Annotated in this window: 86 protein-coding genes and 8 tRNA genes (1 of these 94 only partly in view); 32 read left to right on the top strand and 62 right to left on the bottom strand. The window is 74.8% G+C overall.

All coding sequences use genetic code 11. The features are described 5' to 3' along the window. The 4 genes from HWY08_RS03485 to HWY08_RS03470 form a co-directional block, all read right to left on the bottom strand. Positions 1–1,496, bottom strand: partial view of a type I restriction-modification system subunit M gene (locus tag HWY08_RS03485; RefSeq protein WP_176062994.1) — the 5' portion only. The gene continues 133 nt to the left of window position 1, outside the view; 1,496 of the gene's 1,629 nt are visible here — the first part of the coding sequence; the start codon lies at positions 1,494–1,496; the stop codon falls past the left edge of the window. A gap of 209 nt (positions 1,497–1,705) precedes the next feature. Next, positions 1,706–1,782: transfer RNA gene (locus HWY08_RS03480), tRNA-Pro, on the bottom strand. A 131-nt stretch (positions 1,783–1,913) separates the two neighbouring features. Further along, positions 1,914–3,224 carry an aminopeptidase P N-terminal domain-containing protein gene (locus tag HWY08_RS03475; RefSeq protein WP_176062992.1) on the bottom strand — a complete coding sequence of 437 codons (1,311 nt, stop codon included), beginning with the start codon at positions 3,222–3,224 and terminating at the stop codon, positions 1,914–1,916. A gap of 16 nt (positions 3,225–3,240) precedes the next feature. Further along, positions 3,241–5,037 (bottom strand): M61 family metallopeptidase, encoded by a 1,797-nt coding sequence (locus HWY08_RS03470; protein WP_176062990.1) that lies wholly within the window; start codon positions 5,035–5,037, stop codon positions 3,241–3,243. A 132-nt stretch (positions 5,038–5,169) separates the two neighbouring features. Between HWY08_RS03470 and HWY08_RS03465 the strand changes: the two genes are divergently transcribed. The 6 genes from HWY08_RS03465 (at position 5,170) to HWY08_RS03440 (ending at position 11,635) form a co-directional block, all read left to right on the top strand. Continuing rightward, on the top strand, positions 5,170–8,553 hold the full coding sequence (locus tag HWY08_RS03465) for an ATP-binding protein (RefSeq protein WP_176062987.1): 3,384 nt from the start codon (positions 5,170–5,172) through the stop codon (positions 8,551–8,553). A 20-nt stretch (positions 8,554–8,573) separates the two neighbouring features. Continuing rightward, positions 8,574–9,596 carry an L-erythro-3,5-diaminohexanoate dehydrogenase gene (gene kdd, locus HWY08_RS03460; RefSeq protein WP_176062985.1) on the top strand — a complete coding sequence of 341 codons (1,023 nt, stop codon included), beginning with the start codon at positions 8,574–8,576 and terminating at the stop codon, positions 9,594–9,596. Further along, positions 9,593–10,036, top strand: coding sequence for a DUF2721 domain-containing protein (locus tag HWY08_RS03455; RefSeq protein WP_235969437.1), 444 nt, complete (start codon positions 9,593–9,595; stop codon positions 10,034–10,036). Before kdd ends, HWY08_RS03455 begins: the two co-directional genes overlap by 4 nt. Before the next feature lie 88 nt (positions 10,037–10,124). After that, positions 10,125–10,514, top strand: a complete 390-nt coding sequence (locus HWY08_RS03450) for a heavy-metal-associated domain-containing protein (RefSeq protein WP_235969436.1) — start codon at positions 10,125–10,127, stop codon at positions 10,512–10,514. A gap of 13 nt (positions 10,515–10,527) precedes the next feature. Further along, the gene (locus HWY08_RS03445) at positions 10,528–11,214 is read left to right on the top strand and encodes a hypothetical protein (protein ID WP_176062983.1); all 687 of its coding nucleotides are present in this window, start codon (positions 10,528–10,530) and stop codon (positions 11,212–11,214) included. 67 nt (positions 11,215–11,281) lie between these two features. Next, a complete protein-coding gene (locus HWY08_RS03440) occupies positions 11,282–11,635 on the top strand; it encodes a hypothetical protein (protein ID WP_176062981.1) in 354 nt (117 codons plus the stop codon). Between the two features lie 148 nt (positions 11,636–11,783). Here HWY08_RS03440 and HWY08_RS03435 read toward each other — a convergent pair whose 3' ends face one another. Continuing rightward, positions 11,784–12,215, bottom strand: a complete 432-nt coding sequence (locus HWY08_RS03435) for a DUF2846 domain-containing protein (protein WP_176062979.1) — start codon at positions 12,213–12,215, stop codon at positions 11,784–11,786. A gap of 245 nt (positions 12,216–12,460) precedes the next feature. Here HWY08_RS03435 and HWY08_RS03430 point away from each other — a divergent pair. The 3 genes from HWY08_RS03430 (at position 12,461) to HWY08_RS03420 (ending at position 16,114) form a co-directional block, all read left to right on the top strand. Beyond that, positions 12,461–12,546 (top strand) — tRNA-Leu (locus HWY08_RS03430). A 9-nt stretch (positions 12,547–12,555) separates the two neighbouring features. Next, positions 12,556–14,091 carry a glycosyltransferase family 39 protein gene (locus HWY08_RS03425; RefSeq protein WP_176062977.1) on the top strand — a complete coding sequence of 512 codons (1,536 nt, stop codon included), beginning with the start codon at positions 12,556–12,558 and terminating at the stop codon, positions 14,089–14,091. Positions 14,092–14,206: 115 nt separating this feature from the next. After that, complete coding sequence (locus HWY08_RS03420; protein WP_176062975.1) at positions 14,207–16,114, top strand: PAS domain-containing hybrid sensor histidine kinase/response regulator; 1,908 nt, start codon at positions 14,207–14,209, stop codon at positions 16,112–16,114. 21 nt (positions 16,115–16,135) lie between these two features. On the opposite strand, the gene HWY08_RS03415 is transcribed toward HWY08_RS03420, so the two are convergent. Continuing rightward, complete coding sequence (locus HWY08_RS03415; RefSeq protein WP_235969480.1) at positions 16,136–16,549, bottom strand: bacteriohemerythrin; 414 nt, start codon at positions 16,547–16,549, stop codon at positions 16,136–16,138. A 143-nt stretch (positions 16,550–16,692) separates the two neighbouring features. On the opposite strand from HWY08_RS03415, the gene ffh reads away from it, so the two are divergent. After that, positions 16,693–18,342 (top strand): signal recognition particle protein, encoded by a 1,650-nt coding sequence (gene ffh / locus HWY08_RS03410; protein ID WP_176062971.1) that lies wholly within the window; start codon positions 16,693–16,695, stop codon positions 18,340–18,342. 50 nt (positions 18,343–18,392) lie between these two features. Beyond that, positions 18,393–19,595, top strand: coding sequence for an AmmeMemoRadiSam system protein B (amrB, locus tag HWY08_RS03405; RefSeq protein ID WP_176062970.1), 1,203 nt, complete (start codon positions 18,393–18,395; stop codon positions 19,593–19,595). Here the strand turns inward: amrB and HWY08_RS03400 are convergent, their stop codons facing one another. From HWY08_RS03400 to HWY08_RS03345, 12 genes are all read right to left on the bottom strand, one after another. After that, complete coding sequence (locus HWY08_RS03400; protein ID WP_176062968.1) at positions 19,596–19,790, bottom strand: hypothetical protein; 195 nt, start codon at positions 19,788–19,790, stop codon at positions 19,596–19,598. It lies immediately after the preceding gene. 3 nt (positions 19,791–19,793) lie between these two features. Next, positions 19,794–20,873 carry a TIGR04552 family protein gene (locus HWY08_RS03395; RefSeq protein WP_176063918.1) on the bottom strand — a complete coding sequence of 360 codons (1,080 nt, stop codon included), beginning with the start codon at positions 20,871–20,873 and terminating at the stop codon, positions 19,794–19,796. Positions 20,874–20,919: 46 nt separating this feature from the next. Beyond that, positions 20,920–22,653, bottom strand: a complete 1,734-nt coding sequence (locus HWY08_RS03390; protein WP_176062966.1) for a GYF domain-containing protein — start codon at positions 22,651–22,653, stop codon at positions 20,920–20,922. Positions 22,654–22,770: 117 nt separating this feature from the next. After that, the gene (locus HWY08_RS03385) at positions 22,771–34,647 is read right to left on the bottom strand and encodes a tetratricopeptide repeat protein (protein ID WP_176062964.1); all 11,877 of its coding nucleotides are present in this window, start codon (positions 34,645–34,647) and stop codon (positions 22,771–22,773) included. Between the two features lie 93 nt (positions 34,648–34,740). Then, positions 34,741–35,379, bottom strand: a complete 639-nt coding sequence (gene cglE / locus HWY08_RS03380) for an adventurous gliding motility protein CglE (protein ID WP_235969435.1) — start codon at positions 35,377–35,379, stop codon at positions 34,741–34,743. 10 nt (positions 35,380–35,389) lie between these two features. Beyond that, entirely contained in the window at positions 35,390–37,414 is a 2,025-nt protein-coding gene (gltG, locus tag HWY08_RS03375) for an adventurous gliding motility protein GltG (protein WP_176062960.1), read from the bottom strand. A 12-nt stretch (positions 37,415–37,426) separates the two neighbouring features. Then, the gene (cglF, locus tag HWY08_RS03370) at positions 37,427–37,786 is read right to left on the bottom strand and encodes an adventurous gliding motility protein CglF (protein ID WP_235969434.1); all 360 of its coding nucleotides are present in this window, start codon (positions 37,784–37,786) and stop codon (positions 37,427–37,429) included. Next, positions 37,783–39,219: an adventurous gliding motility TPR repeat lipoprotein GltE gene (gene gltE / locus HWY08_RS03365; protein WP_235969433.1), complete on the bottom strand. Its 1,437-nt coding sequence runs from the start codon at positions 39,217–39,219 to the stop codon at positions 37,783–37,785. The genes cglF and gltE overlap by 4 nt, the downstream gene beginning before the upstream one ends. 14 nt (positions 39,220–39,233) lie before the next feature. Beyond that, complete coding sequence (locus tag HWY08_RS03360) at positions 39,234–42,797, bottom strand: tetratricopeptide repeat protein (protein WP_176062958.1); 3,564 nt, start codon at positions 42,795–42,797, stop codon at positions 39,234–39,236. A 16-nt stretch (positions 42,798–42,813) separates the two neighbouring features. Further along, on the bottom strand, positions 42,814–44,604 hold the full coding sequence (gltC, locus tag HWY08_RS03355) for an adventurous gliding motility protein GltC (RefSeq protein ID WP_235969432.1): 1,791 nt from the start codon (positions 44,602–44,604) through the stop codon (positions 42,814–42,816). A 13-nt stretch (positions 44,605–44,617) separates the two neighbouring features. Continuing rightward, positions 44,618–45,346, bottom strand: coding sequence for an outer membrane beta-barrel domain-containing protein (locus tag HWY08_RS03350; RefSeq protein ID WP_176062956.1), 729 nt, complete (start codon positions 45,344–45,346; stop codon positions 44,618–44,620). Then, positions 45,343–46,158: an outer membrane beta-barrel domain-containing protein gene (locus HWY08_RS03345; protein WP_235969431.1), complete on the bottom strand. Its 816-nt coding sequence runs from the start codon at positions 46,156–46,158 to the stop codon at positions 45,343–45,345. The genes HWY08_RS03350 and HWY08_RS03345 overlap by 4 nt, the downstream gene beginning before the upstream one ends. Positions 46,159–46,316: 158 nt before the next feature. On the opposite strand from HWY08_RS03345, the gene cglC reads away from it, so the two are divergent. Beyond that, a complete protein-coding gene (gene cglC, locus HWY08_RS03340) occupies positions 46,317–46,712 on the top strand; it encodes an adventurous gliding motility lipoprotein CglC (protein WP_176062954.1) in 396 nt (131 codons plus the stop codon). A gap of 26 nt (positions 46,713–46,738) precedes the next feature. Continuing rightward, entirely contained in the window at positions 46,739–47,200 is a 462-nt protein-coding gene (locus HWY08_RS03335) for a DUF192 domain-containing protein (protein ID WP_235969430.1), read from the top strand. On the opposite strand, the gene HWY08_RS03330 is transcribed toward HWY08_RS03335, so the two are convergent. After that, positions 47,197–47,568 (bottom strand): TIGR02266 family protein, encoded by a 372-nt coding sequence (locus HWY08_RS03330; RefSeq protein WP_176062950.1) that lies wholly within the window; start codon positions 47,566–47,568, stop codon positions 47,197–47,199. The two genes, HWY08_RS03335 and HWY08_RS03330, sit on opposite strands and share 4 nt — an antisense overlap. Before the next feature lie 29 nt (positions 47,569–47,597). Between HWY08_RS03330 and HWY08_RS03325 the strand changes: the two genes are divergently transcribed. Further along, positions 47,598–49,928 (top strand): type VI secretion system protein, encoded by a 2,331-nt coding sequence (locus HWY08_RS03325; RefSeq protein ID WP_176062948.1) that lies wholly within the window; start codon positions 47,598–47,600, stop codon positions 49,926–49,928. A gap of 28 nt (positions 49,929–49,956) precedes the next feature. Here HWY08_RS03325 and HWY08_RS03320 read toward each other — a convergent pair whose 3' ends face one another. Both HWY08_RS03320 and HWY08_RS03315 read right to left on the bottom strand, forming a co-directional pair. Then, positions 49,957–50,412: an AAA family ATPase gene (locus HWY08_RS03320; RefSeq protein ID WP_176062946.1), complete on the bottom strand. Its 456-nt coding sequence runs from the start codon at positions 50,410–50,412 to the stop codon at positions 49,957–49,959. A 99-nt stretch (positions 50,413–50,511) separates the two neighbouring features. Next, the gene (locus HWY08_RS03315; protein WP_176062944.1) at positions 50,512–51,009 is read right to left on the bottom strand and encodes a peptidoglycan-binding domain-containing protein; all 498 of its coding nucleotides are present in this window, start codon (positions 51,007–51,009) and stop codon (positions 50,512–50,514) included. 142 nt (positions 51,010–51,151) lie between these two features. Here HWY08_RS03315 and HWY08_RS03310 point away from each other — a divergent pair, with 142 nt between their 5' ends. Next, entirely contained in the window at positions 51,152–51,613 is a 462-nt protein-coding gene (locus HWY08_RS03310; RefSeq protein ID WP_176062942.1) for a nuclear transport factor 2 family protein, read from the top strand. Between the two features lie 31 nt (positions 51,614–51,644). On the opposite strand, the gene HWY08_RS03305 is transcribed toward HWY08_RS03310, so the two are convergent. Then, a complete protein-coding gene (locus tag HWY08_RS03305; protein WP_176062940.1) occupies positions 51,645–52,613 on the bottom strand; it encodes a homoserine kinase in 969 nt (322 codons plus the stop codon). Positions 52,614–52,721: 108 nt separating this feature from the next. On the opposite strand from HWY08_RS03305, the gene HWY08_RS03300 reads away from it, so the two are divergent. The 3 genes from HWY08_RS03300 (at position 52,722) to HWY08_RS03290 (ending at position 55,681) form a co-directional block, all read left to right on the top strand. Beyond that, positions 52,722–53,546, top strand: a complete 825-nt coding sequence (locus HWY08_RS03300) for a tetratricopeptide repeat protein (RefSeq protein ID WP_176062938.1) — start codon at positions 52,722–52,724, stop codon at positions 53,544–53,546. A gap of 55 nt (positions 53,547–53,601) precedes the next feature. Then, positions 53,602–55,248, top strand: a complete 1,647-nt coding sequence (locus HWY08_RS03295) for a sigma 54-interacting transcriptional regulator (protein WP_176062936.1) — start codon at positions 53,602–53,604, stop codon at positions 55,246–55,248. Between the two features lie 64 nt (positions 55,249–55,312). After that, positions 55,313–55,681, top strand: a complete 369-nt coding sequence (locus HWY08_RS03290) for a GFA family protein (RefSeq protein WP_176062934.1) — start codon at positions 55,313–55,315, stop codon at positions 55,679–55,681. Positions 55,682–55,702: 21 nt separating this feature from the next. Here HWY08_RS03290 and ybgF read toward each other — a convergent pair whose 3' ends face one another. After that, positions 55,703–56,560: a tol-pal system protein YbgF gene (gene ybgF, locus HWY08_RS03285; protein WP_235969429.1), complete on the bottom strand. Its 858-nt coding sequence runs from the start codon at positions 56,558–56,560 to the stop codon at positions 55,703–55,705. After that, positions 56,557–57,303: an OmpA family protein gene (locus HWY08_RS03280; RefSeq protein ID WP_176062932.1), complete on the bottom strand. Its 747-nt coding sequence runs from the start codon at positions 57,301–57,303 to the stop codon at positions 56,557–56,559. Before HWY08_RS03280 ends, ybgF begins: the two co-directional genes overlap by 4 nt. Positions 57,304–57,483: 180 nt before the next feature. Here HWY08_RS03280 and HWY08_RS03275 point away from each other — a divergent pair, with 180 nt between their 5' ends. After that, entirely contained in the window at positions 57,484–60,159 is a 2,676-nt protein-coding gene (locus tag HWY08_RS03275) for a penicillin-binding protein 1A (RefSeq protein WP_176062930.1), read from the top strand. Between the two features lie 22 nt (positions 60,160–60,181). Here HWY08_RS03275 and HWY08_RS03270 read toward each other — a convergent pair whose 3' ends face one another. Then, entirely contained in the window at positions 60,182–61,567 is a 1,386-nt protein-coding gene (locus HWY08_RS03270) for an MXAN_5187 family protein (protein WP_176062928.1), read from the bottom strand. Between the two features lie 156 nt (positions 61,568–61,723). On the opposite strand from HWY08_RS03270, the gene HWY08_RS03265 reads away from it, so the two are divergent. Further along, a complete protein-coding gene (locus HWY08_RS03265; protein ID WP_176062925.1) occupies positions 61,724–63,793 on the top strand; it encodes a S46 family peptidase in 2,070 nt (689 codons plus the stop codon). Positions 63,794–63,845: 52 nt separating this feature from the next. Here the strand turns inward: HWY08_RS03265 and HWY08_RS03260 are convergent, their stop codons facing one another. The 3 genes from HWY08_RS03260 to HWY08_RS03250 all read right to left on the bottom strand — a co-directional run bounded on the left by HWY08_RS03260 (position 63,846) and on the right by HWY08_RS03250 (position 67,553). Further along, positions 63,846–66,260, bottom strand: coding sequence for a PAS domain-containing protein (locus HWY08_RS03260; protein WP_176062923.1), 2,415 nt, complete (start codon positions 66,258–66,260; stop codon positions 63,846–63,848). An 82-nt stretch (positions 66,261–66,342) separates the two neighbouring features. Then, the gene (nadA, locus tag HWY08_RS03255; RefSeq protein WP_176062921.1) at positions 66,343–67,347 is read right to left on the bottom strand and encodes a quinolinate synthase NadA; all 1,005 of its coding nucleotides are present in this window, start codon (positions 67,345–67,347) and stop codon (positions 66,343–66,345) included. Then, positions 67,344–67,553 (bottom strand): hypothetical protein, encoded by a 210-nt coding sequence (locus tag HWY08_RS03250; protein WP_176062919.1) that lies wholly within the window; start codon positions 67,551–67,553, stop codon positions 67,344–67,346. Before HWY08_RS03250 ends, nadA begins: the two co-directional genes overlap by 4 nt. A 75-nt stretch (positions 67,554–67,628) precedes the next feature. Here HWY08_RS03250 and HWY08_RS03245 point away from each other — a divergent pair, with 75 nt between their 5' ends. Further along, complete coding sequence (locus tag HWY08_RS03245) at positions 67,629–68,399, top strand: class I SAM-dependent methyltransferase (protein WP_176062917.1); 771 nt, start codon at positions 67,629–67,631, stop codon at positions 68,397–68,399. A gap of 68 nt (positions 68,400–68,467) precedes the next feature. On the opposite strand, the gene lon is transcribed toward HWY08_RS03245, so the two are convergent. The 5 genes from lon to HWY08_RS03220 form a co-directional block, all read right to left on the bottom strand. Then, entirely contained in the window at positions 68,468–70,915 is a 2,448-nt protein-coding gene (lon, locus tag HWY08_RS03240) for an endopeptidase La (protein ID WP_176063912.1), read from the bottom strand. Between the two features lie 182 nt (positions 70,916–71,097). Beyond that, positions 71,098–72,336, bottom strand: coding sequence for an ATP-dependent Clp protease ATP-binding subunit ClpX (clpX, locus tag HWY08_RS03235; protein WP_176062915.1), 1,239 nt, complete (start codon positions 72,334–72,336; stop codon positions 71,098–71,100). A gap of 54 nt (positions 72,337–72,390) precedes the next feature. After that, positions 72,391–73,011: an ATP-dependent Clp endopeptidase proteolytic subunit ClpP gene (gene clpP / locus HWY08_RS03230; protein WP_176062912.1), complete on the bottom strand. Its 621-nt coding sequence runs from the start codon at positions 73,009–73,011 to the stop codon at positions 72,391–72,393. Between the two features lie 37 nt (positions 73,012–73,048). Beyond that, positions 73,049–74,338 carry a trigger factor gene (tig, locus tag HWY08_RS03225; RefSeq protein ID WP_176062910.1) on the bottom strand — a complete coding sequence of 430 codons (1,290 nt, stop codon included), beginning with the start codon at positions 74,336–74,338 and terminating at the stop codon, positions 73,049–73,051. Positions 74,339–74,412: 74 nt separating this feature from the next. After that, positions 74,413–74,493 (bottom strand) — tRNA-Leu (locus HWY08_RS03220). Positions 74,494–74,559: 66 nt separating this feature from the next. Between HWY08_RS03220 and HWY08_RS03215 the strand changes: the two genes are divergently transcribed. Continuing rightward, on the top strand, positions 74,560–74,976 hold the full coding sequence (locus HWY08_RS03215; protein WP_176062908.1) for a hypothetical protein: 417 nt from the start codon (positions 74,560–74,562) through the stop codon (positions 74,974–74,976). Between the two features lie 78 nt (positions 74,977–75,054). Here HWY08_RS03215 and HWY08_RS03210 read toward each other — a convergent pair. From HWY08_RS03210 to HWY08_RS03115, 20 genes are all read right to left on the bottom strand, one after another. Continuing rightward, positions 75,055–75,127 (bottom strand) — tRNA-Lys (locus HWY08_RS03210). Positions 75,128–75,233: 106 nt separating this feature from the next. Further along, positions 75,234–75,310, bottom strand: a tRNA-Arg gene (locus HWY08_RS03205). Between the two features lie 25 nt (positions 75,311–75,335). Next, positions 75,336–75,411 (bottom strand) — tRNA-His (locus tag HWY08_RS03200). A gap of 9 nt (positions 75,412–75,420) precedes the next feature. Beyond that, positions 75,421–75,497 (bottom strand) — tRNA-Arg (locus HWY08_RS03195). Between the two features lie 44 nt (positions 75,498–75,541). Next, positions 75,542–75,615 (bottom strand) — tRNA-Pro (locus HWY08_RS03190). A 64-nt stretch (positions 75,616–75,679) separates the two neighbouring features. Beyond that, positions 75,680–76,411 (bottom strand): non-canonical purine NTP pyrophosphatase, encoded by a 732-nt coding sequence (locus HWY08_RS03185; RefSeq protein ID WP_176062906.1) that lies wholly within the window; start codon positions 76,409–76,411, stop codon positions 75,680–75,682. 3 nt (positions 76,412–76,414) lie between these two features. After that, positions 76,415–77,143, bottom strand: coding sequence for a ribonuclease PH (rph, locus tag HWY08_RS03180; RefSeq protein WP_176062903.1), 729 nt, complete (start codon positions 77,141–77,143; stop codon positions 76,415–76,417). A gap of 108 nt (positions 77,144–77,251) precedes the next feature. Beyond that, the gene (locus HWY08_RS03175; RefSeq protein ID WP_235969428.1) at positions 77,252–78,004 is read right to left on the bottom strand and encodes an N-acetylmuramoyl-L-alanine amidase family protein; all 753 of its coding nucleotides are present in this window, start codon (positions 78,002–78,004) and stop codon (positions 77,252–77,254) included. Positions 78,005–78,013: 9 nt separating this feature from the next. Continuing rightward, complete coding sequence (gene selD / locus HWY08_RS03170) at positions 78,014–79,069, bottom strand: selenide, water dikinase SelD (protein ID WP_176062901.1); 1,056 nt, start codon at positions 79,067–79,069, stop codon at positions 78,014–78,016. Between the two features lie 50 nt (positions 79,070–79,119). After that, positions 79,120–80,034, bottom strand: coding sequence for a DUF4388 domain-containing protein (locus HWY08_RS03165; protein WP_176062899.1), 915 nt, complete (start codon positions 80,032–80,034; stop codon positions 79,120–79,122). Further along, positions 80,034–80,768 (bottom strand): tetratricopeptide repeat protein, encoded by a 735-nt coding sequence (locus HWY08_RS03160; RefSeq protein ID WP_176062897.1) that lies wholly within the window; start codon positions 80,766–80,768, stop codon positions 80,034–80,036. Before HWY08_RS03160 ends, HWY08_RS03165 begins: the two co-directional genes overlap by 1 nt. A 60-nt stretch (positions 80,769–80,828) precedes the next feature. Beyond that, positions 80,829–81,641, bottom strand: coding sequence for a nuclear transport factor 2 family protein (locus HWY08_RS03155; RefSeq protein ID WP_176062895.1), 813 nt, complete (start codon positions 81,639–81,641; stop codon positions 80,829–80,831). Then, positions 81,625–82,392, bottom strand: a complete 768-nt coding sequence (locus HWY08_RS03150; RefSeq protein WP_176062893.1) for an outer membrane protein assembly factor BamD — start codon at positions 82,390–82,392, stop codon at positions 81,625–81,627. Before HWY08_RS03150 ends, HWY08_RS03155 begins: the two co-directional genes overlap by 17 nt. A gap of 77 nt (positions 82,393–82,469) precedes the next feature. Beyond that, entirely contained in the window at positions 82,470–83,045 is a 576-nt protein-coding gene (locus tag HWY08_RS03145; RefSeq protein ID WP_176062891.1) for a RecX family transcriptional regulator, read from the bottom strand. 17 nt (positions 83,046–83,062) lie between these two features. Beyond that, complete coding sequence (locus HWY08_RS03140) at positions 83,063–84,328, bottom strand: type IV pilus twitching motility protein PilT (protein WP_176062889.1); 1,266 nt, start codon at positions 84,326–84,328, stop codon at positions 83,063–83,065. A 220-nt stretch (positions 84,329–84,548) separates the two neighbouring features. Next, positions 84,549–84,938: a 30S ribosomal protein S9 gene (gene rpsI, locus HWY08_RS03135; RefSeq protein WP_176062887.1), complete on the bottom strand. Its 390-nt coding sequence runs from the start codon at positions 84,936–84,938 to the stop codon at positions 84,549–84,551. A 10-nt stretch (positions 84,939–84,948) separates the two neighbouring features. Continuing rightward, positions 84,949–85,395, bottom strand: coding sequence for a 50S ribosomal protein L13 (rplM, locus tag HWY08_RS03130; RefSeq protein ID WP_176062885.1), 447 nt, complete (start codon positions 85,393–85,395; stop codon positions 84,949–84,951). Positions 85,396–85,472: 77 nt separating this feature from the next. Continuing rightward, positions 85,473–87,491, bottom strand: coding sequence for an ATP-dependent helicase (locus HWY08_RS03125; RefSeq protein WP_176062882.1), 2,019 nt, complete (start codon positions 87,489–87,491; stop codon positions 85,473–85,475). 239 nt (positions 87,492–87,730) lie between these two features. Continuing rightward, the gene (locus HWY08_RS03120; RefSeq protein ID WP_176062880.1) at positions 87,731–90,013 is read right to left on the bottom strand and encodes an ATP-binding protein; all 2,283 of its coding nucleotides are present in this window, start codon (positions 90,011–90,013) and stop codon (positions 87,731–87,733) included. 84 nt (positions 90,014–90,097) lie between these two features. Next, on the bottom strand, positions 90,098–90,649 hold the full coding sequence (locus HWY08_RS03115; protein WP_176062878.1) for a DUF938 domain-containing protein: 552 nt from the start codon (positions 90,647–90,649) through the stop codon (positions 90,098–90,100). 14 nt (positions 90,650–90,663) lie between these two features. On the opposite strand from HWY08_RS03115, the gene HWY08_RS03110 reads away from it, so the two are divergent. Continuing rightward, positions 90,664–91,527 carry a M23 family metallopeptidase gene (locus HWY08_RS03110; RefSeq protein ID WP_176062876.1) on the top strand — a complete coding sequence of 288 codons (864 nt, stop codon included), beginning with the start codon at positions 90,664–90,666 and terminating at the stop codon, positions 91,525–91,527. Between the two features lie 16 nt (positions 91,528–91,543). Here the strand turns inward: HWY08_RS03110 and HWY08_RS03105 are convergent, their stop codons facing one another. Further along, entirely contained in the window at positions 91,544–92,350 is an 807-nt protein-coding gene (locus HWY08_RS03105; protein ID WP_176062874.1) for an inositol monophosphatase family protein, read from the bottom strand. Between the two features lie 43 nt (positions 92,351–92,393). On the opposite strand from HWY08_RS03105, the gene HWY08_RS03100 reads away from it, so the two are divergent. Beyond that, positions 92,394–92,675, top strand: coding sequence for a hypothetical protein (locus tag HWY08_RS03100; protein WP_176062872.1), 282 nt, complete (start codon positions 92,394–92,396; stop codon positions 92,673–92,675). Between the two features lie 15 nt (positions 92,676–92,690). Then, positions 92,691–94,433, top strand: a complete 1,743-nt coding sequence (locus HWY08_RS03095) for an arginase family protein (protein WP_176062870.1) — start codon at positions 92,691–92,693, stop codon at positions 94,431–94,433. A 27-nt stretch (positions 94,434–94,460) separates the two neighbouring features. Here the strand turns inward: HWY08_RS03095 and HWY08_RS03090 are convergent, their stop codons facing one another. Next, on the bottom strand, positions 94,461–94,883 hold the full coding sequence (locus HWY08_RS03090) for a TlpA disulfide reductase family protein (protein WP_235969426.1): 423 nt from the start codon (positions 94,881–94,883) through the stop codon (positions 94,461–94,463). Positions 94,884–95,228: 345 nt separating this feature from the next. On the opposite strand from HWY08_RS03090, the gene HWY08_RS03085 reads away from it, so the two are divergent. Further along, positions 95,229–96,527 (top strand): hypothetical protein, encoded by a 1,299-nt coding sequence (locus HWY08_RS03085; RefSeq protein WP_176062868.1) that lies wholly within the window; start codon positions 95,229–95,231, stop codon positions 96,525–96,527. Continuing rightward, the gene (locus HWY08_RS03080; RefSeq protein ID WP_176062866.1) at positions 96,527–97,654 is read left to right on the top strand and encodes a hypothetical protein; all 1,128 of its coding nucleotides are present in this window, start codon (positions 96,527–96,529) and stop codon (positions 97,652–97,654) included. Before HWY08_RS03085 ends, HWY08_RS03080 begins: the two co-directional genes overlap by 1 nt. Before the next feature lie 443 nt (positions 97,655–98,097). Here HWY08_RS03080 and mpl read toward each other — a convergent pair whose 3' ends face one another. The 3 genes from mpl to HWY08_RS03065 are packed head-to-tail and all read right to left on the bottom strand — an operon-like array spanning position 98,098 to position 101,600. Then, on the bottom strand, positions 98,098–99,510 hold the full coding sequence (gene mpl / locus HWY08_RS03075) for a UDP-N-acetylmuramate:L-alanyl-gamma-D-glutamyl-meso-diaminopimelate ligase (protein ID WP_176062864.1): 1,413 nt from the start codon (positions 99,508–99,510) through the stop codon (positions 98,098–98,100). Positions 99,511–99,561: 51 nt separating this feature from the next. Continuing rightward, positions 99,562–100,656 (bottom strand): serine hydrolase domain-containing protein, encoded by a 1,095-nt coding sequence (locus tag HWY08_RS03070; RefSeq protein ID WP_235969425.1) that lies wholly within the window; start codon positions 100,654–100,656, stop codon positions 99,562–99,564. Then, positions 100,653–101,600, bottom strand: coding sequence for a S66 peptidase family protein (locus HWY08_RS03065; protein ID WP_176062862.1), 948 nt, complete (start codon positions 101,598–101,600; stop codon positions 100,653–100,655). The genes HWY08_RS03070 and HWY08_RS03065 overlap by 4 nt, the downstream gene beginning before the upstream one ends. Positions 101,601–101,734: 134 nt before the next feature. On the opposite strand from HWY08_RS03065, the gene acs reads away from it, so the two are divergent. The 4 genes from acs (at position 101,735) to yfcF (ending at position 105,915) form a co-directional block, all read left to right on the top strand. Continuing rightward, positions 101,735–103,633, top strand: coding sequence for an acetate--CoA ligase (acs, locus tag HWY08_RS03060; protein WP_176062860.1), 1,899 nt, complete (start codon positions 101,735–101,737; stop codon positions 103,631–103,633). Between the two features lie 147 nt (positions 103,634–103,780). Next, the gene (locus HWY08_RS03055) at positions 103,781–104,443 is read left to right on the top strand and encodes an FKBP-type peptidyl-prolyl cis-trans isomerase (RefSeq protein ID WP_176062858.1); all 663 of its coding nucleotides are present in this window, start codon (positions 103,781–103,783) and stop codon (positions 104,441–104,443) included. 25 nt (positions 104,444–104,468) lie between these two features. Beyond that, on the top strand, positions 104,469–105,251 hold the full coding sequence (locus tag HWY08_RS03050) for a hypothetical protein (protein ID WP_176062856.1): 783 nt from the start codon (positions 104,469–104,471) through the stop codon (positions 105,249–105,251). A gap of 22 nt (positions 105,252–105,273) precedes the next feature. Continuing rightward, entirely contained in the window at positions 105,274–105,915 is a 642-nt protein-coding gene (gene yfcF, locus HWY08_RS03045) for a glutathione transferase (protein ID WP_176062854.1), read from the top strand. A 55-nt stretch (positions 105,916–105,970) separates the two neighbouring features. Here the strand turns inward: yfcF and HWY08_RS03040 are convergent, their stop codons facing one another. From HWY08_RS03040 to HWY08_RS03030, 3 genes are all read right to left on the bottom strand, one after another. After that, a complete protein-coding gene (locus HWY08_RS03040; protein ID WP_176062852.1) occupies positions 105,971–107,944 on the bottom strand; it encodes a cytochrome c3 family protein in 1,974 nt (657 codons plus the stop codon). Between the two features lie 249 nt (positions 107,945–108,193). Continuing rightward, positions 108,194–108,652 carry a GNAT family N-acetyltransferase gene (locus HWY08_RS03035; RefSeq protein ID WP_176062850.1) on the bottom strand — a complete coding sequence of 153 codons (459 nt, stop codon included), beginning with the start codon at positions 108,650–108,652 and terminating at the stop codon, positions 108,194–108,196. Next, entirely contained in the window at positions 108,649–110,493 is a 1,845-nt protein-coding gene (locus tag HWY08_RS03030) for a thioesterase domain-containing protein (RefSeq protein WP_176062848.1), read from the bottom strand. The genes HWY08_RS03035 and HWY08_RS03030 overlap by 4 nt, the downstream gene beginning before the upstream one ends. Before the next feature lie 97 nt (positions 110,494–110,590). On the opposite strand from HWY08_RS03030, the gene HWY08_RS03025 reads away from it, so the two are divergent. Next, entirely contained in the window at positions 110,591–113,146 is a 2,556-nt protein-coding gene (locus tag HWY08_RS03025) for a DEAD/DEAH box helicase (RefSeq protein ID WP_176062846.1), read from the top strand. A 165-nt stretch (positions 113,147–113,311) separates the two neighbouring features. Here the strand turns inward: HWY08_RS03025 and HWY08_RS03020 are convergent. Continuing rightward, positions 113,312–114,201 (bottom strand): HNH endonuclease (locus tag HWY08_RS03020; RefSeq protein WP_176062844.1); only part of this gene is annotated, 890 nt, incomplete at its 5' end.

The raw sequence follows: 114,201 nt of genomic DNA, 5'->3' as shown, positions 1-114,201 counted from the left end.
CCGGGCGCGACGCCGACGTATCTACCGGGGTTGAGGCTCCAGCCCTGCGCCTCGATCTCCTTCACGCTGGCGACCTTGCAGAATCCGGCCACATCGGCGTACTTCGGGTTCTTGCCGAACACGTCGCGCAGCTTCGCGTCCGCCTCGGCGCCGCCGAAGGTGAGGTCCACCTGCTCGCCGCGGTACAGCCGCACCACGTTGGCGATGAAGCCGATCTGCGCCTCGGTCCAGTCGCGGTGGGCGCGGTCGATCTGGCGGTAGATGTTCCGCAGATCGAGGAACAGCACCTTGTCTCGGCGTTCCTTGGGCTTGCCGCGATCCAGGAACCAGAGCGTCACCGGCAGCGTCACCGTGTAGAACATGTTCGAGCCGACCGAGACCATCACGTCGACAGCGCGCGACTCGATGAGCTGCTTCCGAATCTCCTGCTCCGAGTTGCGCGCATCCGACGCCGAGTTCGCCATGACGAACCCGGCGCGGCCGCTGGCGTCGAGCGCCGAGTAGAAGAGCTGGATCCAGAGGTAGTTCGCGTTGTCGGGCCGCGGCAGGCCGAACGGGAACCGGCGGCTGGGCCCGACCGCGTCCTTGAGCCGATCCTTGTCCACGTTGTTCACGTTGAAGGGCGGATTCGCGAGCACGAAGTCGAAGCTGCCCACCGCGTTGTGCGGGTCGTCGTAGTAGCTGTTCAGCTCGCCGCCGTGACGGATCGTGCCCTCGAGGCCGTGGACGGCCAGGTTCATGCGGCAGAGGCGGCCGGTCGAATCGACCTTCTCGACCCCGTGAATTGACAGCTCGTCCGTGGCGCCGTTCTTCCGATGCTCCGCCACGAACCGAGCGCTCTGCACGAACATGCCACCGGAGCCGCAGGCGGGATCGAGCACGCGACCTTTGAATGGCTCCAGGATCTCGACGAGGAGGCGGACGATGGAAAGCGGCGTGTAGAACTCGCCGCCGCCCTGCCCCTCCGCCATGGCGAACTCGGCGAGGAAGTACTCGTAGATCTTCCCGAACGAGTCGCCTTCGAGGTCCACCGGGATGGTGGAGAAGATCTTAAGCAGCTCCTTCAGCAGGCGCGCATTGAACCCGGAGTAGGCCTTGGGGAGGACGCCCGAGAGCTGCGGGTTGGCCTCCTCTATGGCGCGCATCGCGTCGTCGATGGCCTGCCCGAGCGACTTTCCGTTCTTGCCGCCCTCCGGGTAGTCGCGTAGGCCGTCGAAGCGCGCCGCGGGCGCGAGGTACAGCACGCCCTTCTCGTGGTAGGCGGTCGGCTCGTCGACGCGCGAGCCGCGCCGGCCCGTCGCGACCTTGTCCAGCGCAGCGCGGCGGGCCGCGAACTTGGCGTCGGCGAAGCGGAGGAAGATGAGGCCGAGAATGGGCTGGCCGTACTGCGCCGAGGTGAGACCACTGTTCGCACGAAGCTCATCGGCAGCGGTCCACAGCCGCTTCTCGAGCGTTTCGGTTGCGAGGTCTTTCTCCGTGGGGGCGATCCAGCGCATACGCCCATATACATCCCCGGTGACGATGGAGGGCCTGTCGGCGCGCGACTCTGCGCTAGCCACCACGCGCTCGGCCGCGCGGTGGTTGAAGCGGCCCGTCGCATGGGCGACGAGACTAGAGCACCTCGTGGCGCACCACAAAGCGCACCACGTCGCCCGAAACGACGACGCCCGTCACCGCAGAATCATTGCGATGACGGGCGTTTAGATGGTCGGGGAGACAGGATTCGAACCTGCGACCCCTTGGTCCCGAACCAAGTGCTCTACCAGGCTGAGCCACTCCCCGATGAAACTCTTCCGCTCGACGGCCGGCGGCGCCCGGGAGGCGCTGCCCTCGCGTAAGGCGGCGTTTTTACTGTTCCGGCCTGGGGGTGTCAAGCACGGAGGCGCGGAGTCTTCGCGCGCCTCTCCCAGACCTCACCGGACGCAGCAGGCCTCCACCTCGTCGGGGTCCTTGGGCGTCGAGGCGGTGAGGTTCTCGTGGCCCTCGGCGGTCACGAGGACGTCGTCCTCGATGCGGATGCCGACCCCGCGCAGCGCCTCGGGGGCGGCCGCGTCATCGGGCGGGACGTAGAGGCCGGGCTCGATGGTCACCACCATGCCGGGCACGAGCGGGCGCGGCCGGCCGTCCAGGAAGTAGGCGCCGACGTCGTGCACGTCCATGCCGAGCCAGTGGCTGGTCCGGTGCATGTAGTACTTGCGGTACGACTTGTCGGCGAGGCGCTCGTCCACCGTGCCCCGCAGCAGCCCGAGCGCCAGCATCCCCTCGATGAGCCGCCGGACGGTCGCGTCGTGGATGGCGTCGAGCGTGGCGCCGGGCTTCACCTCCTCGATCGCCTTCACCTGCGCGTCGAGCACCACCTCGTACGCGGCGCGCTGCGCCTTCGTGAACGACCCGGAGATGGGGAAGGTCCGCGATACGTCGGCGGTGTAGAAGTCGTACTCGGCGCCGGCGTCCACCAGGCACACCTCGCCGTCCTTCAGCGGGGCGTCGCTCGCGCGGTAGTGCAGGATGGTGGCGTTCGGGCCGGCGGCCACGATCGTCCCGTAGCCGGGGCCGGTCCCGCCGCGGCGGCGGAAGGCGTACTCGATCTCCGCCTGCACCTGGTACTCGCGCCGGCCGGGCTGCCCGTCGCGCATGGCGGCGAGGTGCGCCTCGGCGGTGATCTCGGCCGCCTTGCGCAGCGCGCGCACCTCCGGCTCCGACTTCACCAGCCTGAGCTCGTGCAGCACGAGCGCGGGGTCAGCCATCCGCAGCGGCGCCCGCGCCCCGGCGCGCGCCCTCGACCGCAGGTCGCACAGGACGCGCCCCACCCGCACGTCCCAGGTGGCTTCGCGGCCCAGGCTGAACCAGAGCGTGCCGGCGCCGTCCAGCAGCGCCGGGAGGCGCTGGTCGAGCTCGCCCACCGGGTAGGCCTCGGTCGCGCCGTACGCCGCCTTCGCGCCCTCCACCCCGGCCCGGCGGCCGGTCCAGATCTCCTTCTCCGGGTCGCGCGGCCGCACGAACAGCACGTAGCGGCCGTCGGCGTAGAGCAGCGCGCACCCGCTCGGCTCGTCGAGCCCCGTCACGTACGCGTGGTCCGAGTCCTGCCGGAACAGGTACTCGGCGTCGGCGTTGCGGAGCTTCTCCTCGGCGGCGGGGAGCAGCATCACCCCGCCCCCCTCCGCCGCCATGCGGGCGGCGATCTCGCGGCGGCGGGCGGCGTGCAGGCTCGGGTCGAAGGTCATGGCGGCCGAACCTAGCTCAGGCGGGACGGGTCGGAAAGGGCGCGCCGCACCACGCCTCGAAGGCGGCGCGCTCGGCCGGGCCGGCGCCGGCGGCGGGCTCGAGCCACAGCGTGTCCTCCGGCGCCTCGCCCAGCGGAACCTCCACCTCCAGGAGCTCGTCGCGCCGGAACACGGTGAGGCGCAGCGCGCCGCCCGGGCCGCGCTCGCACAGCCGGTTCCACAGCGCCGCCCGATCCACGCGCAGGCCGTCCTCGGCCACGATCTCGTCGTCGGCGTAGAGGCCGGCCTTCCAGGCCGGTCCGCCCTCGCGCACGCTCGCCACCTTCAGCTTCGGGCCCTCGGGGATCGCCGCCCCCAGCCAACCCGGCGCCGGCCGCTCGTCCGGCTTGGCGGGCGTGCCGCCCTTGTCGTCCCAGCCTTGCGCCCGGCGCCGCCGCACCGCGAGCCCGAGCTGCGCCAGGTCGAGCTCGAGCGGCGCGGTGCCGCGCACGTACCGGTCGAAGAACGCGCGCGCCGCGTCGGCGCCGAGCCGCTCCGCCACCGCCCGCTCCACGCCGTCCTCGGGCAGGCCGCGCGCGCCGTGCCGCTCCACCAGCGCCCGCACGAGCTCGTCGAGCGACCCGCCGGCGCGGCGCAGCGCCAGGTCGAGCTGGAGCGCCACCAGCTCGCCCTTCTGGTAGTACGAGACCGCGCTGTTCGGGGAGTTCTCGTCGGGCCGGTAGTACTTCACCCAGGCGGTGAAGCTCGCCTCCTCCAGGCTCATCTTGGCCGCGCCGGGCTGGCGCGCCAGCGCGGTGAGCTCCTCGCCCAGGTGCTCGAGGTAGCGCTTCGCCGCGCCGAGCCCGGCCCGCACCACCGTGAGCTCGTCGTAGTAGCTCGTCACCCCCTCGAACCACCACAACAGGCGGGTGTACTGCTCGCGCCGGTAGTCGTACGGCACGAGCGCCGCCGGCCGGAGGCCCTTCACGTTCCACACGTGGAAGAACTCGTGCGCGACGAGCGCCAGCGTGTCCTGGTAGGCGTCCTTGGGGAAGAAGCCGCCGCGCTTCACGAGCAGGGTCGTGCTGGCGGCGTGCTCCAGGCCGCCGCGCAGGGTCGGGTGGAGGTGGACGATGAACAGGTAACGCCGGTACGGCAGCCCGCCCATCTGCCGCGCGAAGTGCTCGACGAGCCGCGCCGCCTCGCGGGCGAGCCGGTCGGGGTCGAGCCCGCCCGCGGCGCGCCCCCACAGCGCGAGCGCGTGCGGCCGGCCCGCCGCCTCGAAGCGCACCAGCGCGTGGGTGCCCACCTCGACCGGCGAGTCCACCAGCTCGTCGTAGTCGCGCGCCGTGAAGCGCCACCCCTCGCCGCCGGCCGCGGCGCCGAACGGGTCGCGCGCGCCCGGCGCCGGGTCGAGCGCGGTGGCCACCCGCCAGCCGTCCGGCGGCACCACCTCGAGCTCCTGCGCGTCGCGCTCGCGCCCCTCGGCGTAGAGGAGCAGCGCCGCCCCGTTGAAGTAGCCGTGGGTGCCGTCGAGGTGGCAGGTGCGGACCGTGAGCTCGTGCGCGTAGACGCGGTAGCGGATCGTCACCTCCTCCGCCCCGCGCGACGCCACCCGGAAGCGGTGCTTGTCGAGCCGCTCCACCGGGAGCTCCCGTCCGGCCCCGTCGGCGGCGGTGAGCCCCTCCAGGTGCCGGGCATACTCCCGGACGAGGTAGCTCCCGGGGGTCCAGACCGGCAGCCCGACCGTGAGCGCGTCGCCGGGCCGCGGCACGGAGAACTCGACGTGGAAGAGGTGTCCGTGCGGATGGGGCATCGAGACGCGATGGCGCATGCCGTCTCGTTAGCGCGGCGCGCCCTCGATCGCCGCTTTCCTGCCATCCGGCCGCGGCATTTCGCCCCATTCCCCTCCTCCGGGGCTGCGCAAGGTTTTCTGCTAACGTTCCAGTCCGGGGGAGGGCTGGCGATGATCGGGGAGTGCCGCCCAGCTGCGTTGCCGGCGCGTGCGGCCGCGCCCATCAAGGTCTTTCTGCTCGGCCGGTTCGAGGTCGTGCGCGGCGACGCGCCGATCCCGTACGCGTCCTGGCGCCGCCGCCGTCCCGCCGACCTCCTCCAGCTCATGGCGCTCGCCCCGGGCCGCACCCTCCCCCGCGACGCCGCCATCGACCGGCTCTGGCCGGAGCGGGACGGGTCGAACGGGGCCAACAACCTCCACCGCGCCCTGTACGACCTGCGCCAGATCCTGGGCGGCCGCTTCGTCGACCTCGAGCGCGGCGAGCTGCGCCTCGCGCCCGAGGTGTGGGTGGACGTCGACGCCTTCCTCGCGGCCGCCGGGAGCCCGGACGAGCTCGAGGAGGCGGTGGCGCTCTACCGCGGCGAGCTCGCGCCCGAGCACCGCGACGCGGCCTGGCTCGAGGAGCCCCGCGCCCTGCTGCGCCGCAGGTTCGCGGCGGCGGCGCTGCCGCTCGCCCGCCAGCTCGCCGAGCGCCGGGACGCGGCGCGCGCCATCCCGCTGCTCCGGCGCGTGCTGGACGTCGACCCGGCTGCCGAGGTGCCCCAGCGCCTGCTCGTGCGGCTGCTGGCGGAGACCGGCCGGCGGGCCGACGCGCTCCGCCAGGCCGACGCCGCCGAGGCGGCGCTGCGCGCCGGGGGCTCGCACGGCCCGAGCCCGGAGCTCGCCGCGCTGCGCGAGGCGGTGCTGCGCGGCGAGGTCGGCCCCTCGCAGGCGCGCCTCCCCTACGACGGCTTCCGCCGCGCCGCGCGCAGGCTGCTCGGCACGCCCGAGCCGGCGCCGCTCCGCGGCCGCGCCAGCTCCCTGCTCCTGTTCGAGTCGCTGGTCGAGCAGGGCGCCGGGGCGCTCGTGCTCCTGGGCGAGCGCGGCGTCGGCAAGACGCGGCTCGCCGTCGAGGGGGCGCGCCTCGCCCAGGAGGCCGGGGCGGTGGTGATGTCCGGCGTCTTCCGGGCCGGCCGCGCCGTGCCGTTCGGCGGCTTCGCCGACCTCTTCTCCGACTACCTGCGCGCCGGCGGCCTCGGCGCGGCCGACCCCTTCTCCGAGCTCGCCCACCCCGCGGGCCCGCACGACGCCCAGAAGGCGCGCCTGCTGGCGGCGGTGCAGGCGCAGCTCGCCGCGGTGGGCGGCGGGCGCCCGGTCTACCTGCTCCTCGACGAGGTGCACCACGCCGACGAGTCGTCGGCGAACCTCTTCCACTTCCTGGCCCGCCAGGCGCGCGCGCTCCGGCTCATGCTGGTGGCCACCTGCCGCGAGGACGCGGTCCACGCGGGCGCGCCGGTGCAGATGCTGCTCGCGCACCTCGACTGCGAGCGGCTCGCGCGCGGTGTGCGGGTGCAGCGGCTCGACCTCGCCGCCACCCGCGAGCAGCTCGCCGATCTCCTCGGCACCGCGCCCAGCGAGGCGCTGGCGGCACAGTTCTACCGCAGCACCGACGGCAGCCCGTTCTACACGGAGGAGCTGGCGCGCGCGTTCAAGGAGTCGGGCCACCTGCGGGTGGCGGGCGATCCGGCCGGGGCGGTGCGCGAGCGCGTGGCGCGCCTGGGCGGCCGGGTGGTGGCGCTGCTCGAGGCCGCCGCGGTGGCCGGCCGTCGCTTCGACGTCGAGGTGGTGAAGCCCGCCACCGGCCTCTCCGGCCACGAGGCGCTGGCGGCGCTGGAGCAGGTGCTCGAGGCGCGCATCGTGGACGAGGACGGCGCGGGGCACCACTTCCACCACTCGCTCGTGCGCGAGGCGCTCTACGCCGCCCTGCCCGCGCCGCGGCGGGCCGCCCTGCACCGCGCCATCGCCGACGCGCTCGAGGCGCGCGCGGCGGCCTCGCCGGGCGGGGTGGAGGACGCGGCCGCGGCGCTCGCGCACCACCGCGCGGCCGCCGACCAGCCGGAGCGCGCCTTCCGCCACCTCCTGACCGCCGGCCACCGGGCCGCGGCCCGGACCGGGCTGCGCGAGGCGAGCGGCTTCTACGAGCGCGCGCTCGCCTGCGCCGACCTGGCCGGCGCCTCCGGCCCGGCCCGGCTCGAGGTGTACGAGGCGCTCGGGCAGGTGCAGCTCGCGCTGGCGGACCTGCCGGGCGCGCTCCGCTCCTTCGAGCTGGCGGCGGGCGTCGCCGACCTCGCCGGCTGGCGCCCGGGCCCGGAGCAGCGGGTGCGCGCCCGCCGCGGGGCGGCGCTGGCGCTGCTCGCGGGCGGGCGCGGGGCGGACGCGCGGGAGCAGCTCGAGGCGGCGCTGGCCGACGCGGAGGCGGGCGGCGGCGACGAGCGGGCGGAGACCCTGCACCTCCTGGCGCAGCTCGCCTGGCACGAGGGGCGCCCCCGCGAGGCGCGCCAGCACGCGCTGCGCTGCGCCGAGGAGGCGCGGGCGCTCGGGGATCCGGCGCTGGCCGGGCGCGGGCTCGACCTGGCGGCGCTGGCCGCCGCGGAGCTGGGCGAGCCGCCGCCGGAGGAGCGCCCCGCGCCGGCCGAGCCCGGACCGGAGCAGCCGTTCGACGTGCACCTCGTCCTGTGGGAGCACGCGCTCGCTGGCGACCGCCCGCTCCCGGCGCTGGCGGCGCAGGTGGACGCCTTCCGGGCGCGCGCCGCGGGCCGGCAGGCGCCGCTCGCGCTCGCCACCGCCCGGGCGATGGCCGGCGCGATCGCGCTCGCCGCGGGCCGGCTCGACCTGGCCGAGGCGGAGCTGCGCGAGGCGCGCGCGCTCTTCCAGCGGGGCGGCTCGGCCCTGGGCGAGGCCTTCGCGCTCGACCGGCTGGGGGCGCTGCTCACCCTGCGCGGCAGCGTGGAGGAGGGGATGGCGGTGCTCGGCGAGGGGGTGCTGGCCGCGGAGCGCGCCCCGCTGCGCCGCCACGCGCTCTGCCGCCTGCACGCGACGGTCGCGCACAACCGGCTCGAGGCGGGCGCGATCTACGCCGCGGAGGACGCGCTGCGCGAGGCGAGCGGGCTCCTCGCGCGCCACGGCGACTGCGCGGTGTGCCACGCGCTCTTCCGGCCCGAGCTGGTCCGGGTGGAGCTCGCGCGCGGGCGCCCGGCGGCCGCCGCGGCGGCGGCGTCCGAGCTGGAGGCGCTGGCGGCCCACCCCGGCGGGCGCGCGCTCGCGGCGCTGGCGCGGCGGGCGCGGGGGCGGGTGCTCGCCGCCGAGGAGCGGCACGGCCCGGCCGCGGCGGCGCTGCGCGAGGCGGCGGGGGCGTTCGCGGCGCTCGGCGCGGCGGTCGACGCCGCGCGCGCGGAGGAGCTGGCGGCGCGCGCGCTCCGCGCCGGCGGGATGCCGGAGCAGGTGGCCGAGGCGGACGCGCTCTCCCGCCGGGCGGCGGCGGCGCTGGCGGCGGCCGGCGTCGCGCCCGAGCGGTGACCCGGCTATCCTCTCGCGCCATGGACCCGTACGGCCTGCGCCGCGTGATCTCGCCGCCCGGCGCCCTGCCGCAGCGCGCCGACGCCCTCGATCCGACGCTGCCGCTCGGCGAGGACGAGCTCGCGATCGAGGTCGAGGCGCTCAACGTGGACGCGGCCAGCTTCCGGCAGCTCGAGGCGTCGGCCGGGGGCGACCCGGCGCGGCTCGCGGCCGAGGTGGAGCGCATCGTCCGCGCGCGCGGCAAGCTGCACAACCCGGTGACCGGCTCGGGCGGCATGCTGCTCGGGCGCGTGGCCGAGGTCGGGCCGCGCCACCCCGCCGCCGGGACGCTCCGCCCGGGCGACCGCGTCGCGACCCTCGTCTCGCTCACGCTCACCCCGCTCGCGCTCCGGCGCATCACCGCCGTCCGGCCGGCGGTGGACCGCGTGGAGTGCGAGGGGCGCGCCATCCTCTTCGCGACCGGGCTCTGGGCGCGGCTGCCGGACGACCTGCCGGAGCGGGTGGCGCTGGCGGCCCTCGACGTGTGCGGCGCGCCGGCGCTGGTGGCGCGCCACGCCCGCCCCGGGCAGCGCGTGCTGGTGCTCGGCGCCGGGAAGTCGGGCGCGCTCGTGTGCGCCGCGGCGCGGGAGCGGCTGGGCGGGACGGGCGCCGTGGTCGCGGCCGACCGCTCCGAGGCGGCGCTGGCGGCAGTGGCGGCGCTGGGGCACTGCGACGCGACCCTGCGCCTCGACGCCACGGACGCCGTGGCCGCGCTCGCCAGCGCCGAGGCGTCGGGCGGGCCGTTCGACCTGGTCGTGAACTGCGCCAGCGTGCCGGGCACCGAGATGGCCTCGCTGCTCTGCGTCCGCGACGGCGGCACCGTGATCTTCTTCTCCATGGCGACGAGCTTCACCGCCGCCGCGCTGGGCGCGGAGGGGGTGGGCAAGGACGCGCTGCTCGTCGTCGGCAACGGCTACGTGCCCGGCCACGCGGAGCTGACGCTCGACCTGCTCCGCCGCCACCCCGCGCTGCGCGCGCACTTCGAGGAGCGCTACGCCCGATGATCCCCACCGACACGGAGCTCAGCAGCCTCGCCCGCACCATCCAGCTCTCGGTGGCGCCGGTCTTCCTGCTCACGGCGCTCGGCACCTTCCTCGGCCTGCTGAGCACGCGGCTCGGGCGCATCGTCGATCGGGCGCGGGTGGTGGTGAACGCGGCCGCGGCGGCCCCGGCCGACGCCCGCGCGCGCTACCACGACGAGCTCGTGCTGCAGGGCCGGCGCCGCCACCTCATCAACCTGGCCATCAGCGCGGGGGTCACGGCGGCGCTGCTCGTCTGCTCCATTATCTCAGTGCTCTTCCTCGGCTCGGTGCTGCACTTCAACGCGTCGCGCGTGGTGGCGGTGCTCTTCGTCGCCGCCATGCTCGCCTTCACGGTGGCGCTCGTGCTCTTCCTGCGCGAGATCGCGCTGGCCGTGGCGAGCGTCCGCATCGACGGCCGGTAGGGCCTGCGGCGCCGCGTCAGGTCCCGCGCGGGACGAGCGCCCGCCGGCTTCCCCGGTGAAATTCCACGTTTCCCTCAAGGAGCTGCCCATGACCCGCCTCGTCCTCCTCGCCGCCGCCCTCGTCCTCGCGCCCGCCGCCGCGCTCGCCTGCGCCGACTGCGACATGCACAAGGACTCCGCCGCGCACGCCCACGCCGGCAAGGCCGCCGGACCGGCCGCCGCCGGCGCCGCGCAGGCCGAGGCGCTGCCGGCCGGCCAGGCGCGGGTGACCATCCCCGTCTCGGGGATGCACTGCGACCACTGCACCTCGCGCGTGAAGACGGCGCTCGGCCAGGTGAAGGGCGTGAAGTCGGTGGACGCGAGCGTCGAGCAGGGCCAGGCGGTGGTCGCCTACGAGAAGGGCCAGGTGGACCCGGCCCAGCTCGCGAAGCGGATCGACGAGCTCGGGTTCAAGGCCGGCGCGCCCAAGCAGGACTAGCCGGGCTCGGGGCGTGTTCCTCGGGCACTTCGCGGTCGCGCTCGCCGCCAAGCGCGCGGCGCCGCGCGCGTCGCTCGGCACGCTCTTCCTGGCGGCGCAGTGGCTCGACCTCGTCTGGCCGGCGCTGGTGCTGGCGGGCGTGGAGGAGGTGCGCGTCGCGCCCGGCGACACCGCCTTCACGCCGCTCGCGTTCGTGCATTACCCCTGGACGCATAGCCTGGCCCTGGTGGTCGCGTGGGCGGCGGCGCTCGGCGGCGCCTACCTGTGGCGGACCGGGCGCCGGCGCGAGGCGGCGGTGGTCGCGGCGCTCGTCGTCTCGCACTGGGTCCTCGATCTCGCGTCGCACCGCCCCGATCTGCCGCTCGCGCCGGGGGCGGCGAAGGTGGGGCTCGGGCTGTGGAACAGCGTCCCCGCGACCCTCGCGGTCGAGTCCGCGCTCTTCCTGGCGGGCGTGCTCGCCTACGCCAGCTTCACCCGCGCGCGCAGCCGGGCGGGGCGCTACGCGTTCTGGGGGCTCGTCGCGGCGCTCGCCGGCATCTACGCCGCGAGCGCCCTCGGACCGCCGCCGCCGAGCCCGAGGGCCATCGCCGCGGCGGGCCTGCTCCTGTGGCTGTTCGTGCCGTGGGCGGCCTACGTCGATCGCCGCCGCGCGCCCGTGGCCGGGACCTCGGCCCGGACGGAAGCGCCCCTCCTCGGCTGAGCGACGCCCGCTCCGCGAGCATGTAGGCGTTGGTGGGCGGCGGGTCCGCCCAGTATCCTGCGCGCGCATGTTCGCACCGACCTTCGTCCAGCACCGCGGCGCGCGCATCCTCCGCATCGACCTCTCGGCGCTCGAGCCGCGCGATCTGATCGTCGCGGCGGATCAGGTGCGGAGGATCGTGACCGCGGAGCCGCCGCGCTCGGTGCGCGCCCTCACCCTCCTCTACGCGCGCCTCACCGGCGAGGCGGCCGCCGCGCTGAAGGCGTGCGCCCAGGCGAACACCCCCCACATCCGCGCGAGCGCCATGGTGGGCTCGAGCTTCTGGAGGGTCATCGCCGCCGACGTCCAGGCCCGCGGCCGCGAGGAGCTGGCGCTGTTCGACGACGAGGCGAGCGCGCTCGACTGGCTGGCCGCCCAGTAGCCGGCTCGAAGTGCTGGACGCCGGCTGTGCTTGGAGTAATGTGCGCCCGCTCGGCGCGACGTCGACGCGATCCAGCCCCCCCGCAGGTCACGTCGGCGTCGTGTCCGGGCGCTCCTACCGGTCGCGCCGCCAGCTCAGGCCGCCCGGCTCAGGGCATCCCCTGGATGAGGCTGCACTCCACGACCTCGTTGCGGGCCTCCTTCTCGTCGCTGACGATCGCCACGCCGACCCGCGCGGACAGCCACCCGATGGCCGGCGAGACCCGCACGTAGTGGTTCGTGCCGGGCTGCGCGTCGACCGCCACGCTCTCGCTGTTCTCCGCCGAGACGTAGACGGTGTGCGGACCCGGCGCGACCGGAGCCAGGATGAAGGTCTTGCCCGGGAGCTCGCCCATCATCTTTCCGTCCAGGACCACCGGGAACTTGACGGCCGTCCCGAGCGACGAGGACCGGTAGATGTACAGGTTCGCCATGCCGGAGCGCGTCGCGAAGGTCTTCGCGCCGTCGTCTCGCTCCTTGGGCGCCATGGGCACCGAGGCGCAGCCGGAGGCGGCGAGGACGACCGCGGCGGTGAGAGCCATGCGGACGGAAGAGCGGAGTGTCATGGAGTGACCTCGTGGTTGCGTTCGAGGGGCGACGCTAGCAGACCCACGGTGGAGCGGACCTGTCCGGCATCAAGGCGTCCTGCCGCAGCCTGCGGACTAAGAGTGAATGCGCCTTCACCCGCGCACACGGCGGGGCCCGGCCAGCCCGGGTAAGGCCCTGATGCGGAGAGCGGGCACACGGGCGCGGCCGATGGCAAGATGTGACCGAACATCAACGGCATGGGGCCGTGGCGAAACTGGCAGCCGCGGCGGACTTAAAATCCGCTTCCGCGCGAGCGGAGTCCCGGTTCGACCCCGGGCGGCCCTACTTCACGCTATGAAACATCCCGTCCCGACCTCCGGCGCCGCCGGGCTCTCCGGCTACGGCTGGGCGCTCGCCGCCGCCGCGGCCGCGCTCGCACTTCACCTCGCCTGCGGGAACCGCTACGGCGTCTTCCGCGACGAGCTCTACTTCCTCGCCTGCGGCCGTCACCTGGCGTGGGGCTACGTGGATCAGCCCCCGCTCATCGCGGTCGTGGCCCGGGGGGCGTCGGCGCTCTTCGGGACCTCGCCCATCGGGCTCCGGCTGCCGGCCTACGCGGCGCACGCCGGCACCGTCCTCGCCGCGGCCGCGCTGGCGCGGCGCCTCGGGGGCGGCAGGTTCGCGGTGGGGCTCGCGGCGCTCGCGACCCTCGGCGCCCCCGCGCTCCTCGGCGTGGGCCACCTCCTCACCATGAACGCCTTCGACCCGCTCCTCTTCACCGCGCTGGCGCTGGCCGCGGCGCGCGCGGTGGACGGCGCGCCGCGCGCCTGGCTCGCCGCGGGCGCGCTCGTGGGCGTCGGGCTCCTCAACAAGTACTCCATGGCCTTCTGGGCGGTGGCGCTCCTCGCCGGGCTCGCGGCCGGCAGCGCCCGCCGCCGGCTCGCCACCCCCTGGCTCGCCGCCGGTCTCGCCCTGGCGGCCGCGCTGGCGCTCCCGAACCTCCTGTGGCAGGCGCGGCACGGGTTCCCGATGCTGGAGCTGCTCCGCAACGGGCAGCTCGAGAAGAACGCCCCCTTCACCTGGCGCGGGTTCCTCGGCGAGACGCTCCTCGAGCAGAACCCCGCCGCGGCGCCGCTCTGGCTCGGCGGGCTCGCCTGGCTGCTGCTCTCCGGCGGCGGGACGCGGCGCTGGCTGGGCGTCGCGTTCCTGGCCATGGCGGCCGAGCTCGGCGCCCTCGGCGGCAAGGCGTACTACCTCGCGCCGGCGTTCCCGGTGCTGTGGGCCGCGGGCGGCTGCGCGGCCGAGCGGGCGCTGCGCGGCGTGGCCGGGCGGGCCGCCGCCGTGGCGGCGCTGGCCGGGACGGCCGCGCTCGTGGCGCCGCTCGCGATCCCGATCTTGCCGCTGCCCCAGCTCGCGGCGTGGCAGGCGCGCCTGGGCGTGAAGCCGGACGTGGGCGAGCGCGCGGAGACGGGGCGCCTGCCCCAGCTCTACGCCGATCAGGTGGGCTGGCCGGAGCTGGCGGAGGCCGTGGCGCGCGCCTGGCGCGCGGTGCCGGGGGACCTCCGCCCCCGCACGGCCCTCTTTGCCGCGAACTACGGGGAGGCGGGCGCCCTCGACCTCTACGGTCCGGCGCTGGGCCTGCCCCCTTGCTCCAGCGGGCACAACAGCTACTGGCTGTGGGGGCCGCCGTCCCCGGAGCCCGCCGCGCTCTTGGTGGTGGGCGGGCGCGCGGAGGAGCTCCGCCGGCGCTGCCGGAGGTTCGAGCAGCTGGGCGAAACGCCCGACTCCTCCTGGAACATGCCCTACGAGCGGCGGCGGCCCATCTGGCTCTGCGCCGAGCCGCTCGCGCCGCTCCGCGAGCTCTGGCCGGGCCTCAAGCGCTTCATCTGAGGGAGCGGCCATCGTGTCGCGGCGCATCAACCCGGACGAGCCGTCCAGCCCTACCGAGCGTACGGCGCGCCCACCGGTGCTATCGTAGGTTTACACCCCGCGTCGCGCCGACCCGATGACCGACTCGCCCACGCCTCCCCCCGCCGCCAGCCCGCAGGAGCAGGCAGGCGCGGCCACGCAGCGGCTGGACGCGCTGCTCGAGAACTCGCCCCTCGCGGTCATCGAGTGGTCGACCGACTTCCGCATCTCGCGCTGGTCGGACGAGGCCACCCGGATGTTCGGCTGGACCGCCGCCGAGGCGGTGGGCAACCGCATCAACCAGCTCAACTGGGTGTACGCGGAGGACTGGCCGCTCGTCGAGCAGGTCATGGGGGACATGCTGAGCGGCCGGCGGCCGCGCAACGTCAGCCGGAACCGCAACGTCCGCAAGGACGGCACCGTCATCCACTGCGAGTGGTACAACTCGACCGTCGCCGGCCCGGACGGCAGGCTGGCCTCTGTCCTGTCGCTCGTCCTCGACGTCACCGAGCAGAAGCGCGCGGAGGAGGCGCTGCGCGAGGGCATGGCCCTGCTCCGGGCGATCAGCGACACCTCGACCGACGCCATCTACGCGAAGAGCCGGGAGGGCCAGCTGCGCTTCGCGAACCCGGCCACGGTCGCGCTCATCGGCAAGCCGCTGGCGCAGGTCCTGGGGCGGACCGACGCGGAGCTCCTCGAGGACCCGGAGGTGGCCCGCGTGGTCATGGAGAACGACCGCCGGATCATGGAGAGCGGCGCCCCGGCCGAGCTGGAGGAGCGCGTGCCGATGCCGGACGGGACCGATCGCGTGTGGCTCTCGCGGAAGGTGCCGTACCGCGACGCGGCGGGGCGGGTGGTCGGGCTGCTCGGGATCTCGCGCGACATCACCGGCCGCAAGCAGCACGAGGAGGAGCTGCGCGAGGCGGACCGGCGCAAGGACGAGTTCCTGGGGATGCTCTCGCACGAGCTCCGCAACCCGCTCGCGCCCATCCGCAACTCCATCTACCTGCTGAGCCGCGCCGCCCCGGAGAGCGAGCAGGCGCGCCGGGCGCGCGCCATCATCGAGCGCCAGACCGACCACCTGACGCGGCTGGTGGACGACCTGCTCGACGTGACGCGGATCGCACGCGGCAAGGTCGCGCTGCGGCGGGAGCGGGTGGACCTGCGCGAGGTGGTGGCGCGCGCCGCCGAGGACCTCCGCTCCGTCCTGGAGGGCCGGGGCGTGAGCTTCTCGACCGCCCTGCCGGCCGGCGACGCCTGGGCGGACGCGGACGCGACCCGCGTCGCCCAGATCGTCGGCAACCTGCTGCACAACGCGGCCAAGTTCACCCGGCCGGGCGACGCCGTGACGCTCTCGCTGTCGGTCGCCGGCGGCCAGGCCGAGATCCGCGTGCGCGACACGGGCGCCGGCATCGAGCCCGCGCTCCTCGGGAAGGTCTTCGAGCCGTTCGTGCAGGGCGAGCGCACGCTGGCCCGGACCGAGGGGGGGCTCGGCCTCGGGCTCTCGCTCGTGAAGGGGGTCGCGGCGCTGCACGGCGGCTCCGTCGAGGCGGCGAGCGCCGGCAAGGGCCGGGGCGCCGAGTTCGTGGTCCGCCTGCCGCTCGCCGAGGGGGGGGCCGTCGCCGCGGCGCCGGCGCCCGCGGCGGCGCCAGCCAGCCAGGGCCGGCGGGTCCTCATCGTGGACGACAACGCCGACGCCGCCGGGTCGCTGGCCGACGTCGTCGCGCTGCTCGGGCACGAGGTGGACGTCGCCCACGACGGCCCGGCCGCCCTCGAAAGGGCTCGCGCCCGGCCGCCCGACGTCGTGCTGTGCGACCTCGGGCTCCCCGGGATGAGCGGGTACGAGGTGGCGCGGGCGCTCCGCGCGGGCGGAGGAGGGATGCGGCTCGTGGCCGTGAGCGGCTACGCGCAGCCGGAGGACGTCGAGGCGGCCCTGAAGGCGGGCTTCGACCACCACCTCGCGAAGCCGGCCAGCCCGGAGGACCTGGCGCGGCTCCTGGCGTGACGGCCCCCGGGGCGGCGGGGCCTACTCCGCCGCGGAGCGCTCGCCCTGCGCGCGCAGGAACCGCCCCAGCTCGCGATCGGCGCCGAGCACGTGCTGGCGCAGCCAGCTGGCGAGGCCGACCGCGAGCTTGCTGGCGAGCCAGGGGTTCCCCGGGTTCCCCCCGCGCTGCGTCTCGAGCGCGAGGAGGTCCTTCGCGAAGCGCGCGTGCTCCGCGGCGTGGGCGTCGGCCTGCGGGTAGCCGGCGGCGGCCATGAGGCCCTGCTCGGCGGCGAAGTGGTCGAGGACGTAGCGGTGCAGGAACTGGAGCGCCGGCCCGACCTGCTCCTGCCGCCCGCCCGCGATGGCGGCGAGGAGGCCGCCCACGTGGGCGAAGAGCTCCTGGTGCTGCGCGTCGATGGCCTCGTGTCCGATCTCGAACTCGCGCTTCCACTCCATCCCGGGCACCCCCTCTCCCCGGGAGAACCCTTGCACGAAGCGGCGGGCGCGGCCCATGCCGCGTCCCTGGGACGCCGGCGGAAAAGGGCCTGCGGTCGTGTTATACCCCCACCTTCACACGGGATTTCGGGACCGGGGACGGCATGCTCGAGACGGTAGCGAAGGGCTTCAAGGCGGCGCGGAACAAGCTGAAGGGGCGCACCGAGATCACCCCCGAGGTGGTGGACGACGCGCTGCGCGACATCCGCGTCTCCCTGCTCGAGGCCGACGTCGCGTTCGACGTGGTGAAGCGGTTCGTGGCGCGCGTCCGCGAGAAGGCGGTCGGCGAGGTGGTGGAGACGAAGGTCGAGACGAAGAAGGGCCTCGTCAAGGTCACGCCGCAGGACCACTTCATCAAGATCTGCCACGACGAGCTCGAGGCGCTCATGGGGCCGGTCGACACCTCGCTCAAGGTGAACGGGCGCGGCGCGACCGGCGTGATGATGGTCGGGCTGCAGGGCTCCGGCAAGACCACCACCGCCGGCAAGCTCGCCAACCGCTTCCTCAAGGACGGGAAGAAGCCGCTTCTGGTCGCGGCCGACATCTACCGGCCCGCCGCCGTGGACCAGCTCAAGGTGCTCGGGCAGCAGCTCGACGTCCCGGTCTTCCACCAGGCCGGGCTTGCGCCGCCCGAGCTGTGCCGCCGCGCCATGGAGGAGGCGGCGCGGACGAAGCGCGACGTGGTCATCTACGACACCGCCGGCCGGCTCGCCGTCGACGAGCCGCTCATGCAGGAGCTGGAGGACATCAAGAAGACGGTGGCGCCGGACAACATCCTGCTCGTCTGCGACGCCATGATCGGCCAGGACGCGGTGCGCACCGCGGCCGAGTTCGATCGGCGGCTCGCGCTCGACGGCTTCATCCTCACCAAGCTCGACGGCGACGCCCGCGGCGGCGCGGCCCTCTCCATCAAGGAGGTCACCGGCAAGCCCATCAAGTTCCTCGGCATGGGCGAGACGCTCGACCGGCTCGAGGAGTTCCGCCCCGACGGCCTCGCCAGCCGCATCCTCGGCTTCGGCGACATCGTCGGGCTGATGAAGGACTTCGAGCAGCACGTCGACGAGCAGCAGGCCGAGGCGGACGCGCAGAAGCTGCTCTCGGGCGACTTCACGCTCGACGACTTCGTCTCGCAGATCCGGCTGGTCCGGAAGATGGGACCGCTGGGCGAGCTGATGGAGAAGTTCCCGCTCTTCGGCGAGCTGCCGGAGGGGTTCCAGTTCGACGAGGCGGCGCTGGGGAAGATCGTCGCCATCGTCGACTCGATGACGCGCGCCGAGCGGCAGCGCCCCGACCTCATCAACGACGGCCGCGTGAAGCGCGTGGCGCGCGGCTCGGGCCGGAGCGAGAAGGAGGTGAAGGACCTCCTCAAGCAGTACAACACCATGCGCGGCGTGATGAAGCAGATCGGCGACGCGCCGGGCCTGCTCTCGCGCCTCCCCGGGATCAAGCAGCTCTTCCAGCTCCGCCAGCTCCAGGGCAAGGGCATGGAGGACGTGCTCGGCGCCGAGGCGGGCGACGTCACCCGCGCCCTCAAGGGCGGCGGCCTCGATCCGGCGCAGATGGGGCAGATGGCCGGGCTCCCCAAGGGCTTCCAGCCCCGCATGCCCGCCGGCGCCATGGCCCGCGCCCGGCTCATGGGCTACGCCCCGGAGCCGATCGCCTCCACCGAGACCGCCGCCGAGCGCGAGCGCCGCAAGAAGAAGCGGAAGCAGGAGCGGCAGAACAAGAAGAAGAACCGGAAGAACCGGCGGTAGCGCCCGGGGCGGGTGCGGCGCGTGCCCCCCTGCGCGGCTACATGCTTCGCATGCCCCCGGACGAACTGACCCGGCCGCGCCTCGTCCCGCTCGAGCCGCGGCCGATCGAGCTGGAGGACGGCAGCCCGGCGGTGGTCCTGCGCGATCCCCTGGGGATCCTGGACGGCGCGGCGGTGGTCTCGCCGGCCGCCTACTGGGTCCTGGCGCACTTCGACGGCGCCCGCGAGCTGCCGGAGGTGGTGCGGGCGCTCGCGAAGGCGGGCGCCCGCATCCCGCTCGCCGACGTGGAGCGGGTGGCGGCCCAGGCGAGCGAGGCGGGCCTCGTGCACGGGCCCGTCTACCGCGCGCGGCGCGAGGGAGCGCTGGCGGCGTTCCGCTCCGGGCCGCGCGCCCCCGCCTGCGCCGGGGGCGCCTACCCCGCCGACGAGACGGAGCTGCGCGAGCTGCTCGCGTCCTTCTACACCGCGCCCGGCGGGCCAGGCCCGCGCGACCAGCGATCGCGCGCCGGCGAGGGCGTCCGGCTGCTGGTCGCGCCCCACATCGACTTCCGCCGCGGCGGCGCCTCCTACGCCCACGCCTACGGCGCGCTCGAGGGGTGCGACGCCGACCTGTTCGTCGTCTTCGGCACCGCCCACGCCTCGCCGCCCCACCTCCACACGCTGACCCGGCAGGACTACGCGACGCCGCTCGGCACCGTCGCCACCGATCGCGAGGTGGTGAACGCGCTCGCCGCCGAGCTCTCGGAGGAGGAGCTCTTCTCCGACGAGCTCGTCCACGCCGGCGAGCACTCCTGCGAGTTCCAGATGGTGTGGCTGCGCTGGGTGCTGGGCGACCGGCCGTTCCGCGCCGTCCCGGTGCTCTGCTCCTCCATCTCGCAGCTCGACGATCCTGCGGCCGCGACCGGCGCCTTCCTGGCGGCGCTGGCGCGCGCCACCCGCGGCCGGAAGGTCTGCTGCGTCGCGGGGGCCGACCTGGCCCACGTCGGCCCGCAGTACGGCGACGCGCGCGCCCCCACCCCGGCGGAGCTGGCCGCGCTCGGCGCCCAGGACCGCCATACGCTCGGCTTCCTCGCCGGCGCGGACGCGGCCGGCTTCCACCGCGACGCCACCGTGGACGACGAGCGCCGCCGGCTGTGCGGGGTGGCGCCGATCTACGCCGCGATGCGGGCGGCCGGGCGCGGGGCGCGCCTGCTGCACTACGGCCAGTGGACGGACGGCACCGACATGGTCTCGTTCGCCGCCGCCGCCGGCTGATCAGCCGGTCAGCCCGTCGTCGTCCTCGCCGCCCGGCGCCTCGGCGTACTCGATCGCGCAGCGCGGGCAGAACTGGTTCGGCTGCGGCGCCCCCGGGATCCCGAGCACCCGCCCCTGCGCGCCGCAGATCTGGCAGCGCCCGTCCACCTCCACCTCGCCGCGGTCGACCGGGCTCTCCTTCGTGGACTCGCGCATGCCTCACCCCTCTCCGCGGGGCCGCCGCTTGGGCACCACCAGCCCGCGCGACAGGCGCCGCAGCACGATCTTGCTCTGCCGGCGCTTGTAACGCTCGTGGCTCGCGTCGCCCACCTCGTTCTGGCGGGCGGTGGCCTGGTCGACCATCTGGAACTCGACCTGCGAGAACACCACCCGGCCCAGGTCCTCGGCCAGCGGCCCGTCGGGGGGCAAGAGCTCGTCCACGCGCACCGGCAGGTCCACCACGAAGTTGAGCACCCGGTACCGCTTGCCGCTGAAGACGTTGCGCGGGCGCCGCTCCCGCGCCTCCAGGCCGAGCGGCGCCTGCAGCTCCGGCACGAGCTCCGCGCCGCGCGGGTGGCGCGTCACGATGTCGCGGAAGCTCACCAGCGTGTTCTCGGACTGCCCGGGCACCACGTAGTTGAACGGGAAGAGCGTGGTCGCGAGGTGGTGGAGGATGGGCGGGATCTGGTCCTGCCGCTCGGTCACCACCCGGTACCGCACGCGGTCGAAGATCTGCGCCGCCACCGTCTCGCGCTTGGCGATGAGCTTCGTGATGAGCGAGTTGCGCGCCTTCACGTTGCCGACGAACTCCACCACCGGGAGCCCGAGCTGCTGCATCCGCCGCGCCTCCGCCATGACCCGGCGGTCGACGCGCTCGGCCAGGTCCGCCTCGCGGATGGGGGTGCGGAAGAGGAGCTCCCGCGCCTCCAGGTGGTGGACCACGTGCATGCACTTCAGCACCACGCAGGCGATGCGGCGGTACCGGTGCGGCTCGAGCGCGCCGCTGGCGAGCAGGAAGAGCTCGCGGACGTCGGCCGGCTGCGCCACCGCGTCCGCGACCCGGTAGCCGAACGCCTTGCGGAGGTACTCGACGGCCTGCGCCAGGATGGAGCGGAGCCGCCCCTCGTCGCGCGGGTCGTGGGCGTCGAAGAGGTTGAGGGCGAGGAACCGGTCCACCTCGGCGGCGTCCGCGAAGTGGAGCCGCCGCCAGTCCACCACCGACGAGCCGCGCAGGATGAGCCGGATCGCCTCCAGCTCACCCAGCGTCATCTCCGCTACCGGCCGGTAGGCGTCGCCCATCCCCGCGCGCTCGCTCTCGACCGACACGCCCCGCCCCCGCCCCCGCTCAGAACTTGAACGGGAAGACGACCTCCTGCCCCGTGGTGCGCGAGCGCGGGAAGCGGATGCCCTTCACCACCCCGCTGATGCAGGGCGCGACCGGCTGGCGGGCGAACTCGTCCGAGAGGACGCGCACCTCGCGCACGCCGCCGTCGCCGGTGATGAGCCAGCGCAGGCGCAGCGTGCCGCGGGCGTTGGGGTCGGCCGCCCGCTGCTGCTCGATGCAGCGCAGGAGCGCCGACTTCTGCCCGGCCACCGCCTCCTGGATCTGCGACTGCGAGACGCTGTCCGGCAGATCGGCGCCGAGCGCCGGCGGGACATAGACGCTCCGCTTGGTGGGCTTGCCGCCCAGCTCCTTCTCGAGCTCCTCGTCGCCGCCCACGTCGAGCAGCGGATCGCCGGCCGGCTTGCGCCGCGCTGGCGGCTCGGGCGCCGGCCGCGGCGCCGGCTCGGAGGACGCGACCCGCTGCGGGGCCGCCGGCCTGCGCGCCGGGCGGGCCGGGGGCTCCGCCGGCGCGCGGCGGCTCGGCGCGGCGGCGCGCGCGGGCTCGCGGGCGGGAGGGGCCTCGGCCCGGGCCGGCTCGCGCGCCGGGGCCGCCGGGGCGGGCGCCGCGGCCGGGGGCGCGGCCTGCGCCACCGGCGGAGGGGTCGGCGCCGGCGCCGGCGCGACCGGGGCCGGCGCCGGGGCCACCGCGGGAGGAGGCGTGGGCGCGGGCGCGGCGGCCACCGGCGGGGCGGCGGCGGGGGCGCGCACCACCGCCACCTCGTGCGGCTTCAGGTACCAGGCGATGGCCGCCACCGCGACGCCGAAGAGCACCAGCATGGCGACGCCCACCGCCACCACGCTCCGGACCGCCGACTTCTTGATCTGGCGGATCTCGGTGCGGTCGGCGGCGGTGCTGCGGGGGCGCTCGAGCTTCGTGTCGGTGGTCTGCTCGAGCCCCTTGATCGTCAGGGGGATGAGGTTCGTCGGATCGACGCCCCCGTCGGGCAGCTCCATCTTGTCGACGAGCGAGCCGCTCTTCACCGTCGACTCGGCCGGCTTGCGCTCGGGCTTCTCGAGCGAGGCCATCTCCTCGCTGGCGAGCGCCGCCAGCGCGCTCGCCGCGCTCGGCTTCCAGGCCCCCTGCGCCCCCTGGACGTGGCCGTTCGCGTGCGCGGCCGGAGCGGCCGGCGCCGCGGAGGGCGCGGCCGGGGCGGGGGCGGGGCGCTCCTCGCGCGCGGCCGCGGCCGGCGCCAGGCCGGCGCTCGCCACCGGCCGCGCGGCCGGCTTCCCGCCGCGCGGGACCGGCGCGAGGTACTGCGCCATCTCGGCGATGGTGGAGATGGGGACCCAGTCGGCCATGCCGGGGCGCCAGGCCAGCGTGTCGGGGCCGACCTCGCCCGATTCCCAGCGCGTCTTCACGCCCTCGGCCGGGAGCGGCCCCACCTGGTTGTCGTCCACCGCGACATACCAGTCGTCGCCCAGGTCGGCCGGCGGCGAAGCCGCCGGTCCGGCGGGGCCGCCGGTGCCGAAGGCGCTGTCGAACGCGTGTCCGAGCTCGCTCTCGAGCCCGCCCTCGGGCGCCCCCGCCGCCCGCTCGGGGCTGGGCGCCGGCGACACCTCCGGCGCCGACGCCGGCGGCCGCTTCACCGCGACGACGTTCCCGCACTTCTTGCAGCGGACCTTGACCCCGTTCGGACCGACCTTCTCGTCCGAGATCATGTACTGCGAGCCGCAGCTGTCGCAGGCGAATTTCATAGGCGCTCGTCGGCGTAAATGGCCGAAAATCCAATCAATCGTAGGGTTGTAACACCGGGGGGTCAAGGAAGGATCGGGGCGCGCACGGCGCCCCCCTCCGCCCGCCCCCCGGTGGCGCTACGCCGGGACCACCACCGACAGTCCGAGGTCGCGGCGGAGCTCGCCGTAGGCCTCGGAGGTGCAGAACAGGACCAGGTCGCGCAGCCTCGTCTCCTCGCGCAGCTTCGACACGGCGGCCTTCTCCGCCACCACCATCTTCCGCACCACGTCCAGATCGCCGGCGAGGAGCGCGCCGGCCCGGTTCGACGTCAGCTCGGCCGCGTCCATGTAGGCGCGGACGTCGCCCGGGTGCTGCACGTCGCAGTAGGCGCGGGCGAGCACCTTGAGCTGCTGCGTGCGGGTCTCCGCGGGCAGCGCCTTCTCCAGCCGCCGCTTGAGCTTCTCGACCAGGTGCGGGTCGGCGGTCACCACGAAGCGCGAGGTGCCGAGGCTCGCCGCCGCCTGGAACACGGCGTCGAGCTGGTCGTGCGGCATGAGGCGCGCCAGGGTGAGCTCCGGGCGCAGGAACGCGAGCGCCTTGCCGATGGTGAACCACAGCTCCTTCTTCGGCCGCTCGCGGAACAGGTCCTCGCCGGCCACCACCGCCGGCGGCGCGAGGGGCAGGAGCTGCAGGCGCCCGCCCGCCTCGCCGGGGCGGAACAGGCGCGGCGCCGGCATCCCCAGCGTGCGCGCGACGTACTTGTACATGTTGACGAGGAACAGCATCGAGCCGGCGACGTCCAGCTCGTCCTTCTTCGGCGTGAGGCCGAGCTCCTTCGGCTGCTGCACGAAGAGCTCGGCGGCGTCGCGCGCGAGGAGCGCCAGGATGGCCGCCAGCGGCCCCCGCGCCCGCTCGTGCAGGAGCGCCGCCCAGCGCGCGTCGTCGAGCGTGCCGCTGGCGGCGTCGCGGGCGAAGCGGCGCAGCCGCGACACCACCTGCGCCTCCTCGGGGCTGGCGCCGCCGGCGAGGAAGGTGAGCGCCTGCGCCGCCGAGTAGGCCTGGTCGTAGTCCTTGCGCTCCGCGTGCAGCGCCACCAGCGCCGAGAGCGGCCGCTGCGCCGGCGCGCCGAGGGCGAGGAGCCGCCGCCAGGCCGCGATGGCCTCCCCCTCGTGCCCGGGCAGCTTCGCCGCCAGGGCCGCGTGCGCCTCCAGCGCCGCCGCGTCGTCGGGGTCCGCCTTGGTGACCACCTCGTACGCCATGCGCGCGTTCTCGGGATCGGAGAGCGCGCGCTGGTAGAGCTCGGCCAGGGTCTTCCAGAGGGCCAGGCGGGCGGTCGAGGACTCGGGGCCCTTCGGGAGCCGCTGGATCATGCGGAGGTACGCCTGCTCCAGCTCGCGCCACTGCTGGCCGGCGGTGAGGAGCGCCTCCAGGTCGGCGAACGCCTGCACCAGCCGCGGGTCGGCGTCGAGCGCGGCCTCCAGCTCGCGCGCCGCGCCGGCCGGATCGGAGAGATCGTCGCGCAGCGTCTGCGCCACCGCGTGGTGCAGCCGCGCGGCGCGCGCCGGATCGGCCTTCACCTCGGGCGCCTCGAGCAGGCGCTGCAGCACGTCGGCCGCCTTCTGCCCCTGCCGCGTGTCGCGGTACAGGCCGAGCAGCGCCTCGGTCACCTGCACGTTGCCGGGGTCCTGCCGCGCCGCCGAGGTGAAGGCGTCGATGGCCTGGTAGGGGTCCTGCAGCTTGTCGCGGCAGAGCGCGCCCGCGGCGACCAGCATCTCCAGCCGGGCCGGCCCCGTCAGCACGCCGGCCAGCTTCAGCCGGTGCTCGACGGCGCGCTCGTAGTCGCCCGCCGCCTCGAGCAGCCCCACCATCGCGCGCCGCGAGGGCTCGTGGCCGGCGTCGATCTCGAGCGCCTTCTCGAGGCTCTTCTGGGCGCGCTCGCCCTGCCCCAGCCGCGCCTGGATGTGGCCCACCTGGAAGTAGGTCTCGACCACCTCGAGGTCGGTCAGCCCGTCGCGGTGGTGGATGAGGATCGCCTGGTGGATCTTGAGCGCCTCCTCGAAGGCGCCGTCCTCCACCAGCAGGTGCCCGAGCCCCTCCAGCGCGGGCAGGTAGGTGGCGTCGAGCTCGTAGGCCCGCCGGTAGCTCGCGAGCGCCTTCTCGCGCTTCCCGAGCTTCTCCGCCACGTAGCCGCGCCGGTACGCCTGGCGGCAGAGCTCCTTCGCCTCGCCGTCCTTCTCCAGCCGCGCCACCACCACGTCGAGGACCGCCTCGGCGCGCGGCCAGTCGGCGCGCGCCACGTGGAGGTCCGCCAGCGGGCGGGCGGCGGGGAGGAAGTCGGGCACCTTGCGCAGCGCCTCCTCGTAGAGGCGCGCGGCGCCGTCGGGATCGTCCCGCTCCTCCTGGTGGATGCGCCCCGCCTCGTGCAGGAGCCTGGCCTTCTCCTCGGGCGCGTCGACGTAGCGCGCCTCGGCCAGCAGGTAGCGCAGGTAGGCGTCGCGGTCGCGCTCCGCCTCGGCGATGGAGCGCAGGGCGCGGAGGCTGGCGAGGTGGCCCGGATCGGCGTCGAGCGCCCGCGCGTAGGCGAGCTTCGCCGACCCGCGGTCCTGGAGCATCTCCTCCTGGATGCGCCCGATGCGCGCCTGGATCTCCACCGCGTCGGGCCCCTGCGCCAGCTTCGCCTCGCGCTGCAGCATGTCGAGCGCCAGGTTCCAGTTGCCGCTCTGCTCGTAGAGCCGCGCCAGCGCGGAGACCGCCTCGCGCGCCTCGGGGTCGCCCTCGACCGCGCTCGCGTACATCGCCTCGGCGCGGTCGGCGCGCCCGAGCTCCTTCGACCAGGCGTCGCCCATCTGGACCAGCAGCCCGGTGAGCTCCTTGCGGTCCTGGGTGAGGCTCGCGTGGTGCTGCAGCACCGCGATGAGCTTCTCCCACGCCCCCTCGGCGCGGTAGAGCGTCTCGAGGTTGCGGGCGGCGGCCAGGTTCTGGCCGTCGAGCGCCAGCACCGCCTCGTTCTGCTCGATGGCCTTGCGCGGGTCGGAGAGCTTCTCCTGCCAGATGGCGGCGCTCTTCGCGAGGATGCGCACCTTCTCCCGGGCGTCGCCGGTGAGGGCCGCCTGCCGCTCGTAGACGCGGTTCAGCTCCGCGTAGCGGTCGAGCTTGGTGTAGAGGCGCTCCAGGCCGTCGAGCGCGGCGCGGTTGCGGTCGTCCTGGCCGAGCACCGCCCGGTAGGCCTCCACCGCCGCCTCGTCGTCCGCGATCTCGTTCTCGTGCAGCCCGGCGATCTGGAGCTGGTAGGCGACGCGGGTCTCCTCGTCGGGGGCGAGGTCGCGCGCCCGCGCCAGGATGCCGGCCAGATCGCCCCAGCGCGCCTCGCGCCGGTACAGGGTCGCGAGCGCCTCCAGCGCGGCCGCGTCGGCGCCGTCGAGCTCGAGCACGCGCTTCAGCGCCGTGATCGCCTCGCCCGCGTCGTGGAGCTGCCCGTCGTAGATGCGGGCCATCTCGAGCAGCGTCGCCTTCTTCTCCTCCAGGCCCGCCGCCGCCTCGAGCTTCTGCTCGAGCGCGATGACGAGGTCCTTCACCCGGCCGCGCCGGGTGAAGAGCTCGGTGAGCGCGTCGAGCGCCTCCGGGCTGGCGGGGTCGACCTCCAGCGCGCGCCGGAAGGCCGCCTCGGCGCCGTCGGCGTCGTCGAGCCGGCGGTCCTTCACGCGGCCGAGCTGGAGCAGGAGCTTCGCCCGGGCGAGGCCCTTCGCCTCGTCCGCCACCTGCTCGTAGACCGCCGCCAGCTCGTCGAAGGCGCCGGTCTCGGCGGCCAGGCGCTGGATGGCGGCGACCGCGTCGGCGTCGGCCGGGTCGTCGCCGAAGGCGCGGCACCAGGTGATGAACGCCATCTCCTTCTGCCCGAGCCGCTTCTCGTGGATCTCGCCCAGCTCCTTCAGCACGGCGCGCCGCTCGGCGCGGTCGGCGAGGTGGGTGGTGAAGAGATCCGACACGCGCACGTAGGCGCGCCAGTTCCCGGCGCGGGCGTACAGCTCCTTCAGCTTCAGCCACGCGTCCCGGCGATCCGGGGCGAGCTCCAGCACCTTCTCCAGCGCCGCCGCCGCCGCCTCCGGGCGGCCCAGCGGCTTCTCCCAGCCCTCGGCCGCCGCCTGCCAGGCGAGGACCGCCTCGTCGGCGCGCCCCGCCGCGGCGAGCAGCCCCGCCCGCGCCTCCACCGCCTTGACGCGATCCTGCGGCGCGCCGGCCGCCTCGAAGATCGCCGCCAGGCGCGACAGCTCCTCGTCGCCGTGCGGCTCGAGCTCGAGCGCGCGCCGGCCCTGCTCCGCCGCCTCGCCCTTCTTGCCCGCGCGCAGGAGCACGTCCGCCAGCGCGAGCCGGGTGGCCTTCACGCCCCCCGCCCCCTCCTGCAGCGGCACCAGGCGCCGGTACACCGAGGCGAGGCCCTCCAGGTCGTCCTGCGCCGCGTAGAGATCCCGCAGCGCCTCCAGCGCCCGCCGGTGGCGCGGGTCGGCGTCGAGCACCGCCAGGTAGGCGCGCACCGCGCCCGCCCCGTCGCCCAGCCGGCCCGCCGACAGCGCGCCCAGCTTCTCCTGCATGCGGGCCGCCTCGCGGCGGTCGGCGGTGACGGCGAGCCGCGCCCGCAGGAGCTCGGCCAGCTCGGGCCAGCGCTCCAGCTTCTCGTACAGCCCCTCCAGCGCCGCCAGCGCCGGCTCGTGCCGCGGGTCCTGGCCGAGCGCCTCGCGCCACAGCGCGAGCGCCTCCTCGTCGCGCCCGAGCTGCTGCCGCAAGGCCGCCAGCCGCGCGGTGAGCGTGAGGCGCACCGCGCCGTCCGCCCCCAGCTCGCGCTGCGCGGCCAGGTTCTCGGCCAGCGCCTCGGTCTGCCCCGCCGCCTCGTAGAGCCGCTCCAGCGCCCGCAGCGCGGCCGGCTGCCGCGGCTCGGCGGCGAGCAGCGCCTCGTAGGCGCGCGCGGCGCGCGCCGGGTCGCGCAGCTCCTCCTCGGCGAGCTGGCCGAGGCGGAACAGGAACGCCGCGCGCTCGTCAGCGCCGGCCAGCGCGGCCTCGGCCTCCAGCACGCCCGCCAGCGGCTCCGGCTGGTTGCGCGCGCGGTAGAGCCGGTCGAGCGCGGCCAGCGCCTTGGGCGCGCCGGCCGGGTCCTGGCGGCGCGCCTCCTCGAACCACCGGACGGCGGCGTCGGGCGCCTGGAGCTTGCCCTCGTACAGGCCGCCCAGGGCCAGCGCCACCTCGGCGGCGGCGGCCTGCGGCAGCTTCCCGAACTCGTCCTCGTACAGGCCGGCCAGCTCCTCGGCGTGGTCGCCCTGCTGCGCCAGCCGGGTCAGCTCGGCGCGCAGCGCCGGGTCGGCCGGGTCGTCGCGGAAGGCACGGCAGAGCGCGAGGAACGCCAGCTCGCCGTTCCCGAGCCGCTTCTCCTGCACCTCCGCCAGCTCGAGGAAGAGCGCCTTGCGCTCCACCGGGTCCGGCCGCTCGCCGGCGCGCACCTCCAGCACCGCCGCGTAGCGGGCCCAGGCGCCCGAGGCGGCGTAGGCGCGCTCCAGGGCGGCCGCCGCGCGCGCCTGGGCCGGGTCCTTCTGCAGGATCGCCTCGAGCCGCGCCAGCGCGGCCGGGTCGTCGGGGTGGCCGGCCAGGATCTGCTCGTAGAGCGCGAGCGCGCCCTCGCGGTCGAGCAGCCGCGTCTCCTTGAGCTCGCCCAGCCGCTGCCGGAAGCCGCGCGCCGCGGCCGCGTCCCCGGAGGCGTCGGCGAGCGCCACCTCGCGGGCGAGCACGTCCGCCAGCTCGACCCACTTCTCGGCCGCGACGCACAGGCGATCGAGGCGGACCAGCGCGTCGCGCCGGTCCGGCTCCGCCTCGAGCAGCCGCCGCAGGGTGGCGATGGCGCCGGCCGGGTCGGAGAGCCGCTCCTCCTGCAGCGCGGCCAGCTCCGCCAGCAGCGCCGGGCGCGCCGCCGCGTCCTCGGTGACCGCGAGCAGCCGCCGCAGCGTGGCCGCGAGCGGCTCGGCCGCGCCGGTGGCGCGGTGGGCCCGGGCCACGCCGGCGAGCGCCTCCGCGTCGTCCGGGGCGAGCTCGAGCACGCGCTGCCACGCCTCGCCCGCGCGGGCGGGGTCGCCGCCGCGCTCGGTGAGGTGGGCGGCCCGGCGCCGCAGCTCGGCCCGGGCGCGCGCCCCGTGGGCGCGCTCGGCCAGCTCGGCGATGAGGCTCGCCAGCTCGTCGGTGAGGCCGTTCGCCTCGCCGATCCGGCCGGCCAGCTGGAGCGACTCCGGCGCCTCGGGGTCCTCGCGCGCCGCGCGGGCGGCGGTGAGGAAGCCGAGCTCGGGGTTGCGGAGCGGGCCGGCCTGCACCTCGGCCACCCGCCGCAGCAGCGCGGCGCGGGAGGAGGCGTCGGTCGCGGCCGCGGCGCGCGCCTCCAGCGTCTGCGCCAGCTTCTGGTGCTCGCCCTCCTGCGCGTAGATGGGCTCGAGGAGGGCCGAGGCCTCCGGGGCCCCCGCGCCGCCGGCGCGCGCCAGCTCCTCCAGCGCCGCCAGCGCCGCCGGGTGGCGCGGCACCTTGTCGAGCACGCCCCGGTAGCACTGCAGCGCCCCGGCCACGTCGGCCAGCCGCTGCTGGCGGATGCGCCCGAGCCGGAAGCGCAGCTCGGCCGCCTCGGCCACCAGGTTGACCTTCTTCTCGGCGAGCGCGACCTCGCGCCCGAGCACCTCGACGAGCTCGTCCCACCGCTCGGCCGAGCCGAGGAGCCGCCCCAGCACGCGGAGCGCGTTGGGGTCCTCCGGATCCACCGCCAGGATCTGCCGGTACGCGTCCATGGCCCCTTCCCGATCCGACAGGCGCTCGTCGAGGACGGTCGCCATCTCCAGCAGGAACTCCTTCTTCGCCTCCGGCGACGGCGCGCGCTCCGCCTGCCGCGCCAGGGTCGCGGCGAGCTCCCGCCACGCGCCCTGCGCCCGGTAGAGCCGCACCAGCCCCGCCAGCGCCTCGGCGTCGCCGGTCTCGGACGCGAGCGCCTCGAGCGCCCGCGCCGCGAGGTCGGGCCGCTGCAGCCGGTCGGCGTACAGCGAGGCGAGCCGCCGCCGCACCTCCGGCCGCGCCGCCGCCGGGAGCCCGCGCGCCAGGAGACCCTCGTACACCTCCGCCAGCTCGGCGAAGAGCCCGCCCGCCGACGCGAGCCGCTCCAGCTCCCCGCGCAGCGCCGGGTCGTCCTGCCCCGGCGCGGTGAGCTCGCCGAGCGCGCGGGTGTGGGCGCGGAACGCCGCCGCGCGGTCGCCGAGCCGATCGTGCAGCGCCGCCAGCTCCGCCAGGAGCGGCGCCCGCTCCGAGCGGTCGGCCCCGTCCAGCCGCGCCTCGAGCAGCGCCGCCAGCCGGCGCGCGTCGCCCCGCACGCGGTAGACGTCCTCCAGGATGCGGGCGGCGGCGTCGCGGGTCGCCTCGCGCGCCAGCAGGCGGTCGAGCCCGGCGAGCGCGCGCGGCTCCTGGCGGCTCTCGGCCAGCACCTCCGCCCAGGCCTCGAGCGCGGCGCGCCCGTCGCCCTCCCCCTCCAGCAGCGCGGCGCGCTCGCAGAGCAGGTCCTGGCGTCGCGCGCCGTCGTCGCGGGCGAGCTCGGCCTGCCGGGCCAGCACCTCGGAGAGCGCGCCGGCCCGCCCCCCGGCGCGGTGGAGCCGGGCCTCGACCTCGAGGGCGGCGGCCGAGCGCGGGTCGGCCGCGAGCGCCGCCTCCGCGGCGGCGAGGGCGCGCGCGGCGTCGCCCAGCCCCTCCTCCTGCGCCGCCAGGGCCGCCAGGCGCGCGGCGCGCTCGGCGCCCTGCTCCTGCTCGGCGCGGCGCCGCGCCACCTCGTCCAGCCGGGCCGTGTCGCCGGCGCGCGCGAAGAGCCGCGCCAGCGCCTCCAGCGCCTCGCGGTCGTCGGGCGCCGCCTCGCGCACCTGGCTCCAGGCCGCCGCGGCGGCCGCGACGTCCGCCAGCCGCTCGGCCCGGACGCGCGCGGCGCGGCGGCGCAGCTCCAGGGCCACCCCGCCCGCGGCCGCGGCGGCCGCCGCCTCGTACGCCTCGGCCAGCCGCTCCGGGTGGCCGGTGAGCGCCGCCAGGCGCTCCACCTCCGGCTCCGCCTCGGCGGCCACCGGACCGCCCTCGGCCAGCGCGCGCGCCGCGGCCCCGAGCGCCAGCTCCGGCCGCCCCAGCTCGCGCTCGTGCAGCGCCCGCAGCTCCGCGTGCAGGCGCGCCCGCTCGGCCGGCTCGGTCGCCCGGGCGAGCCGCTTCTCGCGCAGGAGCACGCGCCCGGCGTGCTCGCCGCGCGCGGCCAGGGCGCGATCGGCGAGCGCCAGCGCCTCGGCGCCCGGGCCGCCGGGGGCCGCCGACAGCTCGACCAGCGCCGCGCGCGCCCCCTCGTGCGCCGGGTCGGCCGCCAGCACCGCGCGCAGGAGCGCCAGCGCCTCGGCGGGCGCGCCGAGGCGCAGCTTGAGCCCGGCCAGGCGGAACGCCAGCGGGAGATCGCGCGGGCTGCCTGGACCGGCGCGGCGCTCGAGCAGCGCGCACAGCTCGGCGGGGCGGTCGAGCCGCTCGTAGAGGCGCTCCAGGGCCGCGCGCGAGCCCTCGTCGTCCGGCGCGAGCGCCGCCGCACGGGCCCAGGCCTCGGCCGCGCGCGGCGCGTCCCCGAGGCGCTCCAGCGCCTCGGCCGCGTCGCGCAGCGCCCCGAGCCGCTCGGCGTCGGTGCGGGCGCGCTCGGCGAGGAGCAGGCTCGCCTCGGCCCGCTCCCGCTCGCGCCCCGCCGCGCCGTGCAGCCGCGCCAGGGACGCCAGCGCCGCCGGGTCGCCCGGCGCGTGCCGCAGCGCCTCGCCGAGCGCGCGCGCCGCGCGCGCCGCGTCGGAGAGCCGCTCCTCGTACAGCGCCGCCAGCTCGCGCCAGGCGAGCGCGGCCTCGGCGCCGGCGAGGGTGGGGAGGAAGGCGTGGTAGGCGCGGGCCGCGTCGGCGTCCGCGCCGGCGCGGGCCGCCGCCTGCCGCAGCTCGGCCCGCACCGCGACGTCGGCGGGGGTGGCGCGCGCCGCGCGCGCCAGCGCCGCGAAGGCGAGGGACCACTGGCCGAGGCGCTCGCCCCAGACCTGCGACGCCTCGCGCTCCGCCGCGGCGCGGTCGCCCGGCGTCGCGGCGCGGGCGGCCTGGCCCTCCAGCTCGGCCAGCCGCCGGCGCGGCTCGGGCTCCCCGCCCGCCGGGGCCGGCGCCGGGGGAGGCTCGGGCGACGCCTCCGCGCCGGCCTCGCTGGCGGCGAGCCGGCCCAGGGCGGCCCGGGCGGCGGCGTCCCCGGGGGAGAGCGCGAGCACGCGCTTCAGCTGCCCGCTCGCCTCCTCCAGGTTCCCGAGCTCGTCCTCGGCGATCTCGGCCGCGCGGCGGCGCAGGGCGCGCTCCTCGTCGGGCCGCCCCTCCAGCCGGGCCGCCGCCTCGTCGAGCAGGGCGTAGAGCTCCCCGACCGCGCCCGCGCCGCGCGCCAGCCGCTCGCACGCGTCGAGCGCCTCGCCCGGCCCCGGCGCGGCGCGCAGCGCGGCCGCCGCGGCGGTGAGCGCCCCGCGCGCGTCGCCCTGCGCCTCGCGGAGCTGCGCCGCCTCGAGGAACCGGCGCGCCCGCTCCTCGCCCGAGAGGTCCGGCCGGCGCGCCGCCAGGTGCTCGAGCAGCGCCACCTGGCGCGCGCGATCGCCGCCCGCCCGGTGCACCGCCAGGAGCGCCTCGGCCACCGCCACCGGCTCGACGCCGGCCGCGAGCAGCGCCTCGAGCGCCGCCACCGCCTCGGTCCGCCGCTCGGCCGGGAGCGCGCCGCCCTGCACCAGCGCGACCAGGAGCGGCGCCGCCTCCGCGCCGCGGGCGGCCGGCCCGGCCAGGAGGAGCGCGCGCGCCAGCTCGGCCTCGGACCGCTCCGCGCCGGCGAGGTGCCCCGCCAGCCGCCCGAGCACCTCCGCCTGCTCGGCGGCGTGCGCCGGCCCCAGCGCGGCGAGCGCGTCCGCGAGTCCGCGCAGCGCCGGCGCGCTCTCGCCCGCGGCGAGCACCTCGCGCCAGGCGCCGGCGGCCCCGGCGGCGTCCCCGGCCTGCTCGTGCGACCGCGCCAGCTTGGCGCACAGCTCCCGCCGCGCGGCCGGGTCGGCGGCCGCGGCGATGCGCCGGCGCAGGTCGTCCGCCACCTCGGAGAGGTGGCCGGCGCGGACCAGGCAGCCGTCGAGCGCGGCGCGGGCGCCGGCGTCCTGCGGGTCGGCGGCGGCGAGCGCGCGCCAGGCCTCCACCGCCTGCTCCGGCAGCCCCAGGTCGCGATCCCACACCTCGGCCGCGCGGCGGAGCAGCACCTTGCGCGCGGCCGGGGCCGCGCCGGGGGCCTCGGCGGCGGCGCGGTAGGCGCGCGCCAGCTCCGGGAAGAGGTCGGCGCGCGCCGCGGCGGCGTCGATGGCCTTGCGCAGCGCCGCCCGGCCCGGGTCGAGGCGGAGCGCCTCCGCCAGGCGCCGGAGCGCCTCGCGCGGCGCGCCGAGCCGCTCGAGCTCCACCTGGGCCAGCGCCTCGAGCAGGCGCGCCCGCGCGAGCGGCTCGCGCTCGGCCTGCACCTGCGCCTCGAGCGCGTCGGCGAGCGCCCGCCACTCGCCGGCCCGCTCCAGCAAGGGCGCCAGCGCCGCCGCCACCGCCGGGGAGCGGGGGTCGACGCGCCGGGCCGCCTCGAGGTGGGCGCGGGCGCGGCGCGCGTCGCCGAGGGCCTGCGCGATCTCGGCCGCGCGCAGCCGCCACGGCACGTGGTGCAGGCGCTCGGGCGCGGCGGCGAGGTGGCGCTCCAGGGCCGCGAGCGCCTCGGCCCGCCGGCCCGCCTCGAGGTGCAGCTCGAAGAGCTGCTGCGCCGCGGGCTCGCTGGCGGGGTCGAGCGCGAGCGCGCGCTCGAGCGCGGCGGCCGCCTCGACCGCGTCGCCGAACCGCACCAGGTCCACCTGCCCGAGCCGCAGGTGCAGCTCCGAGACCACCGCCCGGTCGCGCACCTCGGCGGCGAGGCGCGCCAGCCCCGCGGCGAGGCCGCGCCAGTCCTGCCGCTCGCCGAAGACGCGCTCCAGGAGGTCGAGCCCGTGGCGCAGCGACGGCGCGAGGAGCAGCGCCCGCTCGACGAGCTCCACCACCCGCCGCGGCGCGTCGGGGTCGTAGGCGCCGTGGAGCGCGGCCGCCTTGAGGGTGAGCTGCGCGGCGGCGCGCCGCTCCTTCGCGCGCCCCGCCTCGTCGAGCAGCGCCTGCGCCTCGCCGCGCCACGCGCGCGGGGCGGTCTTGAGCCGCTCCATCGCCGCGGCGGCGCCGGGCGCGGCGCGATCGAGCGCCAGCGCCTCGAACAGCGCCTCCATGGCGAGCCCGTGGTCGAGCGGCTCCTCGACCAGGAGCGCGCCCAGCCGCGCGTACTCGGCCGCCAGCGCCGGCAGGGGGAGGCCCCGCTCGCGCGCCTCGTCCAGCGTCCGCTTCGCCTGGGCGAAGCGGCGGAGGGCCACCTGCGCCCGGAGCGCCGCCTGGCGCGCCGCCTCCAGCCCCGGGGCGAGCCGCAGGGCGCGCTGGTAGTACAGGGCCGCCCGGTCGCGGTGGAGGAGCCGCTCCTCGTGGACGCGCCCGAGCCGCAGGTAGAGCTCGGCCGCCGCGGCTGGATCGCGGGTGCTCCCCGCCAGCTGCTCCAGCGCCTCGGCCACCGCGGGGTAGTCCTGGCGCTCCTCGTGGAGCTCCACCATCGCCTGGAGGGCGGCCGCGTGGTGCGGCTCGGCGTGCAGCACCTGCCGGTAGAGCTCCTCCGCCCGGGCGGCGTTGCGCATCCGGTGGTGCGCCAGGTCGGCCGCCTTGGCGAGCAGCCTCCCCGCGCCGTCCCCGGCGTCGCGGCGGGCGCGGAGCTCGTACAGCGCGACCAGGTCCTCCCACCGGGACTCCCGCTCGTAGATCCCCTCGAGCGCGCGGAACGCCTGCTCGTCGGCGGGGGCCGCCTCGAGCGCGGCCAGGTGCGCGCGGATCTGCTGTTCGGGTACGGGAGGGGTCAAGGTCTGGGAATCGCCAGAAAGTTCGGGCGAAAGCATAGACCCTGTCCCTTCATCGGGGGAAGGCCGCTGGAAGGTGCAGGAAGCCGCAGCCGCCTAGAAGGTGTAACGGACGGTCGGGGTGATGGCGAGCCCGGCCGCCTTGGCCTTCGTCAGGTAGGCGACGTCGGCGGCGAGGCCGACCGCGAAGTGGCGCAGGTGCGTGAAGTACTCCACCCCCGGTCCGCCGGCGAGGTAGACGTCGGTGTGCCCGAGCAGCCCCTCGGGCGTGGTGAGGAGGCCGCCGCCGCGCCCGTGCAGGTACACGTGCAGCCGCTCCACCCCGTACTTGTCGCTCGCGCCGAGGAGCGCCACCCGCAGGTCGAGCCCGGCCGCGAGCACGCTGAACGCTCCGTACGAGACGCTGGCGCGCGCGTTGCCGCCCAGCGCGAAGAGCGACACCGCCACGCGGCTCGACACGTCGTAGCCGAGCGTGGCGCCGACCAGCATCCCGCTGGCGGTGCCGCCGCCGGCGCCGGCGAACGGGAACTTCACCGGGTCGGCGGTGGGGGTCTTGAAGAGCGAGAGGTAGCCCACCTCGAAGCCGGTGAAGAACCCGCGCTCCACCTCCTTGAAGCGGGGCGCGCGCGGATCCTCCGGCATGGGCGGCGCCGCCTCCTGCGCCGCCGCGAGGGCCGGGAGGAGGGAGATCGCGAGGAGCGCGGCGAGGAGGGGTCTGGAGTGGATGCGGGTCACGCGTGCCATCCTATCCTGCCGAGCCCGAGCCGGAGCTGCGCAGGATCCACGGATAGGTGACGATCGCCATGCCACCGCCCTTGGGCTTGGGGAACTCCCACGTCCGGATGCGGCTCATGATGCACTCGCCCACCGTGCGCAGGCCGTCCGAGTCGATGGGGACGCTCGGGTCGAGGAGGGTGGCCGAGGCGCGGCCGTCGGCGTTGATCTGCCACTTGATGGCCACCTTGCCGCCGAGCTTCGGGTTGAGCGTGAGCTGCTGCTCGTAGCAGTACCGGACCTGGTCGGCGTGGTCGCGGATGACCTTGCGGATGAGCTCCGGGTCGATGGCGCCGAGGACCTTGGTCTCGCCGGTGGCGATGGCGACGTCGCGGTCGCGCTTGGCGCCGAGGCCGCCCACGCCGGAGCCGTAGCCGCCGAGCCCGCCGCCGCGCCCCTTCGTGCCCACCGCGCCGATGCCGATGGTCTCGCCCGCGCCGCCGCCGCCGGTCCCGGTGCCCTTGAGGCCGAGCCCGCCGACGCCGCGGCTGTCGCCCACCACCGGGCCGTACATGTTGCCGATGGCGCCCTTGAGGTCGCCGCCCAGGCCGCCCTGACCGAAGACGGTGGAGAGCCCGCCGGTGCCGCGGCCCTTGCCGAGCGCGGCCAGCAGCCCCGAGTTCTTCACCAGCTCCTTCGCGTTCGGGTCGATGGCCTTCGGCGCGGAGCGGCCGTTCGTCTTGGGCGCGTCCTTCTTGCCCATCTGGCCCTCGTCGCCCTTGTGGCGCTCGGCCATCTCCCCCGGCTGCTCCTTGCGGAGATCGCTCTTCAGCTTCTCGAGGTAGGGGTTCACCTTGGGCTGCTGCTCGGGCGCCTTCATCACGAACTTCGCCATCCGCTGCTGGCCCTTGGCGAGGTCGTCCTGCACGAGGTCCATGTCGCGGGTGGTGGTCTTCGCCGCCACCACGAACCCGCCCTGCAGGAAGAGCAGCACGAGGAGCAGGTTGAGGTAGCGGTAGTCGAGCCGCTCCCACCAGGGCACCACCGCGGCCTTGGGCGGCCGGCGGAAGCGCGCCTCGACGCACAGCCCGCTGCCCAGCTCGGCGCGAGCGGCCCCGGCGCGCGGCACCGGCACCGACCACGCGCCCTCGACCGCCTCGTCCTGCGAGGCGGCGCGGGACTTCACCAGCTCGCCGAAGGTGCGGAGCTTGCCGCCGTCCTCCACGCCGCCGCGCATGCCGCGCGCGAAGAGGAAGCGGTACTCGCCGCCCTCGTGGCGGAGGATGGGGAAGTCGGAGGTGGGGAGGTCGGGCCCGGAGAGGCGGAAGTGACAGCGCGGCCCCTCGCCCACCAGGACCGGCTGCTTCGGGGCGACGAAGGTGCCGGCGTCGAGGAGCGCGTCGCCCCAGAGGACGCGGAGCTCCACGCCGAGGTCGGGGGCGCCCTCCTCCACCGGCTCCTCGTCGATGGGGCGCGCGAGCGCCAGCGCCGGGCGCGCCGGCCGGGCGGGCGCGGGCGCAACCGCGGCCTGCGCGGCCTGCGCGGGCGCCGGCTCGGCGGCGCGGAGCGCGAGCGCGGCGCCGGCCGAGGTCTGGAGCGGGGCCACCGCGTGGCCGTTCGGCGCGTGTCCGTTGTGCGGGTGCCCGTTGGCGTGCTGCCCGTTGGCGTGCTGGCCGTTGGCGTGCGCGGCGGGGAGCGCCCGGGCGGCCGCCTGGGCGGGGACCTCGAGCGCGCGGTTCTTCGGCCCCGCGGCGGGGCTGCCGTCCCCCGCCACCACGATGCGCAGGCCGCCGAGCTTGATCTCGTCGCCGTGCTTCAGCGAGCCCTTGCTCACCCGCTTGCCGTTGACGAACGTCCCCTCGGCGCTCCCCATGTCGATGATGGAGACGCCCTCGGCCCCCACCTCGATCACCGAGTGGATGCGCGAGATCCGCTCGTCCTCGAGGCACAGGTGCGCCGAGGCGAGCCGGCCGATCTTGATGATCTCGCGCGTGAAGCGCTCGGTCCGGACCAGCTCGTCGCCGCGGTAGACCTCGAGGGTGAGGGGAGTAGGCATCGGAGCGCTCGCTCAGAGGTCGGCGGCGGACTGCTTCACCTTGTCGCGCCACTCTTCGCGGATCTTGATCAAGTTCGAGTGGTTCACCCGCTTGCGCGCCTCGACATACTCTCCATCGGGGCGCGTCAGGTCACCCTGGATCGTGTCGTCGTCGAAGTTGATGACCGTCTTCTTTTCGTACTCCACCCGGGGTTCAGGCGGTTGCTTCTCCTGTCCGAAGGCGAACAGGGGAAAGGCGAGGACCGTCAGAAGAAGCCGCTTTCGCATCGGTGTCCCTCTTGTCCCTCTTCTCCGTGACAGGGAGCGTAGCACCGGGTTTTCCATGGGGATAGCAACACCCGTGCTCACCTCGGCCACCTTGTCGGGGTTCATCGCCCATCCGCCGTCGGGGTGGACGCAGGACCGGGCGAGGGCACGGTCCCTGCCCCGCTCGCCGGGGGTACCGGCTTCGCGGCGGGGGTCGCCTCGGGGCCTCGAGCCCCGGCCGGGCGCGGCTCCTTCGCCGGCTGGGCGGCCTTGCGGGCGGCCTCGCGGTCGGCCTCCGCCTTCAGCTCGCGCGCCGCCTCCTCCGCCTGCCGGCCGGCGAGCACGATCTGCTCGCACTCGCGGGTGAGGCGCATGGCCGGGCCCTCGCTCGCGGCGGCCGGGCCGGCCGCGACCACGTAGCGCCGCAGCTCGGCGAGTGCCGGCTCGCACTGCTCCTTCGACTTCATGAGCGCCACGCCGCGCGCGAGGTGCACCTCGGGCAGCTTGCCGGCGCCGAGCTTCTCGGCCTGGTCGTAGGCCGCGAGCGCCTGGTCGGGCTTGCCGAGGTAGCGGAGCGCCACCCCCAGGGCGAGCTGCACGCGCGGGTCGGGGTCGGAGCGCAGGATGGCGCGCGCGTGCTCGGCCACGCCCTCCCAGTGCTGCTTCCCGAAGGCGTCGGCGAGCAGCGCGTAGCGGGCGGGCACGTACCCTTCGTCGAGCGCGATCGCCTTCCGCCACTGCGCCACGGCCCCGGGGCGGTCCTTCTCGGCCGCGAGCACGTCCCCCACGAAGGAGACGATCTCCGCGTCGGCGGGGTCGAGCTTGCGCGCCTTCACGGCGAGCAGGTGCGCCAGGTCGGGCTTCCCGCGGCCGAGCGCCACCCGCATCATGACCTTGTAGGCGCCCACCGCCCGCGGATCGCGCAGGAGCGCCTCGCGGGCGAGCTTCCACGCCTCGTCGCGCTGGCCGGCCGCCTCGTAGAGCGCGGCCAGCCGCGCCCGCGAGACGGCGTCGTCCGGGTGGCGGCGCGCGAGCTCGCTCCACCGCTGGGCCGCCAGGGCCGGGTCCTTGGGCTCGTCGAGCAGGAGCAGGTTCGCCGCCGCCGGCGCGAGGCGTGGCTCGAGCTCGAGCGCGCGCTGGTAGGCCGCGCGCGCCTCGCCGGGGCGGCCGCGGTGTTCCAGCGCCACGCCGAGGTTGAACCAGGCCTCCGGGACCGGCTCGGCCTCGGTCACCGCGCGCCAGCGCCGCTCCAGGGTCTCCCAGTCGGTCGGGACCTTGAGCCGCTTCTGCTCCTCCGCCGCCGCCAGCGCCTCGTCGAAGAGGCGCTGGCCGCGCGGCGAGAGCTCCCGGCGCGGCGGGGCGGGCGGACGGCTCGCGGTCGCGGTCGAGCTGCCGGCCCTGGCGCCCGTCGAGCCCGAGCCCGAGCCCGAGGTCGCTCTCCCGTTCGAGGTCGAGGTCGAGGTCGCGTCGGGGCGGCCGCCGGCGCGCGGCGCGCTGCCGCCGCCGCCGGCGCAGGCGAGGAGCGCGCCCGCGAGCGGCAGCGCGAGGCGGAGGGTCATGGAGAGCGCGCGCCTCATGGCAGGAGATCCTCGTCCTTGATCGGCGGCGGCGGCGAGGGGTCGCGCGGCGCGACGGCGCCGGGGCGCACCTCCTCGGGCTCGTCGAGCTGGAGGTCCGGGTCGCGCGCCGGCGTCGCCGCCGGCTCCGCGCGCGCGCCGAGCGGCGGGAGCGCCGGGCCCGGCTCGACCGGCGCCGCGGCCTCGGGCCCGGGCGGCAGGTACAGCGCCGTGAGCAGCCCGTGGCCGCTCGCGCGCCCCGGGGCCCGCGGCGCGGCGAGCGGGGGGACCTGCTCCAGCGGCGGCCCGTACAGATCGGGCTTGTAGTGGGTCAGGATCTCGGTGGCCGCGCGCGAGCAGGCGTTCGAGACGCCCAGCTCGCGCGACTTCGTCATGGCGTACTCGAGCGCCTCGACCGCCTTCTTCTCGGGCGCCTCGGCGAGCTGCCTCAGCTGCGCGCGGTACTCCTCGGCGAACGCCTTGTTCTGCCGGAGCTCCTTCGGCACCGGCGCGGTCTGGAACGCGTGCGCGAAGCGCTTGTAGGCGAGCCCGATCTTGTAGAGGGCGCACACCGCCGGCTCGGCCTGCTTGGTCTCGACCACCGCCGTGTAGCGCTTCTGCAGCTCGAGCAGGCGCGCGCTCTTCAGCTCCGCCTGGCCCTTCAGCCACTTCACCTGCCGCTGCGGCGAGAGGCGCGCCGGGACGGCGAAGTCGATCCGGTCGTACGCCTCGAAGGCGGGCTCGAGCGCGAGGACCTGCGCCTCGGCCACCACCGCCAGCCCGCGCTCGCCGACCTGGCCCCGCCGCGGCTGCCAGTACGCGAGCGCCTGCTCGTGGGCGCGCCGCTCCCCGGCGGCGTTGCCCGCCTTCCGGAAGAGCCGCGCGATCCGGTCCTGCACCGCGAGCCACTCGGTGGGGTCCTTCACGTACCGCTGCTGGTACTCCTCCAGGACGCGCAGCTCCTTCGAGACCGCGCCCTGGCGGCCGGCCAGGTCGGCCAGGGACAGGAAGACGCGCGCCGCGTCGGGCGAAGCGGGCCAGGTCTCGACGTACTGCGTCCGGTCCGCCTCCGCGCGGCCGTACTCGGCGAGCCCCTCGCGGAGCACGCCCGCGTTGTAGAGCGCGTCGCGCGCCTTGTCCTCCGCGTAGCCGGCGGCGTCCCCGGCCGGCGCGGGCGGCGGCGCGTGGGCGCCGCGCTTCCCGTGCTTCCTGGCGGGCGCGGCGGCCACCCCGGCCGCGCGGCGCCACCCCTGGTAGTACCGCTCGTACCCCTCGGCGGCGCGGTCGAAGTCGCCCACCGCCTCGCGGTCCTGCGCGCTCGCGAGGCCCACCTTCGGCACCAGCGGATCCTGCGGGTAGCGCTGCACGAGCTGCTCGCGGACCGCCAGCGCGCGCTCCAGCCGCCCGGCCTTGGCGAGGTCGACCGAGGCGTCGTACAGCGCCGTCGGCGCGAGGCGCGAGGCGGGCCAGTCGCGGGCGAAGGCGAGGTAGGCGTCGGCCGCCTCGCCGGGGCGCCCCGACCGCTCCAGCTCCTCGATGAGCTTGAAGCCGCTCTGCTCGATGACCTTGGAGAGGTCCTCGCGCAGGGCCGGCTGCGCCCGCATGAGCTCGCCGTTCTGCCAGAAGCGCTTGGCGGCGGCGTTCATGCCGCGCCAGTCGCCCTGGAGGTTGTACGCGTCGAGCGCCAGGTTGGCGGCGTAGCGCGCCAGGTCGTGGCGCGGGTGGTGGTCGGCGATGTCGGCGAACAGCTTCTGCGCCTCGGGGAAGGCGTTGTACCGGTAGTAGACGTTGGCCGCCTTGTAGGAGACCTCGACCGCCTTCTCGCCGCGCGGGGCGAGCGCGAGGTAGCGCTGGCAGGCGTCGACGAGCTGCTGCTTCTCCTTCGGGATGGGCAGGCGCCCGCGCGCCTCGGCCCCCTGCGGCCGCTTCTCGGTGGCCTCGGCGCGCTTGGCCACCACGTCGTAGGACTGGACGGCGCTCTCCAGCGCGTCGAGGAGGAACTTCCCCGGCTTCTGCGGCTTGCCGTCCTCGCCCGGCTTCTCCATCCGGCGGGCGTCGAGGTCGGCCACCCGCAGGTACTCGTCGCCGGCCGCCTGGAACTTCTCCAGCGCGTAGAGCAGCTCGGCGTGGAAGAAGCGCATCTCGTACGCCTGCCGCGCGTCCGGGAAGAGCCCGAGGTGGAGCCGGTACAGCTCGGCGGCCAGCGAGGCCACCGCGTCCTCGCGCGTCTTCTTGAACTCCGCGTGATACTGGACCGCCAGGGTGCGGAGGGTGTTCTCGGCGTCCTTGCGGGCTCCCTCGAGCGACCGCCGCGCCGCCTCGTCGCCGCCCCGCTTCTCGGCCGCCTGCAGCATCTCGACGAAGACGCCCGCCTGCTGCACGGCCAGGTCCTTCTTCCCCATGCGGCCGGCGCAGGTGACGATGCGCGCCTGGAAGCCCGGCGCGTCGAGCGCGGCCGGATCGGCCACGATGAGCCCGTGGTAGACCAGGATGGCGTCGCGGTCCTTGCCCTCGTCGTAGTAGAGCGTCGCCAGCGACTTGAGCATGTCGCGGGCGTCCTTGCCCCCCACCCGCGCGAAGTCGTCCGGCGCCGCCTTGGGCGAGCCGACGTGGCTGTAGGTGCGGACGTAGTCCTTCCGGGCCTCGCGGGCGAGCGCGAGCTTCTTGTCCGGCGCCACCGTCGAAGTGGGGAGGTCGCCGAAGAAGATGACCGCCTTGAAGAGGTCGAGCGCCTCGGTCCAGTCGCCGAGGTTGTAGTGCACCCACGCCTGCTTGTAGAGCGCGTACCCGTAGACGCTCGACTCGGTGTAGGCGGCGGCGCGCCGGTAGGTCTCGAGCGCCTTCTTCAGCGTCTCCTTCCGGTTCCCCTTGTCCGCGGTGTCGAAGTAGTGCTCGCCGAAGGCCATCCAGGCGTCCGGCACGTAGCGCGACTTCGGGAAGCGCTGGATGAGGACCTTGTACGCCTCGAGCGCGTCCTTGCGGCGGTTCTGCTTCCACAGGTTCTCGCCCAGGAAGAAGACCACCTCGTCGAGGCGGGGGTAGTTCGGGAAGCGCTTCGCGATCTCGCGGTAGCGCGCGATGGCCTGCGCCTGCTCCCCGCGCGAGCGCTCCTCGAGGTCCTTCTTCTCCGCGCGCAGCCGCTCGACCCGGGCCGGATCGCCCTTCGCCTGGCCGAGGGCGTCGTCGCGGCGGTTGGCCTCGAAGAAGAGGTACTGCGCCTCCTCCCAGTGCAGCTCGGCCAGCCGGAACAGCCAGCCGGGGAGCTCCTGGGCCGAGCCGCCCAGCCGGATGAGCTGCTCGAGGTCGGCCATCTCCTCGCGGCGCTTGCCGGAGACCTGACCCTCGATGGCGAAGCGGAAGGTGTCGAAGTCGAGGCGCGGGCCGGCCGGCTCGGCGGCGCGCCCCTTCGCCTCGATGGAGCCGGCGAGCGACGCGTCGGGCGCGAGCGAGCGCCGCTTCCCGAGGCCGGCGTCCTTGGCGGTCGCGGCGGCGGCGGCCGGCGGACGCGGGTCGTCCGCTCTCACTCGGGGTGCAATCGCCAGCGCGCACGCGAGCAGGAGGGAGCAGATGCGTCGGGCCATGCGCGTTTCCCCGGAGCTAGCGCGCCTCGCGCGCGGCGACGTCGCGGCACCCCTTCGTGAGGGTGTACGTGTACGTGCCGAGCTCGTCGCGCCAGAACTCGCCGTCATACGGCCAGTACAGGTGCTCGTCCGAGACGGCGGTGGAGTAGCGGTAGTCCTTCAGGACGTCCACCGGGCCGCCGCGGGTCAGCGCCCCCTCGAGCGCCTGGCGCTCCTGGCGCGAGACCTCGATCTTGATGCGGAGCGCCTGCTGCAGCAGGTCCTTCAGGGCGTCGCGCTCGTACTCGAGCTTGGCGCGGGCGCGGGCGCCGGCCTCGTCCACCAGCCGGCCGCGCTCGGCCTCGAGCTGGGCGCGGAGGTCCTTCGCCAGCGACGAGCCGCGGAACGCCTCGCGGCGGCCGCCCAGCCCGCGGTCCATCTCACCCTCGACCTCGAGGATGGTGTCGTGGAGCCGCTTCACGTCGCGGTCGGTGAGGGCGAGCTTCAGGATGCGGCGCAGCTGGGCGGAGCCCTGGGCGCGCCCCCGCTCGGCGTCCTCGAGCAGATCGTAGAAGGCCGCGGGCTGGCTGCGCTGGCCGGTGATCCGGTCGAGCTCGGCCAGGAGACCCTCGTACCCACCGTGGAACTCGTCGAGGATCGCGCGCGCCTCGGGGTAGCGGCAGTTCTCGTAGTAGATGATGGCCTTCAGGATCCAGGACTCGGGGAACCAGGCGTCGCGGAAGTAGGGCGACTGGAGCGTGAGGAGGTTGCCGAGCGCCTTCTCGTAGTCGCCGATGCGGTAGTGCGCGTAGGAGGCCTCCCACAGCCCCTCGAGCCAGCTGTCGCCGCCCCACGGCATCTTGTCGTAGTAGAAGATCGCGTAGCGGTTCTGCTTGTGCTCGTAGTGGATGCGGGCGAGCTGCAGGAACGCCTGCTCGCGGACGCGGGGGTCGGGGGCGCGGCCGCGCTTCGGGTTCGTGAGCCGCACCACCTCCTTGAACGACTCCACCGCCGACTGGCCGTTCCCCTCGGCGTACTGGACGAGCCCGTCCAGGAAGCGGGCGCGCGCGTACAGGTCGGCCTCGTCGAGGCGCGGCTCGTCGCCGGCCGGGTGCGCGGGCGGCCGCGCTCCCGCCTCGGGCCGCACCTGCACCGTGAGGCGGCGCACCTCGTCGTACGCCTTCTTCGCCTCGGCCGGGCGGCCGGCCTCGTCGAGCGCGTGGCCGCGCTCGTAGGAGTACCGCGCGAGGAGGTACGTGAAGGCGTCCTGCGAGGAGGGCGGGAACGCGCCGTTCGCGTAGCGGGCCACCTCGTTGACGATGACGTCCTCGTTGACGGTCTTCTTGCCCACCTGGAACAGCCACTCGAGCGCGTTGTGGAAGTACTTCGTGCCCTGGGGGCCGCGCTGGAGGATGAGGTCGAGCTGCGCCAGCGAGGAGTGGTACAGCCCAAGCCGGTACAGGCTCTTCGCGAGCTGGTAGCGCGCCTCGTCGTGCGCCTCGGAGAGCGCCGGGTCGCGGAGGATGGCGTCGTAGGCGAGCGCGGCGGTGTCGAAGTCGCCGCGCTGGAACACCTGGTTCGCCGCCGCCATCCGGCGCGGCGCCTCGCCCTTCTTCGCCCCGGCTGCGCCGATGTCGAGCTCGGGGAGCGTGGTGGGCGCCGGCGGGCGCTTCGCCTCGGGCGCCTTCTTCGGCTGGGCCTTCTTGTCCTGCGCCTTCTTCTCGTCCGGGACGAGGTCCATCCCGAGCTGCGCCGAGGCGGGCAGCGCGCCGGCGAGGACGGCGGCGGCGGCGGCGAGGGCGAGCGAGCGGAGCAGATGCGGTGTCATGGGCCTCACCCGTTCACGTGTCGTCGCGATGGACGACCGGGACGAAGAAGGAGAGCCCGGCCTCGGCCATGAGCTGGGTCTGGAGGTTGCCCGAGGAGAGGTGCGGGACCGAGTAGATGACGTCCTTGATCTCGAGCCGGAGCGCCATGAAGCGCGCGAAGAAGACGCGCGCGCCGAGGCCCACGTGGCCGCCGGGAGAGGTGGCGTTGCCGGGCACCTGCCCGCTGTTGGCGTCCGCGGGCTTCAGCACGTCGCGGTAGCTGACGAGGTCCGCGCCCGCCAGGAGCGAGAGGTCGAAGTGGAGCGCCTTCTCCGCGAAGACGTTGAGCTTGCCGTAGATGGGCGAGAACTCGAGCTCGAGGCCGGTGATCCACTTGATGTCGCCGGGCACCTGGTACAGCTGCGCGGCGCTGGCGGAGGTGCAGGTCTTGTTGAGCGGGCAGATGGAGGTCGAGCCGGTGGGGCTGGACGTGCCGGCGGAGCCCGTCAGCCCGAGCGCGAAGTAGTCGTTGAAGTGGTAGGCGAGCTTCGCCCCGCCCTGGTACTTCGAGAAGAAGGCGTCGTCGACCGAGAGCGCGCCCAGCGCGGTCAGCTCGAGCTTCCCGCCCTTCTGGTAGAGCTGCCCCGAGACCGGCTTCACCTTGTTCTCGAAGGCGTCGGCGGCGCTGGCGCGGGCCGCGCGCGGGGCGAGGGCGGCGAGCGCGACGGCGCACGCGAGGGCGGTGGCGGCGCGCGAGGTCATGGGTAGACGTACTCGAAGGTGAAGGGCCAGAAGATGGACACGCCGAGCTGCGCGGCCACCACCTTCTGGACCGTGCTCGGCGCCTGGGTCACCGGCTGGTCCGGGTAGAGCGTCGCGATGAGCCCGCCGTCGATGGCGAGCCAGCTCTTCGGGTAGAAGCGGATGCCGCCGCCGAAGTCGGTGGCGATGTGCGGCCCCTCCTTGCGCGGCGCCGAGCTGGTGGCGCTCCAGACCCCGCCGAAGCCGGCCAGGAGGTAGACGTCGAAGTGGACGATGGAGGAGCCGAGCCAGGCCACCTTGCCGTACACCGGCGACCAGATGCCGTCGAGCATGAGCTGCCCGTTGAGCTCGCTCTGGAGCAGCTGGCTCGAGAAGGCCGCCTTGGCCTCCCGCACGTGGTTCGAGCGCAGCTGGGTGTAGTAGGCGCCGCGCAGCGCGAGCGCGAAGCTGTCCTCGAAGTTGTAGGCGAGCTTCCCGCCGAACCCGACCTTCTCGTAGAAGGCGTCGTTGACGGTGGCCGGGAAGGCGAGGCCGAGCTCCAGCCGGTGCGCCTTCATGAAGCCCTTGCGCTGCACCGCCTTCACGCGGTCGCCCAGCGCCACGTCGCTCTCGCCGGCCGCCAGCGGCACGACGGGTTCGCTCTTCCTCGCCCGGGCCGCCTCGTCCGCGGGGCGCGCGCTCTCCGGCTGCGGCTGCGAGAGATCGAGGCCCGGCGGCTCTTGCGCCTGCCCCAGGGCTGCGAGCGGGGCGAGCAGGAGGGCGAGGAAGGTGTATGTATGTCTTGGTAGATCCAAGGGTATCCCGCCGGTCAAGCCACGGGTCGCATGCTAGTACGAGTTCCCGGGACGGGCAACGGAAGGTCCCCTTGGCAAGGGACTGGACGCGCGCCGCGGCGTGGGGTCGTTGCGCACATCTCGCGCACCGGCGCTCCCTTGCTGGTGCCGGTTTCGCGTGCTAACCCTTCGCCGCGATGCGCACCGTCGCCACGGCCGCTGCCGCCCTCGCCCTCGCCCTCGCCGGTTGCCAGGCGCCCGACGTGGGCTCCCACTGCGACTTCTCCTTGCAGCTCCCCGCGACGCTCGCCGGCGACTACCTCGAGTCCGGCAACACGCAGTGTGACAACCTCGTCTGCATCGCCTCCTCCGCGCCGCTCGCGGGGAAGGCGAAGAACAACCCGTACTGCTCGAAGCCCTGCGTGGGCGACGCGGACTGCTCGCCCTCGGACACCGGCCTCGTCTGCCGGGCCGTCGTGCTCGACGACGCGTTCCTCGCCACGCTGACCGACCAGCAGAAGGCCACGTACCTCGGCGGCGCCAGCTCGGGCGCCGGCTCCTTCTCCAAGTACTGCGCCGTCCCGCTGCAGTGAGCTTCACCCCCGCAGGCGCGGCCGCGGTGGGGCTCGCCCTCGCCCTCGCGGCCTGCCGCGCGCCCGGCCCGCCCGCCGGGCGCGGCGCCGACGCCGCCTCCGCCCCGCCCCGCGTGCTCATCGAGAGCCCCTCCGGCCGGGTGAGCGCGGTCGCGGTCGAGCTGGCCCGCGGCGAGGCCCAGCTCGCCCGCGGGCTCATGTTCCGCGAGCGGCTCGGACCGGACGAGGGCATGCTGTTCGTGTTCCCCGACACGGCCGTCCACGCGTTCTGGATGAAGAACACGCTCATCCCGCTCGACATGATCTTCATCGACGAGGGGAAGACCGTGGTCGGGATCGTGGAGCGCGCCGAGCCGCACTCCACCGCGCCGCGGACGCCCGGCCGGCCGAGCCGCTACGTGCTGGAGGTGAACGGCGGCTGGAGCGCGGCCCACGGCGTCGCGGCGGGCGACCGCGTCACCTTCGAGGGCGACGCGGCGCGGGATTAGCCGCGCTCGGGCTTGAGCAGCTCGGCCGCCACCTGCGGGCCGAGGCTGCCGACCATGAGCCGCTCCACGCTCGCCTCGAACGCCAGCCGCGCCGTCTGATCCTGCCAGACGAAGCGGATGGCCATCCCGGGCTCGTCGCCGGGCTCGTCGGCCCGCACCACCTCGCCCTCGATCTCGAACGGCTCCGGGCGGGACGGCACCTGCAGCTTGAACAGGAAGCGCGTGCCGGCCGGCAGCGGCTTCTTCGTCTTGATGAACGTGCCGCCCTTCGAGATGTTCTTCGTGTACTCGGCGAAGAAGCTGTTGAGGCGCTTGTAGCCGACCTCGAGCTCGATCGGAGCGCGCGGGTGCTGGCGGTGTTCCGTCATCGCGCGGCATGGTATCGCAGGTCCCGGGCATGAACGAGGGGCGCACCGCCGACCACATCGCCTCCCTGCTCCACGCGCGGTGGGTGTGGGCGGCGGCGGCCGCGCTGACCCTCCTCGGGGCGGCGGGGGGCGCCCTCCCCCTGCTCGAGGTGCCCGGGTTCGAGCTGGGGCTCGCGGCGGCGCTCCTCTCGGCCCTCCTCGTCGGGCCGGCGCTCGGGATCGCGGCGGCGCGGCGGGCCCTGGCGGCCGCCGCCGCGCGCCGCGGCGGGGCCGGGTTCGCCCCGGGGGCGGCGCCGCGCGCCCCGATCCTCCGCCCCTTCGCCGCCGCTGCGATGGTCCTCCTCGGGCTCCAGGCGCTCCTCTTCTCGGCCTCGGCCGCCCGCGCGGCGCTCGCCACCCCGTGCCGGCCGCTCGCCGGCGCCGCGCTGTTCGCGCTGGTGGCCGCCCCCTCGGCCCTGCTCGCCGCGGCGCTCGGCGTCGCGTGCGGGCTGGCCGCGGCCGGCCGCCGCCGCCGCGCGGCCCTCCTCTACGCGCTCGTCGCGGCGGCCTCGCTCCTCGGCACGCTCGCCGCCGGGTACTTCGGCCCCTCCGCCTCCGCGCTCGACCACCTCCTCGGCGTCTGGCCCGGCCCGCTCTACGACGAGGCGCTGGCGGTGGACCGCCGGCTCCTGCTCTTCCGGGCCGGCACCCTGGCCTGGACCTGCGCCGCGCTCGCGGCGGGGGCGCTCTGGCAGGCGCAGCGCGACCCCCGCCGCCGCGCCTGGGCCGCCCTCGCGCTGGCGCTCGCGGCGCTGGCGGCCCTCGGCGCGCGCGCGCTCGGCGGCGGCACCGCCACGCGGGCGGAGCTGGCGGGCGCGCTGGGCGCGGTGCGGGAGGGCGCGCGCTGCACGGTCCACCTGCCGCGCGAGAAGAGCGCCGAGGAGGCCGAGCGGCTCCTGCTCGACTGCGAGTACGACGCGGCCGCGGTGGCGCGCGCGCTCGGGCTCGCGCGGGCGCCGCGCGCCACGGTCTGGCTGTACCGGAGCGCCGAGGAGAAGCGGCGGCTCGTCGGGGCCGGTCACACCAGCTTCACGAAGCCGTGGCTGGCGGAGATCCACGTCCACGACCAGGGCGTGCCGCACCCGGTGCTCCGGCACGAGCTCGTGCACGCGCTCGCCAGCGCCGCCGCGCCGGGGCTGCTCGGCGTGCCGGCGCGGAAGCTGCTCCTCGTCGACGCCGGGCTCACCGAGGGGCTGGCGGTGGCGGTGGAGGTGCCGGCGGGCCCGTTCGACGTCCACGCCTGGACCCGCGCCCTGCGCGACCAGGGCCGGCTGCCGCCGCTCGCGTCGCTGCTCGGCCCGGCCGGCTTCTGGAGCGCCGCGCCGGCCCGGGCGTACACCGCCGCCGGGAGCTTCCTCCGCTTCCTGCTCGATCGCTACGGGTCGGCCGCGGTGCTGGCGGCCTACGCGGAGGACGACGTGCCGCGCGCCCTGGGCCGCTCGCTGCCGGCGCTCGAGGCCGAGTGGCAGGCGTTCCTCGACGGGGTGAGCGTGCCGCCCGCGCTCGCGGCCCAGGCCGAGGCGCGGTTCGAGCGCGGCAGCCTCTTCTCCCGCGTCTGCGCCCGCGAGGTGGCGGACCTGGAGGTCGAGGCGGCGCGCGACGCCGCCCGCGGCCGCGCCGCCGCGGCCGAGCGGCTCCTGCGCCGCGCCTCCTCGCTCTCGGGCGGGGATCCGGCCTGGCTGCGCGGGGCCGCCGAGGCGTGGCGCGCCGCCGGCGAGCCGGCGCGCGCGGAGGCGCTGCTCGCGGAGGCGCTCGGCCGCGCCGAGGCGGCGGGCGGCCGGAGCGCGCTGCGCGCCTCGCTGCTCGAGCAGCTCGGCGACCTGCGCCTCGGGGCGGGGGACGGCGCGGCGGCGGCGGCCCGCTACCGGGCGGCGCGCGCGCTCGCCCACCCCGCGGGCGCCGAGGCGCGCGCCCTCGACGCGAAGCTGGCGGCGGCCCGCGACGCGCCGCTGGCGCAGGCGGTGACGCCGTGGCTCCTGGGCGGCCCCGGCGCCCCCGGCGCGGTGGCGCGCCTCGCCGGGAGCGACGCGCCGCTGGCGCGGTACCTGCTCGCGCGCGCCCGGCTGGCGGGCGGCGCGCCGGAGCTGGCGATCGAGGCGCTGCGCCGGCTCGATCCCGGCGCGCTGCCGGGCCCCGAGCTCGAGGAGGAGGCCCGGCGCCTGGCGGCCGAGGCGCTCTGCCGGGCCGGTCAGGCCGAGGCCGGGATCGCCGCCTTCCGCGCGCTGGCCCGCGCCGCGCCGCCGGCGTCCGCGCTCCGCGCGCAGGCGGAGGACGCCGCGGCGCGCTGCGCCTTCGAGCGGGACGCGCGCGGCGCGCGGTGAGGCGTCCGCGGGCGCGCCGCGGCGCGCGCTACCCGTGGCGCAGCCGGTCGATGGCCGCCTTGGGGTTCTTCACGCCGTTCTTGAGCAGCCACCAGGTGACCTTCATCCCGCCCTGCGCCAGCACGCTCAGGTAGCCGTGCGACAGGAGCTGGCCGGTCGGCGCGTCGATCTTGACCCTGGCCTTGAGCGCCGGATCCTTCTCCAGCACCAGCTTGAAGAACTCGACCCCGAACTCGCCCACGTCGTCGCTGGGGAGCGAGGTGATGCGCTTCACGGCGCCGTCGGGGAGGTGGAGCGTGAAGTCGGGGTTCACGGCCGGTCCCTCGTGGACCTGCGCCTTCCCGCCCTCGACCTTGAAGTGCGCCGGCCCGCCGTCGAGCTGCAGCGCGACCTCCGCCGCGTCGTGGAGCGGGCGCGTGGCCTTGCGCGCCGCCGCCGACGTCTCGAAGAACTTCTTCAGGGCCTCGTAGCTCGCGGTCGACATGCGGCCGGAATGTAGAGAGCGGGGGCCGGCCTGACAAGCGCCGCCGCGCCGCCCTCCCCATCCCGCCCCCGCAGCCTGCTCGCCCCTCGCCCGGGGCGGTCACTTGTCCGTGTCGTCCCCGTCGCGGCTGGGGTGGCTCGAGTCGGGCTGCCCCGAGTTCGCCGGATCGTACGGGCTGACCCCGGGCGTCTGACCGGTGCCGGCGCCCGTCCCCTCCTCGGTCGCGGGGCCGCTGGCCGGGGCCGCCGCGCGGCCGCCCGGCGGCGTCACCTCGCGCGGGTCGAGGCCGAGCGCGTCCAGCGTGGGCCGATCGAGGGCGGCGGTGGCCGGCAGGCCGCGCGCGCGCTGGAAGTCGCCCAGCGCCGTCTGGGTCCGATCGTCGAAGTTGCCGGTCGGGTCCACCGCGAAGCCGCGGTCGATGAGCGACCGCTGGACGAGCCGCACCTGCTCGGGCGAGAGCTGGGAGGGCGAGATCGCCGCACCCGAGGAGGCGGCGCGGGCGGTGTCCGCGCCGCTGGACGTGTCTCCCGAGTAGGTGGCCGCCCGGTTCGTGCAGGCGACGGCCGCCAGGGCGATGAGGCTGAGTGCGCGCTTCATGAGTTCCCCCCGCGTCGGGTGGTGAGGGCGAAATCTGCCCACCGCCGGCCCGCCTCGCGAGCCCCGGGCGGCGCGCCGGCCGGGCACCGGCCGGGCCACGCCGCAGTTGACGCGCGCAGGCCGGGCGCGCTTTAAACGCGGCATGCGCTCCCTCGCCGCGACCCTGGCCGTCCTCGCGCTCGCCTGCGGGGCCCACCGCATCCCCGGCACCACCATCGACGACACGCCCGACACGCGCGCGATCGTGGCGACCATCGAGGCCTACCGCCAGGCGGCGGAGCGGCGCGACGCCCCGGCGGTGCTGGCGCTCGCCTCCAGCCAGTACTTCGACGACGCCGGCACCCCCGACCCCGCCGACGACATCGACTACCCGCAGCTCGTGAAGCGCCTCACCGCCGACTACGCGAAGATCACCGCGCTGCGGCTCGACATCGGCGTCCGCCGGGTCGAGGTGAAGGGCGACCGCGCGGCGGCCTACGTCTTCTACGACGAGCACTTCCGGATCCAGACCCGGACCGGCGAGGTGGCGAAGTCCGCCAGCGACACCCAGCGCATGCAGCTCGTCCGCGAGGACGGGCAGTGGAAGTTCGTCAGCGGGTTGTAGCAGCCTCCTTCGGCTGCCCCTACGCTCGCCGCTACAGGCCCAGGAGCGCGCGGAAGGCGGGCTCGCCGAGCGCGCGCAGCGCCGCCAGGCGGTCCCGGTAGCGCGTCCAGTCCTTCCAGGCCAGCCGGTCGGCCGAGAGCGTCGCGCGGTGGAACGCGTGGATGCGGGAGGCGGTGTAGCGCAGCGCCACGTAGCGGGTGTGCGCGTAGAGCGCGCCGGCGGTGGCGGCGTCGAGGGGGCGCTCCGCCTGGTAGCCGGCCAGCAGTGCCCGCGCCAGCGCCGGCTCGTGCCGCTCGCCGTAGCACCACGCGTTCACGGCCACGCCGAGGTCGTAGGCGAAGGCGTCGACGCAGCTCATCTCCCAGTCGAGCAGGGCCGAGACCCGCTCGCCCACCCACAGCACGTTGTCGAGGAACAGGTCGCCGTGGACCAGGCCGGCCGGGCCGGGCGGCAGGGTGCGCGCGTGCGCCAGCTCGTCGAGCAGCATGGGCATGGCGGCCGCGACCAGGGGGTCGCCGTCGCCCTCCGGCCCCAGCTCGCGCAGCCAGGCGTCCACCCGCGCCCAGCGGTACGGGTTCGGCCGCGCCGGCGCGAAGCGCGGCGCCAGCGCGTGCAGGCGCCCGAGCTCTGCGCCGATGCGCTCGCAGCGGGCGGGCGTCACGTCGGCGCGCTCCAGCTCCTCGCCCTCCGCGAAGGCGAACAGCATGGCCGGCCGGCCGGCGACCTCGGTCTGCGCCGCGCCGTCGCGGGTGAGCACGAGCGGCGCCCCCGGGAAGCCCTCCCGCGCCAGGAAGCGCAGCACCTCCGCCTCGAACGCCACGTCCTCGACGGTCTTCCCCTCGTTGAGCCGCAGGAACCAGCGCCGCCCGCCCGACCACAGGTGGTAGTTCGTGTTGACGCTCCCCTTCGGCTCGGGCAGCGCGCGCTCCGGCGGCGGCAGGCCGTAGCGCGACAGGACCTGCGCGAGCTGCGCGTCGGAGAGGGGCGTGTAGAGGGCCATCGCGATCCGAGGTGCGGGAAGGGGGAGGAGCATGCCGATCGGCGCCCGGGCCGTCAACGCGCATGCTGCGGACCTGCGCGCCGGCCGCCGGGCGGCTAGACTCGACGCGTGAGCCGCGACCGCGATCCCACCGCCCTCTCCGACGCGCACAACGCGCGCGGCATCGAGCTGGCCGACCGCGGCTGGCTGGACGAGGCCATCAAGGAGTTCCTGAAGGCCATCGAGCTCGACCCGCGCTCCGCGCACGCGCACGACAACCTCGCCACCGTCTACTCCGAGAAGAAGCTGCACCGCGAGGCGCTCCAGGAGTACCTCACCGCGCTCGCCCTCGAGCCGGAGAGCGCCACCGCGCACTACAACCTGGCCTGCTTCCTCGCCACGCACGGGCCGGACATGGCGGTGGCCGAGTACCAGCAGGCCATCCAGCTCGACCCCGAGTACCCCGACGCGCACCTGAACCTCGGCCTGACCTGGGCCGACCAGGGGAAGCCCGAGGAGGCCAGGAAGGAGCTCGAGGTCGCCGTGGAGCTGGCCCCCGCCGATCCGTTCCCGCGCCACGAGCTGGCGGCGCTGCTCATGGACGAGGGCGACTACCGCGAGGCGATCGCGCTGCTCAAGGAGGTGGTGCGGCTCGAGCCCGACGGCTTCGAGGCGCACCTCGACCTCGGCATCTGCTACGCGCAGAAGGGGTTCTACGCCGAGGCGGAGCGCGCTTACGCCCGGGCGGGCGAGCTGTCCCCGGACGACCTGCTCCTCAACTACAACCTGGCGGCGCTGTACGCGCTGTGGGGCCGCCCCGCCCCGGCGCTGGACGCGCTGCGCCGGGCCCTCGCCACCGACGGCGGCAAGGTGCGCCAGTGGCTCGCCTCGGACCCCATGTTCGACGCGCTGAAGGGTCGGCCGGACTTCGAGGAGCTCGTGCACGGTCCGTGATCGGCGGAGCGATCGATCGCTTCACTATCCGGCTGGGCTGCGCTAACGTCGGGGGATGCCCGAGCTCGCCTTCTTCCGCCACGGCGAGGAGCTCCTGCGCGTGGCGCTCGCCGATCGCACCAGCGTGGGGCGCGCCCCCGACTGCGACGTCTGCCTCCCCGACCCCGCCCTGTCGCGGCTGCAGGCCGAGGTCGAGCGGCGCGGCGACGGCTTCGTGCTCGTCGACCGCTCCGGGCGCGGGACGCGCGTCGGCGCCGAGGTGAGGAGCGAGGCCCCGCTCACCGACGGCACCGAGATCGCGCTCGGCGCCTGGCGCGCGCTCTTCCGCGCCGGCCCCGGGGGCGACGACGGGCTCACCCGGCGCGGCGGCCTGACGGCCCTGCGGGCGGCCGGCCCGGAGCCGGCCCCGGCGGCGCGCCTGCGCATCCGCGAGCGGGCCCGCGAGCGCGTGATCGACCTCGACGGCGACCGGCTGGTGGTCGGCAAGGACCCCTCGGCCGACGTGGTGCTCGACGACCCGTTCGTCTCGGCGCGGCACCTGCGGCTGGAGCGCCGGGGGGCGCGCTGGCACCTGCGCGACCTCGGCTCCACCAACGGCACGCTGGTGGGCGGGCTGCGGGTGGCGGAGGCGGAGCTCGCGCCGGGGCTGGCGGTGGCGCTGGGGGACAGCGAGCTCGTGCTGGAGGGCGCGGCGCGGCCGCGCCCGGCGGAGGCCGCCTTCGAGGGCATGATCTCCGGGGCGCCGGCCCTGCGGCAGCTCTTCGAGCTCGTCGAGCGGGTCGCCCCCTCCGACGCGGCGGTGACCATCCTGGGCGAGACCGGCACGGGGAAGGAGCTCGTCGCGCGCGCGCTGCACCGGCTCTCGAGCCGCCGCGACCGCGCCTTCATCCCCGTCAACTGCTCCGCCATCGCCGAGTCGCTCATCGAGAGCGAGCTGTTCGGGCACGAGAAGGGCGCCTTCTCCGGCGCCGACCGGCTGCGCAAGGGCGCCTTCGAGGAGGCGGACGGCGGGACCATCTTCCTGGACGAGATCGGCGAGCTGCCCATCGACCTGCAGCCGAAGCTGCTCCGCACGCTGGAGCTGGGCGAGGTGAAGCGGGTGGGCGCCTCCCGGCCGCTCACCGTGAACGTCCGGATCGTGGCGGCCACCCACCGCGACCTGCAGGCCCAGGTCCGCGCCGGCAAGTTCCGCGAGGACCTGTACTACCGGCTGTGCGTGGTGCCGCTCACCATCCCGCCGCTGCGCGCGCGCGCGGGCGACGTGGGCCCGCTGGCGGCGCACTTCCTCGCCCGCGCGGCGCCGCGCGGGCTCCCGGTGCGCTTCTCCGACGAGGCGCTCGAGAAGCTCTCCCGCTACGAGTGGCCAGGGAACGTGCGACAGCTCAAGAACGTGGTGCAGCGGGCGCTGCTCTTCCGGGGGCAGGGCCTCGTCATCCCGCCCTCCGCCGTCACCTTCGAGGACGCGCGCGGCGCCTCGGCCGGCGCCGGCGACCACGACACCCTGTTCGTGCGCGGCCTCACCATGGAGGACCTGGAGCGCGAGGCGATCCGCCTCTCCCTGCGGCGCCACCGCGGCAAGCGCGCCGCGGTGGTGAAGGAGCTCGCCATCGCGAAGAGCACGGTGATGAAGCGCATCGCCCAGTGGAGCCTGCAGGACGAGGGGCGCGACCCGGCGCTGAGCCTGCCGGACGAGGAGGACTGACGGCGACGCGCGGGTGGAACCGGCGCCGCGGTGGGGTTAAGCCTCCGCGGCGGAGGAGGAGCTCATGAGCGAGACCACGACGTACAGCGGGGGCTGCCACTGCGGCGCGGTGCGCTACCGCGTGAAGATGAAGCTGGAGCGGGTGGCGGCGTGCAACTGCTCCATCTGCTCCAAGACCGGCACGCTGCTCGCCTTCGCCCCGGCCGCGGACTTCGAGCTCCTCGGCGGTCAGGAGGCGCTCTCGGATTACCAGTTCGGCAAGCGCAAGATCCACCACCTCTTCTGCAGCCGCTGCGGCATCCGATCCTTCGCGCGCGGCGCGCAGCCGGACGGCACGCCGATGGTGGCGGTCAACGTGCGCTGCCTCGAGGGCGTCGACGTGGCCTCGATCCCGGTGAGGCCTTTCGACGGGAAGAGCCTCCCCGTCGACTGACGGCCGCGCCTGCGCAGCCGGTCAGCGCCTCTTCGGGGCCGGCTTCTTCTTGCCGCCGGCCGCGAGGTCGTGCAGGCGCGCCTTGGCGCGCTGGGCGGCGGTCGAGCGCGGGTACCGGCTCACCACCTCCTCGAACAGGCCGCGCGCGTCGTCCTTGAGGTCGAGCGCCAGCATCGACTCGCCGGTGCGCAGGAGCGCGTCCGGGGCCTTGTCCGAGCGGGGGAAGTCCTGCGCCACCTTGCCGTACTCGAGGATGGCCTCGCGCCAGCGCTTGTCCCCGTACCACAGCTCGCCCAGGCGGAAGTGGGCGTCGGCCGCGCGGGGGTCGCTCGGCCAGCGCTTCACGAAGTCCTCGTAGAGCACGCGGGCGACCGCGCGCTCTCCCTTGGCCTCCTGGGCCTGCGCCAGGGCGAGGAACTCGCCCTTGTCGGAGGGGAGCTTGAGCTGCTCCACCTTCCGCCGGGCCTCGAGCTCGTCGAGCGCGCCGGAGCCCTTGAGGGCGGCGAAGCGCGCGTCGGTGTCGCTCTTCTGCTGCGCCAGCGCCTGATCGACGAGATCGAGGCGGTGCGCCAGCTCCTCCAGGGTCCCGGAGAGCCGGCGCACGTCCTCGACCAGGCGGTCCTGGTTCACCGCCAGGTCGGCGCCGGTCCGGTGCGCGGTGGCGTTGAGCTCGTCGAGCTTCTTCTGGACCTCGGCGATCTTCCCGTCCGCCGCGGCGATCCGGTCGCGCAGCACGGCGCGCTGCTCTTCCAGCTGCCGCGCCGAGAGCTCGCTCTCGCCCTCCAGCCTCTGGATGCGCGCCTCCATCTGCCGGCCCCGCTCGACGGGGACCCAGCAGGCGGAGGCGAGGAGGAGGGCGAGGAGCGAGGCTCGCTTCACGAGCGGTTGGCCCCACCCGGCGTCACGACGCCGCGGCGGTTCTTCGCGTAGCAGTCCTCGGTGGCCTCGCTGCACACCGGGCGCTCCTTGCCGTAGCTGACCGCCTTCACGGACTTGGCGTCGACGCCCAGGTTCACGAGGTACTTCCGGACCGACTCGGCCCGGCGCTCGCCGAGGTGGAGGTTGTACTCGGTCGTGCCGCGCTCGTCGCAGTGACCCTCGACCGAGAGCGCGACGTTGCCGGCCGCCTTCAGGCACGCCGCCATGGTGTCGAGCGTGCCGCGCGCGTCGGCGTCGAGATCGGCCTTGTTGAAAGCGAAGTGGACCGCGTGCGCCTCGCCGGTGCACGCGGCGGCCGCCTCGGCGCCCGAGGGCGCCGCCTTGGCGACGCACTTGCCGGCCTGGCAGCTCTGGTTCGCGCCGCACTGCGCGTCGCTGTCACACTCCGCCTTCGGGGCGGCGGCGATGCAGCGGCCCGCCTGGCAAGCCTTGCCGGCGCCGCAGTCGGCGTCCTGGGAGCACTCGGGGCGCGGGGCGCACTTGTTCTCCTTGCAGACGAACCCGGCCTGGCAGTCCGTGTCGGCGCCGCACTCCTGGCAGCGGCCCTGCACGCACACCTTGCCGTAGCCCTGCTGGTCCTTGCAGTCGTCGCTCGACTTGCACTCACCGTTCTGGGGCTTCGAGGGACAGCCCGCCGCGACGAGCGCGGTCATGCAAAGCGAAAGCAGGAAGATGCGATTCATTTCTTCTCCTTCGACGGCGTGTCCTTGGGAATGGGGGGTGATCTCCCTCCGTTCGCCGCGCGTGTCAAAGGAAAACCTCGCGGCGGCCCACCCCGGCCGGGCGCCGCCGCCCGCGCCTGCCCGGCCGGGCACCGGGCGGAATTCCCTGCCCGCCCGTTTGTCGTATAGGTTCGGTGCGCCTTGGAAACGCCTGTCCAGCACGTCTCGGCCGTGACCCCGCTCGCCCTCCCCTCTCCCCTCGCGCGCGTCCGCGGCGCGCTCGGCCGCCACCGGCGACCGCTCGCCGCCCTCGCGATCGCCCTGCTCGGCCTGGGCGGCGGGGGGTTCCTGTGGGGGGCCACCCACGGGCTCCCGGCCTTCGACACGCTCAAGGACTACCAGCCGCTGCTCGCCACCCGCGTCTACGGGGTGGACGGCAGCGAGGTCTTCGAGTTCGCGCGCGAGCGGCGGACGGTGGTGCCGTTCGAGCAGATCCCGGACGTGGTCAAGAAGGCGGTGCTCGCCTCGGAGGACGCCAAGTTCTACGAGCACGGCGGCGTCAACTACCTCGCCATCGCCCGCTGCGCGGTGAAGGGGGTGTTCCGCGGGCACTTCGGCTGCGGCGGCTCGACCATCACGCAGCAGGTGGTGAAGACGTTCCTGCTCCAGAGCGAGTGGCGCCCGAAGCGCAAGCTCAAGGAGCTCGTGCTCGCCCCGCGGCTGGAGCGGAACCTCTCCAAGGACGAGATCCTCTTCCTGTACCTCAACCAGATCTACTTCGGGCACCGGCGCTACGGCGTCGAGGAGGCCTCCCGCTTCTACTTCGGCAAGGGCGTGCGCCAGCTCACGGTGGGTGAGGCGGCCATGATCGCGGGCGTGGTGCAGTCCCCCGAGCGGCTCTCGCCGGTGAAGCACCCGCAGGCGGCCAAGGAGCGCCAGAAGTACGTGCTGCGCCGCATGGCGGAGGAGGGCTTCATCTCGCGCCAGGTGGCCGAGGCGGAGATGGCGAGGCCCATCGCCGTCGCCCGGCGCGACGAGGACCCGCCGGGCGCCTGGTACGCGGACGCGGTCCGGCGCTACCTGGACGAGGCGTACGGGGCGGATCGCGTCGAGACCGACGGGCTGGTGGTGGACGTGGCGATGGACCCGCAGCAGCAGCGGGCGGCCGAGGAGGCGATGGAGGCGCAGCTCCGCGCGGTGGACAAGCGCCAGGGCTGGCGCGGGGCGGTGGCCCACCTCGAGCCGGGCCAGGTGACGGGCGCCATGCCGCTCTGGCGGGAGCGGCTCAAGGCGGCGCAGCCGCGCGCGGGCGAGGTGCTGGTCTGGGACCTGGGCCGCGTCTCCCCCGACGACGTCGAGCCCGGCGCCGAGAACCACGGCGACGTGCGCCGCATGATGCGCGTGAAGCCGCTCCTGCCCGAGCACCTCTACGACGGGCTCGTCACGCAGGTGACCGACCGCTCGGCGCAGGTGGACCTCGGCGACGCCCGCGGCACGCTGACGCTCGCCGACGTCGGGTGGGCGCGCAAGTACAACCCGGCCTCCGCCACCGCCTCCCCGCGCCGCATGAAGGACGTCGTGAAGCCGGGCGACGTCGTGCTGGTGCGCGCGCTGGGCGGGAAGGTGAGCCCGGCCGAGCTGGCCCGCGCCGGCAAGCCCATCCCGCTCGCGCTGGAGCAGGTCCCCAAGGTGCAGGGCGCGCTGGTCGCGGTGGACGTGCCGAGCCGCGGCATCCGCGCGCTGGTGGGCGGCTACGACTACGCGCTCTCGCAGTTCAACCGCGCGCTGCAGGCGAAGCGCCAGCCGGGCTCGGCCTTCAAGCCGTTCGTGTGGGGCGCCGCGGTCGAGTCGCGCCGCTACACCCCGGCGACGCTGGTCTACGACACGCCCGACCTCTACCGCGACCCGTGGACCGGCAAGGAGTGGAAGCCGCAGAACTTCGAGCGCGACGCCTACGACGGGCCGCTGCTCCTCAAGCAGGCGCTGGCGCACTCGAAGAACACCGTCTCCGCCAAGCTGGTCGACGCGCTGGGGGTCGACGCCGTCATCCAGTTCGCGCACCGCAGCGGGGTGGAGCAGGAGCTGCCGCGCACCCTCTCGCTCGCGCTGGGCGTGGGCGAGGTCACCCCGCTCGAGCTCGTGAACGCGTACGCCACCATCGCCGCGCGGGGGTTCGCCGCCCGGCCGGTGCTCGTGCTGCGCGTGCGCGATCGCAAGGGGCAGGTGCTCGAGGAGCACCGCCCGCTGGCCGCGCCGGAGGCCTACGCTCCGGCGCCGGCCGTCGTCCAGGCGGCGGCGACCGGGACCGCCCCGGCGGCGCCCATCCCGAGCGCGGATCCGAACGGCGCCCCCGCGGCCGTCTCCCCGGCGGCCCCGGCCCCGGCGCGGGCGCTCCCGGAGACCGGGCTCGAGCCGGAGGTCGCCTTCGTGCTCGCCTCGATGATGCGCGACGTGATCGACTACGGCACCGGCCAGGCCGCGCGGGCGCTGGGCCGCCCGCTGGCGGGGAAGACCGGCACCGCGCAGGACCACCGCGACGCGTGGTTCGTGGGCTTCTCTCCCGAGCTCGCGGCGGGCGTCTGGGTGGGCTTCGACTCGCACGAGCCGCTCGGGGCCCACGAGACGGGCGCGGGCGCCGCCCTGCCGGCGTGGGTGAGCTTCATGCGCGAGGCGCTGTCGCGCCGGCCGCCGGCGGACTTCCAGGCGCCGGCGGGCGTGGAGCTGGCGCGCGTCGACCCGAAGACGGGTCTGCTCGCCGACCCCGCCGCGGCCGACGCCGTGCTGGTGCCCTTCGTGAGCGGCACCGCGCCGCAGCACAGCGCGGCCGAGCCGCCGCCGGGCTCGGCGCCGCAGAACTTCTTCATGGACGATCACTGACGGTCGAGCGCGGCCTCGCGCCCTACCGCACCGGCGACGCCTTGAGCGCGGCCTTGCCTTCCTTCACGTAGACCTGGAACCGCACGGTGCGGCAGCCGTAGCGCTCGACGAGCTGGTCGCGGTTCTTCTGCAGCTTCTCCCGGAACCGCTCGTACCCGACGCCGTCGCGCGCCTCGCCGCACTCCGCCCGGACGCGCTGGAAGTCCTGGTAGGTGGCCTTCCAGTGCTCCTCGTCCTCGTCGCCGGCGACCCACGCCTGCGTGCGGGCGGGGGGCTCGACCGGCGCCGGGGCGGCCGGCGCGGGAGCGACCGGGGCCGGCGCCTCGGGCGGCGCGGCGTCGAAGAGCGATGACGCCCCGGCCGGCGCGGCGAAGAAGTCGCGCGCGGTCGCGTCCTCCTCCTCGCGAGGCGGGTCCGGGGCGGCCAGCGGCGCCGGCTCCGGCGCCGAGAGCTCCGACAGCTCGGCCGGCGCGGGCTCGGCGGCGCGCGCGGGCCAGCCCCCGGCGGCGGCCGGGGCCTCCGGGGCGGGCTCGTCGAGCGCGGCCAGCGGCTCCGGCTCGGGCGCGGTGGGGGGCGGCGGGGCGGGGGCGCGCCGGGGGCGAGGCGCCGGCAGCTCGGCGAGCTGGTCGGGCGAGAGCGGCGCGGCGCCGGTGGCGGCGGGCGGGTGCGGCGCCGCCGCGGCCGTCGCCGCCTCGGCGGCGCGGTTGAGCGCTGCCGCGACCGTGCCGAGGCGCCCGGCCATGATCGGCGCGCGCGCGCTGAAGTCGCCCCGCGCCACCCGGTCGGCGGCGGCCACCAGCTCGCGCGGCAGCACCGTCCGCTGCTCGTCGGTCACGGCGAGGACGAGGACGAGGCCGGCCAGGGAGAGGAGGAGCAGGGTGGCGAGCCCGAGCCACTGGCCGCTCAGCACCGGCCCGAGCGCGGCGGCGGTCGAGACCGAGAGCGCCACGAGACCGGCGCCGGCGGGCGACGGGACGGTGAGCACGCGGTGCGCGGGCGCCTGCACCAGGAGGAGCGGCAGCGGGGGCACCGGGAACGGCAGGTCGAAGATCGGCCGCTGCGGCGCGAGCGTCCCCGCCGAGGCCGGCCGGCCCCCTGCGTCGCGCCCGGCGCTCGCCACCATCGCCGCCTCCTGGGGCGGGAGGGTGCTCTGCACCACCCGCCCGTCCGAGATGGAGGTGACGTCGGCCCCCAGCTCGCGCCGGAGCCCGCGCAGGGTCTCGGCGCCGGCGAGCCCGTCGGGGCCCAGCGACGGCGCGCGCCCCTGGAGCGAGCCGGCCGCGGCCGCGAGGTCGCGATCGAGCTGGCGCAGCGTGCGTTCGGCCGCCCACTGCGAGAAGAGGTGGACGCCGGCGGCGCCCGCGGCGATGACGAGCGCGACGTAGACGAGGACCTTGAGTCGATTCATCGCCCGGCGGTCATAGCGCGCGCCTCCGGACCGGTCAAACCGCCAGACCCTCGCGCCTCGCTGCCGCAGGGCGTCGCGAGGCGCTTGACCACCCCCCGCCCGCGCGCTCTCATGCGCGCTCTCGTCCTCTCTCCCGCGCCCTGGAGCCGCTCGCCCATGAAGATGCTCGCCGCCGCCCTCTCCCTCGCCGCCGGCCTCGGCGCCGCCCGCGCCGACGAGGGGATGTGGACCTTCAACAACTTTCCCTCCCAGAAGGTGGAGCAGCAGTACGGGTTCCGCCCCACCCCGGCGTGGCTCGACCAGGTCCGGCTCGCCTCGGCGCGGCTGGCCCAGGGCTGCTCGGCGAGCTTCGTGTCGAGCCAGGGGCTCGTGCTGACGAACCACCACTGCGCGCACGTCTGCATCGAGCAGCTCTCCACCGGCCAGCGCGACTACGTGAAGAGCGGGTTCTACGCGCGCACGCAGGCCGAGGAGCCGAAGTGCCCGGCGCTGGAGGTGAACCAGCTCGTGGAGATCACCGACGTCACCGCCCGGCTGAACGCCGCCACCGCCGGCAAGGAGGGGGCCGCGTACGGCGAGGCGCAGCGGGCGGAGATGGCGCGGGTGGAGAAGGAGTGCCAGACCTCGGACCGGCTGCGGTGCGAGGTGGTCACGCTCTACCAGGGCGGCGTGTACGACCTCTACAAGTACAAGCGGTACCAGGACGTGCGGCTCGCGTTCGCGCCCGAGTTCGCCATCGCGTTCTTCGGCGGCGATCCCGACAACTTCATGTTCCCCCGCTACGACCTCGACGTCGCCTTCCTGCGCGTCTACGAGGACGGCCAGCCGGCCAGGATGGAGCACTTCTTCCGCTGGTCGGAGCGCGGCGCGAAGGAGGGCGACCTCACCTTCGTCTCGGGCAACCCCGGCGGCACCTCCCGCCAGCTCACGGTGGCCCAGCTCGAGTACGCCCGCGACGTCGGCCTGCCGGACGCGCTCCTGCGCCTGGCCGAGCTGCGCGGCCGGCTCGCCGAGTACCGCCACCGCGGCGCCGAGCAGGCCCGCCACTCGAACGCCGACCTCTTCTACGTGGAGAACAGCTACAAGGCGCTGCGCGGGCGGCTGGAGGCGCTCCAGGACAAGACCTTCTTCGCCTCGAAGGTGGCGGCCGAGGGGAAGCTCCGCGCCGACCTGGCGAAGGACCCCGCGCGCGCGCAGCGGTACCTCCCCGCCTTCGACGCCATCGCTCGCGCCCAGGCCGACCTGAAGCAGCTCCGCCGCCCGCTCAACCAGCTCGAGCGCGGGCTGGCCTTCTCGGGCGACCTGTTCCGCCTCGCCCGGCAGCTCGTGCGCGGCGCCGAGGAGCGGCCCAAGCCCAACGGGCAGCGGCTGCGCGAGTTCCGCGACTCGGCGCTGCCGGCCGTCACCCAGGCGCTGTTCAGCCCGGCCCCCATCTACCCCGAGTTCGAGAAGTTCCAGCTCGCCTTCTCCCTCGAGAAGCTGCGCGAGGCGCTCGGCGCCGACGACCCGGCGGTGAAGAAGGTGCTGGGCCAGGCCTCGCCGGAGGAGCTGGCCGAGCGGCTGGTGAACGGGACGAAGCTCGCCGACGTCGGCTACCGGCGCAAGCTGTGGGAGGGCGGCCAGGCCGCCGTCGCGAAGGCGGCCGAGGACGACGCGATGATCGCGCTGGCGCTGCGCGTCGACCCCGACGCCCGCGCCGTGCGCAAGCGGTACGAGGACGGCGTGGAGGCGGTGACGAAGCGGAACGCGGAGCTCATCGCGAAGGCGCGCTTCGAGACGGAGGGGACGAACACCTACCCCGACGCGACCTTCACGCCGCGGCTCTCCTACGGCACCGTCAAGGGGTACCAGGAGAACGGCCGGGAGGTGCGGCCGCTCACCACGCTCGGCGGCGCCTTCGAGCGGGCGACCGGCCGCGAGCCGTACGCGCTGCCGCAGAGCTGGCTCGACGCCCGGGCCCGGCTCGACCTCGCCACCCCGTTCGACATGGCGACCACCAACGACATCATCGGGGGCAACTCCGGCTCGCCGGTGGTCGACCGCGACGCGCGCGTGGTGGGGCTCGTCTTCGACGGCAACATCCAGTCGCTCGGCGGGGACTACGGCTTCGACCCCGCGCAGAACCGGGCGGTGGCGGTGCACGGCGCCGCCATCCTGGAGGCGCTCGCGAAGGTCTACCGCGCCGACCGGCTGGTGCAGGAGCTGCGGTCGTCGGCCGCGCGCTGAGGAGGGTCGCGGCCGGGCGGCGCCCGCGTCGGGCGCCGCTCCCTCCCCGCCTTCACCCGGCCAGCGTGTCCTTCGGCCGGGCGGCCGGCGTCTCCAGGACCTCGCGCACCTTGACCGCCAGCGCGCGCGGCGTGAACGGCTTCGGCAGGAACGCCGCCGTGGTCGGGGCCGCGGCGGTGAGCTCCTCCGCGTAGCCGGACACGAAGAGCGTGCGCAGGCCGGGGCGCAGCGCCTCGAGGGCGCGCGCCAGGGCCGGGCCGCTCATGCGCGGCATCACCACGTCGCTCACGAGCAGGTCGATGTGCGCGGGGTGCGCGCGGGTGCGCTCCAGCGCCTCGGCGCCGCTCCGGCAGGGGAGCACGTGGTAGCCGAGGGCGGACAGGGCGCGCGCGTTCACCTCCAGCACCAGGCCGTCGTCCTCGACCAGGAGCACCGTCTCGCCGCCGCCGCGGGTCGTGCCGGCCGGCCGCTCCGGCTCCGCCACCGGCGCCCCCTCGGCGCGCGGCAGCAGGATGTCGAAGCGCGTGCCGCGCCCGAGCTCGCTCGCGACCGAGATGTGCCCGCCCGACTGCTTCACGGTGCCGTACACGGTGGCGAGCCCCAGCCCGGTGCCGCGGCCCGCCTCCTTGGTGGTGAAGAAGGGCTCGAAGATGCGCGCCAGCGTCTCGCCGCTCATCCCGCTGCCGGTGTCGCTCACCGACAGCAGCACCCACTCGCCCGGGGAGACCTCGCGCGCCTCGGCCGCGTCCGGCGCGATCCGGACGTTGCGCGTCTCGAAGGTGAGGCGCCCGCCGCGGGGCATGGCGGCGCGGGCGTTCACGGCCAGGTTCACCAGCACCTGCTGCAGCTGGGAGGGGTCGACCTTGACCGGCCAGACGTCGGCCGAGACCCGGCACGCGATCTCGATGTCCTCGCCGACCATCCGCCGCAGCATCCGCTCGGTCTCGAGCAGGAGCGCGTTGAGCGACACCGCCCGCGGCGCCACCACCTGCTTCCGCGCGAAGGCGAGCAGCTGGCGCGTGAGCTGCGAGGCGCGCATCGCCGCCTCGCGCACCACCCCCAGGTCCTCGCGGGCGGGCGACCCCTCCGGCACGCCCTCGGCCGCGAACTCGGCCGCCGAGAGGATGGAGGTGAGCAGGTTGTTGAAGTCGTGGGCCACCCCGCCGGCCAGGCGCCCGATGGCGTCCATCTTCTGCGACTGCTGCAGCTGCTCCTCGAGCAGGCGGTGGTCGGAGACGTCGCGGTGAGTCCCCACCATGCGCAGCGGCTTGCCGTCGTCGTCGCGCCCCACCACCTTGCCGCGGTCGAAGATCCACTTCCAGCCGCCGTCGGCGGTGCGGAGCCGGTGCGTGCTCTCGTAGTGCGGGCTGCGCCCCTCGAGGTGAGCGTGGATGCGCCGCGTCGCCTCGGCGCGGTCGTCCGGGTGGATCGAGATCTCCCACTCGTGCATCGACCGCGGCGCGTCGCCGGGGGCGTACCCCAGCATCGCCTCGTACTGGGCGTCGTAGAGGATGGTGTCCTCCTGGATGCGCCAGTCCCACAGCCCGAGATCGGTGCCCCACAGCGCCAGCTCGAGCCGCTCCTCGCGCGCGCGCAGCGCACGCTCCGCCTGCTGCCGCTCCAGCTCGGCCCCGGCGCGGGCGGCGAAGATCTCGAGCAGCGCCCGGGCCTGCCCCAGCTCCGGCTGCTCCGCGCGGTAGAACGCGGCCAGGAGGCCGATGCGGGTGCCGGCGCTGTCGAGCAGCGGGGTGCCGACGCAGGCGCGGGCGTCGAGCTCCGCCAGGAGCGGATCGCGCGGGAAGAGCTGCTGCACGGCGGCCGCCCACCCGGCGCTGCTCCCCGCCACCAGGTTCTCGCAAGGCGAGCCCGCGATGTCGCACTCGATGGGGCCGGACAGCGCGCCGTCGGCGTGGAAGGCGAGCGTCCGCAGCCGGCGGCCGCCGGGCAGCAGCTCGGCGGCGAGCACGTACTCGGCGCGGAGCGCGGCGGCCAGATCGGCGACCAGCGCGCGGAAGAAGCTGTCGCCGGTGAGCGCGGAGAGCGAGCGCGCCGCGAGCGCCAGGGCGTCGTCCGCCACCACCCGGCCCGCCAGCGGGCGCAGCACCGCGGTGAAGCGGCGCGGGGCCGCGGCGTGCTCCTGGAGGGCGACCTCGACGCGCAGCGGGCCGCTCCGGCCCACCACCTCGAGCTCGCCCATCCACCGGGCGCGCGGGCCGCCGCCGTGGCCGAGCACGCGGTCGAGGGTGGCGCGCTGCCGCGCTCGCACCGCCGGAGGGAAGAGGTCGTCGAGGGCGCGGCCGGCGAGCGCCTCCGCCGCCGGGCCGAGCAGGTCGGCGGCGAGGACGTTCGCGTCGAGGACGCGCAGCTCGGCGTCGACCGTCAGGACGGCGGCGCCGCACAGCTCGCTCACGATCCTCCAGCACTCGCCGGCCTCCACGGCGGCGGCGCCCTGATTGACCTGGCTCAAGCGCCCCTCTCTTGGGGCGAGTGTATCAGAAGGGGGTCACCCTGCCCCTTTCCGGCACACCGGGGCGCCACGTCGCACCCGATCAGGCGTCCCGGGGCACCGCGATCATGCGCTCCAGGGCGCGGCGCGCCCCCGCGGCCACGTCCGGCGGCACGTCCACCTCGTGCCGGCCGCGCACGAGCGCGTCGCGGACCATGACGAGGTCGATCATCTTCATGTACGGGCAGTGCATGCGGCAGCCGAGGCAGCCGTCGGCGACCACGAACTCCTTGTCCGGCCAGCGCTGGCGGAGCTGGTGCACGATGCCGTGCTCGGTCGCCACGATGAAGGTCTTGGCGGCCGGGTGGCGCGCCACCGCCGCGAGCATGGCGGTGGTGGAGCAGACCTCGTCCGCCAGCTCGACCACGTCCTGCCGGCACTCGGGGTGCGCGATGACGACCGCGTCCGGGTGGCCAGCGCGCGCCTTGCCCACCGAGGAGGCCCGCAGGACGTCGTGCACCGGGCAGCACCCGTCGTAGACCACGACCTCCTTCTCCGGGACCTGCGCCGCCACCCAGCGCCCGAGGTTCTTGTCGGGGGTGAACAGGATCTTCCGCTGCGGCAGCGAGCGCACCACGCTGGCGGCGTTGGCGCTCGTGCAGCAGATGTCCGAGAGCGCCTTCACCTCCGCCGTCGAGTTCACGTAGGTGACCACCGCGTGACCGGGGTAGCGCGCCTTCCAGTCCTCCAGCGTCTCGGCGGTGATGGAGTCGGCCAGCGAGCAGCCGGCGGAGAGGTTCGGGAGGAGCACGCGCTTCTTCGGGTTCAGCACCTTGGCCGACTCGGCCATGAAGTGGACGCCGCAGAACACGATGGTGGACTGCGCCGCCTTCTGCGCCTCGACCGCCAGCTGCAGCGAGTCCCCCACGAAGTCCGCCACGGCCTGGACCTCGGGCACCTGGTAGTTGTGGGCCAGGATGACGGCGTCGCGCGCGCGCGCCAGGGCCCGGATCTCCTCGTGGAGCTCGCGCGCCGAGGCGGGGGAGAGATCGCTGCCGGCGACGGGGCTCGCCACCGGGTCGTGCATGGGAAGGACGGGCAGGCTCATGAGGTCTTCACCCTCGCGCCGTGCGCGGGCCGGATGGCGCCCGTCCCGGCGGGGAAGAGGCGCCAGAACTCGCGCCGGACCAGGCCGACGATGGCGCCGCTCTTGGTGTGGCCGTGGTAGGCGGCCACCGCCTCCAGCATGGCGACGTCCTCGTCGGTAGCGGAGAAGCTGCGGACCTTGGCCGCGCGGCCGTTGCTCTTTTTCATAACTGTTATATAACTTTTCGTAGTCTAACCGAGCCGCCCGCCGCGGCGCAACCCCGAGCCTCCGGCCGATCTCCCGTGCAGCTCGCCGTCACCTCCCCCCTCGATGCCGCCGGCGACGCCGCCGCCCGCGCCGCCGCGGCGCGTCACGGCCTCCCCTTCGCCGCGCGCACGGGCCGGCCGCTGGCGGAGGTGGCGGCCGCGAGCGGCGCCGACGCCCTGCTCGTCGTGTCGCGCAGCCGCGCCGCGCTCTACCTCGACGGCGCCGAGCACCCCTGGCGCGCGGGCATGGCCGCGCTGCGGGTGAAGCGCCTGCTCCAGGGCGAGCGCTCGACGCGGGACGGCTTCCTCGAGGCCGCCCAGCTCCGCCCCGGCGATGCGGTGCTCGACGCGACGCTCGGGCTGGGCATGGACGCGCTCGTGGCCGCGGCGGCAGCCGGGCCCGGCGGGCGGGTGCTGGGGGTGGAGGCGTCCCCGGCGCTGGCGGCGCTCACCGCCGAGGGGCTGGCGCGCTGCGAGCTCGAGGCGGCCCGGCGGGTGGAGGTCGTCCGAGCCGACGCGGCGGCGCTCCTCGCCTCGCTGCCCGAGCGGAGCGTCGACGTGGTGGCCTTCGACCCGATGTTCCGCTTCGGGCGGGCGGGGGCCTCCGGCTTCGACCTCGTGCGCCGGCTCGCCGATCCGCGCCCGCTCGCGCCGGAGACGCTGGCCCGCGCCCGTCAGGTCGCGCGCCGGTGGGTGGTGGTGAAGGACGGGACGCCGGGCTGGGATCTGGTTCGCCTCGGGCTCAGCCCGCTGCCGAGCGCCCGGGGAGCGGAGCGGGTGTATGCCCGGGTGGCGGCGGAGGGTTGAGGAGGCCTCGCCGAGGGCAGCGGGGAGAGGGTCCGCACCGCGAGTCCACGGCGCGGCGCCCACCTCGCTCAGGCGGCCGGGGTCGCCTCGGAGCCGGCCGAGGTCGGGCCCGGCGGCCCGCCCTGGTGCTGCCCCGCCGGCAGCTTCTGGAAGAACGCGTCCGGGTCCTCGAGCCGCAGCGCCTCGCGCAGCACCTCGTCGGTGTGGTCGACGAGCACGATCTGCAGCTGGTCCCGGATCTTCTTCGGGATCTCCCGGACGTCCTTCGCGTTCTCCTTGGGGATGAGGATCTTCTTGATCCCCCCGCGGTGCGCCGCGAGCACCTTCTCCTTGAGGCCGCCGATGGGGAGCACGCGGCCGCGGAGCGTGATCTCGCCGGTCATCGCCACGTCCTTGCGGACCGGGAGCCGGCACAGCGCGGAGACGAGCGTGGTCGCCATGGTGATGCCGGCCGAGGGCCCGTCCTTGGGGATGGCGCCCTCGGGCACGTGGACGTGGATGTCCATGTTCTCGATGAAGCGCTTGTCGAGGCCCAGCACCTCGGCGCGCGAGCGGACGTAGCTCATGGCCGCCTGGGCGGACTCCTGCATCACCTCGCCCAGCTTGCCGGTGATCATGAGCTTGCCCTTGCCGGGCATCACCGTCGCCTCGATGGTGAGCAGCTCGCCGCCGAGCTCGGTCCAGGCGAGGCCGGTGGTGAGGCCGATCTGGTCCTCCGCCTCGGCGGTGCCGTAACGGAAGCGGGGCGGCCCGAGGAAGCGCTGCACCGCCTTCGGCCCGATCACGTACTTCTTCTCGCGGCCGTGCTTCAGCACGTCCTTCGCGATCTTCCGGCAGACGCTCGCCACCTCGCGCTCCAGCGAGCGGACGCCCGACTCCTTCGTGTACCGGTGGATGAGCGCCTTCACGGCGTCGTCCCGGAACTCGATCGACACGCCATCGAGGCCGTTCGTCTCCACTTGCTTGCGCACCAGGTAGCGGCGCGCGATGGAGAGCTTCTCGAGGTCGGTGTAGCCGGCCAGCCGGATGACCTCCATGCGGTCCTGCAGCGGGCCGGGGATGCCGCTCATCGTGTTGGCGGTGCAGATGAACATCACCTTCGACAGGTCGTAGTCGAGGTCGAGGTAGTGGTCGTTGAAGTTGAAGTTCTGCTCCGGGTCGAGGACCTCGAGCAGCGCCGCGGACGGGTCGCCGCGGAAGTCGGTCGACATCTTGTCGACCTCGTCGAGCAGGAAGACCGGGTTCCCCGACCCCGCCTTCTTGAGCGACTGGATGATCTTCCCCGGCAGCGCGCCGATGTACGTGCGGCGGTGCCCGCGGATCTCGGCCTCGTCGCGCACGCCGCCGAGCGAGATGCGGACGAACTTGCGGCCCATGGCGCGCGCGATGGACTTCGCGAGCGAGGTCTTGCCGACGCCGGGCGGGCCGACGAAGCACAGGATGGGGCCCTTGATCTTGTCGACGAGCTTGTGGACCGCGAGGTACTCGAGGATGCGCTGCTTGGGCTTCTTCAACCCGTAGTGATCCTCGTCGAGGATGGACTCCGCCTCGGCGATGTCGAGCTTGTCGTCGGTGTACTCGTACCAGGGGAGCGTCAGGATCCAATCGATGTAGTTCCGGACGACCGTGGCCTCGGCGCTCATGGGGCTCATCATCTTCAGCTTCTTGAGCTCCTTCTTCGCCTTGAGGTTGGCCTCCTTCGACATCTTCTTGTTCTTGATCTTCTCCTCGAGCTCCTGGATCTCGTTCTTGAACTCGTCGCGCTCACCCAGCTCCTTCTGGATGGCCTGCATCTGCTCGTTGAGGTAGTACTCCTTCTGCGTCTTCTCCATCTGCTTCTTGACGCGGGTGCGGATCTTCTTCTCGACCTGCAGGATCTCGATCTCGCCCTGCATGAGCTCGTACAGCTTCTCGAGCCGCTTCTGCGGGCTCTCCGTCTCCAGGATGGCCTGCTTGTCGTTGAGCTTGAGCGAGAGGTGCGCGACGATCGTGTCGGCGAGGCGCGCCGGGTCGTCGATGGTCGAGACGCTCATCAGCATCTCGGGCGGGATCCGCTTGTTGAGCTTGACGTAGGCCTCGAAGGTCGACTGCACCGACCGCATGAGCGCCTCGAGCTCGACGGTGCGCTCCACCGGCTCCTCGATCTCCTCGGCCTCGACCTCGAAGAACTTGTCGGCCGCGACGAAGCGCCGGACGCGCGCGCGCTTCTTGCCCTCCACCAGCACCTTCACGGTGCCGTCCGGCAGCCGGAGCAGCTGGATGAGGGTGCCGACGGTCCCGACCGGGAAGATGTCGTCGGCGGTCGGCTCGTTGGTCTTGGCCTTCTTCTGCGCGCACAAGAGGATGGTCTTGTCGGAGGCCATCGCGTGCTCGAGCGCCGCGATCGACTTCTCGCGCCCGACGAACAGCGGCACCACCATGTGCGGAAACACGATGATGTCGCGGAGCGGCAGCAGCGGCAGCCCGGCCACCCTCGGCTTGCCGTCCCGCTTGCCGTCCTCGTTGCGGAAGAACATGGACATCGCGCGCTTCGCTCCTTCGGAAGGGTCCCCACCCGACACTAGCATCCCGAAACTGCGGACCCGGTCTTCTTGTTCCAGGCCGGGCCGTCCGTCAAAGGAGTTCGAGGGACCGCCCGGAAAGGCGAAGGCCGGGCAGGAGCCCGGCCGAGGCGTGGCAGGAGAGGTCGGACGGCGGCCTACGCGCTCTCCGCCTCCTTCTGCATGACCACCAGGGGGGCCTCTTTCTTGTCGATGACCTCCTCGGAGATCACGATCTCGCGCACGTTCCGCTTGCTCGGCACGTCGTACATGATGTCGAGCATCGCGATCTCGAGGATGGCGCGCAGGCCGCGCGCCCCCGCCTTGTTCTTGAGCGCGGCGCGGGCGATGGCGCGCAGCGCGCCGTCGGTGAACTTGAGCTGCACCCCGTCCATCTCGAGCAGCTTCTTGTACTGCTTCACCAGCGCGTTGCGCGGCTTGGTCAGGATCTCGATGAGCGCGCCCTCGTCCAGCTCCTCGAGGCTCGTCACCACCGGCAGGCGGCCCACGAACTCGGGGATCATGCCGAACTTGAGCAGGTCGTCCGGCTCGACCAGCGAGAGCAGCTCGCCGACGTTCTTCTCCGTCTTCGACTTCACGTCGGAGCCGAAGCCGAGGCTCTTGCCGCCGATGCGGCGCTCGATGACCTGCTCCAGCCCGCAGAAGGCGCCGCCGCAGATGAAGAGGATGTTGGTCGTGTCGACCTGCAGGAACTCCTGCTGGGGGTGCTTGCGGCCGCCCTTCGGGGGCACGTTCGCGACCGTCCCCTCGATGATCTTGAGCAGCGCCTGCTGGACGCCCTCGCCCGACACGTCGCGGGTGATCGAGGGGTTCTCGCTCTTGCGGGCGATCTTGTCGATCTCGTCGATGTAGACGATGCCCTTCTGCGCCCGCTCGATGTCGTGGTCGGCGGCCTGCAGCAGGTTCACGATGATGTTCTCGACGTCCTCGCCGACGTAGCCCGCCTCGGTGAGGCAGGTGGCGTCCGCGATCGTGAACGGGACGTTCAGGATCTTGGCCAGCGTCTGGGCGAGCAGCGTCTTGCCGGAGCCGGTCGGGCCGAGCAGCAGGATGTTCGACTTCTGCAGCTCGACGTCGTCGACGCTGATGCGCGTCTCGATGCGCTTGTAGTGGTTGTGGACGGCGACGGCGAGCGTCTTCTTCGCCCGCTCCTGGCCGATCACGTACTCGTCGAGGATCGCCTTGATCTCGGACGGGCGCGGGATGCGGACCTTCTGGTCCCGCTTCTCCTCGCCCGCGATCTCCTCGGCGATGATGTCGTTGCACAGCCCGATGCACTCGTCGCAGATGTAGACGGTCGGGCCGGCGATGAGCTTCTTCACCTCTTTCTGCGATTTCCCGCAGAAGCTGCAGCAGAGGGTCTCGCGCTTCTCCAAAGGCGCCTCCTGGCGTGGCCCGGGGGGCCACCGGCGGCCCCGATCCTCATTCTACTAAGGCTTCTTCGGCTCTGCTTGCCCGGCGCGGTGCCGGTGGACGATCACGTCGTCGAGCAGGCCGTACTCCTTCGCCTCACCTGGGCCCATGAAGTAGTCGCGCTCGGTGTCCTTCTCGATGCGCTCGATCGGCTGCCCGGTGTGGCGGGCCAGGATCTCGTTCAGCCGCTGCTTGAGCCGCAGCGCCTCGCGGGCGTGGATCTCGATGTCCGTGCCCTGCCCCTGGAAGCCGCCCGAGAGCTGGTGGATCATGATGCGCGCGTTCGGCACCGCGAACCGCTTGCCGTGCGCGCCGCCGGCGAGCAGGAAGGCGCCCATGGAGGCCGCCTGCCCGAGGCAGATGGTGGACACCTGGGGCTTCACGTACTGCATGGTGTCGTAGATCGCGAGGCCGGCGGTCACCGACCCCCCCGGGCTGTTGATGTAGAGCGAGATGTCCTTGTCCGGGTCCTCCGACTCGAGGAACAGGAGCTGGGCGATGATGACGTTCGCCACGTCGTCGTCGACGGGCGTGCCCAGGAAGACGATCCGGTCCTTCAGCAGGCGCGAGTAGATGTCGTAGCTGCGCTCACCCCGGTGCGTCTGCTCCACCACGTACGGCATGGGGATGTAAGGCATGGGTTTCTCCCTCGCCGTTTCGCGGCGGTTCCTGCGACTACTTGAAGTTAGCGGAGGAGGTCAGGAAGGCAAGCGCCTTGTCCTCCCGGACGCGGCTCTGGAGGGCCCGGCGGCCCTCGCCGCCCCGCAGCTCCTGCTGGACGCGCGCGAGCGGCAGGTTGAGCTCGGTCGCGGTGCGCGCGATCTCGGCCTGCACGTCGTCGTCGGTGACCTCGATCTTCTCGCGGTCGGCGATCGCCTCGAGCAGCAGCGCGCCCTTCACCTGGAGCAGCGCCTGCTCGCGCAGGTCGGCCCGGATGCGCGGCACGTCGAGGCCCATCTGCCGGAAGTCGAGCCCCTGGCGCGCGAAGCGGTCGGCGGCGCCCTGGATCATCGCGTCGATGGCGCGTTCCACCAGCGCCGGCGGCACCTCGAAGTCGTTCTTCGCCAGCGCCGCCTTCACCAGCGCGTCCTTGAGCTCCGACTCCGAGCGCCGCTTCTCGCGCTTCTCGAGGTCCTCGCGGACGCGCGCGCGCAGCTTCTCGAGCGTGTCGGCGCCCTCCACACCCGCGTCCTTCGCCAGCTCGTCGTCCAGGGCGGGGAGCTGCCGGACCTTGAGGCCCTTGAGGGTGACGACGAAGTGCGCCGTCTTCCCGCGCAGCTGCGCGACGCGGTAGTCCGCCGGGAACGCCTGGTCGAGCTCCGTCGTCTCGCCGAGCTTCTTCCCGGCCAGCTGGGGCAGGAAGCCCTCCAGGAACTCGCCGGGGTCGACGCGCGCGGTGACGCCCTCGGCGCGGTTGCCCTCGAAGGGCTGGCCGTCGATGGTCCCCTCGAAGTCGATGGTCGCGTAGTCGGCCGCCTGCGCCTCCGCGCGCCCCTCCACCGGGACGAGCTGCGCCAGGCTCTCCTGCAGCTTGCCGAGCTCCTCCGCCACCATCGCGTCGGTCACCTCGACCGGCCGGCGCGAGACCTCGAGCTGCTGGTAGTCCTTCGGCTCGAGCTTGGGCTTCACCTCGACCCGGGCCGTGAACCGGAACGGCTGCGCCTGCTGCAGACCCTCCTCGGCCACGTCGACGCGCGGGGGGGCGACCGCCTCGAGGGCGTGCTCGCGGACCGCGTCGGAGAAGGTCGCCGAGACGAGCTTCTCCACCACGTCGCGCTCCACCTCGTCCTTGAAGTTCCGCTCCAGCACCTTGCGCGGCACCTTCCCCGCGCGGAAGCCGCGCAGCTTCACGCGCCGGCCCAGGGAGGCGTAGGCGCGATCGAGCTCCGCCGCGACGCGCTCCGGGTCCACCTCGACGGTGACCTTCTTCTCCACGGGGGAGAGGGCTTCGACCTCGATCTTCATGGCTTCTTTCTCGCGACTGGGGTGGAAAAGGCGGGTCGGTAGGTACGTGCACTGCCGCGTCGGGTCAAGGGAAATGGGCGGGGAGGGACTCGAACCCTCACGCCTCGCGGCACCGGATCCTAAGTCCGGCGCGTCTGCCGTTCCGCCACCCGCCCCGAGCACCGTGTACCACGCCGAGGCTCCCCTGAACCGCGGCGCGAAACCGTAGTAAACATTCCGTCGTGGACGCTCAGCACCAACACCCCCCGGAGGCGGCCTGCCCCCCGACCTGCCCCGGCTGGTCCGAGGGCGCACTCCAGCTCTTCGCGCTGCAGCGCCGGTACGCCGACATGCTGGCCGCCTGCCAGGCGGCCGAGGCGGTGGAGTCGATCATCGTGAACCCCGCCACCCCCGGCGTGGAGCTCCCGGAGTACCTGGGCGAGGAGCAGCTCGTGCGCCTCAACCTGGTGGTCGGCCGCGACACGCCGGAGCTGCTCATGGACGACTGGGGCCTGCGCTGCTCGCTCACGTTCCGCGGCCGCCGCCTCGACTGCGCGGTCCCCTGGGACGCGATCCTGGCGGGCGTGCTGCGGGCGCCCCCGCGCCGCCGGCCCCGCTTCCAGGTCATCGCCGGCGGCAAGAAGGACGACGGCGACTAGCCTCGCCGCGCGCGAGCCCTGCCCGGAAGCCCGGAAACGAAACGGGGACCCGTCGCCGGGTCCCCGTCTCTTCTTCAGTGAGCGCAGAAGGAATCGAACCTTCAACCTATGGATTAAGAGTCCATTGCTCTGCCAGTTGAGCTATGCGCCCTGGCCCTGCAAAGGGTGGCGGATCTACAACGGCGCCCTCCGGGTGTCAACGCCTGCAACGCGGCCCGGCGAACATCTCGCCGGCCCCCCTGTCTCGCGCCGCCAGCTGGCGCGCCCGGAGGGACTCGAACCCCCGACCTGCGGCTTCGAAGGCCGACGCTCTATCCAGCTGAGCTACGGGCGCGGAGGGCGGCGCGTGGAGAGAAGCATGGGGTGAGTGAAGGGGCTCGAACCCTTAACCCCCGGATCCACAGTCCAGTGCTCTACCGATTGAGCTACACTCACCGTAAAATTTGGCGCGCCCGGAGGGAGTCGAACCCCCGACCCGCGGCTTAGAAGGCCGCTGCTCTATCCAGCTGAGCTACGGGCGCACAGACCCGCCGGGCTTCCACCGTCCACCCCTGTTTTCAAAGAGTCGGGGCGGCGGGATTCGGACCCGCGACCTCCTGCGCCCAAGGCAGGCGCGCTACCAGGCTGCGCTACGCCCCGAAAGTCGCGGCCGCCCCAGCCGCCCAACCAAGAGCGCAGTAACTAGCCTCACGGCTGGTTTTTGTCAAAGGGCTCCGCGCGCGAGGCGCTCGAGGATCGGGCGCAGGGCGCGGAAGGCGGCGCCGCGGTGCGACAGGGCGTCCTTCTCCGCCGGCTCGAGCTCGGCCATGGTGCGGGGCGGGCCGCCCCGGTGCCCCGCCCCGGCCGGCGCGCGGAGGCGCGCCAGCTCGGACTCGGGCAGGAAGAGCGGGTCGTAGCCGAAGCCGTGCGTACCCCTGCGCACGTGCCCGATCCGGCCGCGGCAGGCGCCCTCGACGCACGCCAGCATGCGCCCGTCGGGCGCCGCCAGCGCCAGCGCCGCCACGTACCCGCCGTCGCGAGCCGCGCCCTCCCGGCCGGCGAGCGCCGCCAGCAGCTTGTCGTTGTTCGCCTCGTCGCGGGCGGCCCGGGCCAGCTCCGGGCCGAGCTCGCGGTCCGCCACCCGCGGCAGCGCGCAGGCCGGGCTGGCGAAGCCGTCGTCGAGCTCGGACCAGCGCGCCGAGTAGACGCCCGGCGCGCCGCCCAGCGCGTCCACGCACAGCCCCGAGTCGTCGGCGACGGCGTGCAGCCCCGAGAAGCGGGCGTAGGCCGCCGCCTTCTTCTCCGCGTTCTCGCGGAAGGTCCGGCCGTCCTCCACCACCTCGGGCAGCGGCCGCCCCAGCTCCTCCGGCGAGATCACGGTCACCGGCAGCCCCTCCACCAGCCGGCGCAGCTCGCGCAGCTTGCCGCGGTTGGTGGTCGCGAAGAAGAGCTCCATCGATCAGCCCCTCACCTCGAGCGCCCGCGCCTGCGCCTCCTTCAGGCGCGCGATGCCCGCCAGGGCAGCGTCGATCATCTGATCGAGCTGGTCGCGCCGGAAGGCCTTGCCCTCGGCGGTCCCCTGCACCTCGACCAGCTCCCCCTCGCCGGTGGCGACGACGTTCATGTCCACCTCGGCGGTCGAGTCCTCGCCGTAGTCGAGGTCGAGCCGGACCGCGCCGTCGAGGATCCCGACCGACACGGCCGCCACGTGGCGCTTCACCGGCGCGGTGGAGATCTTGCGCGAGGCCTTGAGCGCCTTCACCGCCAGCGCGAGCGCCACGAAGCCGCCGGTGATGGCGGCGGTGCGCGTCCCGCCGTCGGCCTGGAGGACGTCGCAGTCCACGGTGATGGTGCGCGGTCCGAGCGCGCGCAGATCGACCGCCGCGCGCAGGGCCCGCCCGATGAGGCGCTGGATCTCGAGGGTGCGTCCCCCTTGCTTCCCCTTGGCCGCCTCGCGCGCCATGCGCTCGTGGGTGGAGCGCGGCAGCATGCCGTACTCGGCGGTGACCCAGCCCGCCCCCGTCCCGTAGACGTGCGGCGGCACGCGGTCCTCCACCGAGGCCGTGCAGAGCACCTGGGTGTCGCCGCAGCGGATGAGGCACGAGCCCTCGGCGTGCTTCGAGAAGCCAGGCTCGAGGGAGAGGGCGCGGAGGTCCAGGTCGGCGCGGCCGTTCGTTCGGGAGGGCATGAGGGCGGGCATCTTAACGGTCGGACTGCGGGGCGGCCAGAGGCGAAGCTCGACCGCGACCACGACCGCGACGGCGACCGCGACCGACCACGACCGCTCGACCTCGGGTCAGCGGGCCGCGAGGGCGGAGCGCCAGGCGGCGACGCCCTCGGCGATGGCGCGGGCCACCTGGTCCTGGTACGCCGGCGTCGCCAGGCGGCGCGCCTCGGCGGCGTTCGAGACGAAGCCCACCTCGAGCAGCACCGCCGGCATCCTCGCGCCCGCCAGGACGTAGAACGGCGCCTGCTTCACGCCGCGATCCTCGGCGCCCAGCCCGTGCACCAGGCGCTCGTGGACGGCGTAGGCCAGGCGCGAGCTCTCGGACAGGGCGTCCTTGTCGGCCAGGTCCTGCAGGATCCCCGAGACCGGGTCGCGCGGATCCGGCTCCGGCTCGCCCGCCAGGCGGTCGGCGTTCTCGCGCGCCGCCACCGCGGTCGCGGAGGCGTCGCTGGCGTCGGCCGAGAGGAAGTAGGTCTCGACGCCGTGCGCGCGGCCGCGCGCCGGGCCGGGCATCGCGTTGAGGTGGATGGAGACGAACAGGTCGGCCTGACGCGCGTTGGCGAGCGCGGCGCGGGCCGCCAGCGGCACGGCGCGGTCGGCGTCGCGGGTGAGCACCGCCCGGCCCCCCTGCGCCGCGAGCCGCGCCGCCACCCGGCGCGCGATCTGGAGCGTGAGATCCTTCTCGCGCAGCCCCGACGGCCCCACCGCGCCGTCCTTCTCACCCCCGTGGCCCGGGTCCACCACCACCACGAAGGCCGGCTCGGGCGCGGCCGCGGCCGCCCGGGCGGAGAGGAGCGTCAGGAGGAAGAGCGCGCGGAGCACGCGCGCATTCTAGCTCGCCCCGACCTCGATCCAGACGTCGGACGCCGGCGCGCACGCGCCCACCACCGCCGCCTGCACGCCCGCCTGCTTCAGCGCCGCCGCCAACTCGTCCAGCCGCTCCGGCGCGACCGCCGCCAGCAGGCCGCCGTTCGTCTGGGCGTCGGCGAGCACCAGGCGCGCCGGCGCGTCCAGGGAGGCGTCGAAGCGCACGTGGGGCGCCACCCAGGCCAGGTTCGCGCGCGAGCCTCCCGGCGCCACGTCGCGCTCGGCGAGCGCTCGCACGCCTTCCAGGATGGGCACCGCCCGGGCGTCGAGCCGGAGCGTCACCCCCGAGCCCTGCGCCATCTCGAGCGCGTGCCCGAGCAGCCCGAAGCCGGTGACGTCGGTGAGCGCGTGGACCGCGCCGCTCGCCGCCAGCACCTCGCCCGCGGCGCGGTTGAGGGCCGCCATGACCCCGACCGCGCGGTCCACCAGCGCCGGGTCGGCCTCCCCGCGCTTGATGGCGGTGGTCACGATCCCGGAGCCGAGCGGCTTCGTCAGGAGGATCCGATCGCCCGGCCGCGCCCCGACGTTGCGCAGGACGCGGTCGGGGTGGACGAGCCCGGTGACGGCCATGCCGTACTTCGGCTCCGGGTCGTCGATGCTGTGGCCTCCCAGGATGGGGGCGCCCGCCTCGGCCGCCGCCGCGGCCCCGCCGCGCAGGATCTCGCCCAGGGTCTCCATGGGGAGCTTGCCCACCGGGAAGGCCACCAGGTTGAGCGCGAAGAGCGGCCGCGCGCCCATGGCCCAGATGTCGGAGAACGCGTTCGCAGCGGCGATGCGGCCGAAGAGGAACGGGTCGTCCACCACCGGCGTGAAGAAGTCGACCGTCTCGACCACCGCCTCGGTGGCCGAGAGCTGGTACACCGCGGCGTCGTCGCTCGTCTCGTGGCCGACGAGCGCGCGCGGGTCGCGCGTCCTGGGTAGGTGGCGCAGGACCTGCGCCAGATCCGCCGGGCGGATCTTGCAGGCTCAACCCGCGCCGTGGCTGAGCGTCGTGAGCCGCACCTGGTCCTGACCCGACATGGGGGAGACCCTAGCCGCGCCGGGTCGCCGCGGCAACGCGAGAACGCGGCTCACTGCACCGCGACGAGGAGCCCGCGCTGGACCAGCCGCTCGAGCCGCTCGGCGGCGGCGAGGTCGGGCAGCTGGGCGGCGTCGAGGACGCCCTCCAGCGCGCCGTGCTGCGCGGCCAGGGCGAGCAGCGCGCGGTCGGTCGCGTCGAGGCCCTCGCTCCCCCCGGCCACCACCGCGAAGCGCAGCGGGAGCGCCTGCCGGAGCCGGCGCAGCTCGTCGGTCTGCCGCATGCCCTCCATGAGCAGGCCCTCCATCGACGCGGCGATGGGCCGGAGGCCGGCGCCGCCTGGGGCGGCCGGCTTCAGCTCGAAGTGGCCGTGGCTCCAGCCGAGGAGCCGGTAGAAGCTCTTTTCCGCCGCGAGCTCCTCGCGCCCGTCGATGACGCAGCCCACCACCCGCCCCTTGTCGAGGCGCACCTCGGCCGCGTGCCCGTCGCCCTGCACCACCAGGAGGCCGGTCTTGCGCGAGGTGCCGAAGAGCTGCAGGAGGTCGGGCAGCGGCACCTCCTCGATGCGCCCCTGCATGGCGGCGGCGCGGCGCGGCTCGGCGGTGACCGACGCGCGCTCCAGGCCCGCCCGGACCTCCTCGGCCGTCTGGGCCGGGGCGGGCTCGCGCGCGACCACCTTGAGGATGGACTGGCCGAGCAGCACGCGGTCGCCCTCGGCCACGCGCGCGCGGGTGACCCGCACGCCGTTCAGGTAGGTGCCGTTCGTGGAGCCGAGGTCCTCGAGCACCAGCTCGTCGCCCTCGTAGGCCAGCCGCGCGTGGCGGCGCGAGACGAGCTCCTCGGGCAGGAGCAGGTCCGAGCCCTGCTGGCGGCCGAGCAGCATGGGCCGGCTCGGGTCGATCGGCACCACCCCGCCCTGGAAGCGTCCAGAGAGGAAGCGCAGCGCGAGCGGGCGGCGCGCGGGCATCAGGGAGCGCGGCCTTCTCCGGCGCCGTCAGCGCCGGCCAGCTTGAGGTACATCTCGGCGCTGCGGTTGCCCGGCGACAGGTCGAGCACCGCCCGCCAGTGGCCGACCGCCTCGTCGCGGCGGCCCGCCGCCTGGAGCGCCAGGCCGAGCGACAGCCGCGCCGGGATGAACCCGGGGTTCTGCCGGACGATCTCCTCGTACTCGGCGATGGCGAGGTCGCGGGCCCCCGAGTCGCGGTGCGCGTTGGCGAGCTTGGCCCGGATGTCGACGAAGGTCGGGCACAGCTCCAGCGCGCGCTGGTACTCGCGCACGGCCTCCGGGTAGAGCCCCGCCGAGAGCCACACCTCGCCCAGATCGGCGTACATGTTGGCGAGCTTGCCCTTCACGAAGCGGTCGAGCTGGCCGGGGGCGGCGCCGGAGTGGTCGAGCGCCTGCCGGTAGACGTCGCGCGCCGCCTGGTACTTGCCGGTGTCGTTGTAGAGCACGGCCAGGTTGAGCGCCGCGTCGGTGTAGCCCGGGTTGATGCGGAGCGCGGCCTCGAAGGCGCGCTGCGCCCGCTGGTACTGCCCCTGGTCGTGGTAGACGATCCCGAGCATGTTGTAGACGTCGGCGAACGACTGGTGCTGCTCCACCACCTGCACCAGGTACGGCTCGGCCCGCGCGTACTCCTTCTTGAGGTAGTAGGCGCGGCCCAGCGTGAGAGCCTGCTTGAGGGCGTCGTCGAGCTCGGTCATTTCGGCCGCGAGTCTACTCCAGCCCGATCGCCCGTCGAAGTCCGTGATGCAGGGGCACACCTACACCCCGCCCACCAGCAGCCAGCGCTCTCCCTCGCGCGCCAGCCGGTAGACGCGCCGCTCCTGCCGCGGCGGCGCGCCCGGCGCGGACACCTCGCGGTCCTCGCCCACCTCGGCGCGATCGCGCTCGACGCGGATCTGCCAGGCGGAGACGCGGGTCCGCCCCGGGCCCGCGGCCAGCTCGCCGGCGAGCCGGGCCAGGGCGGCCGCGCGGTCCTCGCCGCCGTCGCGGTAGTCGGGGGCGAGCAGGCGCCCGTAGGCGTCGAGGTCGGCCCGCTCCGCCGCGTCGTGGCGGCGGAAGAGCAGGAGCAGCACGCCGCGCAGCCGGTCGAACTGGTCGCCCTCGCCGCACCAGCGGGCGATGGTGCAGGGCCGCATGTGGAAGCGCTCGCGCCCGACGTAGGCGAGCTGGGCCGCCTCGCCCCGCCAGGCCACCCGCCCCTGGGCGGTGAGCATGGCGACCACGGTCGCCCGGCCGCCCTCGACGAGCGGCACCACGTCCTCGTAGCGGGTCCCGTACAGCTCGACCGTGCCGCCCGCGTGGAACCCGTACACGTCGTCGAGGTGCGCCCGCTCCTGGGCGGCCAGCGCCTGCCGGATCTGCGTCTCGGGGGTGCCGAGCGAGGCGCCCAGCGAGGCCAGCCGCCCCCACGAGAGCCAGGCCGCCACCGCCGCGGCGAGCGCCAGCGCCGCCGGGACGAGGTAGGGCGCGCCGGTGCGGAAGCCGCGCTCCCGCCGGCTCGAGACGCCGATGCGCGAGAGATCGCCCGCCGCGCTCCCGCGCGGCGCCGGCGGCCTACCGGAGCGAGGCAAGGAGCTTCTCCGCCTCCGGCCGCCGCGGGTCCTCCGGGTGCTTCACGATGAGCTGCTGCAGCGCCTGCTGCGCCCGGAACTTCTCGTCCACCTTGAGGTAGGCCTGCGCGAGCTCGAGGAGCGCGGCCGGCTCGCGCGGGGAGCCCGGGTAGTCGCGCACCAGCCCCTCGAGCCGCCCGGCCGCGCCCGCCCACCGCCCGCGCTTGGCGTAGAACTCCGCCACGTACCACTCGTGGTCGGCGAGCATTCCGCGCGCCCGCGCCAGCAGCTTCTCGGCGTCCGGCCGGTACTTGGAGGCGGGGTACTTCTCCAGGAAGCTCGCGAGCGACTTCGCCGCGGCGCGCACCTGGGCGAGGTCCTTCTCCGCCGGCGGGGGGAAGAGGAAGAAGTCGCTCGGCCCGTCCTTCCAGGCGGCGAGGCCGGCCCGGTAGGCGGCGTAGTCGGCCTCCTCGTGGTTCGGGTGCAGCTTGACGAACTGCTGGTAGGCCTCGGCCGCCTCGATGGCGTGGTCCTGGTCGTACTTCGCGTCGGCCAGCCGGAGCTCGGAGAGCGCGGCGTACTTCGAGAACGGGTACTTCGTCTTCACGTGCTCGAAGTAGCGCGCGGCCTCGAGGTAGTTGTGGGTCCGGAGCTCCTCGACCCCGGTCTGGTAGTCCTCCTCGGCCGACTTGCCGTACTTCGAGTCGCCGCCGAAGGCGCCGTGCGCGCAGGCGGAGAGGGCCACGAGGAGGGGGAGGAGGCGGAGGCGCATGGAGCGCGGAAGATAGCCGAAAATCGGCGGCGGCGCAGGCGCCGTCGCGCCGCCCGGCGCCGCCCGGGGGCGAGGCGCTACGGGTCGCCGTCCCCCCGGAGCGGGACGAGCCGGCCCACGGCGGAGGAGGAGAAGCCCCGGCCCAGGAGGAACCGGGCCAGCCGCGCGCGCTCCCGCTCGTCGAGCCCCGCGAGCTCGCGCCCCCGCAGCTTCCGCGCCAGCGCCTCGCGGCACAGCGCGAGCTCGGCCGGCTCGCCGTCGCGGCGGTCCTCGGCGCGCTCCTCCGCCGCCGCGGCGACGGCGGCGCGGGCGCGCGCGGCGTCGATGCCGGCCGCGCGCAGCCGCTCCTCGGCGCGGCGCGGGCCGACGCCCCGGGCGCCGAGGAGCGCGCGTGCCCGGGCCCGGGCGTACGCCGCGTCGTCGAGGTAGCCGAGCCTCGCCGCCCAGGCGATCACCTCGTCCGCCTGCGGCTCGAACCCGGCGCGGGCGAGCCGCGCCCGGAGCTGGGCCTGGCTGCGGGCGTGGAAGGCGAGCACGCGGAGCGCGAGCGCCTTCGCCTGCTCGAGCGGGGTGCCGGCGGGGGCGCGGGCGCGCCTCCGCGACGCGGGGCTCGTCCCGCCTGCCCCGGGCCTCGCTGGCGTGCGCGCGCGCAAGAGCCGGCGGCCGCGCGTCAGAACCGCTCGATCTGGAAGTCGTCCTCGGCGGGGGCCGCGGCGACGGCCGCCTTCGCCGGCGGCGGCCCGCTCGGCGGGCGCGCGGCGGCGGGGGCCGGCGGCGGGCGCGCCGGGGCGGGGGTCGGCGCGGGCGCGGCGGCGGCGGGCGGCGCGGGGGCCGCGTCGAAGCCGTCCCACTTCGAGTCGCTCGTGCCCGAGATGCCGGAGACGCGCAGCGCGAAGTCGTCGGCGTTGGTCGCCTGCCGCAGCGCCTCCTCGTAGGTGATGACGCCCGACTTGAGCAGCCACATGAGCGACTGGTCGAACGTCTGCATGCCGTAGGAGACGTTGCCCTGCGCGATGGCGTCGGGGATCTCCTTGGTGCGGTCCTTGTCCTCGATGAGCTCGCGGACGCGGCCGGTGGCGAGCAGCACCTCGGTGGCCGGGACGCGCCCCTTCCCGTCGGCGCGCGGCACGAGCCGCTGGCTCACCACGCCCCGCAGCACCGAGCCGAGCTGGAGCCGCACCTGCTTCTGCTGGTAGGGCGGGAAGGCCGAGATGATGCGGTTGATGGTCTCGGTCGCGTCGAGCGTGTGCAGCGTCGACATGACGAGGTGGCCGGTCTCCGCGGCGGTGAGGGCGGTCTCGATGGTCTCGAGGTCGCGCATCTCGCCCACCAGGATGACGTCGGGGTCCTGCCGCAGCGCGCTCTTCAGCGCCTGCCCGAAGCTCATCGTGTCGACGCCGACCTCGCGCTGGTTCACGATCGAGCGCTTGTCGCGGATGAGGAACTCGATCGGATCCTCGATCGTCATGATGTGGCACGTCTCGGTGGCGTTGACGTGGTCCACCATCGCCGCGAGCGTGGTCGACTTGCCGGAGCCGGTGGTGCCGGTGACGAGGATGAGGCCGCGCTGCTCGCCGGCCAGCTTCTCGATCACCTTCGGCAGCATGAGCTGCTCGATCGTCTGGATCTTGAACGGGATGACGCGGAACACGCCGCCCACCGTCCCGCGCTGCTGGAAGATGTTGACGCGGAAGCGGCCCAGGCCCGGCACGCCGTAGGCGAGGTCCACCTCGTTCGTCTGCTTGAACTTCTCCTTCTGGAAGTCGCTCATCGTGCCGAACGCCATCCGCGCCACCTCCTCCGGCGGCAGGCGGCGGCCGTCCTTGAGGGGCACGAGGTGGCCGTCCACCCGGAACATCGGCGGGAGGCCCGCCTTGAGGTGGATGTCGCTCGCGTTCGCGCGCAGGGCGACCTGCAGGATCTCGTTCAGCTCCATGGCGGCGCGAGCGTATCACCGGCCGGGCGAGCGTCGCCACGGACGGCCGAGGCGCACGAAGGCGCACCTCGCGCCACGAGTGGTGAACGCTCCCACCGACACGGAGAGTAGAAACGCGAACGGCCGACCCCGAGGGGCCGGCCGTCGCCGCTGCGCGAGCGCGGCCGCCGTGCGGCGGCCGGGCTCCGTCGCGCGCTCGCGGGCGCGAGCGCGTACCTCTCTAGCGCTTCGAGAACTGGAAGCGCTTGCGGGCGCCGGGGCGGCCGTACTTCTTGCGCTCGACCGCGCGGGCGTCGCGGGTGACGAACCCGGCCTTCTTGAGGAGCGGCCGGTAGTCCGGGTTGAGCTCCATGAGCGCCCGGGTGATGCCGTGGCGGATCGCGCCGGCCTGGCCGGACAGGCCGCCGCCGTGCGCGTTCACGAACACGTCCAGCTTGCCCATCTGGTCGACGATCTTGAGCGGCTCGACCAGGATCATCTTCGACGTCTCGCGGCCGAAGTAGGCGTCCATGGTGCGGCCGTTGATGGTGATGTTGCCCGTGCCGGGCGTGATCCTCACGCGGGCGACGGACTCCTTGCGACGGCCGACGTTGATCTGGAGCTGGGGCATCTCGATCCTCTTACAGCGAAAGCGCGCGCTTCTCGGGCTTCTGGGCGGCGTGCGGGTGCTCGCTCCCGGCGTAGACCTTGAGCTTGCGCATCATGTCGCGGCCGAGGGCGGAGCGCGGCAGCATGCGCTTCACCGCGTTCAGGAAGATGGCGTCCGGGTGGCGGGCGCGGAGCTTGTGCGGGGGCGTCAGCTTCGCGCCGCCCGGGTGCATCGTGTGCGTGAAGTACAGCTTCTCGGTCTCCTTCTTGCCCGTGAAGCGCACCTTCTCCGCGTTGAGGACCACGACGAAGTCGCCCACGTCCATGGAGGGCGTGTAGCTGGGCTTGTGCTTGCCCTTGAGGAGGGTCGCGACCTGGCTCGCGGCGCGGCCGACGGGGGCGTCGGCCACGTCCACGACCCACCACTTCCGGCCCTGGAGGGCCTCGCTCTTCGTCGCGCTGTGGGTGCCGTTGTGCATGGAAAAACCTACGGGTGTCCGGAATTTGGAAATGCGCCTTTTAGAAGAGCGCGCGGGGAATGTCAAGGGACACGCGGTCAGCCGCGGGCAAACCGCGCCTTGAGCGCCGCGAGGACCTCGGCCGACCGGGCGGCCACCACTTCCGGCGGCTGCACGTCCTTCGCCGGGTCGTATAGCACGAACGCGGCCTCGGGGAGATCTTGCAGGAAGCGGCTCGGCGTCCGGGGCTCCAGCTTGCCCCGTTTGGTCCGGGCCTGGGCGCGCGTGAGGTGCAGCTCCTCGCGGGCGCGGGTGATGCCGACGTACGCGAGCCGCCGCTCCTCCTCGAGGTCGCGCGCCTCGCCCTGGATCCCGGAGCACGGGAGCAGGTCCTCCTCCATCCCGATCAGGAACACCACCGGGAACTCCAGCCCCTTGGCGGCGTGGAGGCTCATGAGCGCCACCCCGTCCTCCGCGTCCTCGTCCTCGTCCTCGCGCGAGTCGAGCGCCAGCTTGGCGAGGTAGTTGGGCAGGGTGGGCTTCTTGCCGGTGCGCGAGGCCCAGCCCTCGATCGAGCGGAGCACGCTCTCGATCGCCTCCACCTTGCGCTGCGCCGCCTCGGCCGACTTCACGCCCGCCCGGGCGTGCGCGTGCAGGTCCACCTCCGCCACCAGCCGCCTCGCCACCTCGCCGATGGGCTGCCGGTCGAAGGCGAAGGCGTAGCGGTCGATCAGGTCCACGAAGGCGAGCATGCGCTCCGCGGCGCCCCGGGGCAGGTCCGGCACCTCGGCCGAGCGCCGCAGCGCCTCGAAGAGCGGGAGCCGGTGCGCGAGCGCGTGGGCGTGGACCCGCTCGAGCGTCGCGTCGCCCAGGCCGCGCGCCGGCACGTTCACGATGCGCGCCAGCGACACGTCGTCCTCGCGCTCCACGCACACCTTGAGGTAGGCGAGCAGGTCGCGCACCTCGGCGCGGTCGAAGAAGGCCGGGCCGCCGGCGACGCGGTACGGGACCGAGGCCTCCCGGAGCGCCTCCTCGATCGGCCGCGACTGCGCGTTGAGCCGGTACAGCACCGCGAAGTGCGCCCAGGGCCGGCCCTCGGCGCGCCCGCGCACGATGCGGTCGGTCACGTGGCGCGCCTCCTCCTCCTCGCCCGCGAGGGCGGCCACCTTGACCGGGGCGCCCTCCCCCGCCGACGTCCAGAGCCGCTTCGCCTTGCGCTGCGGGTTCTTGGCGATGACCCCGTTGGCGCAGGCCAGGATGCGTCCGGTCGAGCGGTAGTTCTGCTCGAGCCGGACCTCCTTCGCCCCGGGGAAGTGCCGCTCGAAGCGGAGGATGTTCTTCACCTCGGCGCCGCGCCAGCCGTAGATCGCCTGGTCGTCGTCCCCCACCGCGCAGACGTTCTTCCGCTCCCCGGCGAGCAGCTTCAGGAGCTCGAGCTGGCAGCAGTTCGTGTCCTGGTACTCGTCGACGAGGAGGTACCGGAAGCGCTCCTGGTACTTCGCCCGCAGCGCCGCGTGGGCCCGCAGGAGCTCGACCGGGAGGGCGATGAGGTCGTCGAAGTCCACCGCCCGCTGCGCCCGGAGCGCCGCCTGGTACCGGGGGTAGACCTCGGCGGCGACGAGGTCGTAGTCGTCCCCCTGCCCCTCCGGGCGCACCTTGACGCCCTTCTGCAGCGCGTTCTTGGCCGCGGAGAGGAGGAAGAGCACGCGCCGCGCGTCGAAGGCGCGGTCGTCCACGTTCACCTCGCGCATGCAGCGCTTCACCAGCGCCGCCTGGTCGCCGGCGTCGCAGATCCCGAAGCGGCGGGGCAGCCCCGCCGCCCGGTGCTCCTCCTGCAGGAGCCACAGCCCGAAGCTGTGGAAGGTGGAGACGAAGACCGCCCGGCCGGGCGGGCCGGCCAGCGCGCTCACCCGCTCCTTCATCTCCTCCGCCGCCTTGTTGGTGAAGGTGACGGCGAGCACGCGCTCCGGCTGCACGCCCTGCACGAGGAGCCACGCCACCCGGTGCGCGATGACGCGCGTCTTGCCCGAGCCGGCGCCGGCCAGCACGAGCAGCGGCCCCTCGGTGGTGGTGACGGCCTCGCGCTGCGGCGGGTTGAGGGTGGAGAGGTCGACCACGGGCAGGGTTGTTCAGGATGCCCGGGACCGAGCCAGGCGGGCGAGACGCGAGCAGCGCGAGGCGCGACGACCGAGCATACCCGTAGGGCATGTGAGGGAGGAGCAACGAAGTGATGCGACGCGGATCGCGCGCCGCGGCGACGGGACGGGCATCTTGGACAACCCTCGGGGGCGCGTTCTCCCACCGGCGCCGCGGCCGGGCAAGACTTGACTTCCTGGCGCGCGGGCGGCGCCGCGGGTCAGCTGATGGGGCCCGCGAGCGGGTGCAGCTGCGTGCGCTGCGCGGGCGGCGGCCCGTCCAGCACCTCGCGCACGCGCTCGACGAGCAGCTCCGGCGTGAACGGCTTCGGGAGGAAGGCGTGCCCCGAGGCCGTCACGTCGTCCCCGGCCAGGTGACCGGCCGTGTAACCGGAGGTGTAGAGCACGCGCAGGCCGGGCCGCAGCTCGAGCAGCTCGCGCGCCAGCGCCGGGCCGTTCGTCTCCGGCAGGATGACGTCGGTGAGGAGCAGGTGGAGGGGCGCGGCGCCGCGGCGCACGAGGGCGCGCGCCTCGCTGGGCCGCGAGGCCTCCAGCACCTGGTAGCCCGCCTGCGCGAGCGCCCGCCGCGCCAGGGCGCGCACCGAGGCGTCGTCCTCGACGAGCAGCACCGTCTCGGTGCCGCCGCGGCCGCGCCGCGCCGTGCCCGCGGGCGCGGCGGCCGCGGCGGCGTGCTCCGGCGCCCGCGGCAGGTAGACGGTGAAGGTGGAGCCCTGCCCGGGCGCGCTCCTCACCCGGATGGCGCCGCCGCTCTGGACCACGATGCCGTACACGGTCGAGAGCCCGAGGCCGGTGCCCTTGCCCGCCGGCTTGGTGGTGAAGAAGGGCTCGAAGATGCGGGGGAGCGTGGCCTCGTCCATCCCCACGCCGGTGTCGGTCAGGGTGAGCCGCACGAGCGGCCCGGGCGGCAGCTCGGGGTCCCCGCCCCGCTCCGGCGCACCGGCCGGGACCTCGGCCACCTCGAGGATGAGCCGGCCGCCGCCGGGCATCGCGTCGCGCGCGTTGAGCGCGAGGTTCAGGATGACCTGCTCCACGTGCCCGGGGTCGGCGAGCACGGGGCCGGTGCCCGGGGCGATGCGGGTCTCGAGCTGCACGTCCTCGCCGATGAGCCGGCGCAGCATCTTCTCCACCCCGCGCACGCTCTCGCCGAGGTCGAGCACGCGCGGCTCGAGCACCTGGCGGCGGGAGAAGGCGAGGAGCTGCCGGGTGAGGGTCGCCGCGCGCTCGGCCGAGGCCAGGATCTCCTCCACGTCCGGCCGGCTCGGGTGGCCCTCGCCCAGGTCGGCCCGGACGAAGCGGCCGAAGGAGAGGATGGCGGTGAGCAGGTTGTTGAAGTCGTGGGCGACGCCGCCCGCGAGCTGACCGAGCGCCTCCATCTTCTGCGCGTGGCGGAACTGCTCCTCCAGCCGGCGGCGCGCGGCGGCGTCGGCCTCCAGCGAGCTCGCCATCTCGTCGAAGGTGGCGGCCAGCTCGCCGATCTCGCCCCGGCGCCGCGAGAGGCCGGTGCGCGCCGAGAGGTCGCCGCCCGAGAGCCGGCGCGCGGCCCCGATGATGCGGTCGAGCGGGGCCGCCAGGAGCCGCTCCCCCATCGCCAGCGCCACCGCGATCGCGAGCAGCGCCACCCCGCCGAAGCCGGCCATGGTGTGGAGGAAGATCCCCCGGACCTGCGCCCGCGCCAGCTCGGTGGGGAGCCCCACCGCGACGAACATGACCGGGCGATCGCCCGGCCCGCGGACCGGGCGGTGCGCGTAGAGCCGCTCCACCCCGTCGCCGTCGCGCTGCCGGGTGAGGCCGCTCGCCCCGCGCAGCATGGCGGCGAGCAGCGGGCTCTCGAACCGCTCGCCGGCGCGCACCGGCGCGGGCTGCCGCGCCAGCACCCGCCCCGTCGCGTCGGTGACGACCGCCACCGCCTCGGCCGGGAGCGCGTGCCCCTCCAGCCGCCGCTGCATCGCGCCCAGGTCCAGGCCCGCGGTGACGACGCCCTGCAGGCGCCGGTCCGGCCCGAACACCGGCGCCGCGAAGTAGTAGCTCGGGCGGGAGTTGATCTGGGCGAGGAGGTACTCGCCGGCCGCGAAGGCGCCGCTCCCGATCGCGTTCCGGAAGTGCGCCCGGTGGGCGATGCTGATGGGGCTCGAGAACGGCGTGGCCGCGCACATCACGTTCCCGCCCTCGTCCACCAGCGACAGGTTGTTGAAGCCCGGGATCTGAGCCCGGATGTCGGCCAGGGTGCGCTGGCAGCGCACCGGATCGATGGGGTGGGCGAGCGCGGCCATCCGCGAGACGCCGGTCAGGAGCCCCTCCGCCGACTCGACCGACCGCTTCTGGTCCTCGGACACGAGCTGGGCGAGCCGCTCGGCGTCGCCCCGCAGCGCCACCTCGGCGCGGCGCTCGCCCTCGCGGGCAGCCGCCAGCAGGAGGCCGATGCTCGGCAGCACCGCCACCATCACCAGCACGAGCAGTCGGAACCGCAGGCTGGCGAGCCCCAAGTCCACCTCCCGCGGCGCATCATACCCGAACGGGGTTGGCCGCCGAAGGCGAGCTCGAGCCCGAGCGATGCGGCGACCGCCGCTTCACTCGCGCTGCAGCAGGAGCAGCCGGCACCCGGCGGCGAGCAGGGCGTCGTGCCGGAGCGCGAAGCCGTGCCCGTAGGCCCCGGCTCTCAGGCCCGCGAGCGGCGCGTCGAGGGGCGCGCGCGAGAGGCCCACCGCCACCAGCCACCCGCCCGGCGGCAGCGCGGCCGCCGCGCCCGCCAGGAGCGCCTCGGCGGCGCCCTCCCCGGCGGCGTGGAGGACGTTCACCGCCACCACCGCGTCGCACGGCTGGAGGCGCCACGCCGGGGCGAACAGGTCGAGCGCGAGCGGGGGCAGCACGCGGGCCGCGCCGGCGCGCGCCGCCCAGCCGGCGGCGCTGGCGCGGCTCGCCGCGTCGGGGTCGGAGGGGCGCCAGGTGACGCCCGGGAGCCGGCGGCTGACCTCGACCGCCAGCTCGCCCGTCCCGCAGCCCAGCTCCAGGACCCGCGCGCGGGGCGGGAGGACGCGCGCGAGCGCCTCCGCGAGCGGCGGCGCGAGCTGCGAGGCGAGCCTGGCGTGGCGCAGGATCATGACCGGAGCCGCGGCCGGCATAAGATGGCGCCGCGATGATCCTCGCGCTCGCGCTCGCCGGCCTCGCCACCCTCTCCGCCGCGGCGGAGCCCGCCCCCGCGCTGGAGCTCCTGCCGGCGCGGGCCCGGCCGGGCGACGCGTTCCTGGTCCACGTCCGCGGCGAGCTCGCCGCCCCGCCGGCCGGCGCGGTGGCCGGCCGCGACCTGGCCTTCTTCCCCGGGCGGCACGGCCAGGTGGCGGTGGCGGGGCTGCCCGTCGAGACGCCGGCGGGCCCGCTCGAGGTCACGGTGTGGGCGGAGGCGGAGCGCGGGGGGGAGCGCCAGGCGCTGCCCTTGCGCGCCGCGCTCGACGTCGCCGCGCCGGAGTTCCCGAGCCGCGCCCTGGCCGTGCAGCGGGAGTTCGTCGAGCCACCGCCGCCCGAGCTGCAGCGCCGGATCGACGCCGACCGGGCCGCCTTCGCGCGCGCCTTCGCCCAGCCCGAGGAGCCGCCGCTCTTCGCCGGCGCGTTCGCCTGGCCGAGGCGGGCGCGCGTCACCGCCGGCTACGGGGAGCAGCGCACCCTGAACGGGGTGAAGCCGTCCCAGCACTACGGCCTCGACCTCGCCGGACCGGCGGGCGCCCCGGTGGGCGCCGCCAACGACGGACGCGTCGTGCTGGTGCGCGACTGCTGGGCCTCGGGCAAGACGGTCATCCTCTGGCACGGCGCCGGCCTCTACACGACCTACTTCCACCTCGCCCGCGCCGCCGTGGCGGAGGGGCAGCGGGTGCGGCGCGGCCAGAAGCTGGGCGAGGTGGGAGCGACCGGCCGGGTGAGCGGCCCGCACCTGCACTGGGGGGTGCGGGTGGGCGACCTCTACGTCGACCCGCGCTCGGTCCTGCGCCTGCGCTGGCCGTGGTAGCGGGGGCGGCGGCGTCTCAGGGCTGCTCCGGCGCCGCGCGCGCCTCGGCGAGCACCGCCAGGAGCTCGGGGTGGAGAGGGCGGTTGGCGGCGCAGATCTCGCCCGAGGCGAGCATCGCGTCCCCGCCGCCGAAGTCGGTCACCACCCCGCCCGCCTCGCGCACGAGGAGGATGCCGGGGGCGAGGTCCCAGGGCTTGAGCTTCATCTCCCAGAACCCGTCGAAGCGGCCGCAGGCGACGTAGGCGAGGTCGAGGGCGGCGCTCCCCATGCGCCGGATGGCGCGCGCCCGCTTGAGGTAGGCGGCGAACAGGTGCAGCGGCACCTCCGGGCGCTGGTGGATGTCGTAGGGGAAGCCCGTGCAGAGCAGCGCCCGGTCGAGCTGGGCGCTCCCCGAGGTGGCGATCGGCTCGCCGCCGAGCCGGGCGCCCTCGCCGCGCGCCGCCAGGAACAGCTCATCGCGCAGGGGGTCGTAGGTGGCGCCGGCGAGGAGCCCGCGCTCGTCCTCCACCCCCACGTTGACCGCGAAGTGCGGCAGCCCGTGCGCGTAGTTGGTGGTGCCGTCGAGCGGGTCGACGATGAAGCGCAGCCGCCCGCCGGTCGGGCCCGAGGCGCCCGACTCCTCGGCCAGCACCGCCGCCCCCGGGCAGCGCGCGGCCAGGAACTCCAGCAGCACCGCCTCGCTGGCGTGGTCGGCGTCGGTGACGAGGTCGATGCCTCCCTTGTAGGAGATGGTCCGGCGGCGGCCGAACGCCTCGCGCAGCACCGCCCCACCCCGCCGCGCCGCCTCCGCGCAGACCCCCTCGAGCTCCTTCGCCTCCGACATTCGGTCTCCCCGCGCAAGATAGGCGCTTGCTAGAGTGTGCGCCATGTACAAGACACTGGCCGTGCTGCGGACGGTGTTCCTCGTCTTCATCGTGGGCTACACCGTCCGGGCCATGCCCGTCTTCACGAGCGTGGCGAACACCTTCGACGAGCAGTACGCGCGCTGCTCGACCAGCCTCAACCTCGTGATGCGCGCCGCCTGGATCGCGATCGCCTGGATCGCGCTCGAGACGGTGGCCGGCTGGCTCCTGGCGCGCCGCCGCCCGCGCCCTCCGGCGCCGGCCGCTCCGGCCTCCGCCGCCCCGCCGCCGCCGCCGGTGCGCTGAGGCGCGGGCGCCCCTTTGCCCCCGCGCGTCCTCCACCGGCTCCGCAACCGCCTCACCCGCCGCGCCCTGCCGGTCTGGTACTCGCCCGCCTACCGCCTGCCCCTGAGCGGGCTGGGGGCGGCGGTGGGGCTCGAGCCGCGCCGCGCCGACTACGTGAGCTGGTGGCTCCAGGACAGCCAGGCGCTCGCGCCGGAGTGCCTGCGCACCCCGCGACTCGTCACCTGGGACGACCTCGACCGCGTGCACACGCTGGAGCTGCTCGAGTCGCTGGGCCGGCCCGAGACCCTGGCCCGCATCTTCGCCGTCGACCCCTCGGACGTGCACGTCGACGAGCTCCTCACCACGGTCCGCCTCGCCTGCGGCGGGACGCTCGAGGCGGCCCGGGAGGCGCTGCGCCGGCGCGGCCCCACCCTCAACCTCCAGGGCGGGTTCCACCACGCCGGCCCGGGCTCGGCCGGCGGCTTCTGCCCGGTGAACGACGTGGCGGTGGCGATCGCGGCGCTGCGGGCGGAGGGGTTCGGGGGCCGGGTGGTGGTCCTCGACCTGGACGCCCACCCTCCGGACGGCCTCGCCGGCTGCCTCCAGCACGACCCCTCCGCCTGGATCGGCTCCATCTCCGGCTCGGACTGGGGGCCCTTGCCCTCGGTGGACGAGACGGTGCTGCGCGAGGGCGCCTCCGACGCGCTCTACCTCTCCGCGCTCTCCGCGCTGCTCGGGCGCATGCCGCGCCCGGCGCTCGCCTTCGTGCTGGCCGGCGGCGACGTCCTCGCGGGCGACCGCTTCGGCCGCCTCGCGCTCACGCTCGGCGGCGCGCGCCGCCGCGACGCCGCGGTGGCGCGGGCGCTGGCCTCGGCGCCGTCGGTGTGGCTGCCGGCGGGGGGCTACAGCCGCGACGCCTGGCGGGTGCTGGCCGGGACCGGGATGGTGCTGGCGGCGCGCTCGGAGGCGCCCATCCCGCCCGCCTACGACCCGCTCAGCCGACGCTTCAGCGGCATCTTCGGCCAGCTCTCGCTGCAGGAGCTGGGCGAGGTGGACTTCAGCACGGCCGACCTGGAAGAGGCGCTCGGGCTGGAGCGCCGGCGAGGCCAGCGGCTGTTCCTCGGGTATTACACCGCGGCCGGGCTGGAGCAGGTGCTGCACCGCTACGGGTTCCTCGAGCACCTGCGGCGGCTCGGCTACGGCAGCTTCCGGGTGGCGCTCGACAGCGACGGCACCGGGGAGCGGCTGCGCGTCCACGGCGAGGCGGACGGGCGCGAGCACCTCCTCATCGAGCTCGTGCTCGAGCGGAAGAAGGTGCTCGGCGCCGAGGTGCTGTACGTCCACTGGCTGTCCCTGCGCCACCCGCGGGCGCACTTCAGCGCGGTCCACCCGCGGCTCCCCGGGCAGGACGTGCCGGGGCTGGGGCTGGCGCGCGAGGTGGGCGAGCTGCTCGCCGCCATCGCCCGGCGGCTCGAGCTCGCCGGGGTGGTCTTCCGCCCCGCGCACTTCCACACCGCCTTCTCCGCCCGCCACCACTTCGTCTTCGTGGACCCGGGTCGTCAGGGGCGGTTCGAGGCGCTCGTGCGCGACCTGTCGCACCTCGAGCTGGCGGCCGCCTCCGAGGCGGTCGCCCAGGGCCGCGTCCTGCTCGACGGGCAGCCCTACGCCTGGGAGGCGGACGAGATGGCCTACTGGCCCAAGCGGCCCGTGGACGACGGGCGCGCGGAGGCGGTGGCGCGGGAGCGCGAGCGCAGGCGGTTCACGGTGCGGAGCGCGTAGCGCCGGAGAGGGCCGCGGCGCGGCGCCTCAGGGCTCCGCGAGGAGCGCCTCCACCTCGCGCCGCTCGAGCGCGGCGCGGCCCTTCTCCCAGCCCTGGTGCACGTGCCGGATCACCCCGCCGCGGTCGACGATCAGCGTCGCCGGCATGGTGGTCACGTCGAAGCGGCCGACCAGCACGGCGTCCTTGTCCCACAGCACCGGGAAGGCCACCGGGTGCTGCTCCAGGAAGCGCGCGATCTGGCCGCGGTCGGCGTCGATGGACACGCCGTAGACGGAGAGGCCGCGCGGCCCCAGGTCGCGCGCGAGCGCGTCGAGGGCCGGCAGCGCGTCGCGGCACGGCTCGCACCAGGTGGCCCAGAAGTCGACGATGCGCACCCGCCCGCGCTCGGCGCCGACGTCGACCGGCTGGCCGTCCAGCCCCGGCGCGGCCAGGGTGAGCGGGCGCCCCACGTCGCGCGAGCTCCGCTCCGCCGCGCGTGGGCCCGCGCAGGCCATCGCGGCGGCCAGGACGAGGGCGAACCCCCCATGGAGGGCTGTACGCACAGCGACCGCGGAGCGATTCGTCACGACCACATGTTAGCGCGAACCCATGGGTCACGCCCCGAGAATTCGTGAGGAAACACGCAGTGAATTGATTTTGGTCAGGAAACGGTGGAGCCCACTATGCCATCGTCCGACCCGCCCTGGCCGGAGCGAGCGCTCGCTTCGATCCAGGGGGCTGAATCCCTGGCCTGGGCGGCCCGGACGACGACCGCTCGAGGGCACGTCGCGATTCACTCGAGGATACCACCGATGATGAACCGGCTTCGACTCACAGTGTTCGCCGCCGCGCTCGCGGTCGCCGGCGCTGCCAGCGCCGACACGGTGCGGGCCAGCTCGACGACCATGCTGCTCGGCCGGCAGGACTTCCGAGATGGCAGCACCATCACGGCGGTCCCGGCCTACGAGCTCATCGACGTCGCCGCGAGCGACGTCCACACGCGCTACGCCGACTTCGAGGTGGCGCTCTCGAGCTGGGGCTCGATCGATCTCGCCGACAAGCGCTTCTGGCAGGGCGGCGCGCTCACCGACAGCCGCTTCACGGGCGACGTGAACGTCGGGTTCATCCGCGCGGACGTCCTCGACCGCGCGCTGACGCTCCGCCTGGGCCGCCAGCTCATCGCCGACGGCACGGCCCGGATGGTCCAGATCGACGGCGGGTCGGCCGAGGTGAGGCTCCCCGCCAACTTCACGCTGTCGGGGTACGCGGGGTCCCCGGTCGCGCCGCGCTTCAGCACCCGCGGCGGCACCGAGGTGGTCGGAAACCTCGGCGCCACGTTCACCACCGGCGGCCGCGCCGCCTGGCGCTACCCCGGGCTGCTCGACGTCGGCGCGTCGGTCGCGATGGCGACCGACCACGGCGACTGGGCCCGGCAGGACGTCGGCGTGGACTTCAAGCTCACCCCGCACCACCTCGTCGCCCTCACCGGCTCCGGCTTCTGGAGCCTGTTCGAGGACCGGATCGGCGAGGCGGCCGTCGCGGCGCAGGTCTTCCCCGTGCAGCACCTCGACGTCACGGTCGACTACCGGCACGTCGAGCCCGACCTGTTCCTGGCGCGCAACTCCATCCTGGCGGTCTTCGCCGCCGACAAGCGCAACGACGTGGGCGGCGCGGTCCACTTCACCGGCCTCAAGCTGGTCGCGATCGACGCCGACTACCACTTCCTCATCGAGGACGCGGGCCACGGCCACTGGGCGCGCGTGAAGGGCACCGCGCACCCGGGCGGCGCCTCCACCACCGCCGGCCTCGAGCTCGGCTACCTGAAGAACGCCGCCTCGCTCGACAACGGCTACAAGCAGGTCCGGCTCTTCGGCGCCAAGCAGCTCTACCAGGTGACCGGCACTCTCGACCTCAACGGTTACTTCTACGACGGCGCGATCAACGGCGTGAAGAAGTCGCTCCTCGCCACCGCCACCCTCGGCTACCCGCTGTGGCAGGGCTGGCGCGCGGCGGTCGCCGGATCCGTCGGCACCACGCCATACATGGAGAGCCAGTTCGACGTCATGGCCAAGCTCGTCTACGACCAGACCTACGCGGTGCGGGAGGTGCGGTGATGAAGACCGTCCGCACGCTCATGCTGGCCGCCCTCGCCGTCGGCCTCGTCTCGGGGTGCAAGAACACGCGCCCCGTCTCGGCCGACACGCACGAGGAGGCGCGCGCGAGCCTCTTCACCCACGAGAAGCACGGCGGGTTCGACTGCGTCGACTGCCACACCGGCATCCCCAAGGCGCAGAAGCTCGGTGAGGCGAAGCTGCCCTCGGTGGTGAAGTGCGAGGAGTGCCACCCGGAGATCTCGAAGCCCACCGACGAGCCGACCCGCAAGGCCGCGGCCGCCGCCGCCGCCGCGAGCCAGCGCCCGGTGCGCGAGTACCAGATCAGCTTCAACCACGACGACCACCTGAAGCGGATCAAGACCAAGGAGATCAACCAGGCCTGCGCGACCTGCCACAAGGTGCTGCCCGAGGCCGGGACGGTCCGCGACATCACGCCGGCCATGGCGACCTGCACCGCCTGCCACCAGCACCAGCAGGACGTGGCCCAGGCGAAGTGCTCGCCGTGCCACGTGAGCCTGCGCCGCTATCCGCTGAAGCCGATCGAGGCGCTGGCGGCCATGTCGCACCAGGGCAACTGGATCCGCGAGCACCGCAACGTCGCCAAGAACGGCGCCGAGACCTGCGCCCAGTGCCACGACCAGACCTACTGCGCGACCTGCCACGCCACCGCGACCGTCCCCTTCCGCCCGGAGATCCGCTTCCCCGAGCGCGTCGAGGCCGACTTCATCCACCGCGGTGACTACGTCTCCCGGCACCAGATCGAGGCCTCGGCCGACCCGGCCAGCTGCCGCAAGTGCCACGGCTCCTTCTTCTGCGACAGCTGCCACAAGGAGCAGGGCGTCTCCCCGCGCAGCAACGTGGGCGGCCGCACCGCGCGCAACCCGCACCCGCTCGGCTGGGCCAACGACACGAGCAAGGGGGCAGAGTTCCACGGCACCGCCGCTCGCCAGAACATCGTGGCCTGCGCCGCCTGCCACGACCAGGGCCCCGCGGCCATCTGCGTCAACTGCCACCGCGTCCCCGGCATCGCCAACGTGAACATCCACCCGTCGAGCTTCCTGTCGAAGCACAACCACGGGGACATCCGGAAGAACGCGATGTGCATGGCGTGCCACACGAACGGCTAGCGCCGAGCGCTCGCTGAAGTTCCCGAGGCCCCGGCGTCCGCGCCGGGGCCTCTTCTTTTGCGACCTCGACCGCGACCTCGACCGCGACCTCGACCGCGACCTCGACCGCGACCTCGACCGCGACCTCGACCTCGACCGCGACCGACCGCGACCCGCTGCCAGCCACGCCCGTCAGCAGGCGGCGGGGTGGCCCTCCTAAGGAGCGCAGGCCGACCTGCGTGAGACGACGGCCCGCCATACTGCCGCCAGCAACGCCGGTGCCGCGCCGACGCGCGGACCTCGTGCGCCCTGTCGGCGCGGCACGATGCGTTGCTCAGCCCGAAGCGTTTCCGAACCAGCCGCCCGATCCAGCCGCCAGGTCGTCCGGAGCGACGCCGGAGGGCCACCCCGCCGCCGCGCTCGGAACCGCTCCGCCCATCGCACGGGCGTTCTTCCGGCGGCCTTCAGCGCCCGAGCGCCGCGAGCAGCTTGTCCCAGATCCCGCCGAACGCGCCGTTCGACATGGCGACCACCACGTCGCCCGGCCGGGCGCTCCGCACCACCCCCGCCACGACCTCCTCGACGCTGGCGCAGGCGTGCGCGGGCGGCCCCGCGGCGGAGATCTCGCGCGCCAGCCGGTCCACGTCGAGCCGCTCCGCCTCCGGCACGCGATCGGTCGGCGCCGGCCGCAGGATGAACACCTCGGCCGCGCAGGGCCAGGCGGTCACGTACTCGTGCTGGTGGAGGTTGCGGCGGCTCGTGTTCGAGCGCGGCTCGAAGCAGGCGAGGATGCGGCCCTCCGGGAAGGTGCCGCGGATCGCCTGCAGCGTCTTCGCGACCGCGGTGGGGTGGTGGGCGAAGTCGTCCACCACCGTCACGCCGCCCGCCACCCCGCGCACCTCCTGCCGCCGCTTCACGCCGCGGAAGTCCGCGAACCCGGCCGCGATCTCCTCGGGCGAGAGGCCCAGCCGGGTCGCCGCGGCCGCGACGCCGAGCGCGTTCTCGACGTTGTGCGCGCCCCCCACCGCCAGCCGCGCGCGGAGCAGGGTGCGGCCACCGCGGACGAGGTCGAAGTGCGCGCCGTCGGGGCGGAGCTCGAGCGCGCGCGCCTCCCAGTCGGCGGGCCGGCCTACGGCGTAGGTCTCCACCTCGCAGCGGGCCCGCTTCGCGATGCGCAGCACGCTCTCGTAGGCGGCGCAGGCCGCCAGGAAGCCGTCCGCCGGCAGGAGCTCGGCGAACCGCTCGAAGGCGCTCTCGTAGTGCGCCTCGTCGCGGTAGATGTCGGCGTGGTCGAGCTCGCAGCTCGTGAAGATGGCGGTGCGCGGGTGGTAGTGCAGGAACTTGGGGCCCTTGTCGAAGTAGGCCGTGTCGTACTCGTCCCCCTCGACCGCGAAGTGCGGCCCCGCCCCCAGCCGGAAGTTCGACTCGAAGTCGCGGGTCACCCCGCCCACCAGGAAAGAAGGATCGCGCCCGGCGTGGTGGAGGAGGGCGCCCATCATGGCGGTGGTGGTGGTCTTGCCGTGCGTGCCGACCACCACCACCCCGTGCCGCGGCGCGATGAAGAGATCGCCCAGCGCCTGCGGGAAGGAGACGTGGGCGAGCCCGCGCTCGCGCATGGCGGTCGCCTCCGGGTTCACCGCGCGCACCACGTTCCCCACCACCACCAGGTCCGGCCGGGCGCGGTCGAGGTTCCCGGGCGCGTAGGGCGTCATGACCTCGATGCCCCACCGCTCGAGCTGCGTCGACATGGGCGGGTAGACGTTCTCGTCCGAGCCCGTCACCTCGTACCCCGCCGCCTTCAGCATCCCGGCGAAGCTGCCCATGCCGGTGCCGGCCACGCCGATGAGGTGGATCCGCTTCACGCCCTTGTAGTCCATGGAAACCGCCGCCCCTCTCCGGGCCTCGCCCCGCCGCCGCGGGGAGAGGGACTATCCGATGCCGAGCCCCGCGGCCACCGCGTCGTGGAAGCGGGCCCGGAGCGCCTTCAGCCGGGGCCGATCCGGCCCGGCTGGGTGAACGTGGTTGGTGAGGAGCGCGCAGACCAGCTCACGGTCGCGGTCGAGCCAGAGCGAGCAGCCCGTGAACCCGAGGTGCCCGAGCGCGCCGCGCGGACCGCGGCCGAGCCGCCCGCCCAGCGACGAGCCCTCGCGCGAGGGGGTGTCCCACCCCAGCGCGCGCTCGCTGCCCGGCGTGGGGTCGCGCGCGGCGAAGCGGGCGGCGGCGGCGGCCGAGAGCCAGCGCGAGCGGCCGCCCAGGGCGTCGAGCCAGGCCTGCCCCAGCGCCGCCACGTCGGCCGCGCTCGAGAACAGCCCGGCGTGCCCGGCCACGCCGCCCATCGCGAACGCGTTGTCGTCGTCCACCGCGCCGGCGATGACGCCGCGAGCGGGCGTGCGGCGGGCGGCGGCGAAGTCGTGCCGGGCGCACCGCTCGCGCGCGGCCGTCGAGCCGGCGCGCAGGAAGAAGGTGGACGCGAGCCCGAGCGGGCGCGCCACCCGCGCCTCGAACGCCTCGTCGAGGGGCGCGCCGCCGCAGCGCTCGACGAGCGCCCCGAGGAGGATGAACCCGAGGTCGGAGTAGACCGCCCGCGCGCCGGGGGGCGCCTCGAGCGGCGTCGCGGCCGCCGCCGCGAGCACGTCCCGGGCGCCGGCGGCCGCCGCGTGGAGCGGCCGCCAGGCGGGGAGCCCGCTGGCGTGGGCGAGCAGCAGCCGCGCGGTGAGCGCCGCCTTGTCGGGCGGCAGCTCGGGCAGCCAGCGCCGCGCCGGCGCGTCCAGGTCGAGCGCGCCCGCGTCGGCGAGCAGCGCCGCCAGGGAGGTGGTCGCCATGACCTTGGTCAGCGAGGCGACGTCGAACAGGGTGGCCGGCCCGGCCGGCCGCCGCTCCGGGACGAGCTGCGCGTCGCCGTGGAGGCTCGCGTGCACGACGCGCCCCTCGGCCCTCACCTCCGCCGCGAGCGCCGGGGCGACGCCGTCGCGCCGGGCCTGCTCCAGCACCTCCGCGACCAGCTCGAGCCGGCCCGCGGTCACGCCGCGGTCCCCGGGTCGAAGAGGAGCCGCGGCGGGCCCTCCTCGCCGGGCTCCGGCGCCACCAGCGTCACCACCGACCCGAGCGGCAGGGCGAGGTTGTGGTCGGCGTGCCCGGCCGCCACCCCTTCGATGGCCGGCACGCCGAGCGCGTGGACGAGCTCGCGCACGACCTCGGCGCCGGTCAGCCCGTCCGCGTCGCAGGCGGTGAGGTGACCGACCACCACCGCCCGCACGCCGTCGAGCGCGCCGGCCAGCCGGAGCTGCGTCAGGTAGCGGTCGAGCCGGTACGGCTTCTCGCCCACGTCCTCCAGGAAGAGCACCGCGCCCTGGAGCGGCGGCAGCCACGGCGTGCCGCACAGGTGCGCGAGCAGCGTGAGCGAGCCGCCGAGGAGCGTCCCGGCGGCGCGACCGGGGCGGATGACGGCGGTGCCCACGCACCCCTGCCCCGGCCCGGGCACGCCCCGCCCGTCCGGCGCGGGCGCTTCCGTCCCGAAGAGCAGCGCGCGCAGGTGCGCGAGCGCCTCGGGGGTGGCGCGGCCGAGCGTGGTGACGAGCGGCCCGTGCAGGGTGACGAGCCCGGCGCGGTTGAGCGCCGCGTGGAGGACGGTCACGTCGGAGAAGCCGACCACCCACTTCGGCGGGTGCAGCAGCCGGGCCGGCTCGAGCCGCGGCAGGAGGTGCATCGCGCCGTAGCCCCCGCGCGCGCAGAAGATGGCCCGCGCCTCGCGGTCGCTCGCCGCCTCGCGCCACTCGGCCAGCCGCCGGCCGTCGTCGCCGGCGAGGTAGCCGCGGCGCGCCTCGACGTCGGGGCGCATGCGCACGTCGAGGCCCATGACGTCCCGCAGCACGGCGACCCCCGCCGCCAGGTTGGCGGGATCGACCGGGCCGGAGGGCGCTACCACGTGGACCACGTCGCCGGGGCGGAGGTGCGGGGGCCGGATCAAGCGCCGGCAGGATAACCCCGCCGCCGCCCGGGAGCGACCCCATCCGGTGCCGACACGGACGTTGACACCTCGCGCGAATACTCTCTACGTAACGGACTCTTCCCCCGCGGGTTCCAACCCCAGGAGCGTCCGGCATGAGCGAGCAGCGCCCCACTTTCGAAGGCGAAGTGTTCTACCCGTCGGCCGAGGTGGTGGCGGGCGCGCGGGTCAAGGACTGGGAAGCGCTGGCCCGGCGGGCGGCGAACGATCTCACCGGCTTCTGGGGCGCCGAGGCGGAGGAGCTCGAGTGGACCCGCAAGTGGGACAAGGTCCTCGACGACTCCGACAAGCCCTTCTTCAAGTGGTTCGCCGGCGGCCAGACGAACATCGTCCAGAACTGCCTCGACCGGCACCAGCGGACCTGGCGCAAGAACAAGCTGTCCCTGGTGTGGGTGGGCGAGAAGGGCGACGTCCGCACCTACTCGTACTTCGCGCTCAACCGCGACGTCTCGAAGTTCGCCAACGTGCTGAAGGCCATGGGGGTGAGGCGCGGCGACCGCGTCACCATCTACATGCCGCGCGTCCCCGAGATCGTCATCGCCATGCTGGCCTCCGCCAAGATCGGCGCGGTCCACTCGGTGGTCTACGGCGGCTTCAGCGTCGACGCGCTGCAAGGCCGGATCGAGGACTCGGAGTCGCGGGTCGTGATCACCGCCGACGGCGGGTTCATGAACGGGAAGGTGGTCGAGCTCAAGAGGACCGTCGACGACGCGGTCCGGCGCTGCCCCACCGTCGAGACCGTCATCGTGGTCCAGCGCACCGGCCACGAGGTGAAGATGGAGGCGGGCCGGGACTACTGGTACCACGACCTCATGAAGCTCCCCCTCGCCTCGGGCCACTGCCCGACCGAGGTGATGGAGAGCACCGACCCGCTGTACGTGCTCTACACCTCCGGCACCACCGGCAAGCCGAAGGGCATCGTCCACGCGCACGGCGGGTACATGGTGGGCATCTACGCCACCCTCAAGTACGTCTTCGACGTGAAGGACGAGGACCGCTACTGGTGCGCCGCCGATCCGGGCTGGGTGACCGGGCACAGCTACATCGTCTACGGCCCGCTCCTGTGCGGCGCGACCACGTTCATGTACGAGGGCGCCCCCACCTACCCGTACCCGAACCGCTGGTGGCACCTCGTCGAGAAGTACGGCCTCACCATCCTCTACACCGCCCCCACCGCCATCCGCGGGCTGATGCGCTTCGGCGAGAGCTGGCCCAACCGCCACGACCTCTCCACCCTGCGGCTGCTCGGCTCGGTCGGCGAGCCCATCAACCCCGAGGCGTGGAAGTGGTACCACCGCGTCATCGGCAAGGGCCGCTGCCCGATCATGGACACCTGGTGGCAGACCGAGACCGGCATGTTCATGATCACGCCCGTCCCCACCATGCCCCTCAAGCCCGGCTCCGCGACGCGCCCGTTCTTCGGGCAGGAGGCGGAGATCCTCGACGACGCGGGCAAGCCGGTGCCCGACGGCGAGGAGGGCTACCTCGTCCTCAAGCGCCCGTGGCCGGCGATGATGTCGACCATCTACAAGGACCCGGAGCGGATGGCGAAGCAGTACTGGTCGAAGTACCCGGGCAAGTACACCGCAGGTGACGCGGCCAAGCGCGACAAGGACGGGTACTTCTGGGTCATCGGGCGCACCGACGACGTGATCAAGGTCTCGGGCTACCGCCTCGGAACGGCCGAGATCGAGAGCGCGCTGGTGTCGCACCCCGCGGTGGCCGAGGCGGCGGTGATCGGGCTCCCGCACGAGGTGAAGGGGCAGGCCATCCACTGCTACTGCCTGCTGCGACAGGGCTTCAAGCCGTCGCCGGAGCTGGAGGACGAGGTGAAGCAGCACGTCGCGACGCACCTCGGCCCCATCGTCCGGCCGGAGAAGGTCACCTTCGTCGACGCGCTCCCCAAGACCCGCTCCGGGAAGATCATGCGGCGCGTGCTGAAGGCGCGGGCCCAGGGGCTGCCCGAGGGGGACGTCTCGACGCTGGAGGAGTGAGGCGCCCCGCGCCTGCGGCCCGCGCGCCCGCCCGCGCGGGCGCGATTTCGTTGCGGCGGCGGCGGCGGCGGGCCATGATGAGCCGCCGCCATTTCTACTCTCCGTGTGGTCGGGCCGGACGGCCGGACGACCCCGAAAGGATCCCCGATGCGCAGGCTCCTCCTCTCCGCCCTGGCGCTCACGCTCGCCACCGGCGCGAGCGCGCAGTCGCCCCAGTCCGAAGATCAGAAGACGCTCTACGCGATCGGCGTCCTGATCGGGAAGCAGCTCGACGTCTTCGGGCTGTCGCCGGCCGAGTTCGCGATGGTGAAGCAGGGCCTCGACGACAACGCCGCCGGGAAGAAGCTGGCGGTCGAGCCCGAGGCGTACCAGCCGAAGATCAACCAGCTCGCCCAGGCGCGCATGAAGATCACCGCCGAGAAGCAGAAGGAGAAGTCGAAGGCGTTCCTGGACCAGGCCGCCAAGGAGAAGGGCGCGCAGAAGAGCCCCTCCGGCCTCGTCTACGTGCCCATCCACGAGGGCAAGGGCGCGCAGCCCAAGCCGACCGACACCGTGAAGGTGCACTACACCGGCACCCTCACCGACGGGAAGGTCTTCGACAGCTCCGTGAAGCGCGGGCAGCCGGCCGAGTTCCCCCTCAACCAGGTCATCAAGTGCTGGACCGAGGGCGTGGGCAAGATGAAGGTGGGCGGCAAGGCGAAGCTCGTGTGCCCGTCGGCGATCGCGTACGGCGACGAGGGCCGGCCGCCGACCATCCCGGGCGGCGCGACGCTCGTCTTCGAGGTCGAGCTCCTCGACATCAAGAAGTGACGGATCGCCGGCGGGGCGGAGGAGCATGCGCGCGCGACCCCTGACCGCCGCCCTGCTGGCGCTCCTCGCCCTGCCGGCCGCCGCCTTCGACCGCTACGAGATCCAGGTCTACCAGGGCGACCTCCAGGAGCCTGGCCACCTCGGCCTGGAGCTGCACACGAACTACACGGCGCGCGGCGCGCGGCAGCCCGGGTTTCCGGGCGAGATCCCGCCCTGGCACAGCGCCCGGATGACGCTGGAGCCGGCGCTGGGCGTCACCCCCTGGCTCGAGCTCGGCGCCTACCTCCAGCTCCTGGACGCGCCCGGCCGCGGCGTGCGCTACGCCGGGTCGAAGCTGCGGGCCAAGTTCCTCGCGCCGCGCCCGTTCGGCGAGGGCTCGTTCCTGGGCGTGAACGTCGAGGTCGGGCGGGTGCCGGCCGAGGTCGAGCAGGACCAGTGGGCGAACGAGCTCCGGCCGTTCGTCGGCTGGGAGGGGCGGTGGCTGCTCGTCGACCTCAACCCCATCATCGGCTACGCGCTGTCGGGGAAGGACGCGTTCCGGGTGGCGCTGGAGCCGGCCGCGAAGGTGGCCGTGAACTCCCAGCTCGGCTTCGCGGTGGGGGTCGAGTACTACGCCGAGCTCGGGTTCGTGGACGCCCTCCTGCCGCTGCGCGAGCAGGCGCATTACCTCTTCGGCGTGGTGGACCTGGTGGAGGCGCACGGCCGGCCCAGCTCGCCGTGGGAGATCAACCTGGCGGTCGGCGGCGGCCTCGGGCGCGGCGCCGACCAGCAGCTCATCGTGAAGACCATCATCGGCCGCGGCTTCTAGCGCGGCCTCGGAGGAGCACCCAATGGCGGAAGAGAAGCTGATCCTGTGGGGCGAGAAGAACTACTACAGCCCGTACGTGTTCTCCTGCTTCGTGGCGCTCGCCGAGAAGGGGCTGCCGTTCGAGGTGCGCACGTTCGACCTGTCCGCCGGCGAGCACCGGCAGGGCGACTACGGCGCGCGCTCGATCACCGGCCGCGTGCCCTCGCTCCAGCACGGCGAGCTCTGGCTGGCGGAGTCGTCCGCCATCGACGAGTACCTGGAGGAGGTCTTCCCGCCGCCGCGGTACGCGCGCCTGTACCCCGCGCGCCCGGCGGAGCGCGCCCGCGCCCGGCAGGTCCAGGCCTGGGTCCGCAGCGATCTCATGCCGCTGCGCGAGGAGCGCCCCACCTCGAGCGTGTTCATGAAGGAGCCGGTGAAGCCGCTCAGCGCCGCGGGCCGCGCCGCCGCCGAGCGCGTCGTGCGCGCCGCCGAGGCGCTCCTGCCCGCGGGCGCCACCTGGCTCTTCGGCGACTTCGGCGTCGCCGACGCCGACCTCGGCCTCATGCTGCAGCGGCTGGTCGCGAACGGCGACCCGGTGCCGGATCGCCTGCGCGACTACGCGCACCGGGTCTGGGACCGCCCGAGCGTGAAGGACTGGCGGGCGCGCGTGCCGAAGGGGCGCTGAGCGCCGGGCGGCGCGGTCGCGGGGCGCACGGCGGCGCCCCGCGACCGCCCTCGCCTCACCTCGTGGCCAGCTTCTCCTTGCCCGAGAGCGTCGCCCGGGCGCCCTCGGCGAGGAGCTGCGCCTCCTTCACCCGCTGCAGGGTGTACGCCGGCGCGTGCACGCCCCACGAGCCATCGCGCTGGACCGCGTCGACGATCTCCTGGGCCTGGTTCACCATCAGCTGCACCTGGGCCAGCTTCGCCTTGGGCTGCTTCGCCGCGCCGAGCGCCTTGCGGGCCGCGGCCAGCTCGCCCTTCGCCTGCTTCAGCCCGTCCTTCACCGGCTGCTGCCAGGTCATGACCTTGTCGTAGATCTGGCGCTGGCTCTTGAAGTGCAGCTCCTGGGGCAGCTTCGAGATGGCGGCGCTGTGGCAGCCGCCCGCCTGCGCCAGGCTGGAGTCACCCCAGCTCGTGCGACCGCAGGACCACATCAGGTCGAGGTACGGCTTGCCGTCCTTCTTGGCGAGCCGCCACGGGACGGTCTTGTCGTCGCGCGCCTTGCCCGGGGGCGGGTTGAGCGTCTTCGCCTCCGGATCCACCAGGATCTTCCAGATGTGCGAGGTGCGCTGGGTGTCGAAGCCGCCGTGGTCCGGGAACTGGATGGTGCCGAAGTTCTCGCAGCTCATCATCACCGGCATGTGGCAGCTGGTGCAGCGGTTCGCGCCGTGGACGTCGTTCTTGCCGAAGAACGCCAGCTGGTCCTTGTGGCAGTCCTGGCACTGCTTCTTGAGGCCCGGGACCGTGTACGGGTCCTTCCAGTCGTTGGCGGTGACCTCGTGCGGATCGTGGCAGGTCCCGCACCGCATACCCTTGTCGGAGTGGGCGGTGTAGTAGGACTGCGAGCCCTCGGTGCCGCAGGACGGGCAGCGGCTCTTGAAGTAGGCGTTGAACCCGCGCTTCGGATCCTTCGCGGCGTCGTCCTTGTACCAGGCGAACCGCTGGTGGCAGCGCTCGCAGTTCGACTCGCTGACGCCGCGCGCGCCGAGGAGGTGGGCGCCCGCCCCGTGGCACTCCTCGCAGCTGATGCCCTTGTTGATGGTGTGCTTGCGCAGCTCGGCCGGATTGCCCAGCGCGGCCAGCAGCTCGGCCTGCGACTTGAAGTCGAACTTGAAGGAGTGGCAGACCTCGCAGTACGAGCTGGCCGGCTGGAAGAGCATGCTCTTGCGGTTCTTCGCGCCGTAGGAGGTCATGCCCCAGCGGCCGGAGCCGTTGTCGCCGAAGTCCTCGAGCTTGGTGGGGAAGCCCGGGACGTAGGAGGCGATGGTCTTCGCCACCTCCGGCGTGATCGACTCGGCCCAGGTGCGGGAGCTCTGGTTCCCGCCCGCGACCAGCGTGCCGGTCCGGTCGCGGAGCGTGCCGCCCTCGACGTGGTAGGTGCCGCGCACGAGCCACGCGTCGAGGAAGCCGTACTTGGTGCGCGGGGTGCCGATGACCGCGTAGACCATGTCGGGCGTGATGCCGTCCGGCAGCACCGACGCCTGGCCGTACAGGTTCTTGGTGAGGTCGGGGGCCTCGGTCACCTCGTCCGGGAAGCGCACCACCAGGTTGTGGCGGGAGCGCAGCCACTTCTCGTACTGCACCGGGTGGCACTCCCCGCACTTCTTCGAGCCGACGAACCTGTTCGGCAGGTCGAGGATGGACTCCTGCCCGAGGCGGTAGGTGATGGAGGCCTGGCGGTTGTTCTCCTTCTCGTACTCCTTGCCGCCGCCGAATTCGACGAACTCCTCCTCGCGGTCGCTGATCTGGTACTTGCCGACCAGCCGCCCCTCCTGCTCGTACTTGAAGAGCGGGTGGTTCTTCTTCAGGAACGCGTGGAACTCCTTCTCCTGCTCGACGTAGCCCTCGAGCGTGCGCGGCTCCGGCATCTCGGCCGCGGCCGGCACGTCTTGCCTGGGCCCCGGCTTCGCGGCGCTGGCGAGGGCCGAGCTCGCCCCCAGCACCACGACCACGGCCAGCGCGCCTCTCAGGGCGTTCGTGACCTCGTGTCGCATGTCCCTTCCCTCCCCGGTGGATCGGTGTCCTGCTCCGCGCGCGTGGGCGTCCGCCCCGTCCGCGTCCACCCATCGTGCGCCGCGCCGACCTCGACGGGGGGAGGCGTCTGGGCGCGCGCTCCTCGGCCGCACCCCGCGCGGAGTCACCACGCGGTGGGGTCTGCGGCTTCTGGACGCAGCCAGCGAGGTGCACGGGGGAACCCGCCGCCGCTCCTCGGCGGCGGGCGATCGCGCGGCGTGCGCCGGGCGTCAGCGGAGCCGCCGCCAGTAGACGAGCTCCGCCACCTCCGGCAGCACGAACCCTGGCAGCGCGCCGACGCGGGCGTAGCCGTGGCGCTCGTAGAAGCGCTGGGCCGCCTCGTTGAAGTCGGAGACGAGCAGGAAGGCGTGGCGGCTCGCCTTCGCCACCTCCGCCTCGAAGGCGGCCAGCAGCGCCGCGCCGGCTCCGCCGCCCTGCGCCCCCTCGGCGAGCGCGATGAGGCGCAGGTACCCGCCCACCCCCAGCGTGCCCTCGCGCAGGAACCAGGCGAGCCCCCGCGCCTCGCCGCCGGCCTCCCAGGCGAGGAGCCCGTCGCCGCGCGCCAGCGCCGCGGCCAGGTCGGCGGCGATCGCGTCCGCGCTCCGCCGGTAGCGCGCCATGAGCGGCAGCGCGGCCAGCGCAGGCGCGAGCGCGGGGACGTCGGCGGGGCGCAGCGGGCGAACGCTCACGGGGTGAGCCTAGCGCCGGCGTCCACCGGCAGGAAGGGCGCTGGTGCCCCGCCGCGCCGCGCCCGGACGGTCGCGCTCGCCCCCGGCGCGAGGTCGAGCCACACCCGGGCCCGGCCGGGGCCGACGGACCGCCCGATCACCTCCGCGCCTTCGACCGCCAGCTCCACCTCGGCGGGCGCGGCCAGCGTGAGCCCGAGCAGCGGCCCCTGCCCCCGGTTCTCGACCCGGGCGGCGCCGTCGGGCAGGTAGGCGACGTGCAGGTCGCCGAGCGCGCGCAGCCGGTCGCCGGCCTCCGCCCAGGTCAGCGAGGCGAGCCGGCCGGCCCGCGCCCGGGCCCCGAGCCGCCCCAGCGCCGCGTCCAGCGCCGGGTCGATGACCAGCGCGCCGCCGGGCCCCGGCCGCACCGCCAGGCGCGCCAGGTGCTCGGGACGGGTGGTGGTGCGCGCTGAGGCCGACAGGTAGGTGTGCGCCACGAACAGCCCGCGGCGCGCCTCCAGCCGGTCGAGCGCGGCGTCGGAGAGCGCCGCCCCCAGCTCCGCCGGCGGCGCGTAGAACATGCTCGACTCGAACACCCACAGGCGCGGGTCGACCGGCAGCGGGTAGATGGGCGGCGCCGGCTCGCGCGGCGGCCGCGCCGAGAAGAGGTCCACCACCTCGGCGCGCCGGAAGCCCCCCAGGTCGCCGGCCTCCCACACCCAGCGGAAGCCCGCTCCCGCCAGGAGATCGCGGATCCCGTAGCGCCCGTCGGCGCGCCAGCCCTCGCTCGAGATGGCCTCGCAGTTCGTGTAGGGCTCGTGGTCGATCCAGGTCACCACGCCTAGCGCCCGGAGCGCCGCGAGCCCGCCCTGGACGGCAGCGCGGTCGTCGGGGCCGCCGGTGATGGAGTGCGAGGCGACCTCGGAGCCGGCGGCGCGGAGCGCCTCGGCGAGCGCGCGCGCCTCCGGGTCGGTCTCGAGCCCGCCGCGCCGGGCGCGCACGAAGAAGCTCTTCGTCAGCCGCACCCCGTGCCCGATGAACCCGCCCCGCACCGGGACCGGCCCCGGCGCCGCCGACGAGCCGTAGAGCACCGCCCGCAGCGCCGCCGGATCGGTGCGGTCGGCGTGGTCGGTGAACACCACCGCCGCCTGCGCCCCCGAGGGCCAGCGCTCCGGCACGAGCGGGTGGGCGGGCGCGCCCGGCGCCAGCGCGAAGAGCGTCGCGCGGGCCTCCACCGTCTCCCCGGCGCGGCGGTGCGTCCGGCCGAGGAACGTCTTGTGCTCCAGCCGGCCGAAGTCGATGGGCGCGCCCTCGGCCAGGCCGGGGAGGCTCGGGAGGCAGCTCGGGTAGACGGCGAACGGGTGCGCCCCGGCGTCGTCGAGGACGAGGTCGACCTCCAGCTCGCGCCCCGCCGGCGTGTAGCGCGCGGCGGCGAGCCCCGGCCCGCCGACCAGCGCCAGCGCCGGGGTGAGCGCGGCGATGGGCGTCCCCCGGTCCACCCGCAGGGGCCCGCGCAGCGGGGCGAGCTCGAGGTCGCGCCCCAGCGCGCGGGCCGGGCCGGGGAGGACGAGCCGCACCGCCTCGCGCTCCACCTCCGCCGCCACCCGCCAGGCGACGGTGAGGCGCAGCTCGAAGGCGCCCGGGCCGGCCGGCGCGACGCGCACGGTGGCCCGCAGCCGCGCGTCCTCGGCGACGCCCACCCGCTCCGCCCCCTCGCTCCGCCAGGTGAAGGCGGGGCTGGGCGCGGCGGGCGTGGCCACCACCTCCAGCCGGGCGCGCACCGGCGCGCCCCCGAGGTGGAGGGCGGCGGGCGGGGCCGCCGCGAGGGCGGCGAGCTGCAGCGCGGCGAGCGGGGCGAGGAGCATGCGCGGCGCGGATGATCCCATGCGCCCCCGCGGCCCCGCAACGCGCCGCGCGCGGAGGCTTCGCTTTTTCCGGGCAGCCGGGGTAGGTCTGCGTCCGATGGTCACCTCCCCTTCCGCGCTGGCCGCGCCGCTCGCGCCGCCCGACGGCGGCCCGCTCTCGCCCGACGCCATCCTCGACCGGTTCGTCGCCTGGGTCGGCTCGACCGGCCTCTCCCTCTACCCGGCGCAGGAGGAGGCGATCCTGGCGCTCCTCGACGGGCAGCACGTGGTGCTCGCGACGCCGACCGGCTCGGGCAAGTCGCTCGTCGCCACCTTCCTCCACTGGAAGGCGATGGCGGAGGGGAAGCGCTCCATCTACACCTGCCCCATCAAGGCGCTCGTGAACGAGAAGTTCTTCGCGCTCTGCCAGCTCTTCGGGGCGGAGAACGTCGGCATGACCACCGGCGACGCCGCCATCAACCCGGACGCGCCCGTGCTGTGCTGCACGGCCGAGATCCTGGCCAGCATGGCGCTGCGCGAGGCGCGCCCGCGGGCCGACGCGGTGGTGATGGACGAGTTCCACTACTACGGCGACCGCGAGCGGGGGCAGGCCTGGCAGGTGCCGCTGCTCCTGCTCGAGGACACGACCTACCTGCTCATGTCGGCCACGCTGGGCGACGTGTCGGGGGTGAAGGAGGGGCTGCGCGAGCTCACCGGGCGAGCGGTGGCCGACGTCCGCAGCGCGGTGCGCCCGGTGCCGCTCGAGTTCGAGTGGCGCGAGACGCCGCTGCACGAGACGCTCGAGGCGCTGGTCGAGGCGGGGAAGGCGCCCGTCTACCTGGTGAACTTCACCCAGAAGGCGGCCGCCGAGCAGGCGCAGAACCTCATGAGCGCCAACTTCTCCTCGCGCGAGGACAAGGAGCGCATCCGCGCCGCCCTGGACGGCGTCCGCTTCGACACGCCCTACGGGAAGGACCTCTCGCGCTTCCTCCGGCACGGCGTGGGCCTCCACCACGCCGGGCTCCTGCCGCGCTACCGGCTCGCGGTCGAGAAGCTCGCCCAGGGCGGCCTGCTCAAGGTCGTCTCCGGCACCGACACGCTGGGGATGGGCGTCAACATCCCGATCCGGACGGTGCTCTTCACGCAGCTCTGCAAGTTCGACGGTGAGAAGACCGCCCTCCTCTCCGCCCGCGACTTCCACCAGATCTCCGGGCGCGCCGGGCGCAAGGGCTTCGACGAGCGCGGCTACGTGGTGGCCCAGGCCCCGGAGCACGTGGTCGAGAACAAGCGGCTCGCCGAGAAGGCCGCCGCCGGCAAGAAGGTGGTGAAGAAGCAGCCGCCGCAGAAGGGCTACGTCCCGTGGGACCGGACCACCTTCGAGCGGCTGCAGACCAAGGAGCCGGAGGCGCTCACCGCCCGCTTCGAGGTGGGCTTCGGGCTGCTCCTCGACCTGGTGCAGAGCGCGACCACCCAGCGCGGCGGCGGCTACGGCCGGCTGGTGCAGATGATCGGCCGGGCGCACGAGACGCCGTACGGCCGCACCAAGCTGCGCCGCCTGGCCGCGGCGCGCTTCCGCACCCTGCGACGCGCCGGGCTGATCGAGCTGCGGGAGGTGGAGGGCTACCGCGGCCGCTACGTCCGGCCCGCGCCCGGGCTGCAGCGCGACTTCTCGCTCCGGCAGACGCTCTCGCTCTGGCTGCTCGACACCCTCCCGCAGGTGCCGCGCGAGGGCGAGAGCTACGCCCTGGACGTCCTCACGCTGTGCGAGTCGATCCTGGAGAACCCCGACCCGGTGCTCTGGAAGCAGCTCGACGTGGCGCGCGGCAAGGCGATCGCGGAGATGAAGGCGAAGGGCATGGAGTACGACGAGCGGATGGCGGAGCTGGAGAAGGTCGAGTACCCGAAGCCGCACGCCGACTTCGTGTACGCGACGTTCAACGCCTTCGCGGAGCGCCACCCGTGGGTGGGCCAGGAGAACATCCGGCCGAAGTCGGTCGCCCGCGAGCTGGCCGAGCGGTACATGACGTTCAACGAGTACGTGAGCGAGTACGGCCTGGAGCGCTCCGAGGGCCTCCTCCTCCGGTACCTCTCCGACGCGTTCAAGACGCTGGTCCAGGGCGTGCCCGAGGCGTACCGCGACGAGCGCGTGGACGACCTGCTCGTCTTCCTGCGCGCCACCGTGCGCGGCGCCGACGCCTCGCTGCTGGACGAGTGGGAGCGGATGCGCGACCCCTCCTACCGCGCCGCGCCGGCCGACCAGCGCGCCGCGCTGGCGGCCCTGCCGCCGCGGGTCGCGCAGCCCGACGACGACCCGCGCGCCTTCGCCGCCCGCGTCCGCCACGAGCTGCACCGGCTGCTGGTCGCGGTGGCGCAGCAGCGCTGGGACGCCGCCGCCGCCGCGCTGTGGGATCCGGACGGCGCCTGGCCGCCGGCGCGCCTCCAGGCCGAGCTCGCCCCATACTTCGCCGAGCACGGCGCCGTCGACACGCGCCCGGTGGCGCGCGCCCCCCACAACACCCTGCTCCAGAAGACCGGCCCCCGCACCTACTCCGCCCAGCAGCGCCTGGTGGACCCCGAGGGCGAGGTGGACTGGGTGCTCGACTGCACGATCGACCTCGCGGTGGACCGCCCGGGCGACGCGCCGCTGCTCGAGCTGGTGCGCGCGGGGACGTGAGCGAGGCGGAGCCGCGCACGCGTCCCTCTTCTCCCTCGCCTCGCGAAGCGGGAGCGCAGCGGGGAGCCGGGGGAGAGGGGCCGCTCAACCCCGCCAGGCCCCGCAAGACACTGGCAGCAGTTCCGAACGAGCGTCAGGGTTGGCCTCCGCCGCACCCCGCAGCCCTCACCCCGCCGAAACCTCCACGCCCCCGCCGGACCGCCTCGCGGGCTCCGGCCCGCTCCACGCCTTCCCGCCCAGGAACCACCGCAGCGCCTCAGGCGCCCGCCCCACCACGCGCAGGTGGCCGGCGTGGATGCAGCGGAGGTGGTGGAACGCGCAGAGGCCGAGCTGGTTGTCGAGCTCGTCCCCGCCGCCGTGGGAGCGGAAGAGGACGTGGTGCGCGTGCGTCGCGCGGCGGCTGCAGCCGGGGACCTGGCAATGGCCCTCGTCCCGCTCCCGGACCTTCCGCGAGCGGCTTCGGGTGCGCTTGCAGAAGCTCTTCCAGGTGTCGAGGAAGTGCCGCGCGAGGACGGCGAGGCAGGTCCCGAGCGGCAGCGGCCTCCCGGTCAGGTCGCGCACGGCCTGCACCGCGGCGGCGAGCACCGCCGCCATCCGGAGCGCCAGCGGGACGGCCAGCCTCCCCTGCGCACGCATCCGCCGCTCGGCCTCGCCCTCGAGCTCGCGCCGGAGCGCGACGCAGGTGAGGCCCTTCGCCCGTGGGGTCCAGCGGGCGATCTCCGGCTCGGGCAGCTTCGCGAGGAGCCGCAGCTTCTCGAACGCCAGCCCCTCGCGCTTCGCCTCCTGGAGCGCCGGCGAGGCCCAGCGCCGCTCCTCGACCTTGGCCCGCTCCTCGATCGAGCGCGCCGCGAGCCCCAGCCGCTCCTCGCTGTACTGGCGGAAGCTCGCGAACCCGACGAGCCGGTACAGCTGGCTCTTCCGGACCGCGAGGGCGCAGTAGCCGACGAGGTCCTCCCACTCCGCCCGCAGGGCGGCGAGCTCCCGCAGTCGGCCGTCCACCTCCTGGGCGGTGGCGGTCTCGTAGAAGCGGACGTCCGGGGCCGCGATGTCCGGCA

Source organism: Anaeromyxobacter diazotrophicus (assembly GCF_013340205.1).
GTDB lineage: Bacteria > Myxococcota > Myxococcia > Myxococcales > Anaeromyxobacteraceae > Anaeromyxobacter_A > Anaeromyxobacter_A diazotrophicus.
Note: the sequence above shows the minus strand (reverse complement) of the source record. Positions and strands in the feature narration are given on the sequence as shown.

Excerpts from the sequence above, each read along its gene's own strand:
- HWY08_RS03475 (WP_176062992.1), bottom strand. The coding sequence starts at position 3,224 with ATGACCTTCGACCCGAGCCTGCACGCCGCCCGCCGCCGCGAGATCGCC.
- HWY08_RS03470 (WP_176062990.1), bottom strand. The coding sequence starts at position 5,037 with ATGCGCCATCGCGTCTCGATGCCCCATCCGCACGGACACCTCTTCCAC.
- HWY08_RS03465 (WP_176062987.1), top strand. The coding sequence starts at position 5,170 with ATGATCGGGGAGTGCCGCCCAGCTGCGTTGCCGGCGCGTGCGGCCGCG.
- kdd (WP_176062985.1), top strand. The coding sequence starts at position 8,574 with ATGGACCCGTACGGCCTGCGCCGCGTGATCTCGCCGCCCGGCGCCCTG.
- HWY08_RS03455 (WP_235969437.1), top strand. The coding sequence starts at position 9,593 with ATGATCCCCACCGACACGGAGCTCAGCAGCCTCGCCCGCACCATCCAG.
- HWY08_RS03450 (WP_235969436.1), top strand. The coding sequence starts at position 10,125 with ATGACCCGCCTCGTCCTCCTCGCCGCCGCCCTCGTCCTCGCGCCCGCC.
- HWY08_RS03440 (WP_176062981.1), top strand. The coding sequence starts at position 11,282 with ATGTTCGCACCGACCTTCGTCCAGCACCGCGGCGCGCGCATCCTCCGC.
- HWY08_RS03435 (WP_176062979.1), bottom strand. The coding sequence starts at position 12,215 with ATGGCTCTCACCGCCGCGGTCGTCCTCGCCGCCTCCGGCTGCGCCTCG.
- HWY08_RS03425 (WP_176062977.1), top strand. The coding sequence starts at position 12,556 with ATGAAACATCCCGTCCCGACCTCCGGCGCCGCCGGGCTCTCCGGCTAC.
- HWY08_RS03420 (WP_176062975.1), top strand. The coding sequence starts at position 14,207 with ATGACCGACTCGCCCACGCCTCCCCCCGCCGCCAGCCCGCAGGAGCAG.
- HWY08_RS03415 (WP_235969480.1), bottom strand. The coding sequence starts at position 16,549 with ATGGAGTGGAAGCGCGAGTTCGAGATCGGACACGAGGCCATCGACGCG.
- ffh (WP_176062971.1), top strand. The coding sequence starts at position 16,693 with ATGCTCGAGACGGTAGCGAAGGGCTTCAAGGCGGCGCGGAACAAGCTG.
- amrB (WP_176062970.1), top strand. The coding sequence starts at position 18,393 with ATGCCCCCGGACGAACTGACCCGGCCGCGCCTCGTCCCGCTCGAGCCG.
- HWY08_RS03400 (WP_176062968.1), bottom strand. The coding sequence starts at position 19,790 with ATGCGCGAGTCCACGAAGGAGAGCCCGGTCGACCGCGGCGAGGTGGAG.
- HWY08_RS03395 (WP_176063918.1), bottom strand. The coding sequence starts at position 20,873 with ATGGGCGACGCCTACCGGCCGGTAGCGGAGATGACGCTGGGTGAGCTG.
- HWY08_RS03390 (WP_176062966.1), bottom strand. The coding sequence starts at position 22,653 with ATGAAATTCGCCTGCGACAGCTGCGGCTCGCAGTACATGATCTCGGAC.
- gltG (WP_176062960.1), bottom strand. The coding sequence starts at position 37,414 with ATGCCTACTCCCCTCACCCTCGAGGTCTACCGCGGCGACGAGCTGGTC.
- cglF (WP_235969434.1), bottom strand. The coding sequence starts at position 37,786 with ATGAACCCCGACAAGGTGGCCGAGGTGAGCACGGGTGTTGCTATCCCC.
- gltE (WP_235969433.1), bottom strand. The coding sequence starts at position 39,219 with ATGACCCTCCGCCTCGCGCTGCCGCTCGCGGGCGCGCTCCTCGCCTGC.
- HWY08_RS03360 (WP_176062958.1), bottom strand. The coding sequence starts at position 42,797 with ATGGCCCGACGCATCTGCTCCCTCCTGCTCGCGTGCGCGCTGGCGATT.
- gltC (WP_235969432.1), bottom strand. The coding sequence starts at position 44,604 with ATGACACCGCATCTGCTCCGCTCGCTCGCCCTCGCCGCCGCCGCCGCC.
- HWY08_RS03350 (WP_176062956.1), bottom strand. The coding sequence starts at position 45,346 with ATGACCTCGCGCGCCGCCACCGCCCTCGCGTGCGCCGTCGCGCTCGCC.
- cglC (WP_176062954.1), top strand. The coding sequence starts at position 46,317 with ATGCGCACCGTCGCCACGGCCGCTGCCGCCCTCGCCCTCGCCCTCGCC.
- HWY08_RS03330 (WP_176062950.1), bottom strand. The coding sequence starts at position 47,568 with ATGACGGAACACCGCCAGCACCCGCGCGCTCCGATCGAGCTCGAGGTC.
- HWY08_RS03325 (WP_176062948.1), top strand. The coding sequence starts at position 47,598 with ATGAACGAGGGGCGCACCGCCGACCACATCGCCTCCCTGCTCCACGCG.
- HWY08_RS03320 (WP_176062946.1), bottom strand. The coding sequence starts at position 50,412 with ATGTCGACCGCGAGCTACGAGGCCCTGAAGAAGTTCTTCGAGACGTCG.
- HWY08_RS03315 (WP_176062944.1), bottom strand. The coding sequence starts at position 51,009 with ATGAAGCGCGCACTCAGCCTCATCGCCCTGGCGGCCGTCGCCTGCACG.
- HWY08_RS03310 (WP_176062942.1), top strand. The coding sequence starts at position 51,152 with ATGCGCTCCCTCGCCGCGACCCTGGCCGTCCTCGCGCTCGCCTGCGGG.
- HWY08_RS03305 (WP_176062940.1), bottom strand. The coding sequence starts at position 52,613 with ATGGCCCTCTACACGCCCCTCTCCGACGCGCAGCTCGCGCAGGTCCTG.
- HWY08_RS03295 (WP_176062936.1), top strand. The coding sequence starts at position 53,602 with ATGCCCGAGCTCGCCTTCTTCCGCCACGGCGAGGAGCTCCTGCGCGTG.
- HWY08_RS03290 (WP_176062934.1), top strand. The coding sequence starts at position 55,313 with ATGAGCGAGACCACGACGTACAGCGGGGGCTGCCACTGCGGCGCGGTG.
- HWY08_RS03280 (WP_176062932.1), bottom strand. The coding sequence starts at position 57,303 with ATGAATCGCATCTTCCTGCTTTCGCTTTGCATGACCGCGCTCGTCGCG.
- HWY08_RS03270 (WP_176062928.1), bottom strand. The coding sequence starts at position 61,567 with ATGAATCGACTCAAGGTCCTCGTCTACGTCGCGCTCGTCATCGCCGCG.
- HWY08_RS03265 (WP_176062925.1), top strand. The coding sequence starts at position 61,724 with ATGAAGATGCTCGCCGCCGCCCTCTCCCTCGCCGCCGGCCTCGGCGCC.
- nadA (WP_176062921.1), bottom strand. The coding sequence starts at position 67,347 with ATGAGCCTGCCCGTCCTTCCCATGCACGACCCGGTGGCGAGCCCCGTC.
- HWY08_RS03250 (WP_176062919.1), bottom strand. The coding sequence starts at position 67,553 with ATGAAAAAGAGCAACGGCCGCGCGGCCAAGGTCCGCAGCTTCTCCGCT.
- lon (WP_176063912.1), bottom strand. The coding sequence starts at position 70,915 with ATGTTCTTCCGCAACGAGGACGGCAAGCGGGACGGCAAGCCGAGGGTG.
- clpP (WP_176062912.1), bottom strand. The coding sequence starts at position 73,011 with ATGCCTTACATCCCCATGCCGTACGTGGTGGAGCAGACGCACCGGGGT.
- tig (WP_176062910.1), bottom strand. The coding sequence starts at position 74,338 with ATGAAGATCGAGGTCGAAGCCCTCTCCCCCGTGGAGAAGAAGGTCACC.
- HWY08_RS03185 (WP_176062906.1), bottom strand. The coding sequence starts at position 76,411 with ATGGAGCTCTTCTTCGCGACCACCAACCGCGGCAAGCTGCGCGAGCTG.
- rph (WP_176062903.1), bottom strand. The coding sequence starts at position 77,143 with ATGCCCTCCCGAACGAACGGCCGCGCCGACCTGGACCTCCGCGCCCTC.
- HWY08_RS03165 (WP_176062899.1), bottom strand. The coding sequence starts at position 80,034 with ATGCCCGCGCGCCGCCCGCTCGCGCTGCGCTTCCTCTCTGGACGCTTC.
- HWY08_RS03160 (WP_176062897.1), bottom strand. The coding sequence starts at position 80,768 with ATGACCGAGCTCGACGACGCCCTCAAGCAGGCTCTCACGCTGGGCCGC.
- HWY08_RS03150 (WP_176062893.1), bottom strand. The coding sequence starts at position 82,392 with ATGCGCCTCCGCCTCCTCCCCCTCCTCGTGGCCCTCTCCGCCTGCGCG.
- HWY08_RS03140 (WP_176062889.1), bottom strand. The coding sequence starts at position 84,328 with ATGGAGCTGAACGAGATCCTGCAGGTCGCCCTGCGCGCGAACGCGAGC.
- rpsI (WP_176062887.1), bottom strand. The coding sequence starts at position 84,938 with ATGCCCCAGCTCCAGATCAACGTCGGCCGTCGCAAGGAGTCCGTCGCC.
- rplM (WP_176062885.1), bottom strand. The coding sequence starts at position 85,395 with ATGCACAACGGCACCCACAGCGCGACGAAGAGCGAGGCCCTCCAGGGC.
- HWY08_RS03115 (WP_176062878.1), bottom strand. The coding sequence starts at position 90,649 with ATGCCGGCCGCGGCTCCGGTCATGATCCTGCGCCACGCCAGGCTCGCC.
- HWY08_RS03110 (WP_176062876.1), top strand. The coding sequence starts at position 90,664 with ATGATCCTCGCGCTCGCGCTCGCCGGCCTCGCCACCCTCTCCGCCGCG.
- HWY08_RS03105 (WP_176062874.1), bottom strand. The coding sequence starts at position 92,350 with ATGTCGGAGGCGAAGGAGCTCGAGGGGGTCTGCGCGGAGGCGGCGCGG.
- HWY08_RS03100 (WP_176062872.1), top strand. The coding sequence starts at position 92,394 with ATGTACAAGACACTGGCCGTGCTGCGGACGGTGTTCCTCGTCTTCATC.
- HWY08_RS03085 (WP_176062868.1), top strand. The coding sequence starts at position 95,229 with ATGAACCGGCTTCGACTCACAGTGTTCGCCGCCGCGCTCGCGGTCGCC.
- HWY08_RS03080 (WP_176062866.1), top strand. The coding sequence starts at position 96,527 with ATGAAGACCGTCCGCACGCTCATGCTGGCCGCCCTCGCCGTCGGCCTC.
- mpl (WP_176062864.1), bottom strand. The coding sequence starts at position 99,510 with ATGGACTACAAGGGCGTGAAGCGGATCCACCTCATCGGCGTGGCCGGC.
- acs (WP_176062860.1), top strand. The coding sequence starts at position 101,735 with ATGAGCGAGCAGCGCCCCACTTTCGAAGGCGAAGTGTTCTACCCGTCG.
- HWY08_RS03055 (WP_176062858.1), top strand. The coding sequence starts at position 103,781 with ATGCGCAGGCTCCTCCTCTCCGCCCTGGCGCTCACGCTCGCCACCGGC.
- HWY08_RS03050 (WP_176062856.1), top strand. The coding sequence starts at position 104,469 with ATGCGCGCGCGACCCCTGACCGCCGCCCTGCTGGCGCTCCTCGCCCTG.
- yfcF (WP_176062854.1), top strand. The coding sequence starts at position 105,274 with ATGGCGGAAGAGAAGCTGATCCTGTGGGGCGAGAAGAACTACTACAGC.
- HWY08_RS03040 (WP_176062852.1), bottom strand. The coding sequence starts at position 107,944 with ATGCGACACGAGGTCACGAACGCCCTGAGAGGCGCGCTGGCCGTGGTC.
- HWY08_RS03030 (WP_176062848.1), bottom strand. The coding sequence starts at position 110,493 with ATGCTCCTCGCCCCGCTCGCCGCGCTGCAGCTCGCCGCCCTCGCGGCG.
- HWY08_RS03025 (WP_176062846.1), top strand. The coding sequence starts at position 110,591 with ATGGTCACCTCCCCTTCCGCGCTGGCCGCGCCGCTCGCGCCGCCCGAC.